This is a genomic window from Qipengyuania marincola, from assembly GCF_029688625.1.
GTDB lineage: Bacteria > Pseudomonadota > Alphaproteobacteria > Sphingomonadales > Sphingomonadaceae > Qipengyuania.
The window spans coordinates 608,539-721,822 of sequence record NZ_JARULC010000003.1; the positions used below are offsets into that span (position 1 = coordinate 608,539).

Sequence of the window (113,284 nt, forward strand, 5' to 3'; positions counted from 1 at the left end):
CGAGCGCCTTGGTAAGTTCGGTCTTGCCGACGCCGGTGGGCCCGAGGAACAGGAAGCTGCCGAGCGGCCGGTTCGGGTCCTGCAGGCCCGCGCGCGCACGGCGCACGGCCTTGGACACGGCATCGATCGCCTGACTTTGCCCGATCACGCGCTTCGACAGGATGTTCTCCATGTCGAGCAGCTTCTCGCGCTCGCCCGCCATCATCCGGTCGACCGGGATGCCCGTCCAGCGGCTGACGACGCCGGCGATATCGTCTTCGGTTACCTCTTCCTTGAGCAGGGCGTTGTCGGTCTGGCCACTCGCCTCGGCAAGCTGCTTCTCGAGCTGCGGGATCTTGCCGTACTGTAGCTCGCCCGCCTTCGCCAGGTCGCCGGTACGCTGCGCCTGTTCGAGTTCGAGCCGCGCGTGGTCCAGCTCTTCCTTGACCCGCGCCTCGGCGTGGATCTTATCGCGCTCGTTCTGCCAGCGCGTGGTCAACTCGCTCGATTGCTGCTCGAGTTCGGACAGCTCCTTGCGCAAGGCTTCGAGCCGATCCTTCGATGCGGAATCGGTTTCCTTCTGCAGCGCCTGCTCTTCGATCCGCAGCTGGATGATGCGGCGGTCGAGGTTCTCGATTTCCTCGGGCTTGGACTCCACCTCCATGCGGATACGCGAAGCCGCCTCGTCCATCAGGTCGATCGCCTTGTCGGGCAGGAAGCGGTTCTGGATGTAGCGGTTGCTGAGCTGCGCCGCCGCGACGATCGCACCATCGGTGATGCGCACGCCGTGGTGCAGCTCGTACTTGTCCTTGATGCCGCGCAGGATCGAAATCGTGTCCTCGACGCTCGGCTCGTCGATGTAGACCGGCTGGAAGCGCCGCTGCAGCGCGGGGTCCTTCTCGACATACTTCTGGTATTCGTCGAGCGTCGTCGCACCGATGCAGTGCAGTTCGCCGCGGCTCAGCGCCGGCTTCAGCAAATTGCCCGCATCCATGCTGCCTTCGGACGCGCCCGCGCCGATCAGCGTGTGCATCTCGTCGATGAACAGGATGATCTGGCCCTCGGCACCCTTCACTTCGTCGAGCACGGCCTTCAGCCGCTCCTCGAACTCGCCGCGATATTTCGCGCCCGCGATCAGCGCGCCCATGTCGAGCGCCATCAGCGTGCGGCCCTTGAGGCTGTCGGGCACGTCGCCATTGGCGATACGCAGCGCCAGGCCCTCGGCAATCGCAGTCTTGCCGGTGCCGGGCTCGCCGATCAGGGCGGGATTGTTTTTCGTGCGGCGCGCGAGAATCTGCACCGTACGACGGATTTCCTCGTCGCGGCCGATGACGGGGTCGAGCTTGCCGTCGCGCGCCGCCTGCGTGAGGTCGCGCGCATACTTCTTCATCGCGTCGTAGCTTTCTTCGGCGCTGGCGCTGTCCGCGCTGCGGCCGCCGGTCGCCTCCTGGATCGCCTCTTCGAGCGACTTCGCATCGACGCCGGCTGACTTGATCGCCTTGCCCGCATCATTGTCTGCCAGCGCGAGCGCCTGCAGCAGACGCTGGACCGGGACAAAGCTGTCACCGGCCTTCTCCGCCAGTTGTTCGGCCTGGTCGAGCGCGCGCACGGCGTCATTATCGAGCCCGGGCGTCTGTTGCGCTCCGCCGCCCGAGACGGCCGGGATCTTGCCCAGCGCAGTATCGACCTCGGTGATCGCGACGCCCGGATTGCCGCCCGCGCGCTGGATCAGCTGAGCAGCCATGCCCTGGTTGTCCTCGAGCAAAGCCTTGAGGATATGCAACGGCGTGATCCGCTGGTGGTTCATGCGGATCGCAACAGTCTGCGCGCTTTGCAGGAAACCTTTGGCGCGGTCGGTGAATTTTTCGAGATTCATCTGGAAACCCCTGTGCTTGAATATCCGCTAGAATATGGTGTTGCCTTTATGCAACACAAGCCCTTCCCCGCAAATTTACGAGGTGTGTTAGTCGGATATAGGGGTGAGTCCGCGCTTGGCGAGGGGCAAGGGAAAATTATTCCGCTGGCTCGCCTTCGAGCCCCGGCACCATCACCGTGCGATCTCCCCCGAAGTCCTCGCGCACGACCACAAGGCCCTGTCGCTCGAGGTGGTCGAGCAGGCGGCGAATGCGGCCGGGCGAGCTGGTGCCATAGGCGCGGGCGAGCTCGTTCTCGTCGACCTGCGTCTCGCCAGCATGGGCGGCGCGGGCGATCACCAGAAAGGGCGCGAGCAGGTCTTCCTCGACCGCATCGGCGAGCTCCATAATCCGCGCGGCAGTACCTTCCGGCAGCTCGTCCATCCCCGCACCCGCCATGGCGAACCGGCGGCGGAAGGCGCGCATGTCCGGCATGGGCCCGATGATGCGCTCGCGCCGACAGCGGGTCAGGAAGGTCTGGTATTGCGCGCTGGCGGACTGGAAGGCGATGCCCTCCTCGCTCGCCATTGCGCCGATGATCGCCTCGATCTGTTCGGCCACGGCGGATGTGTCGCGCTGCTCCGCGGGCGGCGCGACGTGCCGCTCTTCGGCCTGTGCGATGCTCTCTGCGATATCCTCGACACGTGGTGCGGGCGGCGATGGCGGCGGCGCAGCCTTGGCGACATCTCCGGCAAGGTCGCGTGTCAGCAGCGCTTCCATGTCGGCGGGCGCGGTATCGGGCAGCGCCATCAGACCTTCCGCGCGGGCCTCATGGCCGGTCTTCACCGGGCCGATCTTGCATGCCAGCGGAAGCCGCGTGATCGCCGGACCGAGCGCGAGGAAGTGCCCCCGCTCCAGCTCGCGGATCCGCTCCGCCTGCCTTCGCTCCATGCCAAGCAGGTCGGCGGCGCGGACCATATCGATATCGAGAAATGTGCGGCCCATGAGGAAGTTCGAAGCCTCGGCCGCGACATTCTTGGCGAGCTTCGCCAGCCGCTGCGTCGCGACGATGCCCGCCAGCCCCCGCTTGCGCCCACGGCACATGAGGTTGGTCATGGCCGAAAGCGTCATGCGCCGCGTATCCTCCGCCATCTCGCCCGCAGCTGAGGGGGCAAACATCTGCGCCTCGTCCACCACCACCAGCGCCGGATACCAATGCTCGCGCGGGGCGTCGAACAGGGCAGTCAGGAATTGCGCGGCGCAGCGGATTTGCTGCTCCACCTCCAGGCCGTCGAGATCGAGCACCACGCTGGCGCGATGTTCGCGGATGCGGCGGGCGAGCGCCTCGATCTCGCCCGGCGAATAGGCCGCGCCGTCGATCACGACATGGCCGAATTCCTCGGCCAGCGAAGGGAAATCGCCTTCCGGATCGATGACCACCTGCTGCACCATTCCGGCGCTTTCCTCCAGCAGGCGACGAAGGAGGTGCGACTTCCCGCTGCCCGAATTGCCCTGGACCAGCAGGCGCGTGGCGAGCAGTTCCTCGACATCGAATTCGACCGGTTTTCCGGTGGCGTCGTGGCCGATGGTGATCTGCGTAGTCACATGCTGTGGCTAGCGAGCCGAATCCCGTTAACGAAATAGCGCGCGGCGGGTTTTGCCCAGCCCAATGCGCCCTCTTTCCGCACTGCGCGATTCCCGCTACCCGTGCTGCGAGAAGAGGATTGGGCGAAAATGGGTAAATGGGTCGTGCGCGCGGGGGCCGCGCTGGTGGTGCTGTTGCTGGTTGCATTCGTTGCGCTCGCAACGTGGGAGCCATTCTTCGCCGGTCGCGACGAGGTGCACCTGTCCCAGCGCAGCTATTCCGCCGAAATCATCCGCGACGAATTCGGCGTCCCGCATATCTACGGCACGACCGATCCCGATGTCGCCTATGGCGTGGCCATCGCCCATGCGGAGGACGATTTCGCGACGCTGCAGGACGTCATCGCCATGGCCCGCGGCCGCTATGGTGCGATCGCCGGACAGGACGGCGCGGCTGTCGATTACGTTTATCACCTGCTCGATGCGCGCGGCACCGCACAACGTGAGTACCCGGGCCTTCCAGACGATACGCGCGCCCTGTTCGATGCCTATGCGACGGGCCTCAACGACTATGCGACGCGCAATCCGGACGAGCTGAAACTCGGCAATCTCTTCCCGGTCGACGGCGTGGACGTCGCCGCCGGCTTCGCGCTGCGCCAGCCGTTCTTCTTCGGCCTCAACGGCGTGATCGAGCCGCTGGTAACTGGCGAGCCCCTGCGGCGCGAATACGGCCCCGACATTCCCGGCTTCCCGCGCGAAGCCACGGTTGAGCCGGCCATCGAACCGCGTGACGAAGAGGCGCTTGCCTACTCCCCCTTTGGGCGGGATGGGGCGATGTCTGGCTCCAACGCCTTTGCCGTCGCGCCGGAAAAGAGCGGCGGGCCCACCATCCTCGTGTCCAACAGCCACCAGCCCCTGCGCGGCGGTGTCGCATGGTACGAACTCGTCGTCGAGAGCGAGGAAGGCTGGCACTATGCAGGCGCAAACTTCCCCGGTTCGCCCTTCCCCTTCCTCGGCCACAACCGCGATCTCGGCTGGACCAATACGGTCAACACGCCCGACATGGTCGACGTCTACAAGCTGGAGATGGACAAGAGCGGGACGCGCTATCGCTTCGGCGGCGAATGGCGCGAGCTGGAGACGGAAACGGTAACATTGCCGGTTCGCATCGGGCCCGTCGTGCTGCCGATCCGGCGCGAGGTGCATCGCAGCGTGCACGGGCCGGTGATCGAGAACGACAAGGGTTTCTTCGCCTTCCGCTATGGCGGAATCGGCAACCTCGGCCAGCTCGACGCCTATTATCGACTGAACAAGGCGAAATCGCTGGAGGAGTGGGAGAGCATCCTCGCGCGGATGGACATTCCGTCGACCAATTTCATCTACGGCGACAAGGCGGGCAACATTGCCTACGTCTACAACGCTGCGATTCCCGACCGGCCGGAAGGGCCGGACTGGCGTACCGTGCTCCCGGGCGACGATCCCGCGCTCGTCTGGGATGGCCCGGTCGATTATTCCGAACTGCCGCGCTACGTTAATCCCGCATCCGGCTGGCTCTACAACGCCAACAATGCGCCCTACACGGCCGCCGGCTCGGGTAGCGACCTATCTCCCGATGGCTTCGCGCCCGAACTCGGAGTCGAATTGAAGCAGACCAACCGCTCGCGACGCGCATGGTCGTTGCTCAGCGAGGCCGGCCTGTTGGACCGCGAGGCGCTGGAGGAGATCAAATACGACACTGGTTATGCGCGCGAGGGCTATATCGCCCGATTGTGGGACGACCTCGCCGCGCTTGACCTGTCGGACGATCCCGAACTTGCCGAGGCACGTGCCCTGCTGCTCGATTGGGACTTCAAGGCCGACAACGTCGGACGCGCCGATGCGCTGGCGCTGAAGATTATCCGCGAATTCATGTCCTCTTCCTACCAGAACAAGCCCTGGCCCGATGCGCGCGCTGAATTGCGCAAGGCCGTGAACCACCTGAAGACCCATTTCGGCCGGATCGACCCGCCGATGAGTGACCTGCTGCGTCTGCGGCAGGGCGAGGTCGACCTGCCGCTCGACGGAGGCTCCGATACGCTTCGCGCCTCGACCCTGTGGGATGTGCATGAGGACGGGCGCCTTGCCGTGCGCCACGGCGACAGCTTCATCCAGTGGGTGGAGTGGATGCCGGGCCAGCGGGTGGCATCACGTTCGATCCAGCCTTACGGCGCGGCCACAACGCGACCCGATTCCCCGCATTACGCCGACCAGATGACGCTGTTCGTCCAGCATCGCTTGAAGCCGGTGCATTTCTGGCGCGAGGACGTGCTTGCCAATGCCAAGCGCATCTATACCGTCTCCCACACACCCCATCGCTGACAGGAACCGACATGCGCCATTTCTTGCTTACCGGTCTCGCCACCGTCGCCCTCGCGGGCTGTGCCACCGTTCCTGGATCTAACGAACCGGTCGCGCAGGCATCGCAAAGCGACAGCTCGCTCTCCTCGCTCGTCGACAAGGTCGATATTCCCTACGAGCAATTCACGCTCGACAATGGCCTGACCGTCCTCGTCCACACCGACCGCAAGGCGCCGATCGTTGGCGTGACGACCTACTACCGGGTCGGATCGAAGCACGAGCCGCGCGGCCGCACCGGTTTTGCGCACTTGTTCGAGCACCTGATGTTCGGCGGAAGCGAGAACGTCGAGAATTTCGACATTCCGCTGGAGGCCGCAGGCTCCACCAGTACGAATGGCTCGACCAATTTCGATCGCACCAATTACGTCGAAACCGTGCCGACCGGCGCGCTCGATCTGGCGCTGATGATGGAAAGCGATCGCATGGGCTACCTTCTCGGCGCGATCAGTCAGGAAAAGCTCGATAAACAGCGCGGCGTTGTCCAGAACGAGAAGCGCCAGGGTGACAACCAGCCATACGGCCTCACATTCTACGCCATCCTCGAAGGCCTGTTTCCCGTGGGCCACCCCTATCGCCACTCGACCATCGGCTCGATGGCCGATCTCGACGCGGCGAGCCTGACCGATGTCCGCAACTGGTTCATCGATAATTACGCGCCCAACAACGTGGTGCTCTCGCTGACCGGCGATATCGACGTCGAAACCGCGCGCCCGATGGTCCAGCGCTGGTTCGGCGATATCGAGCGCGGTCCCGAAGTCACGCCGGTCCAGGCTGCGCCTGTCACGCTAGCGGCGGAGAAGACCCGCGAGCTGGTCGACCAAGTGCCGCAGACGCGCGTCTATCGCGCATGGACCGGCCCCGGTATCAACAGCGCCGACTCCGTGCCGCTGTCGATCGGGATGAACATCCTTGGCGGCCTTGCCAGCTCGCGGCTCGACAATGTGCTGGTACGCGACGAGCAGCTCGCCACCAGCGTCAGCGCCTTCAACTGGCAGTCCGAACAGGTCGCGATCCTGATGGCGCAGATGGACATCAAGCCCGGGGTCGATCGCGCCGTAGCGGAAGCGCGGCTTGACGAAGTTCTCGCCGAATATATCGCAACCGGCCCGACCGCTGCCGAAATGGACCGCGCGGCGACGAGCTGGGTATCGGGCGAGATCGACGCGCTGGAGCGTGTCGGCGGCTTCGGCGGCAAAGGCTCGACGCTCGCAGAAGGGCTGCTCTATTCCGACGACCCGGCCTATTATCGCAAGGCGCTGGAGCGGGCAGCTTCGCTCGAGAGCGCTGAAGTGCGCGAAGCGCTAGGTCGCTGGTTGCAGCGTCCCGCCTACAAGCTTGCCATCGTGCCCGGCGAACGCGTGGAAAGCGGCGCCGACATGGGCGGCTGGGGCGATGAAGGCTCGGTGCCTGCCCCCGCGCCGGATGCGAAGGAGCCGATCGAAATCGCCCGCACCGGCCCTCCGCGCGAAATGCCAGAGCCGGAGCCGGTCGGTCCGCTCACCTTTCCGACCATCGAGCGCGCAACGCTCGCCAACGGCATTCCGGTGACGCTGGCGCGTCGCACGGCCATCCCCAAGGTTGCCGTAACGATGCAGTTCGACGCCGGCTATGCCGCCGACGGCGCTGCACGCGCGGGTACCCAATCGCTGATGATGGACCTGCTCGAGGAAGGCACTACGACGCGCAGCGCAGTCGAGATCGCAGAAGAGCAGGAGCGGCTCGGCGCCTCGATTGGCACCGGCACCTCGCTCGACACCAGTTCGGTGACGATGAACGCGCTGACCTCCAACCTAGAACCATCGCTGGCGCTGATGGCCGACATCGTGCGCAATCCCGCCTTTGCGGAAGGCGAGGTCGAGCGCGTGCGCGACCAGCGTCTTGCCCAGATCGCGCAGCAGCTTTCCTCACCCGGCGGTCTCGCCAGCCGGACGCTGCGCCCGATCGTCTTCGGCGAGAACCACCCCTATGGCACCGTTGGCAGCCTCGGCACCGTGCCGGTCGTCGAGGCGATTGGCCCGGGCGCATTGCGCGCCGAACATTCTGCCTGGATCCGGCCCGAAAAGGCCGAGATCTTCGCCGTGGGAGACATCACCATGCCCGAGCTGGTCCGCCAGCTCGAGGGCGCATTCGGCGATTGGCAGGCGAGCGGCACTGCGGCACCCGACAAGGTCTTCACCGATGCGGCGCGAGTGGACGGAACCCGCCTCGTAGTGATCGACCGGCCCAACTCGCCGCAATCGGTGATCTATGCCGGTCGGGTGCTTCCGCTCGCAGGGGCAACGCCGGGACTCGAATCGGTCGAATTGGCCAATGAGGTGCTCGGCAACGGCTTCCTCAGCCGCCTCAACATGATCATTCGCGAGGAAAAAGGCTGGAGCTATGGCGCGCGCAGCGGCGTGGACGCGCCGGCCGGGCCGCGCCTGTTCACGATCAGCACCTCGGTCCAGTCGGACCGCACGGGCGACAGCGTGCAGCTGATCCTCGACACCGCGCGCGAGTTCGCAACGGGCGCGCGGGGCGTGGACGATACCGAATACAATCGCGTGACCGACGGCAATATCCGTGGCCTGCCCAATCGCTTCGAGACCAATTTCCAGGTGCTCGGCGCGATCATCGAAAACGACCAGCTCGGCCGGCCCGACGATTACTACAGCCAGCTGCCCGCCACTTATCGAGCTATCGACAAGGCGGCGATCGATGCGGCTGCCCGCCAGTACCTCGGTCCCGACAATCTCACCATCGTGGTGGTCGGCGACCGCGGTGAAATCGATGCGCAGCTGGCCGGGCTCGGCCTGCCGACCACCTATCTCGATGTTGACACGGATGTCAGCAGCGCGGATTAAGCCCCCACTTCAAACCCTCAGATCCAAGAGAGGAATATCTATGTCAGTAGCCGGTACCTATGACACCGTCGTCAAGAGCCCGATGGGCGACCAGAAGGGCACCTTCACCGTCGTTCCGGGTGACGATGGCAACACCTTCACCGGCTCGATGGCCGGCGGCATGGGCTCGATGGACGTCAAGGATGGCACCATCAATGGCAACGCGCTGAGCTGGAAGATGGACATGACCGTCCCCATGCCGATGACGCTGAACTGCAACGCCACGGTCGATGGCGATCAGCTGACCGGCACGGTAAACGCCGGTGCCTTCGGCGACATGCCGCTGACCGGCGAACGCCAGGGCTGACTCAGCTCCACAGGATATCGAAGGGCGTCGGGAGCAAGTCCCGGCGCCCTTTTTCGTGGATTCCAGATGCTCGGTTAAGAGGCTTGCGCGCGTGCAGGTTCTTTGGTTGCATGGCCACTCGATACGAAAACAGGGTCGCAGCGAATCGTTTCAATGCCAAGCCATGCTTGGCCGAAAGGAGAGAGCCATGCCCGCGACCTTGTCCAGAATCATGTGCGCGACCGCCGCCACGGCGCTGGTAGCCACCCCCGTCCTTGCCGAGAAAGCCAGTCAGCTGGTCGATATCAACGGCACCATGGGCCGCGATGCCGAATACCAGTTGCAGCAGCGCGGCTTCTCCCACGTCTCCACCCACAAGAACGAGATGGGCTATGCCTCCAGCTATTGGTGGGACGAGGCGGACGATGATTGTGTGCAGGTCGAAGTCTACAACGGCCGGGTCGAGACCATCCAGGACGCCAGCGACCAGGATTGCGGCCATCACACCGGTAGTGCCGGAACGGCGGTTGCGGCGGTGGCCGGTGCCGCGATCCTCGGTGCGCTGCTGAGTCACAAATCGCACCATCACGAGGATGGGAATCACCATTCCGACCGCGATAGCGAAATGCAGTATGAGCGCGGCTATACCGACGGGCTGCACAATGCAGCCTATCACAATTACGACCGCTCCGACGCCTATTCGAACGGCTATTCCGCAGGCGTGCAGCAACGCAACGCCAATCTGTCGCACCATCATGGCCAGGGCGGTTATCGTCAGGCGGCGCAGTTCAAGGATTTGCGCGATGCCCGCGCGGCAGGCGGGATGAGCGAACTCGAACGGCGCGGCTTCCGCCAGGTGGACAATTTCACCAGCGGCAACACGCGCTATTCGATCCAGTGGCGGCCTCAGTCGCGTCAATGCGTGCAGGTGACCATCGCGGACGGTCGGTTCTACGACATCCGCGATATTGGCCAGCATACCAATTGCCGTTGAGGGAAGGAGAACCAATGAACTTCAAACCGGTACTGGCGGGGGCCTCGGCCCTTGCCCTCATCGCCTGCGGGGAGACCGCTGATACGTCCGAGCCGGAAGCCCCGGCAGAAGACGTCGCTGTCATTCCCGAAACCCTCGCCCCGTTCGGTGACGGATATCCAGCCTCCGGCGATCCATGCCGGCGGCTCGGGGAAAGCGCTGCGACCTCCAACTATCTCGACGACAGCGCGATCCTTGTCGGCTGCCCCACCGAGGCATCCGCAGAGGCGCTGGGCGGCGAAATCGTCGACAATGTCGACGGCGTGCGACTGGTCAGCGTCTCGATGGGCGATGCCAATGTCGGAATGAGCGAGAATGGTCCCGCGGCCAGCGAGAGCGAGGACGCTTTGGTGGCTGGGACCGAATACAACGCGACAACGATCCTCGATTGCGGTTTCGACGGTCAGCCGCCGACGCAATCCTGCAACGCCGGCATCAAGCGCAACTGGGGCGAAACGCCAGGCGAGCATTTGGTCGAGGTGACAAAGCCGGACGGTCGCACCCGCGCGATCTTCTTCCGCGGCACCGAGCCCTATGGCGCCGACAGCGCTCAGGCCGATGGGTCTGCCGGATGGGATTTCGAGACAAGCCGAGATGGGGATCGGGTGACGGTAAAATACGGCCCGGAAACTTATGTCCTCGTCGACGCAATGATTACCGGCGGCTGAGCGCGCTCAGCGTTTCCACACCCAGTACAGGATGCCGGATTGATCGCCGGCGCAAGGATGGCGAGCGCGGGGCCTGTCAGTCCCGCCGCGTCCCCCAGCCAAATCCACGGCAAACCGAGCGGGATCAGGAAGACACCCGAGAGCGGATCGCGGACCTGTCCGAACCAGCCGAAAGTGCCCACCGCCAGCAGAAAAAGCGCCACTGCGTAAAGCAGGAGGAAGAGGTAGAATACCCATCTCATGCCGCTCAGACTATCAGATACCCCCGCTTTCGCAATCATGCCAGATGGGCGCGCATCGCCTGATAGGCCGCAGCCGCCACCGTATTGGCGAGGTTGAGCGAGCGCACCTTGTCAGACCGCATCGGCAGGCCGACCAGTTGCTCACGGTGTGCCTCGACGATTTCGGGCGGTATGCCCTTGGTCTCGCGCCCGAAGACAAGATAGGCGTCTTCGGGATAATCGGGCTCGTAGAAATTGCGAGTGGCATACTCCTCGAACAGGAAAAGCTGGTCCGCGCGTGGGGCACGCGTGGCGAGGAACGCCTCCCAGCTGGCAAACTCGACCAGCCGGATATGCGGCCAGTAATCGAGGCCCGAGCGCTTCACTCGCTTGTCCGAGATCTCGAAGCCGAGCGGGTGGACCAGCACCAGCTCCATGTCGAGCGCCACGCAGGTGCGCCCCACCGCGCCGGTATTGCCGGGTATCTCGGGCTGGACGAGGACGATGGAAGTCATCGCGCCCGGATAAGGCCCCAGAGAAAGAGCGCCCAACCGACTGTCAGGAGGCCGCTCGATCCCATGACAGCGAGCGTTACGACACTTTCGGCCAGAGCCGAACCTTCATATCCCTCGCCGGCCATCGGCAGCGCCTGACTGGCCCCGCTCACTGCGGCAAGCGTAATCCCGACCCACAGGCCGACCATGCCGATCGCAAGCGTCCTCCGCGCAATCTGTTCAGCATGTTGGCCGAGTTTGACCGTGCTCCAGAGCGCGCCCGCAATCATCACCGCCATTCCGCTTTGTACGGCATCGAGGTGCGCGGACAGCGCCATCCGCGGATTGGCGTGAAAGTCCACTACAGCGCCCTGCAGGATGCCCGCCATGAACAGTGCCGCCCCCGTGATGACCAGCGAACGACCGGCCGGGGTCAGCGTAAGGTGCATCAACCCAGCTTGTCCTTCAGGATCTGGTTGACCACCGCCGGATTGGCCTTGCCCTGCATCGCCTTCATCGTTTGGCCGACGAAGAAGCCGAACAGCTTGTCCTTGCCGCCCCGGTACTCTTCGACCTTGTCGGCATTGTTTGCGATGATGTCATCGATCGCGGCTTCGATCGCGCCGGTGTCGCTGACCTGCTTGAGGCCCTCGGTGTCGGCCACTTCCTCGGGGTCGCGACCGGTCTTGAGGACGATCTCGTAGATTTCCTTGGCCTGCCCGCCCGAAATCTCGCCCTTGTCCTGCATGGCGAGGATACTGGCTTGCGCTTCGGCGGTGGCGTTGGCCGGATCGGCCTCGTCGCCGAGCGACTTCATCACGCCGGGCGCGACCGAGAGCGCCCAGTTGGCGACCTGCGTCGCGACCTTGGCTTCAGGCTTGCCGATCTTCGCGGCAGTCGCGGCGAGCAGCGTTTCGAACCGACCGAAGGTCTCGACCTCGGCCGTCAGCTCGCGCGCATTGTAGGGCGTGAGGCCGAGTTCGGTCTCGTAGCGTGCGCGCTTGGCGTCGGGCAGTTCGGGCAACGAGGCGCGGCATTCCTCGAGAAATTCGTCCTCCAGCTCCAGCGGCAGCAGGTCCGGATCGGGGAAGTAGCGATAATCATGCGCGTCTTCCTTGCTGCGCATGGTCCGAGTGGTGCCGGTATTGGGATCGAACAGGCGCGTTTCCTGATCAATCGTGCCGCCGTTCTCCAGCACATCGACCTGGCGGTTCGCCTCATATTCGATAACCTGCATGACGAAGCGCACGGAGTTCACATTCTTCGTCTCGGTCCTCGTTCCGAATTCCTCGCCCGGCTTGCGTACGCTGACATTGACGTCGGCGCGCATCGAGCCTTCTTCCATGTTCCCGTCGCACGAGCCGACGTAACGCAGGATCGAGCGCAGCTTGCGAACATAGGCCCCGGCTTCCGCAGGCGAGCGCATGTCGGGCTTGGAGACGATCTCCATCAGCGCCACGCCGCTGCGGTTCAAGTCGACATAGGACATGGTCGGATGCTGGTCGTGCATCAGCTTGCCCGCGTCCTGCTCGACATGGATACGCTCGATACCGATGACCTTGTCTTCGGCGATACCGGCCTTCTCGTCCGCCTCGATCAGCAGCTGCCCCTCGCCCACGATCGGGTGATAGAGCTGGCTGATCTGGTAGCCCTGCGGCAGATCGGCGTAGAAGTAGTTCTTGCGATCGAACCGGCTGTATTTGTTGATCTGCGCCTCGATCGCCATGCCGGTGCGTACCGCCTGGCGGATGCACTCCGCATTGGGCACGGGCAGCATGCCGGGCATCGCCGCATCGACGAGGCTGACCTGCGTATTCGGCTCCGCCCCGAAGGCGGTCGAGGCGCCGGAGAACAGCTTGGCCTTGGAAGTGACCTGCGCATGGACCTCAAGGCCGATCACGACCTCCCACTCTCCCGTTGCGCCCTGGATACGGTAAGTGCTCACCACCATTTCTCCGGTTTCGCGGTGAAGTTCGCGCGCTGCTGGATCGCCAGCCCTGCGTTCAGCACGCCCTGTTCGTCGAAGGGCTTGCCGACGATCTGCAGGCCGAGCGGCAGGCCGTCTGCATTGACCGTCGCGGGCACGCTCATCGCCGGCAGGCCGGCGAGGCTTGCGGGCACGGCGAAGACGTCGTTCAGATACATCGTCAGCGGATCGTCGTTGAGCGAACCCAGCGGAAAGCTCGCCGTCGGCGTGGTCGGCGCGAGGATCGCGTCGCACTGGCCGAAGGCTTCCGCGAAGTCGCGGCTCACCAGCGTGCGGACCTTCTGCGCCTGGTTGTAATAGGCGTCGTAGAAGCCGGCCGAGAGCACATAGGTGCCGATCAGGATACGGCGTTTGACTTCGTCGCCAAAGCCTTCGGCGCGGGTGGCGGCGTACATGTCCTGCAGGCCCGCCCCGTCGGGCAGGTCACGCAGGCCGTAACGCACGCCGTCATAGCGCGCGAGATTGCTCGAGGCTTCGGCGGGGGCGACGATGTAATAGGCGGGCAGCGCGTATTTCGTGTGCGGCAGCGAGACGTCGACGATCTCCGCGCCCGCGTCGCGCAGCCATTCCTTGCCCTGCTCCCACGACTTGAGGATTTCCTCGTCGGTTCCTTCCATGCGGTATTCGCGCGGAATACCGATGCGCTTGTCCTTGAGATCGGCCGAGAGGCCCGCTTCCCATGCGGGCACGTCCATCTTCAGGCTGGTCGCGTCCTTCGGATCGAAGCCGGCCATCGCCTCCAGCATGATCGCGCAATCTTCGACCGTGCGGGCCATCGGGCCGGCCTGGTCGAGGCTGCTGGCAAAGGCGACGACGCCCCAGCGGCTGCAGCGGCCATAGGTCGGCTTGATGCCCGTGATGCCGGCAAAGGCGGCGGGCTGGCGGATCGAGCCGCCGGTATCGGTGCCGGTGGCGGCCGGCGCAATGCGCGCGGCGACTGCGGCGGAGGAGCCGCCCGAAGAGCCACCCGGGCTCATCGCGGCATTGCTGCCTTCCTTGCGCCAGGGCGAATTGACGTTGCCGAAATAGCTGGTCTCGTTGGAGGAGCCCATCGCGAACTGGTCGAGATTGAGCTTGCCCAGCATGCCCGCACCCGCATCCCACAGGTTCTGCGACACGGTGCTTTCGTACTGCGGCGTAAAGCCTTCGAGGATGTGGCTTGCGGCCGTGGTCTGCACGCCCCTGGTGGCGAACAAGTCCTTCATGCCGATGGGCACGCCGCCCATCTTGCCGAGGTCTTCGCCCTTGGCGCGCTTGGCATCGACCGCATCCGCGGCGGCGAGCGCATGGTCGGGCGTGGTGATGATGAAAGCATTGAGCGCAGCAGCTTCCGCAACGGCAGCGTTGAACGCCTCGGCCACTTCGCGCGCCGTGAAATCGCCGCCGGCGACGCCGTCGCGGATGTCCTTGACGCCAAGATTTGTAAGCTTGTTAGCGGTCTTTGGCATTATTCGATCACCTTCGGCACGCCGAAGAAGCCATGTTCGGCCGCGGGAGCATTGGCGAGCACATCCTCGCGACGACCGCCGGCGGTCTCGGGAATGGCATCGACAACGTCATCGCGCAGGCGAAGGTGGTTCTCGATCACCGCGGTCATGGGCTCGACACCGGAGCAATCGACTTCTCCCAGCTGCTCGACCCAGTCGAGAATGCCGTTGAGCTCGGGCACCATGCGCTCGAGCTCTTCGTCACCCATCTTGATTCGCGCCAGCGAGGCGATCTTCGCCACTGTGGCCTTATCGACGGACATGTCGGCCGTCCTTTCAAATCCTAGCGTTGGACAGTTCGCGAAGCGGGCTAGCAGCGCCGCCACGCGCCTTCAAGAATGCCGTAGCCCGCCCTATTCGACAGGGGGCGTGCCGTCCGGTTGCTGTTGCTGTTGCTGCTGCATCATCTGCTGCATCGCGGCTGCCCTGGCCTGAAAGTCCGCCTCGCTCATGAAATCGACCACTTCAACCTCGAAAGTAAGATCCGCATTCGGGGGGATCGGCGAGCCCGGCGGCGGCGTGGCGCCATAGGCCTGCTCGGCAGGAATGGTCAGGACATACTGCCCGCCCTTCTTCATCTGCGTGAGGCCGGTGATGAAGCCATCGATGATCGCCCCCTCCTGGAGCAGCAGCGGATTGCCGTCGGGGAACAGTCCCGGCGGGATCGGCAGCGGCTGCGACCGGTCGAACTCGGTGCCGTCGGCGAGTTTGCCGACATAGTTCACGAAGACGACATCGCCCATCTGCGGCGATGCGCCGGTGCCTTCGCTGATCGTCTCGACGCCCAGCCCCTTGGGCGTTGCCGCCCAGGCAAGCCCTGCCCCCAGCAGGATCGCAACGATCACGCCGATCCAGAGCTTGGTGAGCGAGCCCTTGGCGATGGGCTGGAGGGGAACGCGGGTAACTTCGGTCATGAAAATAGGTCCTGATACGCAAAGGGCGCGGATTTCTCCGCGCCCTCATGGCTTAGCTTGGAATTGGTGGCAACGGCTTACTTGACGCCGTCACGCTCCATGCGCTTGCGCTCGAGCTTGCGGGCGCGGCGAACGGCGGCGGCCTTTTCGCGGGCGCGCTTTTCGCTCGGCTTTTCATAGTGGCGGCGCAGCTTCATTTCGCGATAGACGCCTTCCCGCTGCAGCTTCTTCTTGAGCGCGCGGAGGGCCTGGTCGACATTGTTATCGCGAACGATGATCTGCATAAATTCAACAACCTCACTAAGCGGGACAGAGCCCGCCGCTGCGGGGGTGCCTCCTGTAAAACGGTTTCGCTTATAGAACGAAAAGCGCGCCGAATCCGTTCCGGATCGGCTCGAATGTGGGCGCACATACGGATTCGGGCAGGAAAAGGCAAGCGCCCTTCGCCACAATCCGTCAGGGCTGATCGCCCACATCCGGTTTGTCGCGAAGCCGCTATTCCCGTTTCGCGCGCGAGGCGCTAGGGGCGCTTGCAGCAATGTCGACCTATTCCCCAATCCTTGCCAGCCTCAACGTCGCTCTCGGCGGCGCGATCGGCGCCGTGCTGCGCTATCAGCTGGGTCGCGGCATGACCTGGTGGCTCGGCCCGCAGATGGTCTCGCTGTTCCCCTGGGCGACGCTTGCCGCCAATGCGGTCGGCAGTCTCGCCATGGGGCTGCTGGCCGGATGGCTGGCAGTCCGCTCGAGCGGAGATGGCGAGCAACTGCGCCTGCTGCTGGGCGTCGGCCTGCTGGGCGGCTTCACCACCTTCAGCGCCTTCAGCCTGGAGATGGTGCTGATGATCGAGCGCGGACAGTATCTCTTTGCCGCGCTTTATGCAGTACTCAGCTTCGCCCTCGCGATCAGCGGCCTGATCGTGGGCCTCACCCTGATGCGGAGCTTCGCATGAAAACCGCCGACGAAGTCCGCACATTTACCGTCGAACCTGACGATGACGGCGTCCGACTGGACCGCTGGTTCAAGCGGCACCTGCCGCAGGTCGGCTTTGGCACGGTCAGCAAATGGGCGCGCACCGGGCAGATTCGCGTCGATGGCAAGCGCGCCAAGCCCGACGACAGGATTGCGACAGGCCAGCAGATTCGGGTGCCCCCGGGCGGCGATACGCCCCATCGCAAACCGAAAGCCAAGCGCCCTCTCACCGAGGCCGAGATCGCCAGCGCGCAGGATATGGTGATCGAGCAGACCAAAGGCGCGATCGTGCTCAACAAGCCGCCGGGCCTTGCCACACAGGGTGGCACCGGGACGACGCAGCATGTCGACGGCCTGCTCGACGCTTTCGCGCCGGGAGAGGACGAGCAGCGCCCGCGCCTCGTCCACCGGCTCGACAAGGATACCTCCGGCGTGCTGCTGATCGCGCGGACGCCGGGCAGCGCGGCTTTCTTCTCCAAGCGCTTTTCCGGCCGCAGCGCCAAGAAGATTTACTGGGCACTGGTGGTCGGCGTGCCGGACATCAAGGAAGGCGTGATCGAGGCGCCGCTGGCCAAGCAGCCGGGCTCTGGCGGCGAGAAAATGCATGTCGATCACGAGGGCGGCCAACCGGCCAAGACCAAATACCGCGTGGTCGATAGCGCCGGGAAGAAAGCCGCCTGGCTTGAGCTTCAGCCGCTGACGGGCCGGACGCACCAGCTGCGCGTCCATTGCGCGGCGATGGGCAATCCGATTGTCGGCGACGGCAAATATGGCGGTAAGGACGCCTTCCTCACCGGCTCGATCAGTAGAAAGATGCATTTGCACGCGCGGCGCCTGATCATCGACAGCCCCGATGGTGGCAAACTCGACACAACCGCCGAATTGCCAGAGCATTTCTCTGCCAGCATGGAACAGCTCGGCTTCGACCCGACCCTCAGCGACGCGACACCGATGCGCGACGATCCGCCGCCTAAGAGCCGCGAGGAAAAGAAGCAGCAGGCGCGCCAGCACGCGAAGAACTATCGCAAGTCGCAACGCGGTCCGCGGCGCGCGCGCGGCGGTGCCGGCGGCAAGCCATCCAAGCCCAGGGGCAAGCGCTGATGCATCCCAACCCGCTGTTCCGAAGCGAAGACCGCGCCTTGCTCGAACAGCTAATCGAGGAGGCGGGCTTCGGAATGGTGTTCCTTACGACGCCCGCGGGTCCCCGGATCGCTCACGTGCCCCTGCTGCTGACGCAGGATGGGCGGCTGCGCTTCCACCTTGCTCGGTCGAACATGCTGACCGAGCATCTGGAGGGAGCATGCGCCCTGGTGGTGGTCAATGGACCCGACGGCTATGTCAGTCCGCGCTGGTATGCCGATCGCCGCGAAGTGCCGTCGTGGGACTATGTCGCGCTCGAACTCGAAGGGACAGTATCCCGGCTCGATGACGCTGGGCTCGAGACGCTGCTGCACCAATCGATCGAGCATTTCGAGGTACGGCTCGGCGGGTCACAGTGGCGCGCAAGCGAAACCCCCGACGAGCGCTGGGCGCGGTTGTTCGAGGCAATCGTCGGGTTCGAGCTCGAGATCGAACAGTGGCGGCCGACGCTGAAGCTTTCGCAGAAGAAGCCGGCGGAGGTGCGCACCCGCATTGCCAAGGCGCAGGAAGCCCTCGGGAACGCCGGGCTGGCCGAATGGATGCGAAGGGTCCCGGCATGAGCCGGCTTGCCATCTTCGACTGCGACGGGACGCTGGTAGACGGCCAGGCTGCGGTTTGCGAGACGATGGAACGCGCCTTCGCAGCGGTTGGCGCACCGGCACCGGACCGCCGGTCGATCCGTCGCACCGTCGGGCTGAGCCTGCCGTTCGCCGTGCGCCAGTTGACGAACGACAGCTCGGACTTCGACAGCGGCCGGATCGTCGAGGCTTACAAGGAGCTGTTCCGCGAAACGCGCATGAGCGGCGCGCTGCATGAGCCGCTGTATGAAGGGATGGCCGATCTGCTCGGTCGGCTCGACCGGAACGGCTGGCTCCTCGGCGTTGCCACCGGCAAGAGCGACCGCGGTTTGCATGCCTGTCTCGAAACGCACGGGATAAAGCACCTGTTCGTCACCCTGCATGGGGCGGACCGCTATCCGTCCAAACCGCATCCCGCCATGCTCGAAGCCGCGCTTGCCGAAGCCGGCGTCGGCGCGGGCAATGCGGTCATGATTGGCGACACCAGCTTCGACATGGAAATGGCCCGCGCGGCAGGTGTTCGCGCAGTGGGTGTCGCCTGGGGTTATCACGATATTGAGGAACTGATGAATAGCGGTGCCAGCGCGGTCGCGCAGGATATGGGCGAATTGGAGGCGATGATCGATGGCGGACACTGATCCCGCAGCTGCGCGCTTCTGGCTGATGCAACTGCTGCGCCTGTCAGGCGCGGTGCTGGTGATGATCGGCGCCGCCATCATGGCCGAGGCGATCGACCTGCCCTTCGCCATTGGGCTCTTGCTCGTACTGCTGGGCCTTGCCGAATTCTTCGTGGTCCCCCGCCTGCTCGCGCGTCGCTGGAGGACGCCCAAGGAATGAAGCGCTTCTACAAGCAGGCCAAGGTCGAACACAGCGATCCCGGCTATTTCGTCACGCTGGACGGGCGGCCGATCAAGACCCAGGGCGGCCAGCCGCAAGTCGTGCCGACGCTGACGCTGGCTGAGCGTATGGCGGCCGAGTGGCAGAACCAAAGCGAGGAGCTTGACCCGCAAGCCTTCGTATTCCGCGACATGGTCGATTATGCGCTGGACGTGCTGCCTACCGAGCGCGAGGCGACGGTCGAAAAATTGCTTCGCTACGCCGAAACGGACACCTTGTGCTATCGCGCAGATCCGGACGAGCCGCTGTGGCACCGGCAGCGTGATGTGTGGGAGCCTATGCTCGGAGCGCTCGAAAACAGCGAGGGAATCCGCTTCGAAAGGGTCAGCGGCGTCGTACACCGGCCCCATCCGAAGCAGACGATGGACGCGCTGCGCATGCGGATTGAACGGCTCGACCCGTTCCAGCTCGCGGCGCTGGAACAGCTAACCTCGCTCTCGGCATCGCTGTGCGTCGGCCTCGCCGCGCTGGAGGATGGCGCGGACGGCGAAAAACTGTGGGACGCGGCCAATCTCGAAGAAGACTGGCAGGTCGAACAATGGGGCGCCGACGAGGAAGCGAGCGCGCGGCGCGAGAAGTGCAAGCGCGATTTCCTCAATGCAATGGAGTTTGCGACCGCCGCGCGCGGCCGCTAGCCGTCAGGTCATCCAGTCCGCAATCTGGCCCGCGACATCGTTCGCCGCCTGGTTCAGGGCGGGTGCGACGAAGGCGGTCTCGGCCGGCACGCCGGACACGCGCGCTTCGAAGCGGCGGGTCACGACATCGGAGCCCGACGAGCTGCGTACTGCGTCGAACACCACCACGACCGAACCACTGCGCGCGTCATAGCCGAAGGTGCGCAAGGTGCCGTGCAGGCGATCGTTGGCCCCGACGCCGGGATCGTCGCCATCGATCACCACGCGGCCGGTTTGCGTGCGAATGGTTTCCGCGACCAGCCGACGGAACAGGCGCGAAGGGCGCTCGACCCAGAAAGCATCCTGGAGATAGGCGAGTTCCGTGTCGTTGATCTGCACCGGAACGCGCGTAACGTCGAGCGATTGCGGCACTTCGAATTCGCTGATCGCGAGCGCGCTCTGCTGCGAACCGCTGCCCCCGGTTCCAGCCGGGGCCGTCGCTGTCGGTGTCAGGGTCAGCAGCTTTTCGGGCGCCTCGCCGCCAAAGCTGATGCAGCCAGCCAGCAGGCCAATCGGGGCCAGGGCGGCCAGCCGGGTGAAGCGGTTCATCGTCTGCCCCCTCATGGTTCGTAATCAGGCAGCGGCTGCGAGCTGATCAGCGCACCGGCCCCTTTCTCGTCGAGCTTTTCGGTAACGTCGCGCAGCGCCTTGCTGGTCGCGCGCAGGTCGCGCAGCGTGGCTTCCGCAGCGGGCAAAGTGCTTTCCGTCAGCTGCCTGGTCGCCGGCCGCGCTTCGGCAAGGGTCTGCTCGAGCGCCTGTGCCGCGCCACTCGCAGAGTTGAGCGTCTGGCGCAGCTGGCCGGCAATCTGCTCGCCTTCCTCGTTGATCAGCCGGTCGGTCGACAAGGTCACCTTCTCGAACGCATCCAGCGCCTCGCTCGATTCGCGCAAGGTCACCTGCAATTCGGCCAGCGTGCGTTCGATCTGCGGCGTGGCTTGGGCCAGATCGGCGGTCATCCGTTCGCTATTGGCGAGAATGCCCTGAAGCGATTCCTGGTTCTCGTCCGACAGCAGCTGGGTCAGCCGCTCGGTCAGCGTGGCCAGGCGTTCCAGCAGCAGCGGCGCACTGGCCAGCACGGCGCCGAAACCGCCACCAGCGGTGGGCGGGATGATCGGCACGCCTTCGGTGCAGGCCGTCGTCTCGCAGGAGATCGGCGGAGCGCCAGTGCGAGCCCCGTCTAGCGTGATGGTGGAAACGCCGGTGAAGCTGCCCTGGATCGTGGCTGTCGTTCCGACGAGGATCGGCACTTCCTCGCGCACTTTGATCCGCACGCGCACGAATTCGGGGTCCTTGTCCCACAGGACGATCTGGCTCACCTGCCCTACGGGGACGCCGGCGAAGTCCACCGCGCTGCCATTGGCAAGGCCCGCGACCGACTGCTTGAAGAAGATGTCGTATTCGTTCTGATCCCCGCCGCCCAGCCGCGCGAGCCAGACGATGAACAGCGCCAGCGCGCCGAGGATCACGAGTGTCACTACCCCCACCCAGATGTGATTTGCCCGCGTTTCCATGCGTTACGCCCTATGCCCCGTCCTTGTTGTCGTTGTCCAACGCTTTGACCGCATGCGCCGCGATAGGGACATCCATGTGCCGCCGCAATTCATCGAGCGCCTGCGCGGTAAGCGCCGCCCGCCCGCGCGGCCCATTGAAATATTCCTGTATCCACGGATGGTCGAGCTGCATCAGGTTCGGCACCGTATCGACGGCGATCACCTTCTTGTCCGCCAGCACCGCCACGCGATCGCAGATCTCGTGCAGCGTATCGAGGTCGTGGGTAATGAGGAATACCGTGAGCCCGAGCGTTTCCTTCAATTCGCGCGTCAGCCGGTCGAAAGCCGCGGCTCCGATCGGGTCGAGGCCGGCAGTCGGCTCGTCCAGGAACAGCAGTTCGGGATCGAGCGCCAGCGCCCGGGCAAGGCCGGCACGCTTCTTCATGCCACCCGAAAGCTCGCTGGGAAACTTGCCCGCCGCGGCCTCCGGGAGCCCCGAAAGGACTGTCTTGAAGCGGGCGATCTCGTCGAGCAGCGCAGGCGATATGTCGGGATAGAACTGCTTTAGCGGCACCTGGACGTTCTCGCCCACCGTCAGGGTCGAGAACAGCGCCCCGCCCTGGAACAGCACGCCCCAGCGATTGCGGACGCCGATATTTTCGTCCGGGTCGCTGTCGGTCATCGACTTGCCGAACACCGTCACGCTGCCTTCGGTCGGTGGTTGCAGGCCGATGATCGAGCGCATCAGGACGCTCTTGCCCGTGCCCGAACCGCCCACCACGCCGAGGATTTCCCCGCGCCGGACCTTGAGGTCGAGATCCTGATGGACCGTCTGTTCGCCAAACCGGTTGACCAGACCTTCGACGACGATCGGATATTCGCCGCGAAAGCGTTCGTGTCGTCCCAGTTCCCTGCCGTCGTCGTCGATCGCCATCAGCCCCACCCGATTTCGGTGAAGAACACGGCGAAGAAGGCATCGATCACGATCACGGCGAAAATGCCCGTCACCACGGCCATGGTGGTGCGCAGGCCGACCTGCTCGGAATCGCCCTTGACCTGCATCCCGTGGTAACAACCCGCCAGCGCGACGATCAGGCCGAACACCGGCGCCTTGATGAGCCCCACCCACAGGTCGTAGGTCGGCACGACCTCCTGGATACGCATGAGGAAGCTCCAGAAGGGAATTCCCAGCATCAGGTCGCCGATGACAGCGCCGCCGACGATCGCAACCCCGGCGGCATAAAAGCCGAGCAGGGGCATCATCAGGATCGCCGCGAGGATGCGCGGGATGACCAGCGCCTCCATCGGCGAAATGCCGATCGTGCGCATAGCATCGACCTCTTCGGTCAGCCGCATCGTGCCAAGCTGCGCCGCGAAGGCGGAGCCCGAACGGCCGGCGACCATGATGGCGGTCATCAGCACGCCCAATTCACGCAAGGTGATCCGGCCGACGAGATTGACCGTCAGCGTCTCCGCCCCGAATTGCGCCAATTGCACCGCGCCCTGCTGGGCGATGACGATGCCGATCAAAAAACTCATCAGGCCGACGATCGGCAAAGCGCTGACTCCGACGAGTTCGAGCTGGCGCACCAGCGCAAGCCAGCGGAACCGGCGTGGATGGCGGATGAGGTTCCCGCTCGCCGCGACGATCGCGCCGAGGAAGCCGATGACGCCATAGACACCGCTGCGCGCATTGAAGACCTTGGTGCCCATGGCTGCGGGCACACGCTCCCACACGGGGAGCCTTTCCGCGGCGACCTTTTCCTCCCCGGCGGTGCCGTCGAGCGCGGCGATCAGTCGCTCGGCACGCTCGCTTGCCCCTGTAATCTCGGCCTCGTGGCGCGTGGCGAGATTGCAGGCGACCCACGCCCCGACCGTGTCGATTTCGCTCAACCCGCTGACATCGACCGTCGTGATCGGCCCATCGAGAGCGAACAGCTCCTCGTCGACCGCACCGATCGTGGAGACGAGATAGGGTCCGGACAGTGCCAGCACCGCCTCCCCCCCGTCGTCGTGTCGCAGGTCGTATTGCGCGAAACCACTCATCTGCCAGCGCCTATGCGGGGAAACGTCGTGTGAAACAAGGCTTTCGCGCCCCTGTTACCCCGTCATTGCATCGCACAATAGACGCTGGCAAAGGCTGGCACCATGAGCACCGAATTATCCAAGACATTCGATCCGGCCGAAATCGAGGCGCGCTTGTATGCGCATTGGGAGGAGAACGGTCTGTTCCGGCCAGATCGCCCCAAAGCCGAGCCCTATACCATCGTCAATCCGCCGCCGAACGTCACCGGGTCGCTGCACATCGGTCATGCGCTCGACAATACGCTGCAGGACCTGATGATCCGTTACGAACGGATGCGCGGCAAGGATGCGCTGTGGGTGGTCGGCATGGATCACGCCGGCATCGCCACGCAGATGGTGGTCGAACGCCAGCTGGAGGCGCAGCAGGACAAGCGCACCAATTACTCGCGCGAGGATTTCGTCGACAAGGTCTGGCAGTGGAAAGAGGAAAGCGGCGGCGCGATCACGCGCCAGCTGCGCCGCCTGGGCTGCTCGATGGACTGGAGCCGCGAGCAATTCACGATGGACGAGCATTTCAGCAATGCCGTGCTCAAGACCTTCGTGGACCTTTACAATGACGGGCTGCTCTATCGCGACAAGCGGCTGGTGAATTGGGATCCGAAACTCAAGACCGCAATCAGCGATCTGGAGGTCGAGACCACCGATGTGAAGGGCCATTTCTGGCACTTCAAATATCCGCTCGAGGATGGCGTGACGCTGGATGACGGGCGCGATTATATCGAGGTCGCGACCACGCGGCCCGAAACCATGCTGGCCGACATGGCCGTGGCGGTGCATCCCGACGACGCGCGCTATGCGAGCGTAGTCGGCAAGCATGTCGTGCTGCCGATCACCGGTCGCCGCGTGCCGATCGTGGCGGACGAGCATGCCGATCCGGAGCTTGGCTCGGGTGCGGTGAAAATCACGCCGGGGCACGATTTCAACGATTTCGAAGTGGGCAAGCGCGCCGGATTCAAGCCGGCCGACATGCTGAACATGCTCGATGGCGAGGCCAACGTCTGCCAGACCGCCGACGGGCTGGTGCCGGAGGAGTTTCTCGGCCTGCACCGCTTCCGCCGCGAGAAGATCGTCGGCGAAAGCGACGGCGCGCGCGAACTCGTGATCAAGCGGCTGAAGGAAAGCGGCCACCTGATCCCGCATGTCGCCAAGACAAAGGACGGCGAGGAGGTCGAACTTGACGCCGAGCCGCGCACGATCGCCACGCCCTTTGGCGACCGCGGCGGCGTGGTGATCGAACCATGGCTGACCGACCAGTGGTATGTCGACGCCGCGACGCTCGCAAAGAAGCCCATCGCGGCGGTGAAAAGCGGCGCTGTCGAGATCGTCCCCAAGACCTGGGAAAAGACCTTTTTCAACTGGATGGAGAATATCCAGCCGTGGTGCGTCAGCCGCCAGCTGTGGTGGGGTCACCGCATCCCCGCATGGTACGATGCCGATGGCAAGGCCTATGTCGCCATGACCGAGGAAGAAGCGCAGGCGCAGGCGGGCCCGGACGTCACGCTCACACGCGACGATGACGTGCTCGACACGTGGTTCTCTTCCGCGCTGTGGCCCTTTGCGACACTCGGCTGGCCCGAAAGCACCGACCTTGTCGAAAAGCATTACCCGAACGACCTGCTCATCAGCGGTTTCGACATCCTGTTCTTCTGGGACGCCCGCATGATGATGATGGGGCAGTACAATACCGGCCGGAACCCGTGGCCGAAGCTCTATCTGCACGGCCTCGTGCGCGCGGCCGATGGCGCGAAGATGTCCAAGTCCAAGGGCAATGTCGTCGATCCGCTGGGCCTCATCGACCAGTACGGCGCCGACGCGTTGCGCTTCTTCATGGCGGCGATGGAAAGCCAGGGCCGCGACATCAAGATGGATGACAAGCGCGTCGAGGGCTATCGCAATTTCGCGACGAAGCTGTGGAACGCGACGCGGTTCTGTCAGGCGAACGGGATCGGTGCGAGCACATCGATCGAGGCTCCCGCGGCGAGCCATGCAGTCAACCGCTGGATCATCGGCGAGGTGGTGGAGACGCAAGCTGCGCTCGATGCGGCGCTGGCCGATTTGCGGTTCGATGCGGCGGCAAACACGATCTACCATTTCGTGTGGGATCGGTTCTGCGACTGGTACATCGAGCTGATCAAGGGCAATTTCGACCAGGAGACGAAGGCCGTCGCCGGCTGGGTGCTCGATCAAATCCTCGTGATGCTGCATCCCTTCATGCCCTTTATCACCGAAGAGCTGTGGTCCAAGCAGGGCGATCGCCCCGATTATCCGTTAATCACCGCCAAATGGCCTGAACCGAAAGCGACCGTGGATGCGGCAGCCAAGGCCGAGATCGACTGGCTGATCGCGCTCACCTCCGCCACGCGCACGGCAAAGAACGAGCTCGGCATCGCGCCCGGTGCCAAGCTCGAAGCCTATTGCGCTTCGCCGAGCGCTCTCGCCCGGTCGGCCGTGGAGGCCAATGCCGCCGCGATCGAACGGCTGGCCCGCCTTACCCCTGTCCGATTTGCCGAGGCGCCGGGCGGCGCCGCGATGCAGATCGCGGCGGGCGACGATGCCTTCGTAATCCCGCTGGAAGGCGTGATCGACATCGAAGCCGAGAAGGTCCGCCTGACCAAGGCTATGGAGGCCAGCCAGAAGGAATTCGGGAGTCTCAACGGGCGGTTGTCCAATCCCAACTTCGTCGAGCGTGCCAAGCCCGAGGCGGTGGACAAGGCGCGCACCGACGCCGCTTTCCACGCCGCCGAAATCGATCGTCTGCGCGCGGCCCTAGCACGTCTGGGATGACATGCCGCTAGTCCTCGCCACAGATGACGATGGCGGACCGGAGATTTTCGCTTCGGTCCAGGGCGAAGGACCGAGCGCGGGTATGCCGGTCGCCTTCATGCGGCTGTCGCGCTGCAATCTTGCCTGCGTCTGGTGCGACACGGCCTACACCTGGCATTTCGAAGGCGACAATCGCCCGCACCGTGAGAGCACGACTTTCGAGCGCAAGGCCAATCAGGTGACGCTTGACGAGGAAGAAGTGGCTGCGCGCCTCACCACGCTCGGCCAGAAGCGCCTGGTCATCACCGGCGGCGAGCCGCTGTTGCAAGCCCCGGCGCTGGCAAGACTGCTCGACCTGCTGCCGGACATTTCGGTCGAGATCGAGACTAATGGCACGACCAAGGCTCCACCGGCGCTCGACATCCGGATCGACCAGTTCAACGTCAGCCCGAAACTGGCGCATAGCGGCAATCCTGCGGATCTCGCGCTGCTTCCCGAGCGGCTCGACGCCTATGCGACCGATCCGCGGGCATGGTTCAAATTCGTGATCGCCGAACCCACCGATGTGGAAGAGGTGTTGGTCCTGCGCGACCGGTATCGCTTCAAGCCGGATCACGTGTTCCTGATGCCCGAAGGCACCGACAGCGCCACTTTGCGCGAGCGTGAAAAATGGCTCGCGCCCCTATGCGTGGAACACGGCTTCCGCCTGAGCGACCGCCTGCATATCCATCTGTTCGGCGATACGCGGGGAACGTGACTTGCGTTGCGCTGCCACGTCCGTGGCCGCGTCCTCGCTAGACGCGCAGGAAGCTGCGCCCGCTGCGGGCGGGCAGTCGCCCTTGCCTCACCTCCGGCTCGGTTGCCACTTAACCCTGCGAACGCCAGCGCTGAACGGTGCGCTCGACGATTTCTTCCTCGCCGCCGGTCTTGTTCCACAGTTCGACAAAGCTCGGGTCTTCGGAAGCGGGGCGTTTGGCTTCCTCAAGATTGTCGAAACTCACGCGGATCGGGATGGCGACACCCTCGCCGCAGATGATGCATTCGCGATTGCGGAGCGCCGGGATGGCATCGAGAAAACCGCGCGCCCCTTCGGGCATGGCGGCGCGCACGAAATCCTGGTCGCGGTCGTTGTTGAGACGCATGGAAATGATCGTGCCGCACTGCGACAGCACGCCTTCGGCAAGGTCCGACGGGCGCTGCGTGATGAGGCCCAGCGAAATGCCGTATTTGCGGCCTTCCTTCGCGATCCGGCTGAGGATCTTGCCCACCGAATTGCCGTCGGCATTGCGTTCGCTCGGCACGTAGCGGTGCGCTTCCTCGCACACCAGCAGGATCGGCGAGGTCCGCTCTTCGCGACCCCAGATGGCGAAGTCGAACACCAGTCGGCTGAGCACGGCGACCACCGTGGCGGTGATGTCCGACGGCACGCCCGAGACATCGATAATGCTAATCGGCTTGCCGTTCGAGGGCATGCGGAAAATCTTGCAGATGAAGTCCGACATGGTGTCGGCCACCAGCATGCCGGAAAACATGAACTGGTAGCGCGGATCGGATTTCAGCTCCTCGAGCTTGTTCTTGATCCGCATGTAGGGCGCGGAATTGGTCGCCTTGTCGAGCTTGCCCATTGCGTCCTGCAACTCGTTCGACAGGTCGGACAGCAGGTACGGGATCGGCGAATCCACCGTGATCTTGCCCATGGTCGCAGCCAGGCGGCTCTTGCTGCGTGCCTTTAGCAGGCACTTGGCAAGAATGTCCTCGTCCACCTGCCGGTCGTTGCCGGTCGAGGTCAGCAGGACTTCGCAATGCTCTTCGAAGTTCATGATCCAGTACGGCATCTGGAGGTTCGATACGTCCAGAATGACGCCCGTCTGGCGAAAGGCCGCCGAATACTCGCCATGCGGGTCGATCATGACGATATGACCTTCCGGTGCGGCTTCGCAGATGCGGTGCAGGATCAGCGCCGCGCTGGTCGACTTGCCGGTACCGGTCGATCCCAGAAGGGCGAAGTGCTTGCCCAGCATGGCATCGATATAAACGCCTGCGCGAATTTCCTTCGTCGGATAGACCCGGCCGATGGTCACTGCGCTGCGCCCGTCGCTGGCATAGACCTGTTTCAGGTCGAGCGTCGTCGCAGGATACACCAGCGCACCGGGCACCGGATAGCGCGTGACGCCGCGGCGGAAGCCATGGAGGCGGCCAGTCAGCTTTTCTTCGACGCCCTCGCCGAGGAAGTCGATATTGGCGAGGATACTGCCAGCCTTGCGGTCCTGGCGCTGGTTGCGCACGCTGGCCAGCAGCCAGCTGTTGCCGACGCGAATCTTGATCTGGCTACCGACCTGGCCTGCCATGGCGACCGACGGATCGCTGCTCTCACCACATTCGTTGAGACGCTGCAGATCGATGGCGATCATCGATCCCGACCCGGCGATTTCCAGCACTACGCCGATGGGCTGCAGGGCCGTCTCGGTATCGCGGTCGTCCGCCTCGGAGTTCTCGGGCGCGTCGGCTCTGTCCGCGGGCTTTTCCACGGCTGCCGCTGCGGCCTGCCGCTGCGATGGGGGTGCCGGAATTGGCGGCGGCGCGGCGCCGGGTTCGCGAGCCGGTGCTTGGGCGCCTCGTTCCACGCTCGGCTCCGCTGCGCGGTCGACCGGCGAAGCGGCCTCGCTCATGCCCGCTTCGCCTTCGGCCTCAGGCGGAGTGTGGACATAGCCCGATCGCGAAATGGGCGATGGCGCAGAAGAGCTCTGCTCGCTGCGACGGATCCGGTCACGCAAAGAGGATCCGCGGGGTTCGGGCGGGCGAGCGCCGGCCTCCTTGGCGGGATCGAAGGTACGGTGATTCGGATCGCCCATATCGGTCATTGTCTGGCTCGGCCCCCAAGTTTGCGCGTTGCGCGCAGGTCCGCTCCCTATGCCGTCAGACGGTTAAGATCCCATCAACGCTGTAAGAGTGGGGCCAAACTCAGATCATCGCGAAGAGGCGGCCGGCTATCCAGCCCATACCGACCGAAAGCAGCACGGCCAGCAGCCCGTAGATGAGCGATCGGTCCTGCGCATACTCCTCGACCTTGCGCTCGAAGCCGACCTTTTGCACCTCGACCTCGGTCTGCGCCGAAGCGATCACCCGCCCGTTGCTGACCGCAAAGGTTTCGGCGGTGTAAGTACCGGTCGTGACGTTGGAGGGCAGGGTGATGCGCGCCTGGTAAAGCACCTGCTCGCTGATCCTGACCCCCTCGAAATCCTGCTTGTAGAGCTGCTGCCGCGTCTTCAGATCGACCAGTCCGGCAGAAAAACGCGCCTGCTCTTCAGTGTCGATCACGCCGCTCGGGCTCAGCTGGATGTAATCGGTGCCGAACTCGTAGATCGCGGCGGTCTTTTCATCGACGATCTCGCTTATCGGCCGCGACGAAGCCACCGCGAAGAAGGAGGGTACGGAGCGAAAGTCTGTGCTCTGGGCATTGACCCACACACCGAGAAATCTCTCCTTTTCGCGCAAGCGCGCAGGTTCGGCCGGGCCCTTGAGCACCACGACGATATCGTATTGCCCGCCCGACGAAGGCCCGCGAGGGTCGAGCACTGCGCCGAACAGCAGAAGTTCCGTCCCGGTAAAGCCCTGCCTTACCTCGACTTCGTGCTGGCTGACCTCCGGCACGAGAATGGGATCGCGCTGTCCCATCAATGCAAACGCGCACAGGATAATCAGCAGCACCCTCATAGCGGCATGACCGTGTAGATTTCGTCAGGCTGGTAGAACAGGCCAAGGAACATGCGGAAGGCAATCACCAGCACGATGCTTGCGAGGATCAGGCGGAGGATTTCGGGCTTGGCCTTGACCGCGATCTGTGAACCGATCTGCGCGCCCGATACCGATCCCAGCAGCAGGAGGAAGACCAGTACGATATCGACCGCCTTCGTGGTCAGGGAATGCATCATCGTGGTCGCCATGGTGACGAACAGGATGTTGAACAGGCTCGTCCCGACCACGACATTCGCGCTCATTCCGAGGACGTAGAGCATCGCCGGCACGAGGATGAATCCGCCGCCCACGCCCATCAGCATGGTCAATATGCCCACCACTACTCCGACGAGCAGCGGGGCGAGCGGAGATATGTAGAGTCCCGAGCGATAGAAACGCCAGCGCATCGGAAGGCTGGCGACCAGCGGGTGATGGCGCCTGCGAGGCGCCTGCTTGCTTGCGCCTGTGCCGCGCAGCACCTCCACCGATTCCTTGGCCATCAACAGTCCGATAGACCCCAGCAGGATCACGTAGAGCGCATTGATGACCACGTCGATCTGGCCGATCGAACGGAAGAAACGAAACAAGAGCGCGCCAAAACCCGATCCGATTACGCCGCCGGCCACCAGTACAAGACCCATTCGGTAGTCGACGCCCTTGCGTCCGCTATGCGCGATGACCCCCGTGACACTGGCGCCGGTAACCTGGGTCGAAGCAGATGCCGCAGCGACGGTCGGCGGCACACCGTAAAAGATCAGCAGAGGCGTGGTCAGGAAGCCCCCGCCCACGCCGAACAGGCCGGAAAGTAGGCCGGTCAGCCCGCCCAGCGCGACGATCCACAGTCCATTGACGGACAGGTTCGCGATGGGAAGGTAGACGTCCATGAACGCGCCCTATCGCAGCGCCCGCCCGGATAAAAGCTGAACCGTGTCAGAAGCCCGCCGAAAGCGTGATTGCGGCGCCTGAGGCCGGCTCCGCGTCTCCTGCCACACGCACACGATAGTCCGCCGCGATGCGAGCCGATCCTGTCCCGATGCCGAGGTCGAGCTTGAGCGTCGGTCCGATATCGAGCCGCGCCGCGCCGCGCTGGGCACCGCCCCATGCTCCGGCCCCGGCGGCAAGGACTGCGTTGTCCGACAATGTATCGGCGCGGGTTACGTCAATCCTGCCGTCCGCGAACGCGGTTGCGAAATCGCCGCCGACATAGCCTGCCTGGCCATATCCCGATGCGGTCAATCCGGCCGGCAACGCCTTGTTATCCACGCCTCCGGTGACGAAGATTGCAGGGCGGACCTGCGTCACCTCGGTTCCTTCCACGACGCGCAATTCGCCATGGAGGTTCAACGGCACCATATCCAGCGGTCGTGCGCGCAGGCCAACGGCAGCTTCGGTGTAGCCCGGGCCTGCCAGTGCTTTGCTGGCCCGAAGGTAGGCTGCCGGATCCCGCTTGCTTTCAGGGGCAAGGCGATAGGCAATAACCGCGCCTGCCTGGCTTGCGCCATAGGTCGCCGGCATTAAACCGCCCGCAGTCGCTGCGGTGTCCCCCTCGCGCAAGAACAGCCATGCGTCGATGCGCAATGGGTTGTTGCGCCATCGGGGGCTGGCCGCCTTTCTGCCCGGAGCATCGAGCCACTGTGCCGCGGCTTGCGGTAACGGCAGCTGCGACATGCCGGCCATCCAGAGCAAACTATGGCCCAGCGACCGGCGATCGGCTGCGAACACCTTGTCCGTCGCCGCACGGTTTGGCGCACGCACATTGGCAATGTTTGCCGCTGGCGCGAGGTTCGAAGGCTGAAGCTTCGGGACCGGACCGGCATAGACCGGCAGCGTGACATTGGGGTGTGCGGGCTGCGTCACTGCATCCGAAGCGGGCGTATGTTCGCTGGCCACGCTCTGCGAAAGCAGCCGTTGCACGGCGGGAGGAGCGTTTAGGGTTGGCCAGGGATTCTCCCAAGAAACCAGGCGCAGCAAAAGCCACCCTGCGAGCAACAAGCCGAGAAACAGAACCGGCTGCCCGCGGCGCGCTTCCACCATCGAGACTGCCGTCATGCCGCGATCTCGCGCGGCTGCGCCAGAACGGGATGGTCGCGATGTTCGGTCTTGTCCCAGATAACGGGTGCGCCGCGCAGGGTCCCGAGATAGGCCGCGAGCGCGCGGCGGGCGGCCATAATCGCAATGATGTTCGATACAAGCAGCCGCGGGACCGACCGCAAGCCCTCGCGCCAGCCGAACTCACGGAATGTGAATGCGGCGCGCATCGCGAAGCGCCAGAGAAGCCCGGCGAAATTGAGCCACAGGATGACCTGCAGAGTATTTGAATAGGCGGGTGGCGCCACCAGGCCGCTTTGAACCATGAAAAAGAGGGCGATGCCCAGGCCAATCAGCAGGTAGGCGATCGACAACAGGATGGCGGCCAGGGGCCCTCGCCGATCGCGCAATTGCATCCAGATATCAGCGGCCTTTCCCTGCCAGCCGAGACGATCCCATCCCTGCAAGGCGATGCCGTGCATCCAGCGCGTTTTCTGGCGCACCGCCTGGTCGATCCGCGCCGGGAAAAAGGCACGCGTGGCGACCAAGCGGCCGTCATCGGTGCGACAGCGCAGGAAGCGTCCCTTTCCGCCCGCCTCCGCCACGCGCAAACCCAACTCGTAGTCCTCGGTCAGCGACTGGTGCGCGAAAGGTTCCGCGCCGAAACGCGTCAGCATGGCGCGTGAAATGGCCAGCCCGACTCCGGCGCCAGGGATAGCCGCGCCAATGGCGTCCCGAACGACGAGGCCTTTGGCGTGCGATTCGGCAAATTCGTCCGAATAATGCCCTGCGACCATCGCCGAGCCGGATTGCGGAAGCGCCACGACCGGAAGCTGCACGAAATCCGCATCCTCGAGCGCGTCGTCTAGCAGGGAAAGGGCGGCAGGATCGACCATGTCCTCCGCGTCGTGCAAGACGACCATGCGGGTTTGCGGATCGCCCCGCGCCTCATCCTCGCACAGCGCCTCGTAAAGGCGGTTGAGGCAATCGGCCTTGCTGGTGGGACCTTCGAGGCCATGCACCACGATCCGCACACGCGGATCGCCGCGCGCGGCCGCCATCGCGGAAGCGAGCGTGGCTGGATCGTTGAGATAGCACCCGACATAGATGCGCAAGTCCTTGAAGCGCCACACTTCGAGCATGTGGTGGATCGTCGGCCCGATGACCGCGGCTTCCAGCCAGGCCGGCACAAATACGGCTGCGCGTCCGCGCAAGGGACGGGCAAGCAGTGCCTGTTCGTTCACCCGTAGCGTCGCGATCCGGCCAAGCGCACGCATCCAGAAATAGGAGATATCGACGGCAAATTCGTCGATTACGCCCACGGCGAAGAACGCCGCGCAGAACAACAGCAATTCATGATGCACGAGCAGAAACCACTGCCCGAGTGTAAATCCGGCTAGGAGCACGACCCTTTCCCCCCGGGCGGAGCGTTAGCGAAACGATAGCCCCCTTGCAACGTGGGACGGTTTGTTCAAAGGACCGTCGCGACATGACCGAACGTCCCTCAGCTTTCCGCCTCGTTTTTGCTCCCGTTCGCGCGCTGTTCGTCAGCGATGCATCGGCCGGCATCCTCCTGATCTTCGTCGCCGCCGCGGCGATGCTGGCCGCCAATTCGGCCTTCGCCGACGAATACCAGCAGCTGTTCTACGGCAAGCTGGCCTGGACCCCCATCCCGAAACTCTACGACCTGCATCTGTGGATCAATGACGGGCTGATGGCGATCTTCTTCTTCGTCGTCGGGCTGGAAGTGAAGCGCGAGTGGATCGAAGGCCAGTTGTCGGACGCGCAGCAGCGCCGTTTGCCGGTGCTTGCCGCAGCAGCGGGCATGATCGTCCCGGCCCTGTTCTACGTAGGTGTGGTCGGAGGTGACAGCACGCTGCTGCGCGGTTGGGCGATCCCCGCGGCCACCGACATCGCCTTTGCGATGGGCGTACTTGGCCTGCTCGGCAATCGCTGCCCGGCTTCGTTGCGGCTGTTCCTCCTGACCGTCGCCATCGTCGACGATATCGGTGCGGTCCTCGTCATTGCGGCATTCTATACAGAGAATATCAAGCTCGAGTGGCTTGCCGCGTCGGCGGTCGTGGTCGGCGCGATGCTGGCCATGAACCGCGCGCGGGTCTCGGCTTTCTGGCCGTTTATCCTTCTCGCGCTAGTTCTGTGGTACTTCGTTCTTAACTCCGGCATCCATGCGACCATCGCCGGCGTGGTTGGCGCGCTTTGCATCCCGATGCGCGGCAAGGACGACGAGACCATGGTCGAGCGGATGGAACACGCCCTCGCCCCGTGGAGCGCCTATCTCGTGGTTCCCGTCTTCGGCTTTGCCAATGCCGGCGTGCCGCTCGCAGGCCTGGGGATGGATCAGCTGCTGGCGCCGCTGCCGGTCGCGATCATCGCCGGGCTTTTCCTCGGCAAGCAGATCGGCATCTTCTCGGCGATCTGGCTGGCCGACAGGCTCGGCTTCGCACCTCGGCCGGATCAGGCGAGCTGGCAGGAAATCTGGGGCATCACCCTGCTCTGCGGGATCGGCTTCACCATGTCGCTATTCATCAGTGGCCTGGCCTTCGCCGGGCAGCAGCTCCTGATCAACGAAGCCAAGATCGGCATCCTGCTGGGTTCGCTGTTGTCGGCGATCGTAGGCTACACCGTCATCCGCCTGTCGGCCGCCCATCCCGACGATGCCAAGTCGCCCTATCTCGAAAAGAAGGGCTGACTACCAGCTGCCGGTATTGGGCATGCTCGCCCAGGGCTCTTGCGGATCGAGATAGCCTTCCTGCAACAGCTCGATGGAAATCCCGTCGGGCGTGCGGACGAAAGCCATGTGCCCATCGCGCGGCGGCCGGTTGATGGTGTGCCCGGCATCCATCAGTCGCTGGCAGGTCACGTAGATATCATCGACCCGGAAGGCGAGATGCCCGAAATTGCGGCCGCCCTGATAGTGCTCGGGAGCGCTGCCGTCCTCAGGCGGCCAGTTGTAGGTCAGCTCGATCTCGGCCACGCCTTCCTGTCCCGGCGCTGCGAGGAAAGCCAGAGTGTAGCGGCCCTTTTCATTGTCGGACCGGCGCACTTCCTCGAGCCCTATCAATTCGAAGAAATCGACCGTCGCATCAATGTCGGTCACCCGGATCATGGTATGGAGATATCTGGTCATGACCGTCAGATGGGATCGACAGGATCGCGTGCCAACAGAAAAAGCGAAAGGGGACAGACACCGCCTGCCCCCTCACCGCCAACTATCCTGGCTTTCAGAAGCTGGCCGAGATTGTTCCGACGATTGCATCATCCGTGAATCCGTCGACCGACGTACCTTCGACCCCGACGTAGGACACGCCGATCTCGAAGGCGCCCTGCGAGACGCTGGCGCCGAGCGACCAGTCGAGGCCGGTATCGTCGAGATCGCCGGCCAGTAAGGGCGGGGCAAGCACACCATCGGTATAACCGAGGTGGCCACTTAGCGTGAACGGAGTGTTCGGAATGCCGATGCCGACATCGGTATAGAGGTAGAGATTGTCCTCGCCCCCCAGCGAATCCTGCTTCCATGCATAGGCGACGCCAACGGTCGTTTCGGCGGGGCCGAGATTGAAACCGACCGATGCATAGGGCTCCCAATAGTCGGTATCGAGGCCAAGATCCTCTGTCGGATAGATGTAGTAGAGCAGGCCGATATCGAAGCTCACCGCATCGGTGATCTGTGTGCTGTATCCCCCATAGACGTCGAGCTCGAGGTCGCCATATGCGGCACCGCCATCGATCGACGATGCCCAGGTGCCGACGTAGAAGCCGCTGTCATGCGTGACATCGAAACCGCCCTGCAACGCGGGATCGCCGCCCGACAGGGAAACGCCGCGGAACCGGTAATCGGTCGTCAGCGCGACGTTGGCGGAGATCGAAACGCCCTCGATACCCTCGTCGGCGGTATCGTCCTGCGCGAGAACAGGGGCGGCGGAAATTACGCTCGCAGTAGCGAGCGATGCGGCCAAAAGACCGCGAAAGGGCGTCAGCATACCAAACTCCTGAAAAGGGTGTCGCTTCGTCCCACCTGCGAATCCGTCGGGGCCGGTTTACGTGGCTCCTCGTCCGGATACGGCAACTTTTGTGCACACTGCCGGCCTTGCGCGCAAGATATGTTGAAAAATTTTTTTGCAGGTGCAGCAAAAGCTGTGATGTTTTCGCAACTGCGAGATGCAGCGTTCAGCCACGGTTGTCGCCAGCGCGCCTAGCGACTATCTGGGCGCGCAGCGTCAGGTAACGCATCCCCGCAGTTTCACGAGACCGATCCCGAATGCTTCGATCCCTCCGCCAGCTTTTCAAGGAACGCCCTGCGGCACGCCGTGTCGCGCGCGTGCCCGAAGGCGAGCGGTATTACGTCATCGGCGATGTTCACGGTCGCCTTGACCTGTTCGAAAGCCTGATCGAGGCGATCGAGGCAGACGACGCGGCGAGCGGTACCGCACGATCGACGGTCATCCTGCTGGGCGATCTGATCGATCGCGGGCCGGACAGCCGAGGCGTAATCGAACGCGCGCGGGATTGGGGCAAGACGCGCAGTGTCCGCTATATCGCCGGCAATCACGAGGAAATGTTCCTCGATAGTTTCGACGACAAGGAAATGCTGCGCCACTTCGTGAAGCACGGCGGACGCGAGACGATCCTGAGCTACGGCATCAAGCGCAAACGCTACAACGAACTGACGATCAAGGAACTGCAGGAGCATCTGGCCGAGCTGATCCCTGCCGAAGACCGCGAATTCCTGGCCGGTTTCGAGGATATGATTGTCGCCGGCGACTACGTTTTCGTTCATGCCGGGCTCAATCCCAAGCGCTCGCTGGAAGAGCAGAGGCAGACCGACCTGCGCTGGATCCGCGAGCGTTTCCTCAAGCACTCCGAGCCGTTCAGCCATGTCGTCGTGCACGGCCACACGATTTTCGAGGATATCGAGCGGACCGACCACCGGATCGGTATCGATACCGGCGCCTTTAGAACCGGGCGGCTGACCGCGCTGGTCCTGGAAGGCGAGGAACGGCGGACGATCCAGGCGATCGAGGTCGACGGTTCGCTGGCCATTGCGCATGGCGCGATGGACTGAGCCAAAAGGCGGGTTTGCAATCGCAAAACCCGCCCTCTGCCCAAAGCCCTATTTTCCGCCCAGTTCGGCCACCAGTGCGGGTGCCGGATAGATCGTCTCAAGCGCTTCCTGCACCGCATCGGTCGACACCGCGACCGTACGGTTCAGAGTGCCGTCATAGCCATAATTGCCGCCCAGCGAATGGATGTTGCCATCGAAGGCCGCTCCAATCACCGTGCCCGCGCGGTCGATGACAGGCGAGCCCGAATTACCGCCGATGATGTCGTTTGTGGTGACAAAATCGAAGGTAGTTTCGGGATCGATCTCGGCCTGGTTTGCGGCAAAAGCCGGGGCCACATCGAACGGCGGCGCGCCCGTCGCCCGCTCGAAAGTGCCGCCCATGGTCGTCAGGATCGGGACCTGCTGGCCGCGCTCCTCCCAACCCTTCACCTGGCCATAGCTGATGCGCAGGGTGAAAGTCGCATCGGGATAGAGGCTGTCGCCATAGGCGGCGAAGCGCGCATCGGCGAGCTTGCCCCCCGCGATCGCGAGCGGGCCGGAATAGCTTTCGTTCACCGCATCGCGCAGCGCCCGCTGGCGATCGGCGAGGCGCAGGGCGTACTGGATCATCGGATCGTCCGACGCTTCGATGGCAGCCAGCCCGCCATCCCAGAGCGCCTTGCGCACTGCCGGATCGGCCAGCTGTGTGCCCTCGACCAGCCTTTCGGCCAGTGCCTCGGGACTTTCCTTGCCCAGCAGGAGACGACTATCGGCATCGTCCACGCCGAGATATTCGCGTGCCTTCGACAGGCTCCACTCCATCATCAATTCATCGAGCCAGGGATAGACCGGGCGCTCGTCGAGCAGGCGCTTCTCGGTCAGCGGCAACGCGCTGTCGGTATAGCCGGGCAGCCGCTCGCCATTCGGCTTGGTGCGCTCCTGCGCGGCATAGACCAGCGTCTGCGCGTAGCCGTAGAGATCGCCCGAGGGGCTGAGGAAGCGCGACGGCAGATAGAGCGCGCGATAGGCTTCGACTGCGTTGTCCACGGCGGTCCAGGGATCGCCGATCTCGGCATTGTCGGCGCTCCGCTGGCGCAATTCAGCCTCGGCCTGTGCGAGGCTGGCGGTAAAGGCCGGGTCGTTCAGCGCCTTTGTGCGGCCTATGTAGACCTTGAGACCGTTTTCGACACCGCTGAGCAGATCGAGGCCCTGGCGTTCCTTCTCCGGGCTTTCGTCCATCGCGCTGATCAGGCGACCGCGCAGTTCGGACAGCGTCGTCAGCGTTACCGGCAGGCGCACCTCGCGCTCGAAAGCCAGCTGGCTCTGGGTGTAGAGGCGGCTGGTCGAGCCGGGGTTGCCGACCACGAAGGTGACCTCGCCCTCCTGCGGCGCGCGCGGGTTCCACTGCAGATGCTGCGGCGTGGCGACCGGCTGGCCGTTTTCGTAGGCACGCAGGAAGCTCGCATCGAGCGAGTAGCGCGGGAAATTGAAATTGTCGGGATCGCCGCCGAAGGTCGAGGCGCGGTCTTCCGGCGCCCAGGCGAGGCGGATATCGGAGTACTTGCGATAGGTGTAAAGCTTGTACTGACCCCCGCCAAACAGCGTCACGACCTGGCAGCGGGTCGTGTCGGTATCGGGACAGCCTGTCTTCTCGAGCTCGGCAATCTTGCCGTCGCGCGCCTTGGTCAGCGCCTCGCCGGCGAGGCCGGAGAATGAAGCTTTAACTTCGTCGGTCACGTCCGCGATTGACGTCACGACCTCCGCCTGCTGGCCGGGGCACTTGAGCTCCTCTTCGCGGTTCTGCGCGACGAAACCTGCGTCGAGATAGTCCATCGCATCGCTCGAATTGTCGTAGAGGCAGCTGGCAATACAGTGGTGGTTGGTCAGGATCAGGCCGGACGGCGAGACGAAGCTTGCAGAACAGCCGCCGGTCAGCCGCACGGCCGCCGCCTGCACGCGGTCGAGCCACGCCTGGTCCGGCGCCCAGCCGTAAGCCTGCTCCATTCGCTCGGTCGGGAAGCCGTCGAAGGTCCACATGCCTTCGTCGGCCTGCGCCGAGGTGGAGGTGAAGGCGATAGCGGCACAGGCCGCGTAAAGCGCGAAACGTTTCATCGGAAAGACCCTCTTCAAAACTGTCGTTGCGCGCCGTTTTCGCGTTTCGGCAGCGATTGTCCAGAGTGAAGGTTCAGCCTAGCCACCGCTTCCTGTTCGCGGGATCGCGCAGCCCCGATGCGGCGGCAGTCACGACGAGAAGCGCCGAGATGGCGCAAGCGATGGCGATCGCACCGCTTTCCTGCCCGCCGCGATTGTAGATGCCCCATAAGGCCCAGAGAAAAACGACTGCGTACCAGGGGTTGCCCGCACTGCGCAGCACGGCAAACGCGGCGATCACGCCCCCGGTCGCGACGATGGCGGCGGCAAGCAGCGGCCAGGTCTCTCCTGCCCCAACACCGTGAAAGCGGAGCGCGGCCGTGATGTTCACGATGGTTGCCGCCGTGAGCCATGCCGCGAGTGCGCCGAACGTGACGCCGACAAGGAAGCGCTCCCAGCCGGTCATCAGCCGGTACCATTTCGTCAGGATGCGCAGGATCGCCAGCAGACTGATCAGCGAGACCGCGATGATGAGCACCGAAATCCAGGTGAGGTCGGCGAACTGCGTGTAGATTGCCCAGATTCCCTGTGTGCCCAGAGCAATGACGGCATACCAACCGATCCGGTCGAGGAGGTCATTGTCCGCCTGCTTCGGCAGCAGCTGCCAGAGCGCGAAGCCCGCCGAGAGCAGGAACAGGGGGCCCCAGATTGCAAAGGCCCAGCCGATGGGCGTCACCAGCGTGCGAACGCTGTCCGACTGGTCGCCGATGGGTTCGCCATAGCCGAACTGGGGAAGGAAGGTCGATCCGATCTGGAGGACAATCGCAAGGACGATTGCCAGCCGCTGGGCGATGCTGCGACGAATGGTGGTGTGTAGCGTCATGCCGCCTCAACCCGCGGGTCCGCGCGGCGTTCCGCGGTTGCCGGCGAGGTCGAGTACCAGGGGGCCTGTAAGCCGGGTTCTGTATCGCGGCCGGTTTGCCAATAGGCACCTGCGCCGCGATGGCAGCCATTCGTCTAGGTCCTGAATTGCTTCAGGACTCCAGCAGCCAACCCGGGCGGGCGATGCGAAACGCACCTGCCCTCTTGCGAGAGCGCGCCGCCCCTATTCGGCCTTGCTCCGGGTGGGGTTTGCCATGCGGACCGCGTTGCCGAAGCCCCGGTGCGCTCTTACCGCACCCTTTCACCCTTGCCTGATCCTCCGAAGAGGCCATCGGCGGTATGCTCTCTGTGGCACTTTCCCTGTGGTTGCCCACGGCGGGCGTTACCCGCCACCCTCGTTTCGTGGAGCCCGGACTTTCCTCGACACCAACCCCGAATAGAGATTGGCGGCGCGGCTGCCCGGCCCCCTGGCGCTGGCGGAGATAGGAGCAAAGCATGCGTTCGCCAAGCACTGCAAAGCAGAAGGTCATCGCGCGCCCATCCCATTCATGTGGGGTAAGGCTTGACGTGGTTAGTCTGCTCACCGCGCCGCCGGGGATCGAGGCGCATCAGGGAAGGGTTCGCAATCATGAAACTGCATATTCTGATCAGTGCACTGGCGCTCGGCGCCGTGACAGCCACGCCGACGGCCGCCCTTGCCGACGATCCCAACGATCCGGCCATGAAATCGCGTGCGGCTCGCGAACGCGACGCGGCCGAAATCCGGCGTCTCAATCTGGAGCAGCTCCGCCACGTGCAGGAGCGCGATGCGCGGTATGCCGAGGGCTGGAAAGCTACGCGCGAATACCCTGCCGCACGGCGCGAATACGAAGCGGCGATGGCCGAATGGAGGCGCGCAGTGCGCCTTTGTCGCGAAGGTCGCTACGAGTATTGCGCGCGCTGAGGGTGCCTGGCGCGCCTATCTGTGCGCACCTCGGTCCCGGTCCAGCAGCAGTTGGAACAGGATCGCCCGGACTTCGCCGTCGACTTCGCCATCGATCTTGTGCGGGCGCCAGCGGCGCTGAAACGCTTCCACCGCCTTACGGCCGTCGGTAATGTCGTAGCCGAAGCGTTCGAGCGCGAGGTAGAAGGCGCCGTCATTGTCGAACGGATCGCCGAGTTCAATTTTCGGAGTCGGCAGGCAAAGTCCGTATTCGGCGAGACGCTCCCAGGGGAACAATTCGCCCGGGTCGATCTTGCGCTGCGGGGCGACATCCGAATGACCGAGCACGTTTGCGCGCGGAATGTCATGCGTTTTCATGATCCGCGAGAGCAGCGGGACAAGCGCTTCGAACTGCGCTTCGCTGAAGTCGCGATAGCCGTGCAGATGGCCGGGGTGGTCCAGTTCGATCCCGATGCTGACGGAATTGATGTCCTTGTGCCCGCGCCAGTAGGAAACGCCCGCGTGCCAGGCACGTTTTTCTTCCGGGACGAGGCGCGTCACCGTGCCATCCTCGGCAATCAGGTAATGCGCGCTGACCTTGGCCTCGGGGTCGCACATGCGCGCGATCGCGTTCTCGGGGCCGAGCATCTCGGTATAATGGAGCACGACGATCTCAATCGGCACGGTGCGCTCGTCGAAATTTGGCGACAGGCGCTCGGCGTGGACCAGTTCGTCCCTGCTCACCCGATCAGGCCCTCGCCCTGGGGAAGGACCGCGCCCAGCACTAGCGCTTCGTCGGAGCGGTGATACTGTAGGCCGCCACCGCTCTGCTCGGCGAGCAGCGCGATCATGTGCGCCGCCGCGGTGCGGCTAGACAACTCCGACCGGTCGAGACTGCCGTCGAGCGCCTTGCCGATGGTTTCGTCGAAAGCGATCTTCGGTCCCGCAGCGCGAACCACGATCTCGCTTGCCCCGTCGCGCACTTCGGCGCCGATGTCCAGCGTGCCGCCGCGCACCAGCGCGTCGATCGCGATCTGCGCAAAGTTGAGCAGGACCTTGACCGCCGGTTTGCCCAGCGATGGATCGGCCAGGGCCCAATTGATGGTGATGTTCGGCTTGTCCGCCACCAGCGCCTGGATCAGTGCTTTGGGCTCTTCCACATCGACCCGGTCGCCGAACCCGCCCGCTGCGCCGAAGGCCAGGCGGAAAAATTTGAGCTTGGTGGTCGAAATCGTCGCGCTCTGTTCCAGCAGTTGCATGACGTTGGCACGCATTTCCGGATCGGTCTCAAGCGCGAGCAATTCAAGGCCGTTGGAAAGCGCGCCGACTGGGCTGAGCATGTCATGGCACAGCCGCGAGCACAGCATGGCGGCGAGGTCGATCGATTGGCGGTCGTCCATTGGGATCCCGGTAACTAAAAATTGAGGATGTCTCTTAGCGAGGCGTCGCCACATAGGGAAGCGCGTCGAACCCTGCATCCCCCGAACGCCAGAAGGTGACTCGGCCCGCCGCGACGATGGCCCAGACCATCCCGTCGCCGGCTGCCATTGCGGTATCGGTGGCGGACGGCTCGGCCCGGCCATTGGGGTGGGAGTGGTAATAGCCGATGACCTGCGGCCCGCCCTCGCGTGCTTCGCGGTGCGCATCGATCAAAGCTTGCGGGTCGATCTCGAAATGGACTGCAGGGTCGGGATGGACGTTGGGGGCGGGGAGGATGGCACCGATGCGCTCGCTTTCGCCGAGGAGGATGCCGCAGCATTCGATCGGATGCGCTGCCTCAGCCTCGGCGAGCAACTGGTCCGCGACATCTTGCAATACTACCAAGTCCGTTCGCCCTGAGCTTGTCGAAGGGCCGCACTTCACTTAGGCGCAACCGATGCCGTTCTGGGCCTACATGCTACATTGTCGTGGCGGCGCTTTCTACACCGGACACACGGAAGATTTGGAGTATCGGCTCGCGCAGCACCAAGTTGGAGCGCTCAGGGGCTTTACCAGTCAGCGATTGCCCGTCGAGCTGGTCTGGTCCGAGGAATTTCCAACCCGTGACGAGGCATTGGAGGCGGAACGCAGATTGAAAGGCTGGTCGCGAGCCAAGAAGATGGCGCTTATCCGCGGCGATTGGGAGAGGATATCGCGCTTGGCAAAAAAGAAGGACGGCCCTTCGACAAGCTCAGGGCAAACGGATATTCTGGATGGAAGCGTCCTTTCCACCGGCCGCCTGGACAAGGCGCTGGCCGAGGCGAGCGGATTGTCGCGCGAGCGGGTGAAAGGGCTGGTCGCCGACGGCGCTGTGGAACTGGACGGAAAGCCGGCAACCAGCGGGTCCGCCAAGGTCGAGCCCGGTGCGCGTTTCACCATCGCCCTCCCACCGCCGGAGCCGCTGGCCGCAGAGGCTCAGGACATCCCGCTCGACATCGTGTTTGAGGACGATGACCTTCTGGTCGTGAACAAGCCGGCCGGGATGGTCGTCCACCCCGCGGCGGGCAATCCGGACGGGACGCTGGTCAATGCCCTACTCCACCACTGCGCGGGGCGGCTGTCCGGCATCAACGGCGTCGCGCGGCCCGGGATCGTCCACCGGATCGACAAGGATACGTCGGGCCTGCTGGTCGTCGCCAAGTCCGATGCCGCGCATGAGGGGTTGGCGAAGCAGTTCGCCGACCATTCGATTTCGCGGCGCTATCTTGCCGTCTGCGCGGGCCATCCGAACCCTGCGGAGGGCTCCATAAGGGGCCGCATCGGCCGTTCCGACAAGGATCGCAAGAAGATGGCCGTGCTCCCCGATGATGCCACGCGCGGCAAGCATGCCGTCACGCATTACCAGACGAAGCAGCGCCTCGACCACGCCGCGCTGATCGAATGTCGCCTCGAAACCGGTAGAACCCACCAGGTTCGCGTTCACTGTGCGTCAATCGGTCATCCGCTATTGGGAGACCCTGTCTACGGTCGCACTCCCAAGCCGCTCCGCGCGACGCTTCAGCAGCTGCAATTCGCCCGCCAGGCGCTCCACGCAGCCAGCCTCGGATTCATTCATCCTATCAGCGGCGAAAGCTTGGATTTCTGCGCCGAATTGCCGCGCGACATGCGGGAACTCATCGACGAAACCGCACGTTGAAATCGATGAAAAGCAACACCGCTGCGGGCAATATCTGCTATAAGTAACTTCAGTGGCCCGAGAGCCGAATGCCCATCAGGGGTTCGGCGCGCGAGGTCGACGCAAGAAAGGTCAGGGTTTAAGTGAGCAATACCAAAGCATTGAGCGTCCCGGCGCTCGGCGGTGAGCAGAGCCTCAACCGCTATCTCTCCGAAATCAAGAAATTCCCCGTGCTGACGCAAGAGCAGGAATACATGCTCGCGAAGCGCTACGAGGAACACGAAGACAGCGAAGCTGCGGCGCAGCTCGTCACGTCGCACCTGCGGCTCGTGGCAAAGATCGCCATGGGCTATCGCGGCTACGGCCTGCCTGTCTCGGATCTCATTTCCGAGGGCAACGTCGGCCTGATGCAGGGCGTGAAGAAATTCGAGGCCGATCGCGGTTTCCGCCTTGCGACCTATGCCATGTGGTGGATCAAGGCGAGCATTCAGGAATATATCCTGCGCTCGTGGAGCCTCGTGAAAATGGGCACCACCGCCGCGCAGAAGAAGCTGTTCTTCAACCTGCGCCGGATGAAGAAGAACCTCGACGCCTACGAGGACACGGATCTGCATCCGGACGATGTGGCGAAGATCGCGACCGACCTCGGCGTGCCCGAGCAGGAGGTGGTCAACATGAACCGCCGCATGCTGATGGGCGGTGACGGATCGCTCAACGTGCCGATGCGCAATGGCGAGGACGGCAGCGGCGAGTGGATGGACTGGCTGAAGGATGACGGCCCGCTCCAGGACGAGCTCGTTGCCGACGCACAGGAAAGCGAAGTGCGCCACGACATGCTGGTCGAGGCGATGGACAGCCTCAACGAGCGCGAGAAGCACATCCTTACCGAGCGTCGCCTGACGGAAAACCCGCAGACGCTGGAAGAACTGAGCCAGGTCTACAGCGTCAGCCGCGAACGCATCCGCCAGATCGAAGTACGCGCGTTCGAAAAGCTGCAGAAGGCAATGAAGGCGATCGCGGGCGAAAGGCTGCTGCCCGGCGTGGCCTGATCAGTACCTGCACGGACGCAAAAAGGGCCGCCCTTCCCTCGGGAAGTGGCGGCCCTCTTTTTTCCGATGGTGCTTTGGTCAGCTCCCCGCCAGATCCAGCACCGCAGCCACCATCGCCCGAGTACCCAGCGTCACGCTTTCGCGCGGCGCGATCTTGAACAGGGGGGAATGGTGCGACGGAACGGCGGGGCCGCCATTGGCCTCGGCCTCGAACGCCTCGGGCGGCGTGCCGCCGACGGCGAAGTAATAGCCCGGCACGCCGAGGTCCTCGGCCACGAAATAGGAGAAGTCCTCCGCCCCCATGCCGCGCTGCTCGAAGGGCTCGAAACCCTCCTCGCCGAAAGTCGTGCGCATCACACCGTTCAGGCGGCGGGCGAGTGCGGGGTCGTTATACGTGACCGGGGTGCCTTCGCTCACCGTGACCTTCACCGGCAGCTCGTCCGGCAGGCCGTGGGCCTTGCCTATGCCGACCGCCACCCGCTCGATCGCGGCGAGCAATTGCGCGCGCGTCTCCTCGTCGTTCGCGCGCACGGTCAGTTGCAGGTCGGCGCGTTCGGAGATGATGTTGTGCTTCGTACCCGCCTGGAATGCGCCGACCGTGATGACGGCCGGGGACAGCGGCTCGATCTCGCGGCTGACGATCGACTGCAGCGCGGTGACGATCTGCGAGGCGATATAGACCGGGTCACGGCCCATATGCGGACTCGCACCATGCGCGCCGACGCCGGGGACCATGATGTCGACCGAATCGGCGCTCGAATACTGGATGCCCTCGGCCGCCGACACCTTGCCCGTCGGCAGGATCGAAGCGACGTGGAAAGCCAGCGCATAATCGGGCTGGCCGAACCGGTCGTAAAGCCCGTCCTCGAGCATCGCCTTGGCCCCGCCGACGCGTTCTTCGGCTGGCTGAACCACGAACATCAGTGTGCCTGACCAGTCGTCCTTCATTGCCACAAGCCGTCGCGCAGTGCCGACCATCGACGTGATGTGCACGTCGTGGCCGCAGGCATGCATCACCGGATAGGTTTCGCCATCGGGCGCAACCTGCGTAGCGGTGGAGGCGTAGTCGAGGCCGGAGCGCTCCTTCACCGGCAAGCCATCCATGTCGGCACGCAGCATGATCAGCGGGCCATCTCCATTCTTCAGCATGCCGACTACGCCCGTGCCGCCTACATTTTCGGTGACCTCCAGCCCGGCGTTGCGCAATTCGGCAGCCATACGCTTTGCCGTTTCGGTTTCGAGGAAGGACAATTCGGGATTGCGGTGGAAATGCACGAAGAGGTCTTCGAGGTGGCTGTCGTAATCCGTTGCCACGGCTGCCTCGATTTGCGCCGGATCAGCCAGCGCCGGCGTACTCCCCATGGCGGCCAATGCGGCGGCAAGTGCAAGATTTCGCATCTGTAGTCCCCTTCACCCTTCGTTGTGCAGGACAAAAAGCACGCGCCGGTGCCCGCCGCAAGCGCGTTGCGATTGCCAGCCTCGGTCCCGCCCGTTAGCAGGGGCCGGATGCGCTGGTTCGTCCGCTTTATTTTCAAGGCCCTCCTTGGCTTTTTCGTGCTCAGCCTGGGCCTTGTGCTGCTGTTCAAATTCGTACCGGTTCCCCTCACCGCGACGATGGCCATGGATGCCAATGGCATCACCAAGGACTGGACCAGCCTGTCGAATGTGGATCGCAACATGGTCCGCGCCGTGATCGCTGCGGAAGACGGCAAGTTCTGCCAGCATGATGGTTTCGACCGCGAGGCAATCGAAGAAGCGATCGAACAGAATGCGCGCGGGGGCCGGATCAGGGGCGGTTCCACCATCAGCCAGCAGACTGCGAAGAACGTTTTCCTGTGGCAGGATGGCGGCTATTTCCGCAAGGGGCTGGAGGCCTATTTCACCCTGCTTATCGAGCAGATCTGGGGCAAGCGGCGGATCATGGAGGTTTATCTGAACGTCGCGGAAACCGGTATCGGGACATATGGCGTCGAAGCCGGCGCGCGGCGCTATTTCGGCAAGTCTGCCGCCTCGCTTACCCCGCTGGAGGCTGCGCGCATGGCCGCTGCCCTGCCGCTGCCCAAGGAACGCTCGGTCACGAACCCACGCGGCTGGCTCGCCCGGCACGGCAATACGCTGGCCGCACGGATCGGCGTCGTAAGGCGTGACGGGCTCGATAGCTGCGTCTATCCGTAGACTGTCATGGGCGTCGGCCATTCCCATACCCACGATCACGCCCACACCGGGGAGCATGGGCATGCTCCGGCCGATTTCGGTCGCGCCTTCCTGATCGGGATTGTCCTCAATACCGGCTTCGTCATCGTGGAAGCCGTTTATGGCTGGCTGTCCGGTTCGATGGCGCTGATCGCAGATGCGGGGCACAATCTGTCGGACGTGCTGGCGCTCATGCTCGCCTGGGGGGCGAGTGTGGCAGCGAAGAAGGCGCCGACCGACCGCTTCACCTATGGGTACAAGAGCTCGACCATCCTCGCCGCCCTCGCTAATGCGGCCTTGCTGCTGGTGGCGATCGGCGCGATCCTGTTCGAGACCATCCACAGGATCGCAGAGCCGGCGCCCGTGGCCGGCAAGACGATGGCGATTGTCGCTGGTATCGGGATCGTCATCAATGCGGGCACGGCTGCGCTGTTCCTGCGCGGCCAGAACGATATCAATATCCGCGGCGCCTTCCTGCACATGGCGGCAGATGCGCTGGTCAGCCTCGGCGTGGTGATCGCGGGCCTCGCCATTCTGTGGACCGGACAGGTGTGGATCGATCCGGCGGTCAGCCTGCTGATTGTCCTGGTAATCGCCTGGGGCACTTGGGGACTGCTGAAGGACAGTGTTGCAATGAGCCTGCTTGCCGTGCCCAAGGGAATTTCCGAACGCGACGTGCGTGAGTACCTGGCCGGGCTGGAGGGCGTGGCGGGGGTCCATGATCTTCACATCTGGCCGATGAGCACGACCGAGACTGCCCTTACGGCTCATCTGGTCATGCCGAATGGCCATCCGGGCGACGGCTTTTTGGGCGACATCGCCCATGAGCTGGAGCACCATCACCGGATCGGCCATGCGACGATCCAGATCGAACGCTCCCCCCACTGCTACGGCGGCTGCTGATGCGCCGGGCGAGCCAGGCCTCCCGCGACCGGCTGAAAGCCGCCATGCGACGGCTTGCCGGCGGCGACCGCGCGGCCCTGGAAGAGGTTTACCGGGCAACCTCGGCGAAACTATTCGGCATCTGCCTCCGTATCTTGAAAGACGAAAAGGAAGCAGAGGACGCTTTGCAGGACGTGTACCTGACCTTGTGGCGACGGGCCGGCCGCTACGATCCAGACCGCGCGAGCCCGATCTCTTGGCTCGCCACCTTCGCGCGCAACCGCGCGGTCGACCGCTTGCGCACGGGGAAAGTCCGCCGCGGTGCAGTACCCGAAAGCGAGGCCGCGCCGCTTCCGGATTCCGATCCTCTGGCAGAAGACTTGCTGATCGACGCAGAGCGTGACGCACGCGTGCACGGCTGCCTCGAAAGCCTGGATGATACGCCGCGCGAAGCGATCCGCAGCGCCTTTTTCGAAGGGCTCACCTATGCGGAACTGGCAAAGCGGGACGAGGTGCCGCTGGGAACGATGAAGAGCTGGATCAGGCGCGGGCTCGCCCGCCTGAAGGCTTGCATGGAGGCTGGCGTATGAGCGACGACAAGCGCCCCGACGCCGTGCTGGCTGCAGAATACGCTCTCGGCCTGCTCGAAGGCGAGGACCTGCTGGCCGCCCGTGCCCGCGAGGGCCATGACCCCGCTTTCGCAGCCGAGGTTGCGCAATGGCAGGACCGCCTTGCCCCGCTCGCCGACGAGATCAATCCGCGCATGCCGCGCGCAGAGGTCTGGCAAAGGATCGAGGCCGCGCTGGCGGAGGATGGCGGTGACGGAGAGGTCGTCGCGCTGCGCCGCAAGCTGCACCGCTGGCAATGGATTGGCGGTGCAAGCGCCGCTGCCGCCGTGGCGCTGGCGGTCTTCGCTTTCATGCCCGGAGCACCGCCAACCGCGCCGGATGGCAACATCGCGAATTTGCCTGCCACGACGCAGTCGCCACTCGCGGCCAATATGCCGATAGAAGGGACGCCCCTGCGGCTAGACCTCACCTATCTGCCCGATACGCATGATTTGCTCGTCACCGCCGTCGGATTGAGTGCCGATGGAGTGCATGATCACGAAATCTGGCTGGTGCCGGATCAGGGCGAACTGATCTCGTTGGGCGTCGTCACGCCGGGCGTAGTGCGCTCCCACGAGGTGCCGGAGCCTGCTGCGCAAGCAATCGCGAGCGGATCGCGCCTTTTGCTCACTCGCGAGCCGCTGGGTGGGAAACCGGCCGATGCGGATGCTGGTCCCGTCGTGGCGGAGGCACGCTTCAACGCTATCTGAGGCGTTTTTCTTCGCTAGCCGCATCCGCACGCCGGATGGGTCCGTAACTCCTATGCAAGCTGGACGGGGCTTGGGAATAGGAGAAAACGATGACCATTTCGAAGAAACTCAAGGCCGCCGCCCTCGCATCGATTGCCGCGACCGGGGCATTCGCGCTCACCGCGACCAGCCCGGCGTTGGCCGACCATCACGGGATGAAGGCGGAGAAGGCCCAGCCCAACATCGTCGAGGCCGCACAGGGCACCGGCGTCCACACCACGCTGGTCGCAGCCGTCCAGGCCGCCGATCTGGTCGATACGTTGACGAGCCCGGGACCCTTTACTGTCTTCGCACCGACCGACGATGCCTTCGCGGCTTTGCCCGCCGGCACGGTCGAAACCTTGCTCCAGCCGGAGAACAAGGGCCAGCTGACGAATGTCCTCACTTATCACGTGGTGTCCGGTCGCATACCGGCGGCGCGGTTGACTCAGGCCATCCGCCAGGCGGGCGGGACCTATGAATTCGAAACCGTGGCGGGCGAAACCCTGAGCGCGAGCTTCGACGGACATACGATCGTGGTCACCGACGGTGCGGGCCGGACCAGCAAGGTCACGCAGGCCGACGTGAAGACGACGAATGGCGTGATCCACGTGACCGACGGGGTATTTCTCCCCGGATAAGGAGCTTCCCCCGGCGTCGTGGCTGCCACCCCATCGCGGCACGACGCCACAACGACCCCGCCCGGCGCTCTCGACAGGCCGGGCGGGGCTTTTTGTTTCTTCAATGGCTGAACCACGGCCGCAACCTGGTTCTCAGCACCCGTACGAGTTCTGGATCCATGAAACGGAATTTGTCGAGGATGCCCAACACAACGATCTGCGTCGTTTTCAGCGCGGAACGGTGATCCCTCTCAATCTTTCGCCGATGCACCACTTCCATCGCGAAAATCAGGTCTGCCCACTCGACGAGTCCGTTGGTCACTTGCTGCTCGGCATCCTTCTGTGTCCCGGCCGACATGACCGAGATACCCGGGTATTCCGAGAATAGATGCTCCGCCGTCGGACTGCGCAGCCGGTTTCGGCTGCAGACGAGCAGGAATTTTCGCTGCCTCAGGCAGCCTCTTCCTTGTCGCTGCCCTTCTTGCCGCCGTGGACCTGCACCGGTTCCTTGCGACCATCGACGACGTCCTTGTCGATCACGATCTCCGTGACACCTTCCATGTCCGGAAGGTCGAACATCGTGTCGAGCAGAATGCCTTCGACGATCGAGCGCAGACCGCGCGCACCCGTCTTGCGCTTGATCGCCTTTTCGGCGATTTCGCGCAGCGCCTCGTCCTTGAAGGTCAGCTCGACATCCTCGAGCTCGAACAGCTTGCTGTACTGCTTGACGATGGCGTTCTTCGGCTCGGTCAGGATCGTGACCAGCGCATCGACATCAAGGTCGTTAAGCGTGGCGATCACCGGCAGGCGGCCGACGAATTCGGGGATCAGGCCGAACTTGAGCAGGTCTTCCGGCTCGCTCTTCTCGAGCAGCTCGCCAACGCGACGCTTGTCCGGATCGGCGACATGCGCGCCAAAGCCGATGCTGCGCTTCTGCAGGCGGTCGGCGATGATCTTGTCGAGGCCGGCAAAGGCACCGCCGCAGATGAACAGGATGTTCGTCGTGTCGACCTGCAGGAATTCCTGCTGCGGATGCTTGCGGCCACCCTGCGGCGGGACGGAGGCGGTGGTGCCTTCCATCAGCTTGAGCAGCGCCTGCTGCACGCCCTCGCCCGACACGTCGCGGGTGATGGAGGGGTTTTCCGCCTTGCGCGTGATCTTGTCGATCTCGTCGATATAGACGATGCCGTGCTGCGCCTTCTCGACATTGTAGTCGCTGGCCTGGAGCAGCTTGAGGATGATGTTCTCCACATCCTCGCCCACGTAACCGGCTTCGGTCAGCGTGGTGGCGTCGGCCATGGTGAAAGGCACGTCGAAGGTGCGCGCCAGCGTCTGGGCAAGCAGCGTCTTGCCGGTACCGGTCGGACCGACCAGCAGGATGTTCGACTTCGCGAGCTCGACATCGCCGGACTTGCCGCTGTGCTTCAACCGCTTGTAGTGGTTGTGCACCGCGACCGAAAGTACGCGCTTGGCGCGGTCCTGGCCGATCACGTAATCGTTCAGCGTCTGGAAGATTTCGGACGGCGTCGGAACGTCGCCTTCCTTCTTGCCGGTGAGGCCGGCCTTGGTTTCCTCGCGAATGATGTCGTTGCACAGCTCGACACATTCGTCGCAGATGAACACGGTCGGACCTGCGATGAGCTTCCTCACCTCGTGCTGCGACTTGCCGCAGAAGCTGCAGTACAGCGTGCTCTTGCTATCGGTTCCGCTCAACTTGGTCATATCCTAATCGTCTTCCCCGGCCCCAGTCGGAAGACTCGCGACTGTAGGGGACATGGGGGCTGGGTCAATATCGTTACGTAGGATCTCCCCCTTGCCACAAGCTGAAGCGGCAGGGTTGCTCAAATCCTACAATGCCATACGCCCGATCCCGCGCAGGCTGCTCCTGCCCGCGAGATCGGTCGCAAGGCTTATTCCGGCGCGCCGCCCGAACCTTCGGCTTCGGCCTCGCCGTTTTCAGGACGGGTTTCGAAGACCTTGTCGACAATGCCGAATTTCATCGCTTCCTCGGCTTCGAGGAAGGTGTCGCGATCCATAGCCTTCTCGATGTCCGAGAGGCTCTGGCCGGTGTATTTCACGTAAAGATCGTTCATCCGCTTGCGGATGCGCAGGATTTCGCGTGCCTGGATCTCGATATCCGATGCCATGCCGCGCGCGCCGCCCGAAGGCTGGTGAACCATGATCCGAGCATTCGGCAAGGCGATTCGCATGCCCGGCTCGCCTGCGGCCAGCAGGAAACTGCCCATCGAGGCCGCCTGGCCGACGCATACGGTGCTGACGCGCGGCTTGATGTACTGCATGGTGTCATGGATGCCCATGCCGGCCGTCACCACGCCGCCGGGCGAGTTGATGTACATGCTGATCGGCTTCGACGGATTTTCGCTTTCGAGGAACAGCAGCTGCGCAATGATGAGCGATGCCATGCCGTCTTCTACCTGCCCGGTCACGAACACGATGCGTTCGCGCAGCAGGCGGCTGAAAATGTCGAAACTGCGTTCGCCGCGGCTGGTCTGCTCGACCACCACCGGCACCAGCGCGCCGGTCGCCGGCTCGCGCGTGAACTGGCCTTGGGTGGAGTAGGCGTCGCCGCCGAACAGGTCGATCATGAATGTTCCTCTTTATCGATCAATCGGGCGCCTATGTCGCGATAGAGCTGCGAATGTTCAAGGGCTTTAACCTTGCTCCGGCAGCAGCGCGGAGAAACCGTTCGCGGACCAATGGGTTGCGAAGTGAAATCCATGTTGCTCGTCGGGCCGCAAATGCCGTTAGGCGGATGCGCGACCCGATTTGTCGGTCCGCGTGTTGTCATTATCGAGACTGCCTGTTCTTGTCGGTTACATTCGTAGACGTCAGCCCTCGAAACCGAGGGGAACCAAACCTTTATGCGCATCAGTGCCACATCCACCGCCGCGCTTGCTGCCGCCCTGGCGATGACCGCTGCACCTGCTCTGGCCGCCAATCCCGACGACGCATCGACGCCGGCCGGCGAAACCGATGCGCCGACCGAGGGTGCGCAAGTCTTCGAGCCCGCCTATTTCGAGCGCTACGCGCCCCGGAATGCGCTCGACATGGTGGTCCAGATCCCCGGCTTCACGATCGACAGCGGAGACAACCAGTCGCGCGGACTGGGCCAGGCAACCGCCAACGTGCTGGTCAACGGACAGCGATTTTCGAGCAAGTCCGACAGTGTGCGCGACCAGCTCAGCCGCATCCCGTCGAGCGATGTGGTGCGGATCGAAATCGTCGAGGGGGCCACGCTCGACATACCCGGCCTGAGCGGACAGGTCGCCAACATCATTGTCGCGACGACCGGTGCCTCAGGTCAGTTTCGCTGGACTACGGGGTTCAGGCCCTACAACACCGAGGCGCAGCTGTACGGCGGCGAGGCTTCGCTGACCGGCTCGAGCGGCAAGCTGGATTACACGGTTTCCATCAGCAACGAAAACAACCGGTTCGGTTCTGACGGTCCGATCGTCATCACCGATGGGGCCGGGGCGTTGATCGAAACGCAGGATACGAAATTCTCCGGCAAGTTCGACAATCCGACGCTGGCGACGAATTTCACGTACAAGCCGTCCGACGACACCATTGCCAAGCTCAATCTGCGCTATGGCGAGGACTTCTTTGCCCGCGACGAATTCGAGTTCGCTACGGTCGTGGCGGGCCCTGATCGGGACCGCAGGATCGTCACCCGCGAGGATGGCCCCGAATACGAGATCGGCGGCGACATCGAATTCCCGTTCGGCCCCGGCAAGCTCAAGCTCATCGGCCTGGAACGCTTCGAGCGCGACAATTTCTCCACCACCCTGGTCGACACCCTGTCAGACGGCTCTCCCGACCAGGGTTCGCGCTTCGAGCAGATCAATGGCGAAGGCGAGCGCATCGGCCGCTTCGAATACAATTGGAACATGTGGAAGGCGGACTGGCAGCTTTCCGGTGAAGCGGCATTCAACCGGCTGGATCGCAAGTCATCGATCGCGGTGCTTGACGATGACGGCATATTCGTGCCGATCCCCTTCCCCGCCGGCAATGGTGGCGTCACCGAGGATCGCTATGAAGGGATTCTCAGCATCACCAAGCAGCTGACGCCGAAACTGTCGCTTCAGGCATCGGCTGGCGGCGAATATTCCAAGATCCAGCAGACCGGTTCGGCGGCGAATTCGCGCAGCTTCCAGCGGCCCAAGGGAGCGATCTCGCTGGCCTGGAAACCGGCCAGCGACTTCGACATGTCGATCGAGATACGCCGCCGCGTGGGCCAGCTCAGCTTCGGCAATTTCCTGGCAAGCGTGAACCTCGACAACGACAACGAGAATGGCGGAAACAACGAGCTTGTCCCCGACCAGAGCTGGAACATAGATGCGGAGCTCAACAAGAGTTTCGGCCCATGGGGGTCGGCCAAGCTGCAGGTTCGCCAGGCCTGGTTCGAGGATTTCGTCGATTTCTTCCCACTTGCCAACGGCGGCGAAGCGCGCGGCAATATCGGCGATGCGAAGCGCCTGCATATCGAGCTTTCGGGACAGGTGAAATTCGACCCGATCGGCTGGAATGGCGCGCAGCTCAATTTTGCGGCGGTTCAGCGCTGGATGGATATCACCGACCCGTTCACGGGCGAAAACCGGGCTTTTTCCTTCGATCTCAACAACCGCCTCGAAGCGGATTTCCGTCATGACATCCCCAACACCAGCTGGGCTTACGGCGCGGGCCTGTTCACCTTCGATCCGGTCGAATACTCCCGTCGGTTCGAGATCGGCCGCTACTGGGAAGGGCCGAGCTTCCTCGACCTTTTCGTCGAGCACAAGGATATCCTGGGCATGACGGGCACGCTGCGCGTTGCGAATGTTCTCGGCGCCCGTGATCGCGGGTTCCGCACGGTCTTCGACGGATCGCGCCCCGATGGCGAGGTACTTTTCACCGAGGTCCAGGACAGGCGTATCGGGCCCATCGTGCGATTTACCCTCAGCGGAAATTTCTGAGCACGCTTGCATAAGCCGCGCGCGCTGGCAGTGTGCGCGGCATGAAGCACATTCTCGCAGGTTTCGCCCTCCTCGCCACGACCACCCCGCTCGCTGCGCAGGACGATCCTAGCAGCTCCCTTCCGGTGGTGACCATCACGCCGCCTGCCCCGCTTCCCGGCATCGAACCTCCGCAAGACGAGGCCGAGCGACGCACGCTCATCTATGCCATGCGCGCGCAGAACCTCGATCGCGGGCCTAACGGCCTCAACTCCATCATCGCCTTTGCCCCTGATATCACAGCCCAGACACGGGCCGCACGGGCCGGCGAAACGCTCCTCGCCGGCCGTCCGGTGCTGGTGAAGGACAATATCGAAACACGCGAATTGCCGACCACTGCCGGCAGCCTCGCCCTTGCCGACCGGATGACCGGACGCGACGCGCCGCTGATCGCGCGGCTGCGCGCGGCGGGCGGGGTGATGATGGGCAAGACGAACCTGTCCGAATGGGCCAATATCCGCGACGACAATTCGACCAGCGGATGGAGCGCGGTGGGCGGCCTGACTCGCAACCCGCACGCTATCGATCGCAACACCTGCGGTTCCTCCTCGGGCAGCGGCGCTGCGGTCGCGGCAGGATTTGCCTGGGCCGCTATCGGCACGGAAACCGATGGCTCGATCACCTGCCCTGCCAGCATCAACGGCATCGTCGGCTTCAAGCCCACGGTCGGCATGGTCAGCCGCACGCATGTCGTGCCGATCAGCGCGTCGCAAGACACTGCCGGGCCGATGGCGCGCAGCGTCCCTGACGCCGCCCTCCTGCTGGAAGCGATCGCGGGAAGCGACCCGGCCGACCCGGCAACGGCCGAAGCCGACGCGCGCAAGACGCGCTTTACGCAAGGCCTGCGCGAGGCCTCGCTGCAAGGCGTGCGCATAGGCGTTCTGGTCAACCAGATCGGCAGTCGTGAGGACGTGCGCAGCCTGTTCGAAGCGGCGCTCGACGACATGCGCGTGGCCGGGGCCGAATTGGTCGAGATCGAGTACGAACCGCAAGGCGCGATGTACGATGCCGAGCTGACCGTGCTGCTCTACGAATTGCGCGAAGGGATGGATGCCTACCTCGCATCGCGTCCGGATACGGGCGGCCCGCGCAGTCTCGCCGATGTGGTCGCGTTCAACGAGGCGAATACCGAGGCCGAGATGCGCTGGTTCGGCCAGTCCCTGTTCCGGCAGGCGCTGGAGACCACCGATACGGCCGCCTATGAAGAAGCGCGCGCCACCTCGCTGCGGCTGGCGGGCGAAGAAGGCATCGACCGCCTCCTGCGAGAGAACGACGTGAGCCTGCTGGTCGTCCCGACGCGCGGACCAGCTTGGGTCAGCGACCTGGTCAATGGAGACAATTTCAACGGTAGTATCGGCGCGGGCTCACTGGCGGCCATTGCCGGCTACCCGCATCTCACCGTGCCGATGGGCGCAGTCGAGCGGCTGCCGGTGGGGATCAGCTTCATGGGCGCCAAATGGCAGGACCACGCGGTGCTCCGCGCAGGAGCAGCCTACGAGCGCGTGCGGAGTGCCGAGGTTCCCCAGCCTTCCTTCCAGCCATGGGAACCATTGACCGCGCAGAACGACTGATAGGCCATGGAGCTCGACCCGCGCATCGTGATGTTCGTCATCTTCGGCGTCGGGTTGACGCTCGCGGTCTCGCTGGAGCGCTGGCTTGCCAAATTCTGGCTGTCGCTGCCCATCGTTTACGTCGCGGCCGGATTTCTCTTCTGGTCGCTTCCGCTCGACTTGCCGAACATCAATCCCACCTATGACGGGTTCGACGCTCTCGCCCTGGAGTATGTCACCGAGTTCATCGTGATCGTTTCGCTCATGGCCGCCGGGATCGCGATCGATCGGCCGGTCAGCTGGATCAACTGGCGACAGATCTGGCCGCTGCTGGTGGTCGCCATGCCACTGACCATCGCCGCCGTCGCCTTTCTTGGCTGGTGGGCACTTGGTCTTGCGCCGGCGTCCGCTGTTCTGCTGGGCGCCGCGCTGGCACCGACCGATCCCGTCCTCGCCCGCAGCGTGCAGGTGGGGCCGCCCGGCGAAAACAAGCGACACGATGTCCGCTTCAGCCTGACCGTGGAGGCGGGTCTCAACGATGGCCTGGCCTTCCCCTTCACCTACCTCGCGATTGCGGCGGTCGGCATGACGGCGCTCGGCACATGGACGCTCGAATGGTTCGCGCTCGACCTCGTCTGGCGCATCCTTGCCGGCTGCGTGGTCGGATGGGCCGTTGGCCGCGCGGGTGCCTGGTATGTGTTCGAGCGCGAGGCGGATGCACCCATGGATGAGGTCGAGAAGGGCGACGAGGAAACCGAAAGCGCCGATGCGCCGAAATATTCGACCAGCGAAGGGCTTATCGTGCTCGGCACGCTCCTGCTCGCCTATGGTTGCGCGGAGCTTATCGAAGGCTATGGCTTCATCGCGGTCTTCGTGGGTGCAGTGACGGCACGGCAACGCGAGAATCGCAGCCGCTATCACAAAATCAGCCACCACTTCATCGACCAGATCGAGCAGATCGTGCTGGTCGGCGTGCTCTTCGGCTTCGGCGCGATGCTGGCGAGCGGCGTTCTCGACGCCTTGACCTGGCCTGCCGCGCTGATCTGCCTGGCGCTCGTGTTCGTGATCCGCCCGCTATCCGGGCTGCTCGCGGAATCGCGCTCTCATCTGCCGCTCGTAGGGAAGTTCGCCATCGCTTTTCTCGGCGTGAGAGGCATGGGGTCGATCTACTACCTCGCCTATGGCCAGAACAGTGCGACCTTCCTGCAGATCGACCTGCTTTGGGCCTGCGTGAGCTTTGCCATCCTCGTCAGCATTTTGGTGCACGGCATAGTTTCGGGTCCTCTCATCCGCCATGTCGAGCACCGGCGCGCTCATATCCATTCCGGGCAGGATGAAGAGATGCTGGCGCACACACCAGACGGGCGGCCGATCGCCATCGAGGTGCCCGACAAGCCATGTTGACCTCTGTCACCGGCCTTTGATTGCCCAGCAAAAAGGGCGGCCGGACCGAAATCCGCCGCCCTTCCTGATTCGATGCCGGACGCCTACTTCTTGGCGGCGGTCTTCTTTGCCGGTGTCTTCTTGGCAGCGGGCTTCTTTGCGTCAGCCTTCTTTGCAGGCGCCTTTTTTGCGGCCGGCTTCTTGTCGTCCGCTTTCTTGGCTGCCGGCTTTTTCGCTGCCGTCTTCTTGTCCGAAGCCTTCTTGTCGGACTTCGCGTCGTCATTCTTGGCAGCGGCCTTTTTGGCCGGCGCCTTCTTCGTTGCCGGGGCCTTCTTCTTCGGCTTTTCCTCGGCAGTTTCATCGGCCTCGATCGCGGCTTCGAGTTCCTCGCGCGTCACTTCGCGGTCGGTGATCTCGGCCTTGTCGAACAGAAAGTCGACGACCTTGTCCTCATAGAGCGGGGCACGCAGCTGGGCGGCGGCCATCGGCTCGGTGCGGACGTACTCGATGAACCGCTCGCGGTCTTCGGCGCGGTACTGCTGGGCAGCCTGCTGGATCAGCATCTGCATCTCGTTGGCATTGACCTCGACGCCGTTGGCCTGGCCGATTTCCGACAGCAGCAGGCCGAGGCGCACACGGCGCTCTGCGATGTTGCGATAATCGTCCTTTTCGTCCTCGATTTCCTTCAGCATCGCTTCGGGATCTTCCGAACGGGCCGCTTCCTGCTGCAGCTGGGTCCAGATCTGGTCGAATTCCGCATCGACCATGCCCTGCGGCACGGCGAAGTCGTGGCCTGCGGCGAGCTTGTCGAGCAACTGGCGCTTCATCTGCGTGCGCGTGAGGCCGGCAGTTTCCTGCTCCAGCTGGCCGCGGACCAGTTCCTTCAGCTTGTCGACGCTGTCGAGACCGAGGTTCTTGGCGAACTCGTCGTCGACCTTGGTGTCGGCCGGGACCTTTACCTGCTGCACGGTGACGTCGAATTCCGCGTCCTTGCCCGCGAGATGGTCGGCGGGATAGTCCGCCGGGAAGGTCACCGTGATGGTCTTCTTGTCGCCCGTCTTCACGCCGGCAAGCTGCTCTTCGAAGCCGGAAATGAACTGACCCGATCCGATCACCAGCGGCGTGTTTTCCGCCTTGCCGCCTTCGAATTCGGTTCCGTCGACGCGACCGACGAAATCGATGATCAGCTGGTCGCCCTCGCCAGCCTTCTTGGTCTTGGCAGCGTCCTTGTAGCTCTTGTTCTGGTCCGCGATGCGTTGGACGGCTTCGTCCACCGCCTCGTCCTTCACCGGGACCGTCAGGCGCTCCAGCTTGAGGTCCTTGATTTCGGGCGCCTCGATTTCCGGCAGGATTTCGAGTTCGACGGTCAGGGTCGCGTCCTTGCCCTCTTCATAGCCCTCGCCGATCTCGACCTTGGGCTGCATCGCCGGGCGCAGCTTGTTGTCCGCCATCACTTTGTCGACCGATTCGCGGATCATGTCGTTCACCGCCTGCGCGTGAAGCTGTTCGCCGTGCATCTTGCGCACGAGGTTCGCCGGCACCTTGCCCGGGCGGAAGCCCGGCATGCGCACCTGGGGGGCGATCTTCTTCACTTCGCTGCCGACGCGCGCGTCGATGTCCTTTGCCGGGATGGTGACGGCATAGGCGCGCTTCAGGCCTTCATTGGCGGTTTCTTTGATCTGCATGGTTGAAACTCGTGACTTTCGAATGCGATGTGGTGCGAGGATCTCCGCGCGCGGCGTCACTGGTGCGGGCGAAGGGACTCGAACCCCCACATCTTTCGATACTGGTACCTAAAACCAGCGCGTCTACCAGTTCCGCCACGCCCGCTGACCCGAACGAAGCTGCGCGAAAGGGCGAACCCTTCACGTGTAGGCGCGTGCCTCTAGAGGGATGCGGCGACAAGCGCAAGCGCGGCGACGGGCGGGGGAACACGCGGGTGCGACAAGCCGTTGCTAGTGGTGAAAGGAGCCATCTGCATGGCCGACTACGAAACCCCGCGCGTTCCGCCCACCACGCCGCCGACGATCAATCCCGACGTGACTCCCAAACCCGCTGCCGAGATGGAAGCCGATGGAGAGGCGGAAGGCGAAACGCTGGATCATCGCGACACGCCGGACGAAATCGACGTCGAAACCGAGAAGGCTCTCCAGCCTGCGATGGATGGCGGGCGCGACGGCAAGGGCGAACAGGCGCTGGACGCGGGATCTGCCGCGACAATGCTTCCGCCCGATTGAAGGAGAATTGCGATGGCCACCCAGCCCGACCCCCAGCCCGACCGGATTGATCCGGGCGCACCTCCCGAAATGCCACCCGGCAGCCCGCCAAACGAGGCGCCGATGGAAGAACCGCCGGGCGTCGATCCGGCCCAGCCCGATTACGACGAGCCATCGCCCAGCCCGCTCGAAACGCCGCCCCCTCCCGATTGATTATCGCGCCGGATTGATCTTGCGGCACGGGCCGCGGCGCATTATCGGCCCGCGTCATGAGCGAAGATACCAAATCCGACACCCCGCCCGACCGCCTCTCGGTCAATCCCAAGAGCGATCACTTCCAGATGGAAGCCTTGCAGCGCGGCGTCGGCATTCGGTTCAAGGGCAAGCAGCGCACCGATATCGAGGAATATTCGATTTCCGAAGGCTGGGTGCGCGTTCAGGCCGGAAAGACGGTCGATCGCAAGGGCAACCCGCTTACCCTCAAGCTCAATGGCCCGGTCGAGGCATGGTACGAGGATCTGGGCGAAAACCCGCCCATCGCCAAGGCCGGCTGATCAGCGAAGATCGGCAAAGGCGCTGAGGAAGCGCTTCGACGTGGTCTTGCGGACCGGGTCTTCGGCCCGCGCAACATGCGTCGGCGTTTCGGTGGCGCGATCGGCATAAATGAAGCCGTCCACCGGCCATGCTGTCTTCCCCAGCCCGCCGAGCGGCGTGTACCACACCTGCACCTCGCTCCAGTCGTTCGATGCCGACACATCGACCGCAAGGACGTCCTTTTCGACCTGGCCGCGCCGGCCGTTGATCGGCGACCAGTTCGCGTGGTCGAGCAAAACGCGGCGCCCGTCGATCACCTTGCTGACTGCGGCGACATGGCCGAGGCGCATGTTGCGGTGCGGCCGGAATGCCATCACCGCACCGACGCGCGGGGCCTTGCCGATGGCGTACCGCCCCTGCGCCTGCTCCCACCAGGTGTGCGCATCGCCATAGATCTGGATGCCGCTGACCTTGCGGGCATAGGGCACGCACTGAAGATAGGGCGACAATTCGCCTCGCGCCGCTTCGGGGGAGCTGTCGACCCGGAAGTCCCGCGTCTCGTCGGCCGCTGCCGGAGCGGCAATGGCAACCAAGGCGATGGCAAGAAGAGCATGTCTCATGGCGGCATGGGCTATGCCGTTAACCTTACGGCGCGCCTGCCCGACATGGTTAATGCGAATTAACCGGCCGATGCAGAGCCGCTTGCAATAGGACCGGCGAAGGGCCACTTGGCGCGCCATCATGCGCGTTTCCCCATCCAAGCCCACGGTGATCATCATCGGCCGTCCGAATGTCGGCAAGTCGACGCTATTCAACCGGCTCGTCGGCAAGCGGCTCGCGCTGGTCGACGACCAGCCCGGCGTCACGCGCGACCGGCGGTTCGGCGATGCGGTGATCGCGGGCCTCGAATTCCAGGTGGTCGATACCGCCGGCTGGGAAGACGAGGATGCCGAAAGCCTGCCCGGGCGCATGCGCAAGCAGACCGAGGTGAGCCTCGAGGGGGCGGACGCCGCGATGTTCGTATTCGATTCGCGCGCCGGCCTGACCCCGCTGGACGAGGAAATTGCCCGCTGGCTGCGCAGCCAGGAGGTCCCCGTGGTGCTCGTCGCCAACAAGGCGGAGGGGAGCCAGGGCGACGCCGGCATCTATGAAAGTTTCGCGCTCGGCTTCGGCGAACCGGCTGCGGTCAGCGCCGAGCATGGCGAAGGCATTGCGGACCTGTTCGATCACCTGTGGCCGATCATCGGTGCCAAGGCCGAAGCCGCGGAGATCGAGGCGGAAATCGACGAGGAGGACGAGGAAGCGCTGCTCGCAGGGCCACTCAAGCTCGCCATCGTCGGGCGGCCCAATGCCGGCAAGTCGACGCTCATCAACCGCCTGCTGGGCGAGGATCGTCTGCTGACCGGCCCCGAAGCGGGGATCACGCGCGATTCGATCGCAGTCGATTGGGAATGGACCCATCCCAAGACCGGCGAGACGCGCGAGATTCGCCTGATCGATACTGCCGGCATGCGCAAGAAGGCGCAGGTGATCGACAAGCTGGAAAAGCTCTCGGTCGCCGATGCCCGCCGCGCAGTCGATTTTGCCGAAGTCGTGGTGCTGCTGCTCGATGCGACTCGCGGGCTCGAATCGCAGGATCTCAAGATCGCCAATCTCGTGCTCGAGGAAGGCCGCGCGCTGATGATCGCGATCAACAAGTGGGACGTTGCCGGGCAAGGCGGGTCGGAAGACGCCAGTAGCCTGTTCAACGGCATTCGCGGCGCGCTCGACGAAGGGCTGGCGCAGGTGCGCGGCGTGCCGCTGTTCGCGGTCAGCGCGAAGACCGGCAAGGGTCTCGACCAGATGCTCGGCGCGGCTTTCGAGCTGCGCGAGGCATGGAGCCGCCGGGTGCCGACTGCGGCGCTCAACCGCTGGTTCGACGATGCGCTGGAAGCAAATCCCCCGCCCGCCCCCGGCGGCAGGCGGATCAAGCTTCGCTACATTACGCAGGCCAGCATCCGACCGCCGCGCTTCGTGGTGTTCGGCACGCGGCTCGACGATCTGCCGAAGAGCTACGAGCGCTATCTGATCAACGGCATCCGCAACAAGCTGGGCTTCGAAGCGGTGCCGGTGCGCGTGGTGCTGAAGAGCCCGAAGAACCCATACAACGCCAACAAGGGCGGGGGCGGCAATTACAGCGGAGAGCGCTGATGCTGCTCGATATGCTAGCCAGCCTGCCCGGCCTCGAATTGCTTGAACGGACCAGTTCGACTCTGCGCGTGCAGAACGTCGTACAGCTCAGCCTTGCGCCTGCCTTCCTGCTCGCCGGGATCGGCGCGATCATGAACGTGATGACCAACCGGCTCATCTGGGTGGCCAACAAGATCGAGAAAATCATGGCGGCGGATGAGGACGGCCGGGCCGGTGTGCTGGTCGATGAATTGCCGGCGCTGGAGAAGCGCCGTCAGTATGCGCAACGCGCGGTGATGCTCAGCACGGCCTCGGCCCTCACGATCAGCATCGTGATCGTCCTGCTGTTCGTCAGCGCCTTCGTCACTGCGCCGATGGGCACGCTGGTCGCCTTTGCCTGGATCGTCACCATGGGCTTCCTGGTCGCAGGGCTCGGCGCGTTCCTCATGGAAACGCGCACCGCCGCCCGGCGCAATCGCGAGCGGATGAAACGGCACATTCGCGGCGATTGAGGGCTAACGCACGCCCCGCAAGGATGCAGCCTCAGCCAGCCTCGCCGTCGCCCGCCGGTTTGCTCTGCAACTGGACGTAGGTTTCCAGCCCCATGCGGGCGATCATGTCGAATTGCGTTTCGAGGAAATCGACATGCTCCTCCTCGCTCGCGAGGATGTCCTCGAAGATCTGGCCAGAGGTAAAATCGCGCACGCTCTGGCAGTGCTCGGCCGCTTCCTTCAGCAGCGGGATGGCTTCCATCTCCATCGCAAGGTCGGCCTTGAGGATTTCCTCGACAGTCTCGCCGACCTTGAGCTTGTGGATTGCCTGGAAGTTCGGGAGGCCGTTCAGGAACAGGATCCGCTCGGCGAGGATGTCGGCGTGCTTCATCTCGTCGATCGACTCGTGGCGCTCGTATTCGGCCAGCTTGTAAACGCCCCAATCGGCCAGCACGCGATAGTGCAGCCAGTACTGGTTGATCGCCGTCAGCTCGTTGGTCAGCGCCTTGTTGAGGAACTCGATGACCTTGGGATCGCCTTGCACGTGCCTGCTCCTGTTGCGGTAATGCACGATCCTATGCTCCCCTCAGCCTGCAATTGGCAAGGGGTGGCAGCAGAAAAACTGGCGGAATTCCGCCAGTTGCAAGCGATTTTCAGTAGCGGGAAATCAGGCGGCCGCGGAGACGAAGCCGAGCTCGCGCTCTTCCTCGATAATGGCATCCGCCTCGACCAGGCACTGCCCGCAATTGGGCTGCTTGCCCAGCGCCGCATAACACGCTTCCGCATCGCCCGAGACGTGCCGCGCCTTGCGGCGCAAATCGCTCTCCCGAATGGCGTTGCAGATGCAGATGTACATGGTCGCGGATCCCTTGCGATTGATTCGCAAGAGCAGATGTAGTGCGAGTCATTCTCAATAGCAAGGATTGCGAGAGATCACCTGCGAAGCGGGAAGATCCGCCAATACGTCAGGCAGCGCCAGAGCCATTCCAGCGGCCCGAAACGATAGCGCTCCAGCCACGGCTTCGACCACAGCAGCATGAGTACCCAGGTGGCAGCGGCAACGAGGTAGAGCTCCGTCCGGCCCAGCTGGCCGAACAAGCCGCCAGCCCAGCCGTGGAACACCAGCATCATCAGCACCGATGTGCCGAGGTAGTTCGTGAAAGCGGCGCGACCGGCGGCGGAAACCCGCTCTGCCAGCGATCCGGTAACGCGATTGCCCCAGAGCGCCAGAAGCGTCACAAGGCCCAAAATCGCAAACAGTCGCGGCACCATCGACCATCCGGCCATCGCGGCGAGCGTTCCGTAGTACGTCAGCCCGCCATCCTTCGCCCACAGCGCGACCGGGATGGTAAGCGCCGTACCGACGAGCCATAGCGTCAAGCCCCAGAAGCGCTGACGCCCCGGATCAAGGCCGCCATCGAACAGGCCGTAGCGATAGGCGGCCATGCCGACGAGCATCAGCGGCAGCGTCTCGAACCAGAACATCAGGAGGTAGAAACCCAGTTCCGGGCCATGCTCGACGATGTTGTGGTTGACCCAGTCCGCATAATCGCCCTCCGCGATCATCCGGGTTTCAAGGCGCCCGTCGGCCAGATCCGCCTGCTTTTCGCTCTCGAGCTCTTCTGCCAACTCGACGAAGGCAGGCTCCTGCGAATTCTCCATCATCGGAAGAAAGCCGACAAAGCCGGTATAGAGCAGCGCGCCGCCGAAATAGCCGACCAGGCCGAGGACCAGCAGCTTGCGGCGCGAAAGGCCGACGAACAGCAGCGCGGCGAGGCCCGAACAAGCATAGAGGAAGAGGATGTCGCCGCGCCAGATGAAGAAATAGTGGATTAGGCCGATTACACCCAGCCATAACAAGCGCCTGACCTGCAGCCACCTGCCCTGCCCGCGCGCCGCCGCGCGCTCGAGGAACAGCACCATGCCAGCCCCGAACAGCAGGGTGAACAGGCCACGCATCTTGCTGTCGATCAGCACGAATTGGGCGACCCACATCCAGTCTTCCGCAAGGCTGTGCGGGACGGTGAAGGCATCGGGGTACATATAGGCCGTCATCGGCTGGCCGAAGGCGACGATATTGGCCGCAAGAATTCCCATCACCGCGATGCCGCGGATGAAGTCGAGGCTCGCAATGCGATGGCCGCCCGGGCCGGTGGGCTGGATCTGGTCCGGCGGTGTGGCGGTCTTCGGCACGTCCAATGCAGGTCTCCCGTTCGCCATGTGATCTAGCGCGAATAACGCGCCGTGATAGCCCCTGCCCGTACCCTTCCACTGCCTTATCTGGTGACGAGGCAGTCGTTCCCGGCACGCTTCAGCGCCGCGCATGCGGCATTCGCGTCGGCGCGCGATGCGTAGCCCGCGGCATAGAGGACGGTCAGCCGCCCGGCCGGCTCGGTCACCTTCGTGTAGCCAGCGACCGGTGCGCTCTTGGAGACCTTTGCCCACATGCGCTCGACATTGCTCGGCACGCCGAAGACGCCGAGCTGGACCTTCCAGGGGCCGGTCCGCGGGCTTGCGTCGAATGCGGCGCGGCGAACCGGCGCCTTCTCCGGCGTGCGCACCTCAGCGGCGACCGGATCGGTGCGGGCTGCCACAGCCGCGGGCGGCGCGGCCGCGGGTTGCGTGGCGGGCAGACGCGCCACGACGACGGGAGAGGACCGGGCCGCAGGAGCGCGCGGCGACGGTTCCTCCGCAAGGGGCACCACCGGATCGTTTTCGGAGCCGATCGCCAGGTCAATCGCCGCGAGCTCGCTTGCGCGGGCCGCCTCGGCGTCGGCTTTCAACTGCGCGGCAAGCGCCTGCGCCGCCTGTCGTTCGGCCAGGGGCACGTATTCGTCCATTTGCGCCAGCGCCCTTCGCGCCTGCGGCAGGCCGGTCGCATTCGCCAATGTCAGCAGCGCGTAGGCACGCGGCCAGTCTTTCGCGGCGAGATCGCCGTTGAAATGCGCCAGCCCGAGCAGGTATTGCGCACGCGGATCGCCGCGCCGCGCGGCTGCCTCGATATAGGGCATGGCCTGTTCGCGCTTGTCGTTCTGGAACAGCAGGAGGCCGTAATTGTCGGCTGCCCTGAGATGGCCCTGGGCCGCAGCCCGGGCATAGAGCGTTTCGGCCATGGCAAGATCGGTGTCCACTCCCCGGCCGAGGCGATAGGCCTGTGCCAGGTTGAACAGCGCATCGGCATCGCCCGCCCCGGCAGGCCCGATCCATTCGCGCACGGCGGCTTCGTAGTCCCCGCGCCCCCAGGCATCCACGCCGTCCTTCACATCCGCCAGCAGTGGCCCCGCCGGAAGCAGTGCGATTGCCGCTGCGCCGAACAAGCGGATCCTGTTGCCTGCACCCATCACGTCGCCCGTCCTTCGCTTTCGCCCGCCAGACCACGCAGGCGCCTGCGCAATCCTATAGTAAATCACCGATTAGCAAAGTGTTGCCAGCCGCCGGGCCATCCCTGCCGCGACCTTATCGGCGCGATGTTAACCCTAAATTAGGGGTAGTCTGCGATTTCCGTCTTCGAACAGCCGCAACTGTCGTGGCAATTGACTGACTAGAGGCTCAAACCAGGGGGATAAGCCTTGCGTGTACTGGCATTGGCATCGCAGAAGGGCGGATCGGGTAAGACCACGCTCTCCGGACATCTCGCCGTACAGGCCCAGCGCGCAGGCGCCGGGCCCGTCGTTCTGATCGATATCGACCCGCAGGGCTCGCTCGCCGACTGGTGGAACGAGCGCGAGGACGAATATCCCGCGTTTGCCCAGACCACGGTCGCCCGCCTGGCGAACGACCTGGCAATCCTGCGCCAGCAGGGCTTCAAGCTGGCCGTGCTCGACACGCCGCCAGCCATCACCATGGCCATCCAGTCGGTAATCTCGGTCGCCGAGCTGATCGTCGTCCCGACCCGCCCCAGCCCGCACGATCTGCGCGCCGTGGGCGCAACGGTCGACCTGTGCGAACGCGCCGGCAAGCCGCTGGTCTTCGTGGTCAATGCCGCGACGCCGAAAGCCAAGATCACGTCGGAAGCCGCCGTCGCGCTGTCGCAGCACGGCACGGTCGCCCCGATCACCCTGCACCACCGCACCGATTTCGCCGCCTCGATGATCGATGGCCGCACGGTGATGGAAGTCGATCCCGAAAGCCGCTCGGCTGCCGAGGTCACCGCGCTGTGGAAATACATCGCCGACCGGCTGGAGAAGAACTTCCGCCGCACGGTCTTCGCCGCACCGAACACGCAGGCCGCTGTTCCCGGTGCCCATCGCCCCGCTGGCGGCTTCGGCCGCCGGGTGGCACAGTAAGAGCACTAGGGCGGAGACTGCCGGATGTCTGACGCCAATTTCGCCTCGCTCACCCCGACGCTCCTCGCGCGCAAGGGCGGTGCCAAGCCCGCCATGCGCCCGCAGTCCGGGATCCCCGGTCCTGTCGACGGCAAGGAAGCCGCCGCCAACCTGGAAGATCTCGGCTGGAACGACATGGGTGACGAACCGACCGCACCTGTCGACACCGACAAGGTCGTGGCCATCTCCACCAAGCAGGCCGCAAACGAGGTCAGCGAAGCCGCACCCAACCAGGTGCGCGAATCGCTGAACAAGATCGCTGCACAGCTGGACAAGCCGGCCGATAAGGCGAGCAAGCCTGTCGTCCGCAAGTCCGCCGCATCGCGCGGCAAGCGCGCGGCCTTCACTCTGCGGCTCGACCACGAGCGGCATCTGATGCTGCGCCTTGCCTGCACCGTTCGCGGCCGCAGCGCCCAGCAGCTGGTAACCGACGCGCTGGACGATCTGCTCGCAGAAATGCCGGAGATCGCCAGCCTGGCTGCACAGGTCCAGAAATCCGAGAAATAACGAGACGAAGACGTGGGATCGCCTTCAGGGGAAAGAGTATGAGCAACGACAGCAAAGCCAAGACCATCCCGGCCCGCAACGCCCGGTTCGTCCGGCTCGCCGTGACCACGGCTCTGGCAACCACGGCACTTGCCGGTTGTACAGGAAAGGTTGCGCCGTCGCACAATTACTCGGTCGCCAAGGCCGAAACCGCGCTTGCGAAGGGTAAGGAAAGCCGGGCAATCCAGCATGCCGAAGCGGCAGTGCTGGCTGCGCCGCGCGATGCGCAGACGCGCACCCTGCTCGGCAACGCCTATCTCGAGGCAGGCCGGTTCGCTTCGGCCGCCGAGACCTTCGGCGAAGCGGTGGAGCTTGGCGACACCGCCACGCGCACCATCATCAGCTACACGCTGTCGCTCACCGCGCTCGGCGATTTCGGCGGTGCGCAGGATGTGCTGCGCCAGTACCAGAACGCGATCGATCCGGCCGATTTCGGCCTTGCGCTGTCGCTGGCAGGTCAGCCGCAGCAGGGCGTGCATATCCTCAACAATGCGCTGCGCAGCGGACAGAACACCGCGAAGGTGCGCCAGAACCTCGCCTATGCCCTTGCCCTGTCGGGTGACTGGCGCAATGCACGTCTGGTTGCATCGCAGGATGTCGCAGGTGACCAGCTCGACGCGCGTTTGCACGAATGGGCGCAAATGGCGCAGGCCGGCCATCCGACCGTGCGCGTTGCCAATCTGCTCGGCATCGAGCCGGTCGAGGATCCGGGCCAGCCCGCAATGCTCGCACTGGCGAACCACCCGGCGCATGACGAGCTGGCTGCCGAAGCGGCGGCACAGGTCGATGCTACGGCACAGGTCGAACCGGCTGGCGAAAGCGCGCGCAGCGACTTCGCGCTTGCGACAGAACTGCCCGCAATCAAACCGGCCCCGAAGATGGATGCGGCTCCCGCGGCTCGCTTCGAGGATCCCGAGGCGGTTGCCGACCAGGGCGAGGCTGCGCTGGCCGATGCCGGCATGGTCGTGAACGGGACCCGGTTCGTGTCGCGCGACGTCGTCCAGAAGGTCCCCGCAAAGGCTGCAACCAAGACTGCGGTTGCACCGCGTGTCGCAAAGGCTGCCAAGCCCGCGCCGCAAAGCTCCGCCATCGCGACGCTGATGTCGGGCGATTACAATATCCAGCTCGGCTCGTATTTCTCGATGTCCGACGCGCAGGCCGCGTGGAAGCTGTTCCAGCGCCGCCATCCCGAACTCTCCGATGCGGAACGCGTCATCACCAAGGCGCGCGTGAACGGCAAGATCTACTACCGCGTCGCTGCGGCTGGCTTTGCCAAGGCCTCGGCCCAGTCGATGTGCCGCTCCGTCAAGCGCTCGGGCGGCGGCTGCATCGCCTATGCTGCATCGAATCCGCTTCCCGGCGCCCTGAACGTGGTGCGCAACGAGGTACGGGTCGCTTCGCGGTAACAGCCGCACTCCATCAGACTTCGCCAGCCCCGTCCGGAGCGATCCGGGCGGGGCTTTTTCGTATCAGAGGTCGATCGGGACCCCACCCTTGTAGAGCGCGGTGACGCGCCCCTGTGTCGGCTGTCCGTCGAATGGTGTGTTGCCGGCCGTCGCCGCCATCTTGGCGCTCTGGATGATCCATGGCTTCGCCGGATCGATGATCGCGATATCGGCCTCTTTCCCGACTTGCAGGATTCCCGCCTCCACCCCAAGGATGCGGGCAGGCGCGCTGCATAGCAGGTCGAAGGCGCGGGCAAGGTCGATCATCTCGTCACGCACCAGCGACAGCACCATGACGAGAAGCGTTTCTGCCCCCGCCATCCCGGGTTCGGCATCGGCGAAGGGCAGGCGTTTGTCTTCCGGGCCGCGCGGATCGTGCCCGCTGGCGACAACGTCGATCGTGCCGTCGGCAATCGCTTCGCGCACGGCCTGCCGGTCGCTTTCGGCGCGCAGCGGCGGCGAGAGGCGCGCGAAAGTGCGGAAGTCCACCGTGGCAAGATCGGACAACATGAAATGGGCCGGAGTGACACCACAGGTCACCGGAGCCCCGCGCGCCTTCGCCGCCCGCACCAGTTCCAGGCCCGCATGGGTTGTAACCTGCCGGAAATGCAGGCGCGCACCGGCCAATTCGGCGAGCGCGATGTCTCTGGCGATGGCGATGGCTTCGGCCTCGGCCGGAGCGCTGGGCAGGCCGCGGCGCGTCGCGTATTCACCCGCCGTGGCCACCGCCTCGCCGGTCAGCGCCGCATCCTCGGCATGGGTGATGACGACCATGTCGAGCATGGCGGCATATTGGAGCAGCCGCAGCATCGTGCCGGAATCGGCGATCCAGCCCCGTCCCGTCGCCACGGCCCGGGCCCCGGCATCGCGCATCAGGGCGATCTCGGCAATCTCGCGCCCCGCCAGCCCGCGCGTCGCCGCGGCCAGGGGATGAACCCACAGGTCCGGCTTGCCGCTCTTGGCAATGTAGGAAACGCGGCTCGGCAGGTCGAGCGGCGGGGACTGGTCGGGCATCAGCGCAGCGCGGGTGATGCCGCCGAAATGGAAGGCCGGCTTGTCGATCGCGAACACGCCAAGATCGACCAGCCCGGGGGCAACCAGCTTGCCGCCCGCATCGACAGTGTCGTCGCCGTCTTGCGCGGTAGCATCGCCAACGGTCTCGATCGTGCCATCGACGAGCCGGATCGCGCCATCGGCAATGCCGCCGTGAGTCACCAGCCTGCCATTGAGGATGGTCAGGGGCCGCACCTGCTTCATGCCGTCGCCCCCCAGCCTTCGGCCCCGCGTCCGCGGCGGGTCAGCACGTCGAGCGCGGCCATGCGGATCGCGACGCCCATCTCGACCTGACGCGTGATGATCGAACGGTCGATCATGTCGGCCACCTCGCTGTCGATCTCCACCCCGCGATTCATCGGGCCGGGATGCATGACCAGCGCATCGGGCTTTGCATTGGCAAGCCGCTGTTTCGTGAGCCCGTAGAGATGGTGGTATTCGCGCGCGGAGGGGATGAACTGCCCGCTCATCCGCTCGGTCTGCAGGCGCAGCATCATCGCCACGTCCGCACCCGCGAGCGCAGCGTCGAAATCATGGAAGACCTCAGCCCCCATCGCCTCGATCCCGACCGGCATAAGGGCGGGCGGCGCGCAGAGGCGAACCGTCGCCCCCAGCGCCTGGAGGCACAGCAGGTTGGACCGCGCGACCCGGCTGTGCAGGATATCGCCACAGATCACGATGACCAGGCCGGTGAAGTCCTCCGCCGCCTCGCCGCGCTCGCGCAGGGCGTGGCGCAGTGCTAGCGCATCGAGCAAGGCCTGTGTGGGGTGTTCGTGTTGCCCGTCGCCGGCGTTGAGCACCGGGCAATCGACCTTGTCCGCGATCAGCTGCGTTGCCCCGCTCGACCCGTGGCGGATCACGATCGCATCCGCGCGCATCGCGTTCAGCGTGATAGCCGTATCGATCAGGGTCTCGCCCTTTTTCACGCTCGAGGTCGCGGCGTGCATGTTGACGACGTCCGCCCCCAGCCGCTTGCCCGCAATCTCGAAGCTCAGCAGCGTACGTGTACTGTTTTCGAAGAAGGCATTGATGACCGTGAGACCGCCGAGCAGGTCGTTATGCTTAGTCGGCTGGCGGTTGAGCGCCACCCACTGTTCCGCTTCGTCGAGCAGGAACAGGATTTCGTGCCGCTCCAGATGGCCGATGCCGATAAGGTCGCGGTGCGGGAATGCCTGCGCACCCGCAGGATAGCGGGCCGCGTGGGGCGAAGTTTCCGTCGATGCCATTGAAGCCACGCCCTTAGTCGAGGCTTTTCGCCCGCTCAAGCGCTTATCGCTGGCGAAGTGGCCGGTGCGCGCCTAGCTAGGACGCAACAGGAGATTTTGGCATATGCGGTTCGCAGGCAAGGTTTGGCGGTTACTGGTCGGAGTGAAGGATGGGCTCGTGCTCATCTTCATGCTGCTCTTCTTCGCCGCGCTGTTTGCAATCCTCACTGCGCGACCCAGCCCGGCAGAGGTGCGCGAAGGCGCGCTGGTGCTCGACCTCAACGGCGTGATCGTGGAGGAACGGTCCCAGGTCGATCCGATAGCCGCCCTGTTGTCGCAGACCGCGCCGGTCGGCGAGTATCAGGCGCGCGACCTCGTCCGCGCGCTCGATACCGCGGCGCAGGACGACCGGATGACGGCCGTCGTGCTCGATCTCGACCGTTTCATTGGCGCAGGCCAGGTCCATCTCCAGGAAGTCGGCGCGGCGCTCGACCGGGTGCGCGCGGCAGGCAAGCCGGTCCTCGCTTATGCGACGGCCTATACTGACGACTCCATGATGCTCGCCGCCCATGCCAGCGAGGTGTGGGTCGATCCTCTCGGCGGTGCAGTCGTCGCCGGACCCGGCGGCGAAAGGCTTTATTACGCCGGCCTGCTCGACCGGCTGGAGATCAACGCACGCGTCTACAAGGTCGGCGAATACAAGAGCGCTGTCGAACCCTACGCAAACTCCGGCATGTCCGACGCAGCGCGCGAGAATTACAGCGCGCTCTACGGTGCCTTGTGGGAGGAATATCTCGCCAATGTGAAGAAGGCGCGCCCGGCGGTCGACATCGAGCGGATTACCCGCAATCCGGTCGCCTGGATCGAAGCCGCGCAGGGCGACCTGGCGACCGCCGCGAAGCAGGCTGGTCTTGTCGACCGGCTGGGGACTCGCGAGCAGTTCGAGGAACGCGTGGTCGAGCTGGTCGGCGCGGACGACTGGAGCGACGAGCCCGGCGCCTATCCCGCGACCGAACTGGCTGCATGGCTCGAAGATAACCCGCTCCGCCAGGCCGGCAAGCCGATCGGCGTCGTGACGATTGCCGGAGAGATCGTCGATGGCGAAGCTGGCCCCGGAACCGCGGGCGGCGACCGGATTGCCGACCTTCTCGACGAGGCGCTTGCCTATGATCTTGCAGGGCTTGTCGTGCGGGTCGATTCGCCGGGCGGTTCGGTGCTCGCCTCGGAACGTATTCGCAATGCGATCCTGCGCCACAAGGCGCGCGACATTCCCATCGCCGTGTCCATGGCCAATGTGGCGGCAAGCGGTGGCTATTGGGTGGCAACGCCTGCGGACCGCATCTTTGCCGAACCCGAAAGCATCACCGGCTCCATTGGCATCTTCGCGGTCATCCCGACCTTCGAGAACGCAGCTGCCAGCCTCGGCGTGACGAGCGATGGCGTACGCACCAGCCCTCTTTCGGGCCAGCCGGATCTGATCGGCGGGTTCACGCCCGAGGTCGATGCCATGATCCAGGCGAGCGTTGCCAATGGGTACGAGGACTTCATCGACCGTGTTGCCGCCTCGCGCAATCTGTCGCGCGCTCAGGTCGACCGCATCGGCCAGGGGCGCGTGTGGGATGGCGGAGCTGCGCGCCAGGTCGGGCTGGTCGACCAGTATGGCGGCCTAACCGAAGCGCTGGGTTGGGTCGCCGGCGAAGCTGATCTGGGCGATGACTGGCATCCGCGCTATCTCGGCAGCCAGCCCAATCGCTATGACACGCTCTTGCGCAGCTTCATGCGCGACGACGCCGAGAGCGGCGGCGGGAACGACACGGTCGCGATTTTCGCATTGCGCCGGCAGGCCGTGCTCGGTCGCATCGAAAGCGACCTGACGCGCCTGCTCGGCACCAAGGGCATGCAGGCCTATTGCCTTGAATGCCCCACCCCGGTCGCCGCCGTGCGCGAGGGAGATCAAACCGGAGGCTGGCTCACCCGGCTGCTAACACTGCTGGCTCGATAGCGCGTGCTTGCCACGCAGCGATTCGCCACGTAAAGGCGCGCCCCTGTCCTGATGTGCGATGCACCGGGCGGGCGCGTAGCTCAGTGGTAGAGCACACCCTTCACACGGGTGGGGTCGCAAGTTCAATCCTTGCCGCGCCCACCATAAATGTCCTTGAAATATAGGGAATTTTTGGAGCCGATTTTTCGTCCGCGACCCATTCTCGCGGAACATTGCGGGAAAATGCGGCTCGTTGCGACCTGGCTTCGTACAAATGTCGTACACAATCAGCCTTCCTTTTTCAGCTTGAGTTTGGTCCGCCGTTCAGCCTTCCGTTGGCCGCGACGGAGCGCGCGATTGATCTTGTCTTCAGCCTCTTCCACGTGGGTGTACGCCTTTCGCATCAGGTTGATGTCTTCCCAGCCGCCGTGATGAGCGGCCGCATTGGCATCTACACCTTCTCGAACATTCATCTCCTGGCCAAATGCATGCCGACCCGCAGTATGAAATGGGATGAAGCGAATTCCCGCATCAGCGCAGGCCTTTCTCCATAATTTCAAGGGGCCTGACCGGCCCGCGTATCCGAACAGGCGAAGATTTTCTGGTACCCTTGGCCAACCGCGAGGATACTCTGGAGTTAGCGCCAGCAGCTCTTCCATCAATTCGGGCGGAACGGCAATCCATCGATCTTCGGTCCCTTTCGCTGCTGGGATGCAAACTTTTCCTTCAGCAGCATCCACATGCTTGTGTGGATGCATTGAAATTGTTTGTGAAATCCGCCCGGCGGTCGCGAACATCATCAACGCAAGAGTTGCGATTTTTTGTGGGGCATGTTCTCGGAATTGAAGCAGCCAATCCCAATCTGCCGGAGGGTATTTCTTTCGGCCCGTGCTACCCCGCTTTTTATCCTGGGCAACCTTCTCAGCCTTAGTGTAACCGCGAATCCGATACACTGTTCCGTCGCTGTCATCATATAAGTTATTAACGACAGCGCGCACGGGCGTGATTATCTGGCGCGTCCATGTCGCTGTCGACGCCATTGGATAGATTTTCTCGCCCAACTTACGAACTAGCGATGGCTTTAGGTTCTTTATTTGAATCGCGCCAATTTCTGTAAGGATAGGAATGAGGTAAGTCGCTTCCTTTGGCTTCGCATTGTATTTTAAGACTGCATCTGCGAACGTCAGATCGGGCGCCTTCGGACCAAGCTCCTCTTCCCCAGCGGTTTCGCCATTCAGATGGCGGTTCAGGACTCGTTTTTCTTCCTCACGACACCATTCCCACGCGCCTGCCTCTTCAGATGCTCTAGTGCTTTTGCGGTAGTAGCCTGAGATCGCGGTACCACCGTATTCGATCGTTCCCCGGACCCACCATTTCCCTTTACGCTTATAGACTTCGAGCGGCATCGGTTTGAACTTTCAGAAATATGATCCAAATTTTCCGGTGTGATCAAGACAGTCCGGCCCATCTTCCGGAAGGTACCAAGCTCGACGGCTCGCTCCCTCAGCCAACGAGCCGATATCTTGATGCCCCGCTCAGCGAGTTTCTCCACCCATTCTTCGGCGGTAAGCGCGCGGCTCAAATTTGGGCAGGATTCAATCATCGCCCTCGCCCCGCGCTTTCACCTCGGAGACTGGTTCGACCATCTCGCGAGCAATGTATTCATCCACGGCATTCACTGGGAGAAGATACCTGGTGCCGATCCGAATGTACCTGAGGTGCCGGTTGTCGATTAGGGTTCGGATGCGTTTCTCGGCCCATCCGGTCCGTCGCGCCAGTTGCCGCGGACTGATCAATTCAACAGCCTCAAGCGTAGACATTTGGACCTCCTGGTGCACAAAGCGGTATAAATAGGAACGCGAATCGTCATTCGTGCACATTTGTGCATATAAAGGGAACATTTGTCCAGTTGATAAATGCAGCTGCCATCGGTGGTCGAATGTTGGAGACCCGGAAAGATCACGATCTTCCGCAGAGTAAGGTAGCGGCGTTGCTGCATATCTCCGATCGCGGATACAAAAATTATGAGACCGGCAAACGCGAGATACCGCTCTCCGTCGCTCTGGCTTTCTGCGAACGTTTCGGCATTTCATTCTCATGGCTCGTCACCGGAACGGATTGCCTTCATCCTGACGATGTCGGCGTGGCCGTCGGCCAACTGGTTTCGGAGATCTTCGCCGAGTCCTCAAAAAGAGGTCTGCAACTGACCCCCACGCAGGCTGGCAAGATTGGTGCTTACATCTTCAAGACATGTCACACGAACCGGACCTCACCCAATCAGGAAGTCGCGGCGGTATTCGAACTGATGGGAGAGAGTTGATGGCGCGTCTGTCGGATCACGAGGAACTCGAGAGGCAGCTTAGTCGATTGGCGAATTTCCTCCGTGTCTCGGCCATAGGTTTCTTGGGAATTGCGATTATTGCTGCCGCAATGGATCGCAGTGTACTTGGCGGCGATCTAGGACTCTATCATCTTGTTTTGGGCTGTTTGGCAGCTTCAGGCGTGGCCTTGGGATATGCCGGACACCGTGTCGCTCGGGTACTTCTACTGGGTGATGTGAAATCGACCCCCATTACGCTCAACCAGATCGATGATTGAGTTCAATCCTGAAATTCATGGCTACTCGCATGAGCATCGGATATCCCGCGAGAGATTTGAATGAACGCCACAGAAATCGCTGAAGCCATTGAGATACTGGCGGCGCAGCCGTTTGACGCGGCAGAATTCCCCTACGCCTTTTTGGAAGCCTTTGGGCGCAAGCCCACCGAGATCAAGCGGCTGCGTTCTGGCAACACCAACAAGTCCGATCTGGGCGGGGTTCTTCAGCGCAACCAAATCCACATCGCCGTCGCCGCGCCGGGTGAGGTCACGCATACGCTCACGGCACTGCGCGACAGCCCTGCCACCGCGAAGGCCAAGGCGAAGTTCATCCTCGCGACCGATGGTGATATGCTTGAGGCTCAGGATCTCACGAGCGGGGACATCCTCTCCTGCCCCTATGCCGAATTTGCCGAGAAGTTCGGTTTCTTCCTGCCGCTGGCGGGCATCACCACCATTCCCCAGCTGCGCGAAAGCTCGTTCGACATTCGCGCCACCCGCCTGTTCAACAAGCTCTATCTGGAGTTACTTCAGCACAATCCCGATTGGGACACCGCCGCCCGCCGCGCGGACATGAACCATTTCATGGCCCGGCTGATCTTCTGCTTCTATGCGGAGGATACCAGCATCTTCCACCCCAGCTATCCCTTCACCGGGACGGTCGAGAAGATGAGCGAGCGGGACAGTTCCAACACGCATGAAGTGATTGCTGAGCTGTTCCGCGCGATGAACACGCGCAAGGAAGAGCATGAGGCGGAAGGCATCAAGAGCTGGGCGCGGCCCTTCCCCTATGTGAATGGCGGACTGTTTGGCGGATCGCTGGATGTGCCGCGCTTTAACAAGTCGGCGCGCAATTACCTGATCCATATCGGCGGGCTGAACTGGACGAAGATCAACCCCGATATTTTCGGCAGCATGATCCAGGCCGTGGCCGATGATGAGGAGCGCGGCGCGCTGGGTATGCATTACACCAGCGTGCCCAACATCCTGAAAGTACTGAACCCGCTGTTCCTCGACGATCTGCGGGCCAAGCTGGAGGAGGCAGGCGACAACAAGGTCAAGCTGCTCAACCTGCGCAAGCGGATGGCGAAGATCCGCGTGTTCGATCCGGCCTGCGGATCGGGCAATTTCCTCGTCATCGCTTACAAGGAAATGCGCAAGATCGAGGCGGAGATCAATCAGCGCCGCGATGAGGCCGATCGGGGATCGGACATCCCGTTGACCAATTTTCGGGGGATCGAGCTGCGTGATTTTCCGGCGGAGATAGCCCGGCTCGCGCTCATCATCGCGGAATTTCAGTCCGACGTACTCTATCGCGGGCAGAAGCTCGCGCTGGCCGAATTCCTGCCGCTCGATGCGCAGAACTGGATCGTCCAGGGCAATGCCCTGCGGCTCGACTGGCTGACGGTTTGCGAGCCAACCGGCAAAGGCGGCGGGAAGATCTTCGCCGACGATCTTTACGGTGCACCGCTGGACCAGGCCAAGATCGACTTCGAGAACGAAGGTGGTGAGACCTATATCTGCGGGAACCCGCCATATATTGGCGCAACGACCAAGGCTCCAAAAGGTGCGAGCAAGGAAACGAAGGCACGTCTCAAGCGCGAAGCCGAAATGCGCAAAGCCGATTTGGAAGCAGTGTTTCGTGGCAGGATCGACGCATGGAAGTCGCTGGACTACGTTTGCGGTTGGCTAATGAAGGCTGCCGATTACGGGAAGGTGGAGAATTCTGCAGCAGCGTTCGTTTCGACAAACTCCATCTGCCAAGGCGAGCAGGTATTTCGGTTTTGGCCAAGCATCATCAAAGATCAGCTGAGGATCAATTTCGCTGTCACGTCCTTCAGCTGGAAAAACCTTGCCGCCAAGAATGCCGGTGTCACAGTTTGCATTGTCGGGATTTCGCGACAGTCAGGGATGGCGAAGCTGTATAGCGAAAAAGACGACACGGTCCGTGATGTCCCAAACATCAACGCTTATCTAGTGCCGTATCATGACGTTTACGTCGAGAATAAGTCGAAGCCCATTCAAGGGCTTCAAGCCGTTGTGAATGGCAGCAAACCGGCTGACGGGGGCGGGTTGATTTTTGATGCCGATCTTGCACACCAATTGCGCTCGGAGGCTGGCCAAGAATCTCAGGTAATTCGGCCATTCTTTGGGGCACACGACGCAACGCACGGCGAAGGGCGTTACTGCATTTGGGCTTCAAAGGCGCAGTACGAGGCCCTCAAGGATCTACCGGGCTTTCAAAAGCGTTTCGACATCGTTGCGGAGATGAGAAACGAAAGCGACAAAGAGCTGACGAAGGCTGGTGCGGATAGCCCGTACGCATTCCAACAAGTTCGACAGCGCGGCAATGAGATTGTCTTCCAGATCCCCCGGCACTCTTCGGAGGAAAGAGAATTCTTCCCAGTGGCCACCTTGCCGAAAGGCGCGATTGTTGGTGATGGGGGTTTTGCGTTCTTCGATCCGCCATTGTGGAACATAGCAGTGCTCGTTTCAAAGGTCGCACTGTCTTGGATCGCAACGGTTTGCGGTAAGATTAAGACTGACTATCGATTTTCGAACACCTTGGGTTGGAACACCCTTCCGGTTCCCCCGCTCACCGAGAAGAACAAGGCCGATCTCAGCTATTGCGCGGAGAAAATCTTGCTGGCGAGGGAAGCGTATTTCCCGGCCACAATCGCCGAACTCTACGATCCCGAGAAGATGGATGAGCAGTTCCCGGAATTGCGTGATGCTCATGCCGCCAATGACGAGGTGCTGGAACGCATCTACATCGGCCGCCGCTTCAAGAACGACACTGAACGCCTCGAAAAGCTATTCGAACTCTACACCCAAATGACTGGCAAAAAGGCGGCCGCATGAGCGAGCCAGATCGCGTTTTTCTGCAAATGTGGGCGCCTTTTCGCGACCACCTCGTCGCAAATCATGAATTTTATGTCGCTCAGGCGAAGGGCCGATTGCTGACGCAATTCAATGATGAAGCGATGAAGGCTGATGCGGATCAGCATGCCGAGGACTGGCTTGCTAGCAGAGCGCAATACTTTGATCCGGACCGTGACGATCCAGCGGACGCCTATGAGCAATCATGGGATGAAGCGGTGTCGTTTTATCAGGGTCTGGTGGATCTACAGAAGACGACCCGTCTCAGCATCATCGCTGGTATGTATCATGAATGGGAAAAACAGCTGCGTGACTGGCTGGGTCGGGAGATGGGCCACCACCGGCTTGGCGAGCATACAAATGCCGCCATTTGGAGGGTTGTGATCGGCGACATTTTTGATTTTCTTGAATGCTGCCAGTGGCCTGTGCGGGAGCGCCCGTACTACGCCGATCTCAACATCTGCCATCTTGTCGTAAACGTCTACAAACACGGCAATGGCAACTCGTTCAAAGAATTGAAGGAGAAAGCTCCTGAGGTTGCTGGCGCCAAGGACGAGTTGCCGGGATTTTTCCTGTCAGCGTTGGATTACACCAATCTCGAAGTGGGCGATGCTGACCTTGAGCGCTTCTCGGATGCCATCGTCGCTTTCTGGCAGGACGTTCCTGAGAATGTCTTTTTCTCGCAGCTTTCGGGAGAGCCCAAGTGGCTCAAAAAGGCCGTCGAGAAAGATCTGGTCTGATGTTCACCCGCATAACCTATGCCGATCTCAACTCCCGTCAGCAGGAAAACTACAACTTCCAGAAGGTCGCTGCGGAACTGGCCGACTACGGCTTCAACTGCCTGCGACTGAGCGATGACTGGCAGGGAGCTGACTTCATCGCCTGCCACATCGATGGCGAGACCTTCATCAAGGTGCAGCTGAAGGGGCGGCTTTGCATCGACAAGAAATATCTGGGCAAAGGCATCCATATCGCATTCTTTCACGGCGACGCGTGTTACCTCTATGACCATGACGCTCTGGTCCAGCATTTGCTGGACAACAGCTTGATCGGTGACAGCAGCGTGACTTGGCACGAAAAGGGCGGTCGTAGCTGGCCGTCACCGCCAGCGTGGGCCTTGAAATTCTTGGAAAATTACCGCGTCTAATTTTGTGGCGCTACCGCGCTAATGCTGGTATGAATACACGTGATTACACCTGCATCATTACAGGAGCCAGCTATGGGACATGAACCAGCCACCTCCCCCATCACCATTCGCGCAGCGAAGGAGATGGTGAGCGAGATCGATTCCATTGCCCATGCGCTCGACCGGTCGCGCAATTACGTCATCAATCAGGCACTGCAGCAATATCTGGAAGCCAATGCCTGGCAGGTGGAGCGCATCAAGGAAGGGATTGCAGACGCGCGTGTGGGCCGCGTCCATCCCGCCGATGATGTTCATGCCGAAATCGCCGCGAAACATGGCTTTAGCCGCTGATGCGGGTCACTTATGCGAGCGCCGCCCGGCGCGATCTTGATGCAATTATCGACTACATCTCGCTTGAAGATCGGGCTGCGGCGGAGAGGGTCTTCTATGCGATTTCCGATAGCGTCAGCAGGCTGGGCGATTACCCCAATATGGGCCATGTCGGCCGCGTACCCGATACGCGAGAGCTTTCCGTGACGGGCCTGCCCTACATCGTCGTCTATGAAGTTTCCGCAGAGGCGGTGACTGTGCTGGCAGTCTTCCATGGCGCGCGAGATCTGGCCCGCGCAATGGCAGAGAGATCAAAAGGGATGCCCGACACATGACCAAGACCGTCCCTTCCGTTTCTGTCAGCTATGCGCAGAGCGGCGCCTCCACCAAGTCGAACGAGCTGGGCATGCGCCCGATGCAAGAACGCGCCTTCGAAAAGCGGGGCGAGCAGTATCTGCTGATCAAATCGCCGCCGGCATCGGGCAAGAGCCGCGCGCTGATGTTCATCGCGCTCGACAAGCTGACCAATCAGGATCTGCGCCAGGCGATCATCGTGGTGCCGGAAAAAAGCATCGGCTCCAGCTTCAATGACGAACCGCTCAGCCAATATGGTTTCTGGGCGGACTGGCATGTGGAGCCGCGCTGGAACCTGTGCAACGCGCCGGGCACCGATGGCGGTAAGGTCAATGCGCTGGGCAGCTTTCTTGAGAGCGACGACAAGGTGCTGGTCTGCACCCATGCGACCTTCCGCTTTGCGGTCGACAAGTTCGGCGTGGAAGCGTTCGACAATCGCCTGATCGCGGTGGACGAATTCCACCATGTCTCTGCCAATCCGGACAACAAATTGGGCACGCATCTGGGCGAGCTGATCGCACGCAACAAGGTGCATATTGTGGCCATGACCGGCTCGTACTTCCGTGGTGATGCAGAGGCCGTGCTGGCTCCGCAGGACGAAGCGCGCTTCGACAGCGTGACCTATACCTATTACGAGCAGCTCAACGGCTATGAACATCTCAAAAGCCTCGATATCGGCTATTTCTTCTACTCGGGGCCGTATTCCGACAGCATCCTAGAGGTGCTCGATCCGGCGGAAAAGACCATCATCCACATCCCCAGTGTCAATTCGCGCGAAAGCACGAAGGACAAGCACCGGGAGGTGGAGCACATCATCGAGGAGCTCGGCGATTGGCTGGGCACAGATGATGCAACCGGGTTCCAGCTGGTCAGGACAGCGGACGGGCGCACCTTGCGGATTGCAGACCTGGTCGATGATGATCCGGGCAAACGCGATCGCGTGTCGGCGGCGCTGAAAGACGCTAGCCAGAAGAACAATCGCGATCACGTCGATATCATCATCGCTCTCGGCATGGCCAAGGAAGGCTTCGACTGGATCTGGTGCCAGCACGCGCTGACTGTGGGCTATCGAGCCAGCCTGACCGAAATCGTCCAGATCATCGGCCGCGCCACCCGCGATGCGCCGGGCAAGGCCCGGGCGCGCTTCACCAACCTGATCGCCGAACCGGATGCTGCGGAATCCGTGGTGACTGAGGCGATCAACGATACGCTGAAGGCCATCGCGGCCAGTCTGCTGATGGAACAAGTTCTGGCTCCGCGTTTCGAATTCAAACCAAAGACGCCGACCAGCCAGGCAGACCCCGATTTCGACTATGGCGAAGCCGGATACGACAAGGATCGCTGCAATGTCGGCTTCAACGAGGAGCGCGGCACTTATCAGATCGAGATCAAGGGGCTGGCAGAGCCCAAGAGCCCCGAGGCAGAGCGAATTTGCCGCGAAGATCTGAACGAGGTGATCGCCACCTTCGTGCAGGACAAGCGCTCGATCGAACGCGGCCTGTTCGATGAAGAGCTGGTGCCTGAAGAACTCACCCAGGTACGTCTGGGCAAGATCATCAAGGACAAGTACCCGGAGCTGGATGAAGAAGATCGGGAAGCGGTACGCCAGCACGCGATCGCTGCTCTGAATCTCACTCAGCAGGCAGCGCGTATTGCCGCTGGCGATGACAAGGAACCGGGAGCCAACACCGCCCTGATCGACGGTGTCCGCAAATTTGCGATGGATGTGCGCGAGCTCGACATCGATCTGATCGACCGGATCAACCCCTTCGGTGAAGCCTACGCCATCCTCGCCAAAACGATGAGCGAAGACAGCCTGAAACAGGTTGCCGCAGCAATTTCCGCTAAGCGTACGAGCCTGACGCCTGAGGAGGCGAAGGAATTGGCCGTGCGTGCGGTCCGCTTCAAGAAGGAGCGAGGGCGCCTGCCGTCGATCAGCTCGGCCGACGCCTGGGAAAAGCGGATGGCGGAAGGAGCGGCGGCATTTGTGCGGTTCAAGGACGAGGGCCGCTATGAGTGATCTCGATCTTGATGACCTGCGTAATGAGCTGGCGGATTTTGCCCAACCCGAAAAGAAGGTCCAGCGTTCGGCCAAGGAGGAGCGCGTCATCGCAGGTTTCGAGGAAATCCAGCGTTTCGTCGATCAAAACGGTCGCGCACCGCAGCATGGCGAGGATCGGGATATTTTCGAGCGGCTCTACGCGGTCCGCCTCGACCGTCTACGTAGCCTGTCTGAATATCACGAACTCCTGACGCCCCTCGATCATCAGGGTCTGCTGACGACGGCAGAACCCACTCCATCGGCGCCGGTAGAGGACATGGATGACGACGAATTGCTTGCCGAACTCGATGGCGCGGCGGGCAGCTCCGATATCACACAGCTGCGCCATGTCCGGTCGGCTACGGAGAAGCGCGCCGCCGAGGAAATTGCCAACCGCGAACGGTGCGAGGATTTTGACCGGTTCAAACCGCTATTTGATGCCGTCCAGGCCGATCTCGATGCCGGGACGAGAACCACGCGCCCCTTTGTCAAAGATTCTGGATTCTTGAAGGCAGATATCGGCGACGGGCAGTTCTTCATCCTTGGAGGACAGATGGTATATGTTGCGCATGTCGGAGAGCCAATCAAAGCACCTAATGGTGAGACCGATGCGCGGCTACGTGTGATCTATTCCAACGGGACCGAGAGCGATCTGCTACTGCGTTCACTGCAGCGGGCACTCTACAAGGATGAAGCTGGTCGCCGCATCACCGAACCAACTGCTGGCCCGCTTTTCGCCAGCGAAAACGACGAGGAGGATCTGGCCAGCGGAACAATCTACGTTCTGCGGAGCAAATCAGACAACCCTCGCATCGCACAGCATCGAAACGTGCTCCATAAGATCGGCGTGACCGGCGGTAAGGTCGAAAAGCGGATCGCCAATGCAGAGCTGGATCCGACCTATTTGATGGCCGATGTCGAAGTCGTCGCAACTTATGAGCTGTTCAACATCAACCGCGCGAGGCTCGAGAAGCTGATCCACCGCCTGTTCGGTCGAGCTAGGCTGAACATCGAGATTCAGGATCGCTTCGGCCATCATGTCTCACCGCGCGAATGGTTCCTTGTCCCGCTCTTCGTCATCGATGAGGCCGTAGAGAAGATCAAAGACGGCTCGATCACCCAATTTTCCTACGATCCGGACGCGGCAAAATTAGTAGGCAGACCAGTGGGATCGAACTAGCCTCGATACATTGGACTTACGTAAAGCCCCACATCACAGCTGGTGGTGGCATCTACGATGATTCGGCGCGCCAGCTTCCGATTTAACTTATCGACTAGGCGATGGTTGGCTTATGCCAGATCAACTACCCTGCACCTCATCGATCGCAGATAGTACGTCCACCAGCTGAGCGCGCAGGCCTGCGAGCCCGACCGCAAGCATAAGATCGCGCCGATCCGCCAGCTCAAGCACTGTCCGCAAGATCTGGTCAGAATGACGCATCAGAATGACGAGATTGTCCGCGCTTGGACTGTTCTTTCCATCGAACCAGTTTCGCACAGCCCGCTCATTGGAGCTGGTCAGCTTCGCAACTGTTTTGACCGACGAAGGCAGCGCACCGAACTCCTGCTTGAGTGCAAGTGCAAGAGCCTCACTCAATGCCGACGGCGACAATTCCGGAAAGGTTTTTCCTGATTTCGACTGAAGACTTCGGTCCTTCTTCGTGAACGACATACCGCTGAACTCCCAATAAATATTCGAGGGAATCGAAAGGTGTCATTCCGTGAGAAAATGAAAGTATCGGGCAGATGCAATCGGCCAAAGAAGAGCAAGACAAAGACCATGAGGGGCCGCTAGTTCGAGCCGCGCAATATGTGCGCATGTCGACCGAGCATCAGAAATACTCGACCGAGAACCAGGCAGAGATAATTGCGCAATATGCCGCGCGGCGTGGGTTCGACATCGTCAAGACCTATGAGGACGCCGGCAAAAGCGGGCTGAAGCTCGAAGGGCGTTTGGCACTGCAGCAACTGATCCAGGATGTTCGCACGGGGCAAGCCGACTACGAGGCTGTGCTTGTTTACGATGTGAGCCGCTGGGGCCGGTTCCAGGACGCCGACGAAAGCGCCTATTATGAGTTCATCTGCCGTGAGGGCGGGATCACAGTTCACTATTGCGCGGAACAGTTCGAGAATGACGGAAGCCTTAGTGCTACCATCATCAAGAGCATGAAGCGCGCGATGGCCGGCGAATACAGCCGGGAACTGTCCGCCAAGGTCTTCACCGGGCAATGCCGTCTGATCCGGCTCGGCTATCGTCAAGGTGGTCCGGCCGGCTTCGGTCTGAGGCGCGTGCTGGTCGATGAACACGGACACGTAAAGGCCGAGTTGGCACGAGGCGAACACAAGAGCCTGCAGACCGACCGGGTGATCTTGCAGCCGGGACCGCCTGAGGAGGTCGAAACGGTCCGGCGGCTCTACCGCATGTTCGTGGTGCAGCAGCGCAGCGAAAGCGAGATCGCCGATGTGCTCAACGCCGAAGGTCTGCGGACCGACCTTGGGAGGGAATGGACGCGCGGCACCGTCCACCAGATCCTGACCAATGAGAAATACATCGGCAACAATGTCTACAACCGCATCTCCTACAAGCTGAAGGCGAAGCGGGTCGCCAATCCGCCCGACATGTGGGTGCGGCAGGATGGCGCTTTCGAGCCGATCGTGGAGCAAGACTTTTTCGACGCAGCCCAACGCATCGTTCAGGAACGCTCCCGTCGCTTTACTGATCAGGAATTGCTCGACCGCCTGTCACAATTGTTTGCCGACAAGGGGTGGCTGTCGGGCGTGGTTATCGACGAATTGGAGGACATGCCGTCGAGTTCGACTTTCCGGCACCGCTTCGGAAGCCTGACCCGCGCATACGAACTCGTCGGCTACACGCCTACTCGCGACTACAGCTATATCGAGATCAACCGGGCGCTGCGCGCCATGCATCCCGAGATTGTCGCGTCGGTGGTCGGCGACATCGAAGCACAAGGCGGCACTGTCGAGCGGGATCCGGTATCGGACCTGCTGCGGATCAACGAGGAGTTTACCGTCGCACTTGTGATCGCCCGGTGCCACGTCTCGCCGGCAGGCGGGATGCGCTGGCAGGTTCGTTTCGACAGCGGCCTTCGTCCCGATCTGACCATTGCCGTCCGGATGGAGGACGATAACCAGACGGTGCGCGATTATTACCTGTTTCCGTGGCTGGATCTCAACCAAACTCCGAAGCTCCGCCTCGCACCCGACAACGGCATCCTACTCGATGCGTTCCGCTACGACACCCTCGACGCCTTTGTCGAACTGACCCGTCGCACCTCGTTGAGGAAGGCTGCATGAGCGACGCAACCACCGAAATTCGTCAGGTTCCGATCGATCTCATCACCGTGCTCAATCCGCGTGTGCGCAACAAGCGCGTGTTTCAGGAACTGGTCGATTCCATCGCTTCACTTGGCCTCAAGAAGCCGATCACAGTCAGCCAGCGACCGGGCAAGAACCGCTACGATCTGGTTTGTGGTCAGGGCAGGCTCGAAGCATTCATCGCGCTCGGTGCTTCGGAAATCCCGGCCATGATCGTCGAAGCAAACGAAGAAGACTGCTTCGTCATGAGCCTGGTCGAGAATTTGGCCCGGCGCCAGCACAGCCCGCTCGAACTTGTCCATGGCATCGGAGAGCTGTCGCAGCGCGGCTATTCACATGCAGAAATCGCCAAGAAGGTCGGGTTCTCGATCGACTATGTCGCGGCAATCTGTGTGCTGCTCGAGCAAGGCGAGGAGAAACTGATCAACGCGGTCGAGCGGGGCACCATTCCGCATTCGATCGCGATGGAGATCGCCAGAGCCAAAGAAGGCGAGGTCCAGAAGGCGCTCGCCGAGGCCTACGAGCAGAATAAGCTACCTGGAAATCAGGTCCTCGCAATCCGGCAGATCATCGAGCAGCGCAAGGTGAGCGGCAAGCAGGTGCATCGCGGTTCGGGCAAGGATGCGCGAACGCGCAGGGTCAGTTCGGAAAGCCTGATCCGCTCTTACCAGCGTGAGACCGAACGCCAGAAGCTCCTGATCAAGCGCGCTTCGCTGGCGCGCAGCCGACTCCTTTTCGTGTCCAATGCTCTTCGCCGCCTGCTTGCGGATGAGCATTTCGTGACCCTGATGCGAGCGGAGGGCATCACCTCGTTGCCCGAAGCACTGGCCGAGCGTGTTGGTACCGGGATTTCCCCATGACCAAGCCCATCAAGATTGCTTTCGATCAGGATGTGATAACGCTCCCGATCGAGAAGCTGTTGCCGACAAAGGCGCTGCCAAAGACACTGCAGCAGAGCGTCAAATACAGCCGTATTGCCGCATCGATCAGCGAAGTCGGTATCATCGAGCCCTTGTCGGTCGCGCGTCAGAAGGGTGGAGCCTATCTCCTTCTCGACGGACACGTGCGGCTCGCGGCCTTGCGCGAACAGGGGATTAGCGAGGTGCCCTGCATCATCGCGCATGACGACGAATCCTTCACCTACAATAAGCGGGTCAATCGCCTTGCGGTGATCCAGGAGCATTACATGATCGTCCGTGCGCTCGATCGCGGTGTTTCTGAGGAGAAGCTCGCCCGCGCCCTCAATGTCGACATCAAGGTGATCCGCAACCGGCGCCATCTCTTGCGAGGCATAAGCGACGACGTCGCCGAGCTGCTGAAGGACAAGCAGGTCGGCCACGTCGCTTTCCAGAAGCTGCGCAAGATGAAGCCGCTCCGCCAGCTCGAAGTGGCGGAGCTGATGGTCTCTGCGAACAACTTCACATCCTCCTACGCCAAGGCGCTGCTCGCAACGACCAAACCGGAAGACCTCCTCAAGCCTGACGAGCAGCGCAAGGCCACGGGCCTATCGACCGAGCAGATGCAGCGACTGGAGCGGGAGATGTCCGAGCTAAGTACCGACTACAAGGAACTGGAGATGTCCTACGGCGACGACATGCTTGTGCTTGTCGTGGCATCGGGGTTCCTCGAACGCCTGCTTGGCAAGCGCGAGATCGAGCGGTTTCTCGAAACTCGCCACCCCGAAATCTTGGAGAATTTCAGGTCAGTTGTTCAGGCAACTTCGCTTGACCAATCGCCAGCGACTGGCCGTGCGACCTAGCACGATGGGGACCCGGACCCGATAAGCGCGGGGACCGCAGGAGACGCCGCACCGTGGGGCGGATCGAGCGCGGGGGTGGGAATGGCGGCGAACCCGCAGGAAGCCCACCACAAGTCCGATGGGGCTTAGCGGAAACGTGTGCCGGGCTTGCGCGGGTCCGGCACACATGGTCGGTGAGATCAAGGCCGTCTAATTGTTGGCTCCCCGACCCTGACAGCCAAACTAAAAGCTTGTTTTGCTTCATCCTAAAAGCATTCATAGCATGTGGGGACGCAATATTCTACGCTCGGGAAAGGGTGGATATGTGATTTCCGTGTTGGGCACACAAAAATCAAGAATGAGGGCTGGCTGACGCGATGTCGCCGGTCATCGTAACTCTGTTGCTGGCATCAGCCATGATCCATGCGGGTTGGAACGCGCATGTTAAGAGTGGCACAGACCGACTGTGGTCGATTTCGATCATCTCTCTGTTTGGAGCCATAGCGGCTTTACCCTTCGCTGCGCTGCTCCAGCCGCCAGCGCTTGTGAGCCTTCCTTACATCCTTTTATCTTCGCTTCTGCAGGTCGGTTATTGCCTGTTTCTGGTTCGCGCGTACGATCATGGTGACCTTGCTCAAGTGTATCCGATTGCCAGAGGAAGTGCACCGCTTCTTGTTACGATCGGGGCCGCGATCTTCGCGGGAGAGCTGCCGCACACCATTGGGCTGGTCGGAATCCTATTGGTGTCCGTCGGGATCTTTTCGCTCGCTGTCGGTCGGTACCGCACCCATACAAAATCTTTGGTTTCTGCGATTGCCGCCGGAGCCTTTATTGCAAGCTACATGGTCGTTGACGGCTTGGGTGTCCGTGCGTCCGGCAGCCCGACAGGATATGCGTCGTGGCAGGCCGCGTTTGCAGGCTTCCTGATCCCATTGGCTTTCATCGTCATAAGGAGAAAGGCGCCCGTGATCCCAACAGGCAAAGAGGGCGCATCGCTCATTTTCGCAGGCGTTTTGTCTGCGTTGGCGTATTGCGTCGCAGTTTGGGCCATGAGCGACGCAAAAATGGGGGCGGTGTCTGCGCTACGGGAGACGAGCATTCTGTTCGCTGCACTCTTTAGCGCTTTGGCGTTGCGCGAAAAAATGACCCCTGGAAAACTCATCGGGGCTGTATCTGTGACCGCAGGTGTCGTGTGCTTTGCTATCTCTTGAAACCATCAAAGCCCAATCCGGACACTCCGGTTCTGCCCCCTAGTCAAAGCGGACATCAAAGGCTTTCTCGAAAGGTCTGAACCCGCTATCTCAGTCCTGCCTGTCGGTCAGTCCCGCGGGTGAGGCTTAGTAACCTCGCAATCTTGCGACCGGTCGAACCAGTTTCGGCCGGGTGGCTGTCGCGCATGTCCAAGGTTCTGCCCAAAGGCGGCAGCGCCTGTGCGCAAGTCCAGGTTACTAACACCCGGCTCGGGTCCGCCTCTCACATAACTTGGAGGCGCCAAAGTGAAGACCGCACGAAATCTCTGGGCAATGCCGTTTTTCTTGTTGTCCCCGCACACAGATCCCCTTGCGGCCGACCCGCTACCTGCGTCACGAAGTTGCTGCCAAATCATTGTGGATTACGATGCCGAATATGAGGAGGCTGTCGCATCCGCACTCTCAAACCTGGAGCGATACGAAGAGCTGTGCGGGTTCCTTGAAGCTCGAGATCTGCACGTTGTGCTGAAGGGCACAAGTGGGATCCTGGAAGAACGATCCTACGCGTGGGTATTGGTAACGCTTGCAAATAGCGAGACCGGTATGGATGCGGGCGGACATCAAACAGTGACTCTGCTCGGTAGCCCAGCAGATAGCGTCGAAGAACGACGAGTGCTTTTCGCCGTCATGGAACGAGCGCTGGAAATCGTTGCCAATAATCCTGCGCGCTTCGTCTCCTCTGAGCGTGCACGCTGATGGGAATGCGCGACCTGTTTGGTGGGGGCGCAAAGGAACTCGCCATCCCTACGCAAATGGTGACTTCAGCCTCCTCACTTCCGGGGTGGGTAATCTCGAAGCACCTTGCGATCGTGGGTTCTTCAAAAGACATAAAGGTCGGGTTGCTTGATCCTCGCAAAGATACAGGGCAAGTCTACGAAGAGGTCATGCTGGAAATGTGCGAGAGCGCTAGGGACCTCGGTGCGAACGCCATCCTCAACGTCCGCCTCGCTCCGATGCCGATTGGGGCCGGCTTCATCGTATCATCGCTTCTTGTCACTGGCGACGCGGTGATCGCAGTCGAGGCAGATCATTAGTGCTGCGCGCTGGCCGTTTCCAGGATGTCTGGGAGCCGTTCTGCTCCATGATTGCAATGGTCGGCTCTGATTGGCACCCGCTGCAAGCTGCGATCGTTTCCTTGAGTGATGCCAGTTTTCGCCCCGAGCTCTCGGAAGCCGCACAAGCACTCAGCTCCACTACCTTCCGATAGCATCCAGACGGGCACGACTCTGTTATGCTAATCCCAGCGGCATGGGCTTCGGCCATAGTCAGTTTCCATAGGCGGTTGGCGATGAGCCTTTCATAGTGGAGCTTGCTGATGATGCGCGACTGGCCGGGGAGGCAGTTGGACAGAGAGTAATTCCACTTCAGGAGTTGTTGCGACCAACGTAATTCCGCCTCCAGACTTTGAGCGCGTGTTGAACATCGTTCGAGCACAATGAAGCGCGGAAGTTGGTTGGCAAGTATGATGTGGTAGATTTCTGACTTGGCGGACTGATACCTGTCCTTTTGGGCAAGTGCTCGACGAACATGATCGATCGCTCGACCATGAGGGTTCTTCGTTTCGCCCACGTAAAAAGGTAGCGCTTGGTATCGGCTTCTCGGATCGGTCTTGGTAGGATCGAGAATAGCGTAAACTACGTAAGGGGTGCCATCGGCGGCTTTCGCAAATTGCGTTGCTACTTCGTTCATTCGGTCCTCAAAATCGTGACCAATTTCGAGCAAACTTGTGCACATCGAACTTCTCCTTTGTTCGATGCCGCTCCTCCCCCTCCTCTTTCTTCACCCCGGCCAATTCCCGATTATACGCGGAGGCCGAATGTGGCGGTTGCCCGAAGGGCTTCTTCTCCATAATTTGTCCACGAAAGGGGCAAGCGATGCCTGCATCATTCAATGCTGGGTCATTTGACATCGGCGCTTTCGATCTCGACATCACGCTCGCAGACGCGGCGCTGGACGAAGCGAACCGGCCCACCCGTCGTATGCTGGCAAACGCCTGCATCGGAATCGATGCATTCGATGCCTACTATGCCTCGCTCGAACTCTTTGAGGCGCTAGAAGCGGTTCATGAAGAATGCGTTGGTGCCAAAGCGAAGCTGGCACGCATCCTCTCGACGCGCTGCGACGATTTCCAACGGTGTCTGTATTATTCGCTCGCTGGCCGCGGAGTGGTGCAAATGCTCGAAGACTTCGAGTGGTTGGTGCAGATCCTTCGCGGAAGGACGGAAATCTCAGCTGATTTGCTTCGGCATGGCGGAAACGTGCAAGTAGCTCACACACCTTACATTTGCGATGAGCCTGACGGCCCCATCGCCGCAGCTAACCCAGATTTCGAACTGGGTGCATCGTGGTTGATTGATCCCGGGCTGGGTGGGAGACTGAGCGACTAATCTTTGAACTGTCAGACCTTTTCGCAGGTCGCGGTACGCTGGAACTAGGCCTTCCTATCGGCAGTTTTAACGCGCCCTAATTTAGGTCGCTCAGATTGCTCGCCGCCAACCCTGTAAGCCGACATCCATCAATTGCCGAATAATTGCGGGACAGTTGGGTGGAACGCATCGCGAATGGGCCGCGAGGCCAAACAGGTTTTTGGCGAGTCTCCAATCCGCCGACCTTGTTCGTTCCCTAGAAACCCCCTGTCACGCGGATCGTAGTCGCACGAAGGAAGCAGTTCATCGTCCGTGACAGTGTTTGTATTTTCGCTCTGAACCGCATGGGCATGTTTCATTGCGGCCAATCTTCTTTCGTCGCGGCAGCGCCGTACCCCCCCCACGTGCGTCGAACAATTTTTTGAGTGGCTGGGGGACCGTGAGCTCAAATTGCGTAGGGCCGCCGAAGCGGCGAAGATGGTCGACTAATCTGCGCTGCCCGCGCAGCTCTTCGCGCTGCGGCCCCGACAGGCCCGCTTCGTAAGGCAGCAGCCGTTCCATTTCGGCGCTCGCTGCCTGATGGTCACCGCAATAGGCGAGTACAACGGCATATTGCGCTCGCACCGGCACAACCCATGAAACCAAGCCCATGCCCTGGATGATCGGGAAGATGTTTCGCTCGATGACTTCTCGTGCGCCGATGAAATCATGTCGCGCGACGAAGTCGTCGACAAGATCCTGCCCAACCCGTACAAGCGATTGCGGCGCTTGGGCGAGATCGTAGAATTTAAGCGCGTGAATACGCGCAAGGCCCGAAGTCAATCCGTCCCGGCCGCGTGCTTGGGCGAAGAGGTCGAGCGTGTCGGCGAGATGCTTGAGGTCGTCAGTGAGGTCGTGATCTTTGGGCAGCATCCGCCGTATTTCCGGAGCGTTGCGACCGATCACTACATCGGGTGTCAGACCAAGGACGCCGTAATACTCCTCGATCAAAGGCTCGACTTCGTCAGCAGCCAGACTGTGTCTGCCCAGCTTGAATAGCGCCAGAGCGCGGTTGTATCGAAAGACCCGGCGATGCTCCTCACTGTCGGGCAACTGGCCTTTAACCTCATCGGCGAGCACAAGCACGCCTTCGACGTCGCCCGACTCTGTCATTGCGAGCATATTCTTCATCGCCCAAGCGAGCCATTCCTGAGGCCCCAGCCCGCCTTCGTCGAGAAGCGCTTTCATGATTTCGAGGCGCGGCAGCGCCGCTTCAACGTCTCCTTCCCTAAGATCGTTGAAGACTAGCGCATCGAGCGCCCACAGCCTTGTTTCTGGCTCTTGCTCCTCGTCGTTTGCCGCGGCCACCATCAGAGGCTCGATCTCCGGCCATACGCCCATCTCGTGAAACAGCTCGTCTGTGGCGAACTGAACGAGCACCCTGGACTGGCCTAGCGCACCAAACAGGCGAATAAGGAGACTGAGCTTGCCGATGCTCCAGTCGCGCCGGATGGAGCGAACCATGACCTCAAGCAGTGCCTGTTGCGCTGCCTCCTCCGCATTATTACCCCGGTCGAGAAGATGCGCGCGTCCTAAAAGGCGAACCGCGTCATGGACCTTTACGCCCGCATTGCCGAACAGCTCGAGCATTCCCGAGCGCGGGACCGCGCGCAGCCGGGCGGCGGCCTCACGTTTGCTGAGTTCCAAAGCGGTCTCCAGAAAAGCCAGCACATCGTCTTTCACCAAAGCGACATCCGACAGGCTGAGCACGCTCACCGCCTCTTTTTCCTTTTCGGGCAACCCGTCGAACGCGCGCCGCAGGATTACCTCCTGGGCCAACTCGACGGTCTGGGTCTGTCGCTCAAGATCGGCGCACAATGCCGCGACCGAGCCGCCATACTCGCGCGCCGCGAGGGTGCCCGCGTTGAGCACATAAAATGGCAAGGCGCCGGTCAAACGTGCGATCCGTTCACACGCAGAATAATCGGCGCTGCAACCAGCGTCGGCCAGGGCCGCGACGACGGTGTCTTCTTCCCAACCGCCAAGTGTTTCGGGTTCAATTTTTAGGATCGCCGTCAGCTCGGCCACCGCCGGACCGGGCTGGGCTATTAAGAAGAATCGCAGGCTTGGTGCCCGCTCCACCAGCGCGCGCAAATGGCCAGCCTCCAGCGCATGCGCATTGTCCAGAACGACATGAGCATACCTGCCTGCGGATTTGATTTGAGCGCTCAGGGCACCAAGCGTTTCGAGTGGCGATGCGCCCGGGAGTAGGATCTCGCCAAGGATCCCATGCGAACGCCCGAACATCCGCGCTGCGACCTCGCGGGTGACCGTCGCTGGCAGAGCCGTTCCCGGAATGTCGGCGACGTCGATATAAGTTACCGGCGTGTTGGCATGGACTGCAGCTTCCGCCACCCAAGCGGTCTTGCCCGCGCCCGAATGGCCGACGAGCATGCGCACGCGCTCGTCACTCAGCAGCGCTGGTTCCTCTATCTGCGCGCGATAGACGAGCGGCGGAGCCGGGACGTCCTGCATCCGCACGACCAATTGCTCGAAAAGCGCCGGCAGCTCCTCGCGACTAAACGCGTGATTCTCGCGCGGCGCGGCGCCCGCGCTGGCGAGCATCACTTCGCCGGCAAGCTTCCAGCTGAGAGTGTCGGGGCGAAGAAGTGCAAGCGGCAATGCATCGGCCAACGCGACACAATTTTCGAAAGCACCGCTGATATCGACTGCGGGCCGTGGCAAACCCGATTCTGGGTCGGGCCCACCCGGCCAGTGGAGTTCGACATCCTGCGGCCATGCGTCTGCCTGCCGCATCCTGGCAAGCTTGGCAGACGGTGGCGCATTGCAAGCGATGACGAAGCTCGCCTTTCCCTTGCGCGTCCCCGAGACGTGTTCCTCTCGCAGCTCGGAAAAGCGCTCCATCGCATCGCCGATATCGGAGGGCTGCAGTACCTCGGCCCGCTTCTTGACCTGTATGTAGAGGCGCTCGTCTGCGCGCACGATTTCGATGTCCTCGTCGTGCTCGACGACCACGCGCAGCGTTGCGCTCTTCCCAGCCTGCAGAAGACATTGGGCGGCATAGAGATGCTGGTAAAGAAAGCCGCGATGAACATTCTCGATCCGCGCCAACTGCCGCGGATCGAGCACGACCGGATCGGAGCTGTCGCTAACTGTCATGAGCTTGTTCATCCATTCAAGGTTCAATTCTGCTGCCCGTCGATCAGTGGCTCTCCGGTCACGGTGCAGCGCCTGACTTTTTCGCGATTGGCGCTAAGTACGACCGCGAGCACGCAACCGCACCGCGGTACGAACATCGTGCAGATCGACGCGGTTGCTCACGAACTGGCGACGCAGCTCTTGGAAGACGGGCTGGCGGCCATCGGGATCCTCGATCGTCAGGATCAGTGAGAAGGGGACGCCCTCGGGAGGGAAAGCCGCTTCGGCCCGCACGATGCTCTCGACCTGGAGCCGCCACTCGGTTCTCTCGCCTACGCCGCCACCGAAATCCTTCCGGTAGCGCTTGGACGGCCACCACTTGAGCCCTTGGGAAATGAGTGCCCGCTCAGGCGGCGTCATACCTGCGGAGCGAGGGAGAAAACCTTGTTCAATCTTGTCGTTCCAGCTAGGCAAGCCGTCGCTGCGATCGAAGGGCTGGCGCTGCTGGAGCTTGGCGTCGAGATTGACCCGCACGAACTCGGTGCCGAACGCCTGGTCGATCGGAGGGTCGTACACGAGGGTCATGCGCACTAGCCCGCGACAAGCGAGCGTTGCCGGATCGACGAGCGAGGCAGGCCAGGTGAAGGGAAAGCGCAGGATAGCCGGTCGCCGTTCACCGACAGTAAGTCGGCTTTCGAAGACTAGGGTAATGGCGTGATCGTCGGTTTCGAGCATCTCCGCGGCCGAACAGGGTTGCCCGAAGCCAACGAACTGCCGCGCGATGTCGCGCAGCGAGCGGTTACGCAGCGGGGCGGGCGTCTCCGCATTGTGAATAGCAAACGCGCGAAGCGAGCGGATATCGAGCCGTTGCCCAGTGATCGCATCAAGGCTGGCGATTGTCTTGGCGACGAGCGGCGCGGCGAAACTGGTGCCACGCGTCTCGCATAGCGTGCCATCGCTCTTGCAGGTAGCGAGCGCGGTGGCGTGAGGTGCCGCGGCGTCACCGTTGCCGCCGTAGTGCGCGAGGTCGGGCTTGATCCCGACCCGGAGGCCCGGACCGCGGCGGGTGTAGGTGGCGGGCGCGTCGTCCAGATGAGCACCACCGGGAGGGTTAAGCGCCCCGACCGAGAGCGCACGGACGCTTTCTGACGGCATGTAGATCGTGTCGGGGGCGGTTCGCGCAGCAAGCGCTGCCAGTGCATGACGCGGCTTAGTCGGCCAAGGCGCGCGCCATTCGGCTGCCTGCAGATTGCCGGCCGAATTGATCACCAGAACGCCGTGGCGGTCCTGGATTTCGTCGAGCCGCGCAGCATAGATGCTGTAAAGGTTCTGTTCGACAGGTGAGGTGATATTGAGCGACATGTTGAACACTCGCACCCCATGGTCGTCGCGCGCCTCGACGATCGCGGCCTCGAGTTCTTCGAGGAAGGCTTCGAACCCGCGCGGACCGTAGACATCGAGAAACCGCGCGCGCGGCATCAGCGGAATGTCACAGATATCGCAGCCGTCCTCCTCACGCCCGATACCGGGACCGTTCGCTGTACGGGCGCCGAGCAGGATGCCCGCGACCATGGAGCCGTGCTCGGGATCGCACTGGCTTTCCGATAGGAAATCGTAGCGTGACTGGGTCCAGTCCGACAGAACCGGTCCCACGCCGGTGTCGATGACTCCGACCTTGGGATAAGTCGCGGAGGCGACCCGGGGCGGCACGACGAACGGACGTGCGGAGGCGGAGGCGGGGGCACTGGAGGGTGCGAGCACCACCGGAAACCGGATCCTTCTCACGAGCGGGTGGTTGGCAAGGACCGTCAGGGCTTTTTCGTGACGCTCAATGTCCGGGTCTATTGAGGAAACCGCAGGCGAAAGTGTCAGTTCGCTCCTGATCGACCTGCGATCCTCAATCAGCGGAGCGTTGCGGGCATTTGTAATCAGGACTTCTAGAGAGGGCACGCCGCCGGGGCTTGGCAGCAGCGCGGCATACGTCCCCTGGCCGAGCGAAGCGATGTCGTGTTGTAGAGTGTCGAAACTGCGCCGCAGCCCGAGCACGTCGTCGGAGATCTCGTCCACGAGTGGACGCTGCTCGAAAAGTTCGACCACGTAACCACTCGCCGCCGAAGGCTGTAACAGCGCTTGGACCGCCTGGGCGGCGGAGAAGTTCCGCTTGGAATCGGAGGGCGCCACGTCAATGTCCTCGATTGCCCCCAGCTCCGAGCGAACCCGTGTTACGAAGCGATAGGTGTTGCCGTTGCGGCTCACGCGGGTTTCTCCGCGTTCCTCGGCGCTGGCAAACCGGTTCCTCAGGCGGGGGAGATGATGACGTGGCAAGCGGAAGAAGAGTTCGCCGGGCGCGCCCGCGCCAACGCAGGGAAATTGGTCGCGTATGAACAGGCTGCGGTTGGGACGGTAGGACTTCGCGATGGCTTCGGTCCGCATCCGCACACGGACATAGGCCAGTGGTCCGAAGCGCGAACTCGCCAGTGTCGCGTCGATCTCGTCGAGGCGATCAATCATCGCCTGCTTGTGGGCCGCAAATCCGCGATCATTGCCGTCGAAGAAGTCCTTGTCAGGCCCGGCTCGCCCAGGCTCGGGAGCGCGAATATAGGATTCGTCGTTAAGGACGATCTGGACCGGATTATTGGCCATCACTCACCTCTGCACGGGCGTCGCGCTCACGGGACTCCCAATCGCTCGACGCGCGTGAGATCTTGCTCTGACTGCACTCGAACATTTGAGCGAGCGTATCCTGGCGAATCCCGAGATCGGCGTGGAGCACCGAGCCGATAAAGCCGGATTCGTCGGATACCAGCAACCGCGCCGGCTCCATCTCTTTCGAATCGACGCCCATCCGCGGCAGTAGTCCGCGCGTAGCCGCCGCGACTGCAGCGGGGGACGGTTCCTCCCCGGATAAGGCGAGACTACGCTTGAGGCTATCCGCGAATGTCCGCAGGTCGGCGCCTGACCGCGCTCCGGCGACGTAGCAGAGGATCTTTAGCACGTCATCGCCGAGGTCTAGTGAGGCGAGAAAGGAGCGCAGCATGGTCAGCCGGGTCTGCGCGTCTGGCATGCCGATCCGGATGTGATTTTGGAACCGACGCCAGACTGCCGGATCGAGCAGGCCGTCATGATTGGTGATCGCGATGGTGAGGCCCCGCCCGGCCCGAGCATCAAGGTTCTGCAAGAGGGTGTTGACCACCCGCTTGAGCTCGCCGAGCTCGTGCGGATCGTCGCGCATCTTGGCCAGCGCATCGAACTCATCGAGTATGAGTACGCAGCGGTAGCGATTGGCGAAGTCGAATAGGTTAGCGATGTTGCGGGCGGTCGTGCCGAGGAAGGAGCTTACAAGACCATCGATGCGGGCATTGACGACCGGCAAGTCGAGCCGCGCCGCGAGCATGAAGGCGGTGAGCGTCTTGCCGGTGCCGGGCGGGCCGTAGAATAACGACGAATAGGACGGCTCGACGCCCATTGCGCGAAGCGCATCTGTACGCTGCCACTCCGTCGCCAAGCCGGCGAGCGCTAAGGACAGCGTTTCGTCGTAAATCGGATCGGGTCGCCCTTCGCCGGGCCGTAGGACGATTTCGGCCAGCGGCACGCTTGTTTCACGGTCGGTCGGCGGATGGACATTCGCGGTCAGCTCATCGCCAGTGACGAGTGACCTGGAGACCTCCACGCTGCTTGGAACTAGGTCACCCTCGCTTTCCACGGCGTTCAGCAAATCAGTCAGGGTCTGCGCATCGCGCGCATCTCCTGCCTTCTTGAGACGGTCGCGCAGTCGCTCAACCTGTTGCCGAAAGCGACCGTCGCCATTCTCGAGCCCGATCCTGCAAAGACTGCGAATTGCTGAAAAATGCTCCATAAGACCCCGTGAATCGATATTTCGATGCGCTTATGCACATATTGAGCCTCATTATGCAACAGGTTTTGATTATATGCATTTAGAGCGGACAATTATGCTGGCGCGCTTACGGCACCTACATGGCTGGTGGGTGCCACCGTGGATGGCCGATCGTGGATCTTTACACCGCTTTGCGGCTTCCGTCTGGCGGTAAGGAGAGGGCCGAACAGCGGCTCCGCTCTGTTATCAAACCGTAAGGAGAGGGTTCGTTCTCGGCCCATTTTCAGTCACGCACCTCCGCGATCTGCGCAGCGAGATGTTGCTCGCGAATACCCACATCACTGTCGTGCGCGTTGCACCACTTCCGCCGAAGGGATCGATGTAGGTCGACAACGCGCCAGGCCGAAAGCGGTGTCCGCCATTTCTCAAGCTCGCCCGCAACCTCGTGGTCGAATTTGGCGCGGCAGGCAAATGGCAGCGTGTCACGCGCTACACGAATCAGCGCTGCACTGGCGGGCGGCCCCATGAACAGACGTTTTGCGATTTGCCATTGGGCAAGGAACGCGAGGGCAACCGTGACAGACGCGAAGATAGCAGATGACACCGGGCCGCCGATCAATGGAAATATCGCAAGTGGGCTCAGCAGAAGCACCGAGGTAACAAGGAGTGCCGCAAGCTGATATCTGAGCATCAGGAACTCGATGCGCGCGGCGCACCGCGATTGTTTAGGGGGGCTCATAGTCTCTCCTTCTACGATCCGATCGGGCTTTCGCCATATTTGCGCAGAACATCATTGAACGCTTCGGCCATCAGGTCCTGCAGGCTGAGGCCGTTGCGCCGCGCGCAGGTGTGCATGGCAAGCGAGAGTTCAGGCAAGAAATAGCCCGATATCGCTTTCCGACCGACACGGCTTGGCGGGATCTGGGGGTTAGCTGCAGGTGATACGGGTTCGGCCGGCATGTCGTCTTTTGGCTGCTTATCAGCAAGGTTGGCAAAGCGGTTCATGCGGACATCCTTTCGTGTTCTGGTATGACCATGTTCAGCTGTTCACACGCCCACATGTGAAGCTGTTCAATCTCGCGCGCAGCCTTACTTGGAGGATCAAGATCGAAGACGGTCTTGCCGCCCGCAACCGCATGGCGATAGGTGGCGCGGTCAGGCAGGATGACGGGGCAGGTCTGCGCCCCGAACCCGGCGACAAGCTCCATCGCATCGGCATAGATCAACGGAGCATTGGGCGGGCCGGCGGTAAATACAACAAAGGCGGGCTTGGCGAGCAGTTCGACCAGACGGATGGTTGTCCGCATCGCGGCGAGATCAAACGCGCTCGGGCGGCAGGGGATCAACACGAGATCTGCGCACTCGACCGCTTTGCTGGCTGCAAGATCGGCATGGGGCGGCGTGTCGATCACGATCAGATCAGCGCCCTGCTCTGAGGCAGCCTCGATCTTTGCAGCAATGCGCGGCGGTGCGCTGTCGATGATTTCGGGCGGCGCGCCGTGTCGCCATTCGGCCCATTGCGAGGCGCTGGCCTGCGGATCGGTGTCGATCACCAGGCTTATCTGACCCGCGCGAGTAGCCGATGCGGCGAGATGGATCGCCAGAGTCGTCTTCCCGGCACCGCCTTTCTGACTGACAATTGCGACGGTGCGGGTGTTTGGATGTGGTGTTGTTGTCATGCGCGATGGTCCTCATGTTCACATGTGAGAGTGTGGGAATGTGCGGATGTGGCCATATTTACCGGCTCCGCTCGACGTCGAGACTGCGCTGAATATCACGTGCGGGCTCACCCTTGTCGCGCGCCGGTTCGCTGCCCCGGCCGAGGGGCTTTTCGAGCGTGATATCGCGCTCGCGATTTTGAAGGACGGCCATGGCGTATTCGGGGCCGAGTTTTTCGGAGAGCTTCTGAAGGTCTTCCTTGAAGCCGGGATAGTGTTCGGGCGACTTTGTCTCGGTCTTCGAAACATCCATTGCGCTGGTCTTCTCGCCCGTCCTGGTCTCGACCTGGCGCTGCACACGATCGGGATTGTCGGTCACCAGCGTCGCGTGTTCTGCGATCCGGGTGACAGCGACCAGAAAAGAGGCTGTGTTGTTGAGCGCCCGTTCGCGCTCCGACATCATGATGATGCCATCCTTGGCGGTCATGCCCTGTGCGACATGCACGTTGATTGCATAGGCGAGATCGAGCCGCTCGAGCATCGAGTCGCCTTGCGGCAGTTCGTGCAGCTTGCCATCGCCCGCCTTTATCGTGACCTTGCCGCCATCGATGCGCTCGACATGGGCAATATCGCCGTTGAGCAACCCACGTTCGCCGTCCTTCGCGGTCCAGCGAATCCGGTCTTGTTCGTGGAGGGCGATACTCTTGCGCTCGAAAATGGTGACGGCATCATGCTTGAGATTGGCCGGAAGTCGCGAGGGATCGAGTGTCCTGAGCTCGCCATCGCCCATATGCAGCTCGACCTTGCCATCTGAGACGTCGACGACCTCGCCGCGCTCACCGCGCTGGAACTTTTGGCTCGGCAAGTTCGTCTGGAATGCGACCACGCGACCTTCGTGATAGCCTTTGAGTTGGCGTGCGCCTTCGCGGGTGATGGTTACCCGGTCGAGTACATCGAGGCGGATACTGTTCGCACCGAGCTCGCCCCGCGCAGCCAATGCCTTCTGCGCCTCCGCATTGCCCGCGCTTCGCATGGCGCGACCTGCGGCAAGGAGGACGGTACTGTCGCGCTGATCCTTCGATAGCTCGGCCCACATGTTCGCAGCAGTCTTCGGTATATTTCCCGGCGCGACCTCGGTGGTCGCCGCCTTGAGCTCCTTGAACGCCTGATCGATGTCACCGTCCCCCAGCGCACGATTGAGCGCTTGCATCTGCGGCGTCTGCGCGCGCAGGTTTTCAGCGATGTCGCTCCTGCCAAGATCCTGGCCCTGAAGCTGGGCAAACGGCTTGCCCGCCTCGATTGCGGGTAGCTGCTTGATATCGCCCGCCAGGACGAGCCGCCCGACATCCATCCGGTTGGCGAGGTCGATCAGACGTGCGAGCCGGTCGGTTCCGATCTGGCTCGCTTCGTCCACCATCACCAGCGCGCCGCTGAGCTCTTCCCGCGCTTCCGCCACCCTTTCCGCGCTGGCACTGCCGCCGAGAACCCGTGCATACCGGGCCAGAAAGCCATCCACCGTGGAAGCCGGCGCTGCCGTTTTCTCCCCAAACTCACGCGCGATTCTGCCGACATGAGACAGCGCCACCACATTCCGCTCTTCCTCCCGCGCAATGGCGGCCACCGGAGCCAACGCCGCTGACTTCCCAACACCAGCGCCGCCTTGGACGAGATGAACGCGGTCTTTGCTCACGAGGATATCGGCTCCGGCCTTCTCCTGACCCTGGTTCAGGCGTCGCAGGCCGATGGCCCGCGCCTGTTCTTGCAGGCGTGCGACTGCTCCGTCACGCTCTGCGATGGGCTGAACGCTTCCCTTTCCTGCTAGCGCCAGAGCAACGACCTTGTTCTCGATGGCCACGGCCTGCTGTGTGGTCAGCATCCGGTCACGATCCGCAGGACCGCCGCCAATCAAAAGGCCCCGTTGCTGAAGTTGCTCGATACGCGCCTCAATCGCTTCGACCGTGAATGGCCCCTGTCGTTCAAGCGAATGGCGGATCAAATCATTGCGGCTGAAGGCCGCCTCGCGCTCGCCAAGTTCTCTCGCAGCGGAGGCGACCGCATGTGCTGCCGCAAACGCTTTGGGATCAAGCCGGCCAAGCCGCTCCGGGACCAAAGCGTCTCTATCTTTCGGGGTCAGGCCCATTGCGCTGGCAATCGCCATGCCCTTGGCGCCGATTCCGCGAATGCCGGTCACAAGCCGGGTCCAGACAGTCTGCTCGGCGCTGGATCGCGCCAGAGCTTTGTCGATCAGAGGTTGGGGATCAAAGCCAACACGATTTGCTGTTTCCTCCCATCGCTCCTTCTGACCCGCCATGTCCGGGCTCATCTCTTTGCCTTTGCGCGTGGAAAGCGCGGCAAGCTCAAGTTCCCTGGCACTGCTTCGTCCATCCTTTGCGGCTTCGGCCACCACCTCAGCGCGCCGGGTCGAAAAGGCTTCGATCACCTCGCGGGAAACACCCCTGATCTCGAATGCGCCATCGACCGCCTCCCTAGCGGGGACAGTTTCGTAGCCGAGCGCCTCGACCCTGGCGCGCATCTCTGCGTTGTGCACCGCGCTCATCGCGTGCTGCGCACGGTAGAATTCTGGATTGTGGACCGCTCGCCATTTGCCATCCGCGGTCTGGGTCGCGTTGATGCCGACCGCGTGAATATGGAGGTGGGGCTCCATGTTACGGTTCACGTCGTGAAGAAAGCTGGCGACAAGGAGGTTGCCCGTGCGCTCGGGCACAGCGGTGCCCAGTTCGTTGTCCCAGACCCGCGCTTCAACGACGTTCTTTTCGGCCCATTTCAGGGCCACTTTCGCCGACTCCGTGAACGCCTCGATCAGGCGCTTGTCGCCTCCAACCAGCGCCATCAACGACACCGACTTCGACACGCTGAAGTGGAGTTCATCGCCGAAGCGGCGCACGCCATCCTTGCCTTGGATCTCCGAACCGTCGGGCAGCTTGCCCTCGATGACGGCGGCGAACATGTCCTTGTCGACGGAACCGCTCAGCCCCAGCGCTGCGGCACCCTTGCCTAACCACTCAGAGGAATCGAGCGCCTGGTCAGAGGTGTAATAGTTATCCTGCGTAAGGTACTCGACGGTCCCCGCACCTGACGTAACTGCATTTACATGGATCATCGCTCATCCTCATGAGCGATGACGCGAAGACCGAGTTCGCGCTCCGGTTCAGGAAGCTGGCAGTCGGCGCGGCCGTATTCGCGCTCGATCAAACGGCACATTTGTGCGGGACTGTCGATCAGCTTTGAGGCCTGCCAGACGGACCACCCACTAAACAGCCCGGGCAATACAAGCCCCGTCAGTATTCCAAGCGAGAGCAGCAGTCCTCCGCATGCGCTGAGAAATTTGAGCGACAACATTCGATTGTCACCCAGGTAGAGTCCCCGCATTTCCCGGGGCTCGCTTGCCAGCTCAATCGTCTTGGCCAGTTGCTCGGAAATCTGGGCTAGGCGCGTTTCAAGCGCTTCGAAAAGTTTCGGCTCCAGCGTTTCGAATGCGGTCAGCAACTCTTCGGTCATTGTCAGGAAAGGTGAAAGACTGGCTTCGTCCTGCTTTCGAAACTCGGCAATGAGCCGCTGCTGTGCGAGCCGGTTGGCTTCTTCACCACCGTTCCATTTCTCGTGAAGTTTATGCTGCATCCGGACGTTGTCGGCCTGTGCCCGGTCCATTTCGATTACGAGCTCTTTGAGCTGGTGCACCAAACCGCTGACGGTGGTGTCGAGCCGCGGTCCAGCGTCCTTCTGGAAGATCGCGCGACCGGCGTCATAAGCCTCAACCAGCTCCTCGGCGAGGTCGCGAAGTAAAGCCGCGTTCGAGAGATTGCGCTCGGCGGCGATTCCGGAGAAGCGGGTATAAATTTGAGCGGAAACAGAGGTGTGGAGCTGTTCAGTCTTCGCCATGACGACCTCCCGGCGAGAGGGATGGCCGCAAGATCTTCGTAGTTCTTAAGTCTCTGATATATGGCGGTTCTACAGGCCGCCTACAGACCGCGAGTGCGACAGAGCCAGCTTTCCGCAACCAACTACAAAACGGTACTTGCCCCGTATGGTACCGTTTTCCGGGGGTTTGTCCGCTCCACCGAGAGCAGGCCACCTGCATGGAGTGTGAAATTCTATTTTCGTCCTCCAGAGTCTGGGCCAGCGAGATCGGCGAATTTCGAAGTCTTCCTGGATTTCCAGTGGGGCGCAGCCGGCTGAACGGCCGAAACAGTTGCGATGCTATTCTGACCGGGCTCATGCCGCATTCTCCCGATAGACATTCGGGTGCCCCGCTCGATTGAAATCGAGCTCCGACATGGCCTGAGGTGCCGCTTCCGGCTCTTTGTCGAGTTCGGTGCAGAAACGCTGGTAGAAGCCATAGGCGAGCCGCTCAAAAGGCCACCCCGTCCCGCTGAGTTTGAGGATCGGCAGCGGCTCCTCGTCTAAAGCAGTTTGCAATGCGGCGCGGTTGATGACGTCCTGATCGTAGGCATCAAGCACGAAATCACAGAAAGATGCTCCATCAAGACGAGTGAGCATTTCAGCCAGATGTTTCGCATCAGGGCCGATGCAATGCTGCTCGACCAGCTGCCGAACGGGGTCATTCCAACTGTCGAAATGCTCCAGCCAGACGTCGAACCAGATTGCCCAAGTCAGTCGGTTTTCAGTGCCTGACAGCCGTTCACAGACAGCATCAGCGGTTTGATCGTAGATCGCGTCGAACAAATCGGGCAGGGCTGCAAAGATCGGTTCCGGATCGACCTCGCGCAGCAGAATAGCCGCAGCATGCCGCCAGCTCAGAACATCCGTTCGCCGGGGTTGGTATGATGGCCACCACGGATTGCCGTCTTCCAAGGCATGCCAAAGACGTTCGACCTTCGAAGGAGTCATGTTGTGTACCCCTTCGCGAGCTTTGCAAGGGAGGCGGAGGCAAGCTTCCCGAAGCTGCCGTGATCATCTTGGCCAGACGGTTCTGGTGTGAACGAACCTTCGCCCAATTGCCCCTCTGGATAGCCTTGTGCTGCCTTGAGCATCGGCAAGAGGCCTGTGGGGTTTCGCAGTAGTCCAGTCAGGCATCTTCGACCTGATCGTGCTCGATAGCGGTGCTCACCAGGCAATCGGGCATTGCGATCGATGACGACGACGCAGACCGCTGCACGCTCGCGTCCCAACCTCTCGCATGCTTGACCGAATGCAGCCTCTGAAATGCCATGCCAGCGGCATGCCGTTTCTGACGCATCGATAAGATCACGCCAGCTTAGTGATCGTCCGTGAGGAAGGAGGTTTCGATAGTCGGAGCTGGCAATTCCAGCGACCAAGTCGGGTGTGACCTTTGTCGCGCGATCATCATCACCTCCGCCGGAACGAGCGCCGCTACGGTTTTTCGATGAGTTTGATTCAGGTATATTGGGCGTAACGATTTCTTCCGTCCGGTCGGAAGATTCCGTTGCACCGGAGGGAAGTTCCAGCAGCACCAACAGTGCTTCAAGCGTATTCCTCAATGCTTCCAGCTTCTCGACATCGTTGATGCGTGAGACGCGGCCGCGCGGCAGGATCTCGCCCACCCGCTCGATTGCTTCCGGATTATCAGAGGCCCGGACTTCGCGATTCAGTGCCGCAACTTCCTGCTTGAGGCAGAATACCGCGTTAGCCTGCAGTTCGATCGCTTCGCGCCGTGCCTGCCATTTGGCCCAGCCATCGATCAGCGGGCGAAGACTGATCCCCGCAAGCGCGACGATATTACCATTGTGACGCTTGCCGCTGCGTCTGGCATGCGGGCTGTGTGTCCGCTCAATGAAGCCACCGCGACGTAATTCCGCTTCAGCATTGTGCAGAACCTTGGTCGAAATCCTCAGCTCGCCTGCCATTGTTTGCGGCTGTTCCCAGGTGCCACAGATTTTGCCAGGTTCGAAATCAGATTGTCGGCATGCCCGAATGAAGTAATGCAGAAGGCGAACCGCCGTTGCCGAGAGCCGCTCTTTTTTGCAGGTCCCATGCGCAATCTCAGCGACTAGGTCACAGAGTTTGAAGGGGGTCACACCATCGGGCAGGCCCCCGTGAGTGAGGGAGGCGCTCATTTGGCACCTCCGGCAAGGTTTGCCCTTGCACCCGATTCGACCATCGCGTAGGAAGAAGAAATAGCCGTGACGCTATGAAATTTGCCGCCGGGAAGGGTGCCTGCCCTTCCGGCGGTTTTTCGTTTCAGCGTTGGTGGACCCGAGCCGTGATATGATAGGATGGTTTTGGCGGCCCTTCGTACAATTGGCGTACAGCACACCACCCTGGTGTCATTGATAATGATTTTCTTACAGATGGTTAGTTGAGATCGCGAACTCCCTTCACACGGGTGGGGTCGCAAGTTCAATCCTTGCCGCGCCCACCATTTTCTCGAGTACAAATAGAAAAGGCCGCCCCAATCGGGACGGCCTCTCTGGTGTTTGCCTTACGCTCAGGCGGCTATCTTGTTCGCCTTCGGTGCAGTTGTCGTGGTGGCCGGCGAAGCAGTGTCGGCGGTGTCGCCGGTGTTCTTGTCCATCATCTTCTTCGCCACATAACCGCCCGCGCCCAGCGCGATCATCGCTGGCAAACTCATGCGGCGCAGCAGGGTCGTCGCCACGACGCCCAAGGCAGCGCCGGTGGCACCACCCACGCCCTTGGTCTGCTTGGCGATCCTGTCACCCACGAATGCTCCGATAACCTTGCCAATCATACGAAATCTCCTTTGCGCAACCAACGGCTGAAAGGAGACCAAGTTCCGAAAATCAGTCGGGTTTTGAGCCCGCGATCCCTTCGCGAAGCAGGCGATTGGCAATCTTGGCCACAGTGGCCGGGTCCGGATCGCCATCTTGCGCCCAGATGGCATAGCGCAGGCCGAGAAACACATTCATGCCCATCACGGCCCAGGCTTCTGGCTCGCCGAGATCCGCGCGCAGGCCGTCCGTCGATGCACCGGCCTTCAGCCGCTGTTCGATGCGATCCCCGATCCGTTCGTAATGTGCGCGGTAGCTGACCGGATCGACGAACTCGGCTTCGTCGATGATGCGATAGACTTCCTTGTGCTCGGCAGCGAATTCCAGGAACGCCTGAAGCGCCGCCCGCTCGACCGCGAGTGGTCCCATGTCCGGTTCGATCGCGTCGCGCGCCGCGGTACCGACCGCTTCGCTCATGTCGCGCACAAGAGCGCGGAAGATCGCGTCCTTGCTGTCGTAATAGGTGTAGAATGTCCCGAGCGCGACACCCGCGCGTCGCGTGATTCCGCTGATCGATGCTTCATGAAAGCCATGGTCGGCGAATTCCACGGCTGCTGCATCCAGCAGTTTGCGCAAGGTCTTGCGACCGCGCTCCGTGCGCGGCTTGCGGTCCGCCTGGGTTGCCAAGTCGTCCATCCAACGCCCCTTCCGCTGATAATTCTATGCAGAGTCAAGCCCGCAGACAACAACAAACTTGAAAGGTGGTTCAGGTTTCATTATTGCGGCGGGACAAAAACGAGATTGGGAGGAATTCAAGATGCGCGGCACCATGCTTTCGATGTGTACCCTTTGCGCCGGGGTGGCGACTGCCGCCCTCCTTGCAGCACCGGCTGCAGCTCAGCAGGTGGATGCTCGGGCGATCGCTGAAGAGGGCCAGTCGACCGAGGACGATGTCATCGTCGTCACCGCCCGCCGGCGGGCGGAGCGGATCACCGACGTGCCGCTCGCCGTTACCGCCATTTCGGGCGAGGAGCTCGAAAAGCGCGGCACGCAGGATCTCACCCAGGTAGCGCAGGAAGTTCCCAATGTTACGCTGGAGGTGAGCCGCGGCACCAACACAACGCTGAGCGCGTTCGTGCGCGGGGTCGGTCAACAGGATCCGGTCGCCGGGTTCGAAGCGGGCGTCGGCCTCTATGTCGATGACGTCTATATCAATCGCCCGCAGGCCGCAGTGCTCGACGTGTACGATGTAGCACAGATCGAAGTGCTGCGCGGGCCGCAAGGCACGCTGTACGGCCGCAATACGATCGGCGGCGCGATCAAGTATGTGACCGCACGGCTACCTGACGAAACGCAGGTCAAGGTGCGTGGGACGCTGGGCAATTACAACCAGGCAGACCTGATTGTGTCGGCCTCGACGCCGGTCAGCGCCACGCTGAAGATCGGTGCCAGCGGCGCGCGGCTGTCGCGCGGCGGATTCGGCGACAACCTGGTCCAGGACGGGGTCGAGAACTACAACAAGGATGTCTGGGCCGCGCGCGGCACGATCGAGTTCGACAACGGCCCGCTCTTCATCCGCCTGTCGGGCGATTACGTGAAGGACAATTCCGATCCACGCCAAGGCGGCCGCCTGCTGGTCGGGCGGCTCACCGGCGCGCCGATCCTCGACAGCGTCTATGACACGCGCGCCGGGCTGGACGTAGTGGAGCAGGAGGTCGAGGCCTACGGCGGCGGTCTGACCATCGCCTATGAGCTCAGCGACACGATCACGCTGAAGTCGATCACCGGATACCGTGAGGATCGTTCGACAACCCCGATCGATTTCGACAGCCTGCCCGCTGCCGATCTTGACGTTCCCGCCATCTACGAAAACGACCAGTTCAGCCAGGAATTCCAGCTTCTTTACGAGAGCGACCGGCTGAACGGCGTGCTGGGGGCGTACTATCTGGACGCCAACGCCTTCACCGCTTTCGACGTGGCGCTCTTCACCACCGGGGCGTTTGTCGGCCTGCCCGGTCTGAACGCGCAGACGCTGGGTGATGTCGGCACGAAGACCTGGTCGATCTTCGGCGATTTCACATATGACATTACCGACCAGCTCAGCTTGTCGGTCGGCGGGCGTTACACCTGGGATGAAAGGACCAGCCGAGTGCTGCGAACGACCTTCGTCGGCGGCTATTCGGACCTGTTTCCACCATCCGATGCGGTCCCCATCGCAGTCACCAGCGATTTCAACGGCAGCGAGACATTCAAGGAGTTCACCCCGCGCGCATCGATCGCCTACAAGCCCAGCTACAACCACACGGTGTATTTCACCTATTCGAAGGGCTTCAAGGGTGGCGGCTTCGACCCGCGCGGCCAAACTCAGCTCGCGCCGGACATCGATGGCGACGGCGATGTCGATTTCAACGATCAGTTCGAATTTCTTCGCTTCGCCCCGGAGAAGGTCGATAGCTACGAGCTGGGCTGGAAGGCGAACGTGCTCGACGACCGGCTGTTTCTCGCCCTCGCCATCTTCAAGGGCGACTACACCGATATTCAGATCCCGGGCTCGGTCGGGGTCGACACCGATGGCGACGGTGTGAGCGACACCTTTGTCGGCGTGACGTCCAACGCGGGCGATGCAGACGTCAACGGGATCGAGTTCGAAGGCAGCGCGCTGGTCGGGCGGGACTTCGCCGGCCCCGGCAGCCGCCTGAACTTCAACTGGGCGGTCGGTTATCTCGATGCGCAATACAACACCTTCATCGATACCTTCGGCAATGATGTGGCCGACGAGCGGGTGTTCCAGAACACGCCGGACTTCACCGCCAACGCCAGCTTCGATCTCGGCCTGCCCGTCGCCAGCGGGATCGTCGACTTCATCGGCACGATTTCGATGCGCGGCGATTCCAGCCAGTTCGAATTGCCCGGCCCGCTCGACCAGGACGCCTATGCGCTGGTCGATGCGAGCATCGTCTACACCGACGACAGCGATCGCTGGTCGATCGGCATCCACGGCAAGAACCTGTTCGACAAGCGCTACATCGTTGCCGGCTATGACTTCGTGACCGGGTCGGTGCTGGGGCTGGAAGGCAACCTGACCGGCTTCTACGGCGATCCGCGCCGCATCTTTGTGACCGGCGAAGTCACGTTCTAACCTGCAAAAATTACCAATCGAGAGGGTCGGCCCCGGCCGGCCCTCTTCATGTCCGCATTCGGCGACGCATTTCCCCGCCCTCGCGATCCGTCGCGACGCCATAGGTCGCAACGTAATCCGCGAAACGCTCGCGCACCTGATCTTCGCTCAGGCCGAATTCCTCCAGGCTGTAGCGGTGCGGATGGCGCTTGAGCGCGGCCGACCGAGCGAGGAAACCTTCCATCGGAGCGATTGCCGGGGCGATGTCGAACCCGAGGAAGTCGTAGACCCGTTGCATCGTGCCGCGCCAGTCGGTTTCCATATCCTCGTAATGCACGTCGATCATCCGTTCGCGCGGAATGGCATCGCGTGCGGCGCGCATCCGGGCGATCATCTGTTCGGTCTTGTCGAGCCACATCCGGCCGGTCCGCCGCGGATCGACATCGTCCGAATAGATGATCGTCTGGTTCCACGCGAGCGAGGCGGCGCTGCCGACGACCTGCTTGGGATCGCGGTGCGTGAAGATCAGCCGCGCATCGGGAAACACCTCTAGCAGGGCCGGCAGGTCCATCATGTGTTGCGGCGTCTTGAGAATCCACGGACGCAGCGAGCTTTCCTGCTGCGACCAGCCAATCAGCCGCAACAGATCGGCCATGTAGCGATAGGCGGGCACCGCGCTATGGCCAGCACACCAGGCGGCGTATGACGGGACGTGCCACTGTGCATCGTGCTTCATCCCCCACATGCTGGCGACCAGCAGGCCGAGCTCCTCCTCGGGTTCGTAGGGACCGGTTGGATGGATCGACAGGGTGCGCGGGTTGGCAAGACGTGCGACATTCATGATGCGGCCTGCCAGCTTCGGCCTAAAATCCTCCTTCTTGCCTTCCAGCACCTCCTCGAACCCGGGTCGCGGCACGGGGCTGATCGTCTCGAAGCTGCGCAGATGAGCGAAGCGTTTGTCGCTGGCGAGCAGGCGGTGCAGCCGCGTCGTGCCCGAGCGCATCGGGCCCACGATCACGACCGGATGCGGGATCGGTCGGGCGAGGATTTCGGGATGCCGCTTGAACCACATCTGCGCGTAGAGGCGGCTTTCGAGGACATACTGGAACTGCTGCATGGCCGAGAAATCGCCTGCTGCGTTGAGCGCAGCCTCCCGCTTTACGCTGTCGAGCAGTACGTCGAAGGGCTGTTCGAACCAGGGATCGCCGAAATCGTCGAGACCGGTGGCCGCTGATGCTTTCTCCACCAGGAAATCTTTCTCCAGCGTCGCGGGCGCAATCGCACCCAGGCGCCGTCCGGTGCGGATAACCGCGTCCGCGATGTCGATGAAGCGCGTGCGGCGCGGCGGCTCGATGGGCTGGCCTTGCAAGTCTGTCATGCCTTTCAAGCTGTTGGGAATGCCCCTGAACGCGCAAGCAATACAGATGTGCCCGACTGCGCGACCGGGCGATACCTCCCTCTGGTCAAGCGCGCGGGGAGCAGGCATAGGCGCGCTCCATGCACGATATTGCCTTTATCCGGTCCAATCCCGAGACGTTCGATGCAGCGATGCGCAAGCGCGGAGCAGAGCCGGTGGCCGACCGCATCGTCGCGCTAGATGCGAAAAAACGCGAGGCCACAACGAAGGTCCAGCAGGCGCAGAGCCGCCGCAACGAAGCCTCCAAGGCGATCGGCCAGGCGATGGGCCAGGGCGACAAGAACAAGGCCGAGGCGCTGAAGGCCGAAGTGGCCGAGATCAAGGCCTCGATGCCCGAATGGGAGGAGGCAGAGGGGGCTGCGGGCGAAGAGCTCGACCGCCTGCTCGCGACCCTGCCCAATATCCCCGCCGATGACGTCCCGGAAGGCGAAGACGAGGACGGCAATGTCGAAGTCCACCAATGGGGCGGGAAGCGCGAATTCGGTTTCGAGCCGAAAGAGCACGCCGACCTCGGCCCGGCCCTCGGCATGGAATTCGAGACCGGTGCAAAGCTCTCCGGCGCGCGTTTTACCTTCCTGCGCGGTGACATCGCCCGCCTCCACCGCGCGCTGGCGCAATTCATGCTCGACCGGCAGACGCGCGAAAACGGCTACACCGAATGCAATCCGCCGGTGCTGGTCAATGACGACGCGATGTACGGCACCGACAAGCTGCCGAAGTTTGCGGACGACAGTTTTCGCACCACGGATGACCGCTGGCTCGTCCCCACCTCCGAAGTTCCGCTCACCTATTCGGTCGCGGGCGAGATCCTGCCGGACCTCGCCGAGCCTATACGCCTTACTGCACACACGCTCTGCTTCCGTTCCGAAGCCGGGTCGGCAGGACGCGATACGCGCGGCTTCATCCGCCAGCACCAGTTCGAAAAGGTCGAGCTGGTCAGCATCTGCCGCCCGGAAGACAGCGAGGCCGAGCACGAGCGCATGACCAAATGCGCCGAGGGCGTGCTCGAGGCGCTGAACCTGCCTTATCGCCGCATGCTGCTGTGCACCGGAGACATGGGTTTCGGCGCGCGCAAGACCTTCGACCTCGAAGTGTGGCTGCCCGGTCAAGGCGCATGGCGCGAGATTTCCTCCTGCTCCAATACCGGCGATTTCCAGGCGCGGCGGATGAACGCGCGCTATCGGCCCGAAGGCGAAAAAAAGACCGCTTTCGTCCACACGCTCAACGGCTCCGGACTTGCCGTCGG

General features: G+C 62.6%; 107 protein-coding genes, 2 tRNA genes, 1 other RNA gene and 1 pseudogene (2 of these 111 running past the window's edge). 55 read left to right on the forward strand and 56 right to left on the reverse strand.

Features of this window, described 5'->3' with window-relative positions; genetic code table 11:
• Positions 1-1,855, reverse strand: partial view of an ATP-dependent chaperone ClpB gene (gene clpB, locus P8Q88_RS12920; RefSeq protein ID WP_278324241.1) — the 5' portion only. Its footprint begins 722 nt before the window's first position; 1,855 of the gene's 2,577 nt are visible here — the first part of the coding sequence; the start codon lies at positions 1,853-1,855; the stop codon falls past the left edge of the window.
• A gap of 136 nt (positions 1,856-1,991) precedes the next feature.
• The gene (locus P8Q88_RS12925) at positions 1,992-3,437 is read right to left on the reverse strand and encodes an ATP-binding protein (RefSeq protein ID WP_278324242.1); all 1,446 of its coding nucleotides are present in this window, start codon (positions 3,435-3,437) and stop codon (positions 1,992-1,994) included.
• 129 nt (positions 3,438-3,566) lie between these two features.
• On the opposite strand from P8Q88_RS12925, the gene P8Q88_RS12930 reads away from it, so the two are divergent.
• The 5 genes from P8Q88_RS12930 to P8Q88_RS12950 all read left to right on the forward strand — a co-directional run bounded on the left by P8Q88_RS12930 (position 3,567) and on the right by P8Q88_RS12950 (position 10,682).
• Positions 3,567-5,774: an acylase gene (locus tag P8Q88_RS12930; RefSeq protein ID WP_278324243.1), complete on the forward strand. Its 2,208-nt coding sequence runs from the start codon at positions 3,567-3,569 to the stop codon at positions 5,772-5,774.
• Positions 5,775-5,785: 11 nt separating this feature from the next.
• On the forward strand, positions 5,786-8,656 hold the full coding sequence (locus P8Q88_RS12935; protein WP_278324244.1) for a M16 family metallopeptidase: 2,871 nt from the start codon (positions 5,786-5,788) through the stop codon (positions 8,654-8,656).
• Between the two features lie 40 nt (positions 8,657-8,696).
• Positions 8,697-9,002, forward strand: coding sequence for a hypothetical protein (locus P8Q88_RS12940; RefSeq protein WP_278324245.1), 306 nt, complete (start codon positions 8,697-8,699; stop codon positions 9,000-9,002).
• A gap of 187 nt (positions 9,003-9,189) precedes the next feature.
• Positions 9,190-9,975 (forward strand): hypothetical protein, encoded by a 786-nt coding sequence (locus tag P8Q88_RS12945; protein ID WP_278324246.1) that lies wholly within the window; start codon positions 9,190-9,192, stop codon positions 9,973-9,975.
• A gap of 14 nt (positions 9,976-9,989) precedes the next feature.
• On the forward strand, positions 9,990-10,682 hold the full coding sequence (locus P8Q88_RS12950) for a hypothetical protein (RefSeq protein ID WP_278324247.1): 693 nt from the start codon (positions 9,990-9,992) through the stop codon (positions 10,680-10,682).
• Here P8Q88_RS12950 and P8Q88_RS12955 read toward each other — a convergent pair.
• From P8Q88_RS12955 to rpsU, 8 genes are all read right to left on the reverse strand, one after another.
• Positions 10,646-10,924 carry a hypothetical protein gene (locus tag P8Q88_RS12955; protein WP_278324248.1) on the reverse strand — a complete coding sequence of 93 codons (279 nt, stop codon included), beginning with the start codon at positions 10,922-10,924 and terminating at the stop codon, positions 10,646-10,648. The genes P8Q88_RS12950 and P8Q88_RS12955 overlap by 37 nt on opposite strands.
• Positions 10,925-10,959: 35 nt before the next feature.
• Positions 10,960-11,418: a tRNA (cytidine(34)-2'-O)-methyltransferase gene (locus tag P8Q88_RS12960; protein WP_278324249.1), complete on the reverse strand. Its 459-nt coding sequence runs from the start codon at positions 11,416-11,418 to the stop codon at positions 10,960-10,962.
• Positions 11,415-11,846: a styrene oxide isomerase gene (locus P8Q88_RS12965; protein ID WP_278324250.1), complete on the reverse strand. Its 432-nt coding sequence runs from the start codon at positions 11,844-11,846 to the stop codon at positions 11,415-11,417. Before P8Q88_RS12965 ends, P8Q88_RS12960 begins: the two co-directional genes overlap by 4 nt.
• Positions 11,846-13,348 carry an Asp-tRNA(Asn)/Glu-tRNA(Gln) amidotransferase subunit GatB gene (gene gatB, locus P8Q88_RS12970; RefSeq protein ID WP_278324251.1) on the reverse strand — a complete coding sequence of 501 codons (1,503 nt, stop codon included), beginning with the start codon at positions 13,346-13,348 and terminating at the stop codon, positions 11,846-11,848. The genes P8Q88_RS12965 and gatB overlap by 1 nt, the downstream gene beginning before the upstream one ends.
• Entirely contained in the window at positions 13,339-14,832 is a 1,494-nt protein-coding gene (gene gatA / locus P8Q88_RS12975; RefSeq protein WP_278324252.1) for an Asp-tRNA(Asn)/Glu-tRNA(Gln) amidotransferase subunit GatA, read from the reverse strand. The genes gatB and gatA overlap by 10 nt, the downstream gene beginning before the upstream one ends.
• On the reverse strand, positions 14,832-15,134 hold the full coding sequence (gatC, locus tag P8Q88_RS12980) for an Asp-tRNA(Asn)/Glu-tRNA(Gln) amidotransferase subunit GatC (protein WP_278324253.1): 303 nt from the start codon (positions 15,132-15,134) through the stop codon (positions 14,832-14,834). Before gatC ends, gatA begins: the two co-directional genes overlap by 1 nt.
• A 90-nt stretch (positions 15,135-15,224) precedes the next feature.
• Positions 15,225-15,785, reverse strand: a complete 561-nt coding sequence (locus P8Q88_RS12985; protein ID WP_278324254.1) for an FKBP-type peptidyl-prolyl cis-trans isomerase — start codon at positions 15,783-15,785, stop codon at positions 15,225-15,227.
• 77 nt (positions 15,786-15,862) lie between these two features.
• Positions 15,863-16,069 (reverse strand): 30S ribosomal protein S21, encoded by a 207-nt coding sequence (gene rpsU / locus P8Q88_RS12990; protein ID WP_066772550.1) that lies wholly within the window; start codon positions 16,067-16,069, stop codon positions 15,863-15,865.
• 254 nt (positions 16,070-16,323) lie between these two features.
• On the opposite strand from rpsU, the gene crcB reads away from it, so the two are divergent.
• From crcB to P8Q88_RS13020, 6 genes are read left to right on the forward strand one after another with little or no spacing between them, the layout of a single operon-like run.
• Positions 16,324-16,734 (forward strand): fluoride efflux transporter CrcB, encoded by a 411-nt coding sequence (gene crcB, locus P8Q88_RS12995; protein WP_278324255.1) that lies wholly within the window; start codon positions 16,324-16,326, stop codon positions 16,732-16,734.
• Positions 16,731-17,855 carry an RluA family pseudouridine synthase gene (locus P8Q88_RS13000; RefSeq protein WP_278324256.1) on the forward strand — a complete coding sequence of 375 codons (1,125 nt, stop codon included), beginning with the start codon at positions 16,731-16,733 and terminating at the stop codon, positions 17,853-17,855. The genes crcB and P8Q88_RS13000 overlap by 4 nt, the downstream gene beginning before the upstream one ends.
• The gene (locus tag P8Q88_RS13005) at positions 17,855-18,454 is read left to right on the forward strand and encodes an FMN-binding negative transcriptional regulator (protein WP_278324257.1); all 600 of its coding nucleotides are present in this window, start codon (positions 17,855-17,857) and stop codon (positions 18,452-18,454) included. The genes P8Q88_RS13000 and P8Q88_RS13005 overlap by 1 nt, the downstream gene beginning before the upstream one ends.
• Entirely contained in the window at positions 18,451-19,110 is a 660-nt protein-coding gene (locus tag P8Q88_RS13010; protein ID WP_278324258.1) for an HAD-IA family hydrolase, read from the forward strand. The genes P8Q88_RS13005 and P8Q88_RS13010 overlap by 4 nt, the downstream gene beginning before the upstream one ends.
• The gene (locus tag P8Q88_RS13015; RefSeq protein ID WP_278324259.1) at positions 19,097-19,309 is read left to right on the forward strand and encodes a hypothetical protein; all 213 of its coding nucleotides are present in this window, start codon (positions 19,097-19,099) and stop codon (positions 19,307-19,309) included. Before P8Q88_RS13010 ends, P8Q88_RS13015 begins: the two co-directional genes overlap by 14 nt.
• On the forward strand, positions 19,306-20,004 hold the full coding sequence (locus P8Q88_RS13020) for an ATP12 family chaperone protein (protein ID WP_278324260.1): 699 nt from the start codon (positions 19,306-19,308) through the stop codon (positions 20,002-20,004). The genes P8Q88_RS13015 and P8Q88_RS13020 overlap by 4 nt, the downstream gene beginning before the upstream one ends.
• Before the next feature lie 3 nt (positions 20,005-20,007).
• Here P8Q88_RS13020 and P8Q88_RS13025 read toward each other — a convergent pair whose 3' ends face one another.
• Genes P8Q88_RS13025 through P8Q88_RS13040 form a run of 4 tightly spaced genes read right to left on the reverse strand, consistent with a single transcriptional unit; the run spans position 20,008 to position 23,579 of the window.
• Positions 20,008-20,592: an ABC-type transport auxiliary lipoprotein family protein gene (locus tag P8Q88_RS13025; RefSeq protein WP_278324261.1), complete on the reverse strand. Its 585-nt coding sequence runs from the start codon at positions 20,590-20,592 to the stop codon at positions 20,008-20,010.
• 11 nt (positions 20,593-20,603) lie between these two features.
• Complete coding sequence (locus P8Q88_RS13030) at positions 20,604-21,554, reverse strand: MlaD family protein (protein WP_278324262.1); 951 nt, start codon at positions 21,552-21,554, stop codon at positions 20,604-20,606.
• A 10-nt stretch (positions 21,555-21,564) separates the two neighbouring features.
• Positions 21,565-22,467 carry an ABC transporter ATP-binding protein gene (locus P8Q88_RS13035; protein ID WP_278324263.1) on the reverse strand — a complete coding sequence of 301 codons (903 nt, stop codon included), beginning with the start codon at positions 22,465-22,467 and terminating at the stop codon, positions 21,565-21,567.
• Positions 22,467-23,579 (reverse strand): ABC transporter permease, encoded by a 1,113-nt coding sequence (locus P8Q88_RS13040; protein WP_278324264.1) that lies wholly within the window; start codon positions 23,577-23,579, stop codon positions 22,467-22,469. Before P8Q88_RS13040 ends, P8Q88_RS13035 begins: the two co-directional genes overlap by 1 nt.
• 102 nt (positions 23,580-23,681) lie before the next feature.
• Here P8Q88_RS13040 and P8Q88_RS13045 point away from each other — a divergent pair, with 102 nt between their 5' ends.
• Positions 23,682-26,402, forward strand: coding sequence for a valine--tRNA ligase (locus P8Q88_RS13045; protein WP_278324265.1), 2,721 nt, complete (start codon positions 23,682-23,684; stop codon positions 26,400-26,402).
• A gap of 1 nt (position 26,403) precedes the next feature.
• Complete coding sequence (locus P8Q88_RS13050) at positions 26,404-27,138, forward strand: 7-carboxy-7-deazaguanine synthase QueE (protein ID WP_278324266.1); 735 nt, start codon at positions 26,404-26,406, stop codon at positions 27,136-27,138.
• Positions 27,139-27,247: 109 nt separating this feature from the next.
• On the opposite strand, the gene P8Q88_RS13055 is transcribed toward P8Q88_RS13050, so the two are convergent.
• From P8Q88_RS13055 to P8Q88_RS13075, 5 genes are all read right to left on the reverse strand, one after another.
• Entirely contained in the window at positions 27,248-29,242 is a 1,995-nt protein-coding gene (locus P8Q88_RS13055; protein WP_278324267.1) for an ATP-binding protein, read from the reverse strand.
• 100 nt (positions 29,243-29,342) lie between these two features.
• Entirely contained in the window at positions 29,343-30,095 is a 753-nt protein-coding gene (locus tag P8Q88_RS13060) for a TIGR02186 family protein (RefSeq protein ID WP_278324268.1), read from the reverse strand.
• The gene (locus tag P8Q88_RS13065) at positions 30,092-31,000 is read right to left on the reverse strand and encodes a sulfite exporter TauE/SafE family protein (protein WP_278324269.1); all 909 of its coding nucleotides are present in this window, start codon (positions 30,998-31,000) and stop codon (positions 30,092-30,094) included. Before P8Q88_RS13065 ends, P8Q88_RS13060 begins: the two co-directional genes overlap by 4 nt.
• A 46-nt stretch (positions 31,001-31,046) precedes the next feature.
• Positions 31,047-32,165: a hypothetical protein gene (locus P8Q88_RS13070; protein WP_278324270.1), complete on the reverse strand. Its 1,119-nt coding sequence runs from the start codon at positions 32,163-32,165 to the stop codon at positions 31,047-31,049.
• Complete coding sequence (locus P8Q88_RS13075) at positions 32,162-33,550, reverse strand: glycosyl transferase family protein (RefSeq protein WP_278324271.1); 1,389 nt, start codon at positions 33,548-33,550, stop codon at positions 32,162-32,164. The genes P8Q88_RS13070 and P8Q88_RS13075 overlap by 4 nt, the downstream gene beginning before the upstream one ends.
• A gap of 83 nt (positions 33,551-33,633) precedes the next feature.
• Here P8Q88_RS13075 and nhaA point away from each other — a divergent pair, with 83 nt between their 5' ends.
• The gene (nhaA, locus tag P8Q88_RS13080; protein ID WP_278324272.1) at positions 33,634-34,854 is read left to right on the forward strand and encodes a Na+/H+ antiporter NhaA; all 1,221 of its coding nucleotides are present in this window, start codon (positions 33,634-33,636) and stop codon (positions 34,852-34,854) included.
• On the opposite strand, the gene P8Q88_RS13085 is transcribed toward nhaA, so the two are convergent.
• On the reverse strand, positions 34,855-35,292 hold the full coding sequence (locus tag P8Q88_RS13085; RefSeq protein WP_278324273.1) for a VOC family protein: 438 nt from the start codon (positions 35,290-35,292) through the stop codon (positions 34,855-34,857).
• Positions 35,293-35,386: 94 nt separating this feature from the next.
• Positions 35,387-36,145, reverse strand: coding sequence for a TorF family putative porin (locus P8Q88_RS13090; RefSeq protein WP_278324274.1), 759 nt, complete (start codon positions 36,143-36,145; stop codon positions 35,387-35,389).
• A gap of 278 nt (positions 36,146-36,423) precedes the next feature.
• On the opposite strand from P8Q88_RS13090, the gene P8Q88_RS13095 reads away from it, so the two are divergent.
• Positions 36,424-37,227: a metallophosphoesterase family protein gene (locus P8Q88_RS13095; protein WP_278324275.1), complete on the forward strand. Its 804-nt coding sequence runs from the start codon at positions 36,424-36,426 to the stop codon at positions 37,225-37,227.
• A 48-nt stretch (positions 37,228-37,275) separates the two neighbouring features.
• Here the strand turns inward: P8Q88_RS13095 and P8Q88_RS13100 are convergent, their stop codons facing one another.
• The 3 genes from P8Q88_RS13100 to rnpB all read right to left on the reverse strand — a co-directional run bounded on the left by P8Q88_RS13100 (position 37,276) and on the right by rnpB (position 40,650).
• Positions 37,276-39,318: a S46 family peptidase gene (locus P8Q88_RS13100; protein ID WP_278324276.1), complete on the reverse strand. Its 2,043-nt coding sequence runs from the start codon at positions 39,316-39,318 to the stop codon at positions 37,276-37,278.
• Between the two features lie 73 nt (positions 39,319-39,391).
• Positions 39,392-40,180, reverse strand: a complete 789-nt coding sequence (locus P8Q88_RS13105) for a TspO-related membrane protein (RefSeq protein WP_278324277.1) — start codon at positions 40,178-40,180, stop codon at positions 39,392-39,394.
• A gap of 52 nt (positions 40,181-40,232) precedes the next feature.
• Positions 40,233-40,650: RNase P RNA component class A (rnpB, locus tag P8Q88_RS13110), an RNA gene on the reverse strand.
• Between the two features lie 157 nt (positions 40,651-40,807).
• On the opposite strand from rnpB, the gene P8Q88_RS13115 reads away from it, so the two are divergent.
• The gene (locus P8Q88_RS13115) at positions 40,808-41,122 is read left to right on the forward strand and encodes a hypothetical protein (RefSeq protein WP_278324278.1); all 315 of its coding nucleotides are present in this window, start codon (positions 40,808-40,810) and stop codon (positions 41,120-41,122) included.
• Between the two features lie 15 nt (positions 41,123-41,137).
• On the opposite strand, the gene P8Q88_RS13120 is transcribed toward P8Q88_RS13115, so the two are convergent.
• Genes P8Q88_RS13120 through P8Q88_RS13130 form a run of 3 tightly spaced genes read right to left on the reverse strand, consistent with a single transcriptional unit; the run spans position 41,138 to position 42,925 of the window.
• On the reverse strand, positions 41,138-41,845 hold the full coding sequence (locus tag P8Q88_RS13120; protein ID WP_278324279.1) for an N-acetylmuramoyl-L-alanine amidase: 708 nt from the start codon (positions 41,843-41,845) through the stop codon (positions 41,138-41,140).
• The gene (locus tag P8Q88_RS13125) at positions 41,842-42,501 is read right to left on the reverse strand and encodes a histidine phosphotransferase family protein (RefSeq protein WP_278324280.1); all 660 of its coding nucleotides are present in this window, start codon (positions 42,499-42,501) and stop codon (positions 41,842-41,844) included. Before P8Q88_RS13125 ends, P8Q88_RS13120 begins: the two co-directional genes overlap by 4 nt.
• A 34-nt stretch (positions 42,502-42,535) precedes the next feature.
• The gene (locus P8Q88_RS13130) at positions 42,536-42,925 is read right to left on the reverse strand and encodes a M67 family metallopeptidase (protein ID WP_278324281.1); all 390 of its coding nucleotides are present in this window, start codon (positions 42,923-42,925) and stop codon (positions 42,536-42,538) included.
• A gap of 70 nt (positions 42,926-42,995) precedes the next feature.
• Here P8Q88_RS13130 and P8Q88_RS13135 point away from each other — a divergent pair.
• The 3 genes and pseudogenes from P8Q88_RS13135 to rpoH all read left to right on the forward strand — a co-directional run.
• Positions 42,996-43,139, forward strand: a pseudogene (locus P8Q88_RS13135) (GIY-YIG nuclease family protein); the annotation flags it as partial.
• Positions 43,140-43,286: 147 nt separating this feature from the next.
• Entirely contained in the window at positions 43,287-44,216 is a 930-nt protein-coding gene (locus tag P8Q88_RS13140; protein WP_446532570.1) for an RluA family pseudouridine synthase, read from the forward strand.
• A gap of 122 nt (positions 44,217-44,338) precedes the next feature.
• A complete protein-coding gene (gene rpoH / locus P8Q88_RS13145; RefSeq protein WP_278324282.1) occupies positions 44,339-45,244 on the forward strand; it encodes an RNA polymerase sigma factor RpoH in 906 nt (301 codons plus the stop codon).
• A gap of 78 nt (positions 45,245-45,322) precedes the next feature.
• Here the strand turns inward: rpoH and P8Q88_RS13150 are convergent, their stop codons facing one another.
• Positions 45,323-46,642 carry an amidohydrolase gene (locus P8Q88_RS13150; protein ID WP_278324283.1) on the reverse strand — a complete coding sequence of 440 codons (1,320 nt, stop codon included), beginning with the start codon at positions 46,640-46,642 and terminating at the stop codon, positions 45,323-45,325.
• 108 nt (positions 46,643-46,750) lie between these two features.
• Here P8Q88_RS13150 and mtgA point away from each other — a divergent pair, with 108 nt between their 5' ends.
• The 5 genes from mtgA (at position 46,751) to P8Q88_RS13175 (ending at position 50,296) form a co-directional block, all read left to right on the forward strand.
• Positions 46,751-47,419, forward strand: a complete 669-nt coding sequence (mtgA, locus tag P8Q88_RS13155) for a monofunctional biosynthetic peptidoglycan transglycosylase (RefSeq protein WP_278324284.1) — start codon at positions 46,751-46,753, stop codon at positions 47,417-47,419.
• A gap of 6 nt (positions 47,420-47,425) precedes the next feature.
• Entirely contained in the window at positions 47,426-48,340 is a 915-nt protein-coding gene (locus P8Q88_RS13160; RefSeq protein ID WP_278324285.1) for a cation diffusion facilitator family transporter, read from the forward strand.
• The gene (locus tag P8Q88_RS13165) at positions 48,340-48,909 is read left to right on the forward strand and encodes a sigma-70 family RNA polymerase sigma factor (protein ID WP_278324286.1); all 570 of its coding nucleotides are present in this window, start codon (positions 48,340-48,342) and stop codon (positions 48,907-48,909) included. Before P8Q88_RS13160 ends, P8Q88_RS13165 begins: the two co-directional genes overlap by 1 nt.
• Entirely contained in the window at positions 48,906-49,637 is a 732-nt protein-coding gene (locus P8Q88_RS13170) for an anti-sigma factor (protein ID WP_278324287.1), read from the forward strand. Before P8Q88_RS13165 ends, P8Q88_RS13170 begins: the two co-directional genes overlap by 4 nt.
• Positions 49,638-49,726: 89 nt before the next feature.
• Positions 49,727-50,296 (forward strand): fasciclin domain-containing protein, encoded by a 570-nt coding sequence (locus P8Q88_RS13175; protein WP_278324288.1) that lies wholly within the window; start codon positions 49,727-49,729, stop codon positions 50,294-50,296.
• 100 nt (positions 50,297-50,396) lie between these two features.
• Here the strand turns inward: P8Q88_RS13175 and P8Q88_RS13180 are convergent, their stop codons facing one another.
• The 3 genes from P8Q88_RS13180 to P8Q88_RS13190 form a co-directional block, all read right to left on the reverse strand.
• Entirely contained in the window at positions 50,397-50,633 is a 237-nt protein-coding gene (locus P8Q88_RS13180) for a hypothetical protein (protein ID WP_278324289.1), read from the reverse strand.
• 92 nt (positions 50,634-50,725) lie between these two features.
• Positions 50,726-51,997, reverse strand: a complete 1,272-nt coding sequence (clpX, locus tag P8Q88_RS13185) for an ATP-dependent Clp protease ATP-binding subunit ClpX (RefSeq protein WP_278324290.1) — start codon at positions 51,995-51,997, stop codon at positions 50,726-50,728.
• A gap of 188 nt (positions 51,998-52,185) precedes the next feature.
• Positions 52,186-52,881, reverse strand: coding sequence for an ATP-dependent Clp protease proteolytic subunit (locus tag P8Q88_RS13190; RefSeq protein WP_278324291.1), 696 nt, complete (start codon positions 52,879-52,881; stop codon positions 52,186-52,188).
• Positions 52,882-53,157: 276 nt separating this feature from the next.
• Here P8Q88_RS13190 and P8Q88_RS13195 point away from each other — a divergent pair, with 276 nt between their 5' ends.
• From P8Q88_RS13195 to P8Q88_RS13205, 3 genes are read left to right on the forward strand one after another with little or no spacing between them, the layout of a single operon-like run.
• Positions 53,158-55,248, forward strand: coding sequence for a TonB-dependent receptor plug domain-containing protein (locus tag P8Q88_RS13195; RefSeq protein ID WP_278324292.1), 2,091 nt, complete (start codon positions 53,158-53,160; stop codon positions 55,246-55,248).
• 41 nt (positions 55,249-55,289) lie between these two features.
• Positions 55,290-56,858: an amidase gene (locus P8Q88_RS13200; RefSeq protein ID WP_278324293.1), complete on the forward strand. Its 1,569-nt coding sequence runs from the start codon at positions 55,290-55,292 to the stop codon at positions 56,856-56,858.
• Positions 56,859-56,864: 6 nt separating this feature from the next.
• Positions 56,865-58,241 carry a cation:proton antiporter gene (locus P8Q88_RS13205; protein WP_278324294.1) on the forward strand — a complete coding sequence of 459 codons (1,377 nt, stop codon included), beginning with the start codon at positions 56,865-56,867 and terminating at the stop codon, positions 58,239-58,241.
• Between the two features lie 83 nt (positions 58,242-58,324).
• Here the strand turns inward: P8Q88_RS13205 and tig are convergent, their stop codons facing one another.
• Complete coding sequence (gene tig, locus P8Q88_RS13210) at positions 58,325-59,905, reverse strand: trigger factor (protein WP_278324295.1); 1,581 nt, start codon at positions 59,903-59,905, stop codon at positions 58,325-58,327.
• A gap of 60 nt (positions 59,906-59,965) precedes the next feature.
• Positions 59,966-60,050 (reverse strand) — tRNA-Leu (locus tag P8Q88_RS13215).
• 149 nt (positions 60,051-60,199) lie between these two features.
• On the opposite strand from P8Q88_RS13215, the gene P8Q88_RS13220 reads away from it, so the two are divergent.
• Genes P8Q88_RS13220 through P8Q88_RS13230 form a run of 3 tightly spaced genes read left to right on the forward strand, consistent with a single transcriptional unit; the run spans position 60,200 to position 60,990 of the window.
• The gene (locus tag P8Q88_RS13220) at positions 60,200-60,457 is read left to right on the forward strand and encodes a hypothetical protein (RefSeq protein ID WP_278324296.1); all 258 of its coding nucleotides are present in this window, start codon (positions 60,200-60,202) and stop codon (positions 60,455-60,457) included.
• Between the two features lie 12 nt (positions 60,458-60,469).
• Positions 60,470-60,649: a hypothetical protein gene (locus tag P8Q88_RS13225; protein WP_278324297.1), complete on the forward strand. Its 180-nt coding sequence runs from the start codon at positions 60,470-60,472 to the stop codon at positions 60,647-60,649.
• A 56-nt stretch (positions 60,650-60,705) separates the two neighbouring features.
• Positions 60,706-60,990 carry a DUF3297 family protein gene (locus P8Q88_RS13230; protein WP_278324298.1) on the forward strand — a complete coding sequence of 95 codons (285 nt, stop codon included), beginning with the start codon at positions 60,706-60,708 and terminating at the stop codon, positions 60,988-60,990.
• Here P8Q88_RS13230 and P8Q88_RS13235 read toward each other — a convergent pair whose 3' ends face one another.
• Entirely contained in the window at positions 60,991-61,590 is a 600-nt protein-coding gene (locus P8Q88_RS13235; protein ID WP_278324299.1) for a CHAP domain-containing protein, read from the reverse strand.
• A gap of 121 nt (positions 61,591-61,711) precedes the next feature.
• Here P8Q88_RS13235 and der point away from each other — a divergent pair, with 121 nt between their 5' ends.
• Together der and P8Q88_RS13245 are read left to right on the forward strand one after the other, a co-directional pair.
• On the forward strand, positions 61,712-63,160 hold the full coding sequence (der, locus tag P8Q88_RS13240; RefSeq protein WP_278324300.1) for a ribosome biogenesis GTPase Der: 1,449 nt from the start codon (positions 61,712-61,714) through the stop codon (positions 63,158-63,160).
• Positions 63,160-63,651: a DUF2721 domain-containing protein gene (locus tag P8Q88_RS13245; protein ID WP_278324301.1), complete on the forward strand. Its 492-nt coding sequence runs from the start codon at positions 63,160-63,162 to the stop codon at positions 63,649-63,651. Before der ends, P8Q88_RS13245 begins: the two co-directional genes overlap by 1 nt.
• A gap of 31 nt (positions 63,652-63,682) precedes the next feature.
• Here the strand turns inward: P8Q88_RS13245 and bfr are convergent, their stop codons facing one another.
• The 4 genes from bfr to P8Q88_RS13265 form a co-directional block, all read right to left on the reverse strand.
• Positions 63,683-64,174, reverse strand: coding sequence for a bacterioferritin (gene bfr / locus P8Q88_RS13250; RefSeq protein WP_278324302.1), 492 nt, complete (start codon positions 64,172-64,174; stop codon positions 63,683-63,685).
• A 123-nt stretch (positions 64,175-64,297) separates the two neighbouring features.
• Positions 64,298-64,486 (reverse strand): (2Fe-2S)-binding protein, encoded by a 189-nt coding sequence (locus P8Q88_RS13255; protein ID WP_278324303.1) that lies wholly within the window; start codon positions 64,484-64,486, stop codon positions 64,298-64,300.
• A 77-nt stretch (positions 64,487-64,563) separates the two neighbouring features.
• Positions 64,564-65,823, reverse strand: coding sequence for a DUF418 domain-containing protein (locus tag P8Q88_RS13260; protein ID WP_278324304.1), 1,260 nt, complete (start codon positions 65,821-65,823; stop codon positions 64,564-64,566).
• Between the two features lie 83 nt (positions 65,824-65,906).
• Positions 65,907-66,971 carry an SPOR domain-containing protein gene (locus tag P8Q88_RS13265; RefSeq protein WP_278324305.1) on the reverse strand — a complete coding sequence of 355 codons (1,065 nt, stop codon included), beginning with the start codon at positions 66,969-66,971 and terminating at the stop codon, positions 65,907-65,909.
• Positions 66,972-67,199: 228 nt separating this feature from the next.
• Here P8Q88_RS13265 and P8Q88_RS13270 point away from each other — a divergent pair, with 228 nt between their 5' ends.
• The 3 genes from P8Q88_RS13270 to P8Q88_RS13280 are packed head-to-tail and all read left to right on the forward strand — an operon-like array spanning position 67,200 to position 69,907.
• Positions 67,200-67,916: an AAA family ATPase gene (locus tag P8Q88_RS13270; RefSeq protein ID WP_278324306.1), complete on the forward strand. Its 717-nt coding sequence runs from the start codon at positions 67,200-67,202 to the stop codon at positions 67,914-67,916.
• 24 nt (positions 67,917-67,940) lie between these two features.
• Positions 67,941-68,462 carry a hypothetical protein gene (locus P8Q88_RS13275; RefSeq protein WP_278324307.1) on the forward strand — a complete coding sequence of 174 codons (522 nt, stop codon included), beginning with the start codon at positions 67,941-67,943 and terminating at the stop codon, positions 68,460-68,462.
• 38 nt (positions 68,463-68,500) lie between these two features.
• The gene (locus P8Q88_RS13280; RefSeq protein ID WP_278324308.1) at positions 68,501-69,907 is read left to right on the forward strand and encodes an SPOR domain-containing protein; all 1,407 of its coding nucleotides are present in this window, start codon (positions 68,501-68,503) and stop codon (positions 69,905-69,907) included.
• 63 nt (positions 69,908-69,970) lie between these two features.
• Here the strand turns inward: P8Q88_RS13280 and P8Q88_RS13285 are convergent, their stop codons facing one another.
• On the reverse strand, positions 69,971-71,203 hold the full coding sequence (locus P8Q88_RS13285) for a dihydroorotase (RefSeq protein ID WP_278324309.1): 1,233 nt from the start codon (positions 71,201-71,203) through the stop codon (positions 69,971-69,973).
• Complete coding sequence (locus P8Q88_RS13290) at positions 71,200-72,225, reverse strand: aspartate carbamoyltransferase catalytic subunit (protein ID WP_278324310.1); 1,026 nt, start codon at positions 72,223-72,225, stop codon at positions 71,200-71,202. Before P8Q88_RS13290 ends, P8Q88_RS13285 begins: the two co-directional genes overlap by 4 nt.
• A 103-nt stretch (positions 72,226-72,328) precedes the next feature.
• Between P8Q88_RS13290 and sppA the strand changes: the two genes are divergently transcribed.
• Complete coding sequence (gene sppA / locus P8Q88_RS13295; protein ID WP_278324311.1) at positions 72,329-74,206, forward strand: signal peptide peptidase SppA; 1,878 nt, start codon at positions 72,329-72,331, stop codon at positions 74,204-74,206.
• Positions 74,207-74,275: 69 nt separating this feature from the next.
• Positions 74,276-74,350, forward strand: a tRNA-Val gene (locus tag P8Q88_RS13300).
• Between the two features lie 122 nt (positions 74,351-74,472).
• On the opposite strand, the gene P8Q88_RS13305 is transcribed toward P8Q88_RS13300, so the two are convergent.
• Together P8Q88_RS13305 and P8Q88_RS15090 are read right to left on the reverse strand one after the other, a co-directional pair.
• The gene (locus tag P8Q88_RS13305) at positions 74,473-75,591 is read right to left on the reverse strand and encodes a tyrosine-type recombinase/integrase (RefSeq protein WP_278324312.1); all 1,119 of its coding nucleotides are present in this window, start codon (positions 75,589-75,591) and stop codon (positions 74,473-74,475) included.
• A 189-nt stretch (positions 75,592-75,780) separates the two neighbouring features.
• Positions 75,781-76,086 carry an excisionase family DNA-binding protein gene (locus tag P8Q88_RS15090; RefSeq protein ID WP_446532564.1) on the reverse strand — a complete coding sequence of 102 codons (306 nt, stop codon included), beginning with the start codon at positions 76,084-76,086 and terminating at the stop codon, positions 75,781-75,783.
• 8 nt (positions 76,087-76,094) lie between these two features.
• On the opposite strand from P8Q88_RS15090, the gene P8Q88_RS13315 reads away from it, so the two are divergent.
• From P8Q88_RS13315 to P8Q88_RS13355, 9 genes are all read left to right on the forward strand, one after another.
• Positions 76,095-76,505: a helix-turn-helix domain-containing protein gene (locus P8Q88_RS13315; RefSeq protein WP_278324314.1), complete on the forward strand. Its 411-nt coding sequence runs from the start codon at positions 76,095-76,097 to the stop codon at positions 76,503-76,505.
• Positions 76,505-76,783: a hypothetical protein gene (locus tag P8Q88_RS13320; protein WP_278324315.1), complete on the forward strand. Its 279-nt coding sequence runs from the start codon at positions 76,505-76,507 to the stop codon at positions 76,781-76,783. The genes P8Q88_RS13315 and P8Q88_RS13320 overlap by 1 nt, the downstream gene beginning before the upstream one ends.
• Before the next feature lie 60 nt (positions 76,784-76,843).
• Positions 76,844-79,645: a class I SAM-dependent DNA methyltransferase gene (locus P8Q88_RS13325; RefSeq protein ID WP_278324316.1), complete on the forward strand. Its 2,802-nt coding sequence runs from the start codon at positions 76,844-76,846 to the stop codon at positions 79,643-79,645.
• Positions 79,642-80,403, forward strand: coding sequence for a hypothetical protein (locus tag P8Q88_RS13330; protein WP_278324317.1), 762 nt, complete (start codon positions 79,642-79,644; stop codon positions 80,401-80,403). The genes P8Q88_RS13325 and P8Q88_RS13330 overlap by 4 nt, the downstream gene beginning before the upstream one ends.
• A complete protein-coding gene (locus P8Q88_RS13335; RefSeq protein WP_278324318.1) occupies positions 80,403-80,810 on the forward strand; it encodes a hypothetical protein in 408 nt (135 codons plus the stop codon). Before P8Q88_RS13330 ends, P8Q88_RS13335 begins: the two co-directional genes overlap by 1 nt.
• 72 nt (positions 80,811-80,882) lie before the next feature.
• Entirely contained in the window at positions 80,883-81,140 is a 258-nt protein-coding gene (locus tag P8Q88_RS13340; protein WP_278324319.1) for a CopG family ribbon-helix-helix protein, read from the forward strand.
• Positions 81,140-81,454 (forward strand): type II toxin-antitoxin system RelE/ParE family toxin, encoded by a 315-nt coding sequence (locus tag P8Q88_RS13345; protein ID WP_278324320.1) that lies wholly within the window; start codon positions 81,140-81,142, stop codon positions 81,452-81,454. Before P8Q88_RS13340 ends, P8Q88_RS13345 begins: the two co-directional genes overlap by 1 nt.
• Complete coding sequence (locus tag P8Q88_RS13350) at positions 81,451-83,493, forward strand: DEAD/DEAH box helicase (protein ID WP_278324321.1); 2,043 nt, start codon at positions 81,451-81,453, stop codon at positions 83,491-83,493. Before P8Q88_RS13345 ends, P8Q88_RS13350 begins: the two co-directional genes overlap by 4 nt.
• Positions 83,486-84,694 carry a GIY-YIG nuclease family protein gene (locus P8Q88_RS13355; RefSeq protein WP_278324322.1) on the forward strand — a complete coding sequence of 403 codons (1,209 nt, stop codon included), beginning with the start codon at positions 83,486-83,488 and terminating at the stop codon, positions 84,692-84,694. The genes P8Q88_RS13350 and P8Q88_RS13355 overlap by 8 nt, the downstream gene beginning before the upstream one ends.
• Positions 84,695-84,814: 120 nt before the next feature.
• Here P8Q88_RS13355 and P8Q88_RS13360 read toward each other — a convergent pair whose 3' ends face one another.
• Positions 84,815-85,186: a hypothetical protein gene (locus P8Q88_RS13360; protein WP_278324323.1), complete on the reverse strand. Its 372-nt coding sequence runs from the start codon at positions 85,184-85,186 to the stop codon at positions 84,815-84,817.
• Between the two features lie 74 nt (positions 85,187-85,260).
• On the opposite strand from P8Q88_RS13360, the gene P8Q88_RS13365 reads away from it, so the two are divergent.
• The 7 genes from P8Q88_RS13365 to P8Q88_RS13395 all read left to right on the forward strand — a co-directional run bounded on the left by P8Q88_RS13365 (position 85,261) and on the right by P8Q88_RS13395 (position 92,225).
• Positions 85,261-86,829, forward strand: coding sequence for a recombinase family protein (locus P8Q88_RS13365; protein WP_278324324.1), 1,569 nt, complete (start codon positions 85,261-85,263; stop codon positions 86,827-86,829).
• Positions 86,826-87,710: a plasmid partitioning protein RepB C-terminal domain-containing protein gene (locus tag P8Q88_RS13370; RefSeq protein WP_278324325.1), complete on the forward strand. Its 885-nt coding sequence runs from the start codon at positions 86,826-86,828 to the stop codon at positions 87,708-87,710. Before P8Q88_RS13365 ends, P8Q88_RS13370 begins: the two co-directional genes overlap by 4 nt.
• A complete protein-coding gene (locus P8Q88_RS13375) occupies positions 87,707-88,609 on the forward strand; it encodes a plasmid partitioning protein RepB C-terminal domain-containing protein (RefSeq protein ID WP_278324326.1) in 903 nt (300 codons plus the stop codon). Before P8Q88_RS13370 ends, P8Q88_RS13375 begins: the two co-directional genes overlap by 4 nt.
• 356 nt (positions 88,610-88,965) lie before the next feature.
• Positions 88,966-89,799, forward strand: coding sequence for an EamA family transporter (locus P8Q88_RS13380; protein WP_278324327.1), 834 nt, complete (start codon positions 88,966-88,968; stop codon positions 89,797-89,799).
• Between the two features lie 285 nt (positions 89,800-90,084).
• Entirely contained in the window at positions 90,085-90,534 is a 450-nt protein-coding gene (locus P8Q88_RS13385) for a hypothetical protein (RefSeq protein WP_278324328.1), read from the forward strand.
• 5 nt (positions 90,535-90,539) lie between these two features.
• Entirely contained in the window at positions 90,540-90,872 is a 333-nt protein-coding gene (locus tag P8Q88_RS13390) for a heavy metal-binding domain-containing protein (RefSeq protein ID WP_278324329.1), read from the forward strand.
• An 840-nt stretch (positions 90,873-91,712) separates the two neighbouring features.
• The gene (locus P8Q88_RS13395) at positions 91,713-92,225 is read left to right on the forward strand and encodes a hypothetical protein (protein ID WP_278324330.1); all 513 of its coding nucleotides are present in this window, start codon (positions 91,713-91,715) and stop codon (positions 92,223-92,225) included.
• Positions 92,226-92,507: 282 nt separating this feature from the next.
• On the opposite strand, the gene P8Q88_RS13400 is transcribed toward P8Q88_RS13395, so the two are convergent.
• The 12 genes from P8Q88_RS13400 to P8Q88_RS13455 form a co-directional block, all read right to left on the reverse strand.
• Positions 92,508-94,637, reverse strand: coding sequence for an SEC-C metal-binding domain-containing protein (locus tag P8Q88_RS13400; RefSeq protein ID WP_278324331.1), 2,130 nt, complete (start codon positions 94,635-94,637; stop codon positions 92,508-92,510).
• Positions 94,638-95,456: 819 nt separating this feature from the next.
• Entirely contained in the window at positions 95,457-97,985 is a 2,529-nt protein-coding gene (locus tag P8Q88_RS13405; RefSeq protein WP_278324332.1) for a S8 family peptidase, read from the reverse strand.
• On the reverse strand, positions 97,975-99,198 hold the full coding sequence (locus P8Q88_RS13410; protein WP_278324333.1) for an AAA family ATPase: 1,224 nt from the start codon (positions 99,196-99,198) through the stop codon (positions 97,975-97,977). The genes P8Q88_RS13405 and P8Q88_RS13410 overlap by 11 nt, the downstream gene beginning before the upstream one ends.
• Positions 99,199-99,460: 262 nt before the next feature.
• Positions 99,461-99,916 (reverse strand): hypothetical protein, encoded by a 456-nt coding sequence (locus tag P8Q88_RS13415; RefSeq protein WP_278324334.1) that lies wholly within the window; start codon positions 99,914-99,916, stop codon positions 99,461-99,463.
• A gap of 11 nt (positions 99,917-99,927) precedes the next feature.
• Positions 99,928-100,137, reverse strand: a complete 210-nt coding sequence (locus tag P8Q88_RS13420) for a ribbon-helix-helix domain-containing protein (RefSeq protein WP_278324499.1) — start codon at positions 100,135-100,137, stop codon at positions 99,928-99,930.
• 41 nt (positions 100,138-100,178) lie between these two features.
• The gene (parA, locus tag P8Q88_RS13425) at positions 100,179-100,856 is read right to left on the reverse strand and encodes a ParA family partition ATPase (protein ID WP_278324335.1); all 678 of its coding nucleotides are present in this window, start codon (positions 100,854-100,856) and stop codon (positions 100,179-100,181) included.
• A 58-nt stretch (positions 100,857-100,914) separates the two neighbouring features.
• Positions 100,915-103,956: a MobF family relaxase gene (gene mobF, locus P8Q88_RS13430; protein ID WP_278324336.1), complete on the reverse strand. Its 3,042-nt coding sequence runs from the start codon at positions 103,954-103,956 to the stop codon at positions 100,915-100,917.
• Positions 103,953-104,735 (reverse strand): hypothetical protein, encoded by a 783-nt coding sequence (locus tag P8Q88_RS13435; protein WP_278324337.1) that lies wholly within the window; start codon positions 104,733-104,735, stop codon positions 103,953-103,955. Before P8Q88_RS13435 ends, mobF begins: the two co-directional genes overlap by 4 nt.
• 333 nt (positions 104,736-105,068) lie before the next feature.
• Positions 105,069-105,704 (reverse strand): hypothetical protein, encoded by a 636-nt coding sequence (locus P8Q88_RS13440; RefSeq protein WP_278324338.1) that lies wholly within the window; start codon positions 105,702-105,704, stop codon positions 105,069-105,071.
• Positions 105,701-106,891 (reverse strand): replication initiation protein RepC, encoded by a 1,191-nt coding sequence (gene repC / locus P8Q88_RS13445; protein ID WP_278324339.1) that lies wholly within the window; start codon positions 106,889-106,891, stop codon positions 105,701-105,703. Before repC ends, P8Q88_RS13440 begins: the two co-directional genes overlap by 4 nt.
• A 371-nt stretch (positions 106,892-107,262) precedes the next feature.
• Complete coding sequence (locus tag P8Q88_RS13450; RefSeq protein ID WP_278324340.1) at positions 107,263-107,523, reverse strand: hypothetical protein; 261 nt, start codon at positions 107,521-107,523, stop codon at positions 107,263-107,265.
• A 52-nt stretch (positions 107,524-107,575) separates the two neighbouring features.
• Positions 107,576-108,199, reverse strand: coding sequence for a TetR/AcrR family transcriptional regulator (locus P8Q88_RS13455; RefSeq protein WP_278324341.1), 624 nt, complete (start codon positions 108,197-108,199; stop codon positions 107,576-107,578).
• A gap of 121 nt (positions 108,200-108,320) precedes the next feature.
• Here P8Q88_RS13455 and P8Q88_RS13460 point away from each other — a divergent pair, with 121 nt between their 5' ends.
• Positions 108,321-110,642: a TonB-dependent receptor gene (locus P8Q88_RS13460; RefSeq protein ID WP_278324342.1), complete on the forward strand. Its 2,322-nt coding sequence runs from the start codon at positions 108,321-108,323 to the stop codon at positions 110,640-110,642.
• Positions 110,643-110,688: 46 nt separating this feature from the next.
• Here P8Q88_RS13460 and P8Q88_RS13465 read toward each other — a convergent pair whose 3' ends face one another.
• Positions 110,689-111,999, reverse strand: coding sequence for a sulfotransferase family protein (locus tag P8Q88_RS13465; protein WP_278324343.1), 1,311 nt, complete (start codon positions 111,997-111,999; stop codon positions 110,689-110,691).
• A 119-nt stretch (positions 112,000-112,118) separates the two neighbouring features.
• Between P8Q88_RS13465 and serS the strand changes: the two genes are divergently transcribed.
• Positions 112,119-113,284 carry the 5' portion of a serine--tRNA ligase gene (serS, locus tag P8Q88_RS13470; RefSeq protein WP_278324344.1) on the forward strand. It continues 115 nt past the right edge of the window, so the window shows 1,166 of its 1,281 coding nt (coding positions 1-1,166); the start codon lies at positions 112,119-112,121; the stop codon falls past the right edge of the window.

Coding starts and splice junctions, on each gene's coding strand:
- P8Q88_RS13180 (WP_278324289.1), bottom strand. CDS start 50,633: ATGTCGGCCGGGACACAGAAGGATGCCGAGCAGCAAGTGACCAACGGA.
- P8Q88_RS13200 (WP_278324293.1), top strand. CDS start 55,290: ATGAAGCACATTCTCGCAGGTTTCGCCCTCCTCGCCACGACCACCCCG.
- P8Q88_RS12985 (WP_278324254.1), bottom strand. CDS start 15,785: ATGACCGAAGTTACCCGCGTTCCCCTCCAGCCCATCGCCAAGGGCTCG.
- P8Q88_RS12930 (WP_278324243.1), top strand. CDS start 3,567: ATGGGTAAATGGGTCGTGCGCGCGGGGGCCGCGCTGGTGGTGCTGTTG.
- gatA (WP_278324252.1), bottom strand. CDS start 14,832: ATGCCAAAGACCGCTAACAAGCTTACAAATCTTGGCGTCAAGGACATC.
- P8Q88_RS13115 (WP_278324278.1), top strand. CDS start 40,808: ATGAAACTGCATATTCTGATCAGTGCACTGGCGCTCGGCGCCGTGACA.
- P8Q88_RS13450 (WP_278324340.1), bottom strand. CDS start 107,523: ATGATTGGCAAGGTTATCGGAGCATTCGTGGGTGACAGGATCGCCAAG.
- P8Q88_RS13005 (WP_278324257.1), top strand. CDS start 17,855: ATGCATCCCAACCCGCTGTTCCGAAGCGAAGACCGCGCCTTGCTCGAA.
- P8Q88_RS13170 (WP_278324287.1), top strand. CDS start 48,906: ATGAGCGACGACAAGCGCCCCGACGCCGTGCTGGCTGCAGAATACGCT.
- P8Q88_RS13370 (WP_278324325.1), top strand. CDS start 86,826: ATGAGCGACGCAACCACCGAAATTCGTCAGGTTCCGATCGATCTCATC.
- P8Q88_RS13175 (WP_278324288.1), top strand. CDS start 49,727: ATGACCATTTCGAAGAAACTCAAGGCCGCCGCCCTCGCATCGATTGCC.
- P8Q88_RS13255 (WP_278324303.1), bottom strand. CDS start 64,486: ATGTACATCTGCATCTGCAACGCCATTCGGGAGAGCGATTTGCGCCGC.
- P8Q88_RS13365 (WP_278324324.1), top strand. CDS start 85,261: ATGCAATCGGCCAAAGAAGAGCAAGACAAAGACCATGAGGGGCCGCTA.
- P8Q88_RS13405 (WP_278324332.1), bottom strand. CDS start 97,985: ATGGCCAATAATCCGGTCCAGATCGTCCTTAACGACGAATCCTATATT.
- P8Q88_RS13060 (WP_278324268.1), bottom strand. CDS start 30,095: ATGAGGGTGCTGCTGATTATCCTGTGCGCGTTTGCATTGATGGGACAG.
- P8Q88_RS13095 (WP_278324275.1), top strand. CDS start 36,424: ATGCTTCGATCCCTCCGCCAGCTTTTCAAGGAACGCCCTGCGGCACGC.
- P8Q88_RS13070 (WP_278324270.1), bottom strand. CDS start 32,165: ATGACGGCAGTCTCGATGGTGGAAGCGCGCCGCGGGCAGCCGGTTCTG.
- P8Q88_RS12940 (WP_278324245.1), top strand. CDS start 8,697: ATGTCAGTAGCCGGTACCTATGACACCGTCGTCAAGAGCCCGATGGGC.
- P8Q88_RS13100 (WP_278324276.1), bottom strand. CDS start 39,318: ATGAAACGTTTCGCGCTTTACGCGGCCTGTGCCGCTATCGCCTTCACC.
- P8Q88_RS13360 (WP_278324323.1), bottom strand. CDS start 85,186: ATGTCGTTCACGAAGAAGGACCGAAGTCTTCAGTCGAAATCAGGAAAA.
- P8Q88_RS13285 (WP_278324309.1), bottom strand. CDS start 71,203: ATGAAGCAGGTGCGGCCCCTGACCATCCTCAATGGCAGGCTGGTGACT.
- P8Q88_RS13090 (WP_278324274.1), bottom strand. CDS start 36,145: ATGCTGACGCCCTTTCGCGGTCTTTTGGCCGCATCGCTCGCTACTGCG.
- P8Q88_RS12955 (WP_278324248.1), bottom strand. CDS start 10,924: ATGAGATGGGTATTCTACCTCTTCCTCCTGCTTTACGCAGTGGCGCTT.
- P8Q88_RS13065 (WP_278324269.1), bottom strand. CDS start 31,000: ATGGACGTCTACCTTCCCATCGCGAACCTGTCCGTCAATGGACTGTGG.
- P8Q88_RS13375 (WP_278324326.1), top strand. CDS start 87,707: ATGACCAAGCCCATCAAGATTGCTTTCGATCAGGATGTGATAACGCTC.
- P8Q88_RS13460 (WP_278324342.1), top strand. CDS start 108,321: ATGCGCGGCACCATGCTTTCGATGTGTACCCTTTGCGCCGGGGTGGCG.
- P8Q88_RS13040 (WP_278324264.1), bottom strand. CDS start 23,579: ATGAGTGGTTTCGCGCAATACGACCTGCGACACGACGACGGGGGGGAG.
- gatC (WP_278324253.1), bottom strand. CDS start 15,134: ATGTCCGTCGATAAGGCCACAGTGGCGAAGATCGCCTCGCTGGCGCGA.
- P8Q88_RS13050 (WP_278324266.1), top strand. CDS start 26,404: ATGCCGCTAGTCCTCGCCACAGATGACGATGGCGGACCGGAGATTTTC.
- P8Q88_RS12950 (WP_278324247.1), top strand. CDS start 9,990: ATGAACTTCAAACCGGTACTGGCGGGGGCCTCGGCCCTTGCCCTCATC.
- clpX (WP_278324290.1), bottom strand. CDS start 51,997: ATGACCAAGTTGAGCGGAACCGATAGCAAGAGCACGCTGTACTGCAGC.
- parA (WP_278324335.1), bottom strand. CDS start 100,856: ATGACAACAACACCACATCCAAACACCCGCACCGTCGCAATTGTCAGT.
- P8Q88_RS13415 (WP_278324334.1), bottom strand. CDS start 99,916: ATGAGCCCCCCTAAACAATCGCGGTGCGCCGCGCGCATCGAGTTCCTG.
- P8Q88_RS13235 (WP_278324299.1), bottom strand. CDS start 61,590: ATGAGACATGCTCTTCTTGCCATCGCCTTGGTTGCCATTGCCGCTCCG.
- P8Q88_RS13230 (WP_278324298.1), top strand. CDS start 60,706: ATGAGCGAAGATACCAAATCCGACACCCCGCCCGACCGCCTCTCGGTC.
- P8Q88_RS13010 (WP_278324258.1), top strand. CDS start 18,451: ATGAGCCGGCTTGCCATCTTCGACTGCGACGGGACGCTGGTAGACGGC.
- P8Q88_RS13330 (WP_278324317.1), top strand. CDS start 79,642: ATGAGCGAGCCAGATCGCGTTTTTCTGCAAATGTGGGCGCCTTTTCGC.
- P8Q88_RS13150 (WP_278324283.1), bottom strand. CDS start 46,642: ATGCGAAATCTTGCACTTGCCGCCGCATTGGCCGCCATGGGGAGTACG.
- tig (WP_278324295.1), bottom strand. CDS start 59,905: ATGCAGATCAAAGAAACCGCCAATGAAGGCCTGAAGCGCGCCTATGCC.
- P8Q88_RS13190 (WP_278324291.1), bottom strand. CDS start 52,881: ATGATCGACCTGTTCGGCGGCGACGCCTACTCCACCCAAGGCCAGTTC.
- P8Q88_RS13275 (WP_278324307.1), top strand. CDS start 67,941: ATGTCTGACGCCAATTTCGCCTCGCTCACCCCGACGCTCCTCGCGCGC.
- der (WP_278324300.1), top strand. CDS start 61,712: ATGCGCGTTTCCCCATCCAAGCCCACGGTGATCATCATCGGCCGTCCG.
- P8Q88_RS13220 (WP_278324296.1), top strand. CDS start 60,200: ATGGCCGACTACGAAACCCCGCGCGTTCCGCCCACCACGCCGCCGACG.
- P8Q88_RS13160 (WP_278324285.1), top strand. CDS start 47,426: ATGGGCGTCGGCCATTCCCATACCCACGATCACGCCCACACCGGGGAG.
- P8Q88_RS13195 (WP_278324292.1), top strand. CDS start 53,158: ATGCGCATCAGTGCCACATCCACCGCCGCGCTTGCTGCCGCCCTGGCG.
- P8Q88_RS13035 (WP_278324263.1), bottom strand. CDS start 22,467: ATGGCGATCGACGACGACGGCAGGGAACTGGGACGACACGAACGCTTT.
- crcB (WP_278324255.1), top strand. CDS start 16,324: ATGTCGACCTATTCCCCAATCCTTGCCAGCCTCAACGTCGCTCTCGGC.
- P8Q88_RS13410 (WP_278324333.1), bottom strand. CDS start 99,198: ATGGAGCATTTTTCAGCAATTCGCAGTCTTTGCAGGATCGGGCTCGAG.
- P8Q88_RS13225 (WP_278324297.1), top strand. CDS start 60,470: ATGGCCACCCAGCCCGACCCCCAGCCCGACCGGATTGATCCGGGCGCA.
- P8Q88_RS13395 (WP_278324330.1), top strand. CDS start 91,713: ATGCCTGCATCATTCAATGCTGGGTCATTTGACATCGGCGCTTTCGAT.
- P8Q88_RS13340 (WP_278324319.1), top strand. CDS start 80,883: ATGGGACATGAACCAGCCACCTCCCCCATCACCATTCGCGCAGCGAAG.
- mtgA (WP_278324284.1), top strand. CDS start 46,751: ATGCGCTGGTTCGTCCGCTTTATTTTCAAGGCCCTCCTTGGCTTTTTC.
- P8Q88_RS13055 (WP_278324267.1), bottom strand. CDS start 29,242: ATGACCGATATGGGCGATCCGAATCACCGTACCTTCGATCCCGCCAAG.
- P8Q88_RS13265 (WP_278324305.1), bottom strand. CDS start 66,971: ATGGGTGCAGGCAACAGGATCCGCTTGTTCGGCGCAGCGGCAATCGCA.
- P8Q88_RS13045 (WP_278324265.1), top strand. CDS start 23,682: ATGAGCACCGAATTATCCAAGACATTCGATCCGGCCGAAATCGAGGCG.
- repC (WP_278324339.1), bottom strand. CDS start 106,891: ATGAGCGCCTCCCTCACTCACGGGGGCCTGCCCGATGGTGTGACCCCC.
- P8Q88_RS13420 (WP_278324499.1), bottom strand. CDS start 100,137: ATGCCGGCCGAACCCGTATCACCTGCAGCTAACCCCCAGATCCCGCCA.
- rpsU (WP_066772550.1), bottom strand. CDS start 16,069: ATGCAGATCATCGTTCGCGATAACAATGTCGACCAGGCCCTCCGCGCG.
- P8Q88_RS12965 (WP_278324250.1), bottom strand. CDS start 11,846: ATGCACCTTACGCTGACCCCGGCCGGTCGTTCGCTGGTCATCACGGGG.
- P8Q88_RS13025 (WP_278324261.1), bottom strand. CDS start 20,592: ATGAACCGCTTCACCCGGCTGGCCGCCCTGGCCCCGATTGGCCTGCTG.
- P8Q88_RS15090 (WP_446532564.1), bottom strand. CDS start 76,086: ATGTTCCCTTTATATGCACAAATGTGCACGAATGACGATTCGCGTTCC.
- P8Q88_RS13125 (WP_278324280.1), bottom strand. CDS start 42,501: ATGGACGACCGCCAATCGATCGACCTCGCCGCCATGCTGTGCTCGCGG.
- P8Q88_RS13020 (WP_278324260.1), top strand. CDS start 19,306: ATGAAGCGCTTCTACAAGCAGGCCAAGGTCGAACACAGCGATCCCGGC.
- P8Q88_RS13435 (WP_278324337.1), bottom strand. CDS start 104,735: ATGGCGAAGACTGAACAGCTCCACACCTCTGTTTCCGCTCAAATTTAT.
- P8Q88_RS13305 (WP_278324312.1), bottom strand. CDS start 75,591: ATGCCGCTCGAAGTCTATAAGCGTAAAGGGAAATGGTGGGTCCGGGGA.
- P8Q88_RS13085 (WP_278324273.1), bottom strand. CDS start 35,292: ATGACCAGATATCTCCATACCATGATCCGGGTGACCGACATTGATGCG.
- P8Q88_RS12945 (WP_278324246.1), top strand. CDS start 9,190: ATGCCCGCGACCTTGTCCAGAATCATGTGCGCGACCGCCGCCACGGCG.
- P8Q88_RS13245 (WP_278324301.1), top strand. CDS start 63,160: ATGCTGCTCGATATGCTAGCCAGCCTGCCCGGCCTCGAATTGCTTGAA.
- P8Q88_RS13030 (WP_278324262.1), bottom strand. CDS start 21,554: ATGGAAACGCGGGCAAATCACATCTGGGTGGGGGTAGTGACACTCGTG.
- P8Q88_RS13000 (WP_278324256.1), top strand. CDS start 16,731: ATGAAAACCGCCGACGAAGTCCGCACATTTACCGTCGAACCTGACGAT.
- P8Q88_RS13380 (WP_278324327.1), top strand. CDS start 88,966: ATGTCGCCGGTCATCGTAACTCTGTTGCTGGCATCAGCCATGATCCAT.
- P8Q88_RS13105 (WP_278324277.1), bottom strand. CDS start 40,180: ATGACGCTACACACCACCATTCGTCGCAGCATCGCCCAGCGGCTGGCA.
- P8Q88_RS13465 (WP_278324343.1), bottom strand. CDS start 111,999: ATGACAGACTTGCAAGGCCAGCCCATCGAGCCGCCGCGCCGCACGCGC.
- P8Q88_RS12935 (WP_278324244.1), top strand. CDS start 5,786: ATGCGCCATTTCTTGCTTACCGGTCTCGCCACCGTCGCCCTCGCGGGC.
- P8Q88_RS13280 (WP_278324308.1), top strand. CDS start 68,501: ATGAGCAACGACAGCAAAGCCAAGACCATCCCGGCCCGCAACGCCCGG.
- P8Q88_RS13455 (WP_278324341.1), bottom strand. CDS start 108,199: ATGGACGACTTGGCAACCCAGGCGGACCGCAAGCCGCGCACGGAGCGC.
- P8Q88_RS13015 (WP_278324259.1), top strand. CDS start 19,097: ATGGCGGACACTGATCCCGCAGCTGCGCGCTTCTGGCTGATGCAACTG.
- P8Q88_RS13390 (WP_278324329.1), top strand. CDS start 90,540: ATGCGCGACCTGTTTGGTGGGGGCGCAAAGGAACTCGCCATCCCTACG.
- P8Q88_RS12960 (WP_278324249.1), bottom strand. CDS start 11,418: ATGACTTCCATCGTCCTCGTCCAGCCCGAGATACCCGGCAATACCGGC.
- P8Q88_RS13355 (WP_278324322.1), top strand. CDS start 83,486: ATGAGTGATCTCGATCTTGATGACCTGCGTAATGAGCTGGCGGATTTT.
- gatB (WP_278324251.1), bottom strand. CDS start 13,348: ATGGTGGTGAGCACTTACCGTATCCAGGGCGCAACGGGAGAGTGGGAG.
- P8Q88_RS13165 (WP_278324286.1), top strand. CDS start 48,340: ATGCGCCGGGCGAGCCAGGCCTCCCGCGACCGGCTGAAAGCCGCCATG.
- P8Q88_RS13320 (WP_278324315.1), top strand. CDS start 76,505: ATGGCGCGTCTGTCGGATCACGAGGAACTCGAGAGGCAGCTTAGTCGA.
- P8Q88_RS13400 (WP_278324331.1), bottom strand. CDS start 94,637: ATGCTCGTCGGCCATTCGGGCGCGGGCAAGACCGCTTGGGTGGCGGAA.
- P8Q88_RS13345 (WP_278324320.1), top strand. CDS start 81,140: ATGCGGGTCACTTATGCGAGCGCCGCCCGGCGCGATCTTGATGCAATT.
- P8Q88_RS13205 (WP_278324294.1), top strand. CDS start 56,865: ATGGAGCTCGACCCGCGCATCGTGATGTTCGTCATCTTCGGCGTCGGG.
- mobF (WP_278324336.1), bottom strand. CDS start 103,956: ATGATCCATGTAAATGCAGTTACGTCAGGTGCGGGGACCGTCGAGTAC.
- P8Q88_RS13325 (WP_278324316.1), top strand. CDS start 76,844: ATGAACGCCACAGAAATCGCTGAAGCCATTGAGATACTGGCGGCGCAG.
- P8Q88_RS13350 (WP_278324321.1), top strand. CDS start 81,451: ATGACCAAGACCGTCCCTTCCGTTTCTGTCAGCTATGCGCAGAGCGGC.
- P8Q88_RS13335 (WP_278324318.1), top strand. CDS start 80,403: ATGTTCACCCGCATAACCTATGCCGATCTCAACTCCCGTCAGCAGGAA.
- nhaA (WP_278324272.1), top strand. CDS start 33,634: ATGACCGAACGTCCCTCAGCTTTCCGCCTCGTTTTTGCTCCCGTTCGC.
- sppA (WP_278324311.1), top strand. CDS start 72,329: ATGCGGTTCGCAGGCAAGGTTTGGCGGTTACTGGTCGGAGTGAAGGAT.
- P8Q88_RS13440 (WP_278324338.1), bottom strand. CDS start 105,704: ATGACTCCTTCGAAGGTCGAACGTCTTTGGCATGCCTTGGAAGACGGC.
- P8Q88_RS13290 (WP_278324310.1), bottom strand. CDS start 72,225: ATGGCATCGACGGAAACTTCGCCCCACGCGGCCCGCTATCCTGCGGGT.